Annotated in this window: 77 protein-coding genes; 41 read left to right on the forward strand and 36 right to left on the reverse strand. The window is 40.8% G+C overall.

What is annotated here, in order from left to right; translation table 11 throughout:
- Positions 1 to 20: 20 nt before the first annotated feature.
- From L6773_RS05990 to L6773_RS06005, 4 genes are all read left to right on the forward strand, one after another.
- Positions 21 to 1085 (forward strand): DUF6588 family protein, encoded by a 1065-nt coding sequence (locus L6773_RS05990; protein WP_237852956.1) that lies wholly within the window; start codon positions 21 to 23, stop codon positions 1083 to 1085.
- A gap of 506 nt (positions 1086 to 1591) precedes the next feature.
- Entirely contained in the window at positions 1592 to 1930 is a 339-nt protein-coding gene (locus tag L6773_RS05995) for an STAS domain-containing protein (protein ID WP_237852957.1), read from the forward strand.
- 109 nt (positions 1931 to 2039) lie between these two features.
- A complete protein-coding gene (locus L6773_RS06000) occupies positions 2040 to 2600 on the forward strand; it encodes a pentapeptide repeat-containing protein (protein ID WP_237852958.1) in 561 nt (186 codons plus the stop codon).
- A gap of 34 nt (positions 2601 to 2634) precedes the next feature.
- Positions 2635 to 2886 (forward strand): DUF3303 domain-containing protein, encoded by a 252-nt coding sequence (locus L6773_RS06005; protein ID WP_237852959.1) that lies wholly within the window; start codon positions 2635 to 2637, stop codon positions 2884 to 2886.
- Positions 2887 to 2908: 22 nt separating this feature from the next.
- Here the strand turns inward: L6773_RS06005 and polA are convergent, their stop codons facing one another.
- Both polA and nfo read right to left on the reverse strand, forming a co-directional pair.
- Positions 2909 to 5662: a DNA polymerase I gene (gene polA, locus L6773_RS06010; protein WP_237852960.1), complete on the reverse strand. Its 2754-nt coding sequence runs from the start codon at positions 5660 to 5662 to the stop codon at positions 2909 to 2911.
- Between the two features lie 169 nt (positions 5663 to 5831).
- Complete coding sequence (nfo, locus tag L6773_RS06015) at positions 5832 to 6698, reverse strand: deoxyribonuclease IV (RefSeq protein ID WP_237852961.1); 867 nt, start codon at positions 6696 to 6698, stop codon at positions 5832 to 5834.
- Positions 6699 to 6828: 130 nt separating this feature from the next.
- On the opposite strand from nfo, the gene L6773_RS06020 reads away from it, so the two are divergent.
- The 3 genes from L6773_RS06020 to L6773_RS06030 all read left to right on the forward strand — a co-directional run bounded on the left by L6773_RS06020 (position 6829) and on the right by L6773_RS06030 (position 10175).
- Positions 6829 to 7911, forward strand: coding sequence for a glycoside hydrolase family 5 protein (locus tag L6773_RS06020; RefSeq protein WP_237852962.1), 1083 nt, complete (start codon positions 6829 to 6831; stop codon positions 7909 to 7911).
- A 164-nt stretch (positions 7912 to 8075) separates the two neighbouring features.
- A complete protein-coding gene (locus tag L6773_RS06025; RefSeq protein WP_237852963.1) occupies positions 8076 to 8702 on the forward strand; it encodes a helix-turn-helix domain-containing protein in 627 nt (208 codons plus the stop codon).
- A 102-nt stretch (positions 8703 to 8804) separates the two neighbouring features.
- A complete protein-coding gene (locus L6773_RS06030) occupies positions 8805 to 10175 on the forward strand; it encodes a YfcC family protein (RefSeq protein WP_237852964.1) in 1371 nt (456 codons plus the stop codon).
- A gap of 37 nt (positions 10176 to 10212) precedes the next feature.
- Here L6773_RS06030 and L6773_RS06035 read toward each other — a convergent pair whose 3' ends face one another.
- Together L6773_RS06035 and L6773_RS06040 are read right to left on the reverse strand one after the other, a co-directional pair.
- Complete coding sequence (locus tag L6773_RS06035) at positions 10213 to 13416, reverse strand: S41 family peptidase (protein ID WP_237852965.1); 3204 nt, start codon at positions 13414 to 13416, stop codon at positions 10213 to 10215.
- Between the two features lie 143 nt (positions 13417 to 13559).
- Positions 13560 to 13892: an MGMT family protein gene (locus L6773_RS06040; RefSeq protein ID WP_237852966.1), complete on the reverse strand. Its 333-nt coding sequence runs from the start codon at positions 13890 to 13892 to the stop codon at positions 13560 to 13562.
- A gap of 57 nt (positions 13893 to 13949) precedes the next feature.
- Between L6773_RS06040 and L6773_RS06045 the strand changes: the two genes are divergently transcribed.
- A complete protein-coding gene (locus tag L6773_RS06045) occupies positions 13950 to 15509 on the forward strand; it encodes an amidase (RefSeq protein ID WP_237852967.1) in 1560 nt (519 codons plus the stop codon).
- 26 nt (positions 15510 to 15535) lie between these two features.
- On the opposite strand, the gene L6773_RS06050 is transcribed toward L6773_RS06045, so the two are convergent.
- Positions 15536 to 15943, reverse strand: a complete 408-nt coding sequence (locus L6773_RS06050) for a hypothetical protein (RefSeq protein WP_237852968.1) — start codon at positions 15941 to 15943, stop codon at positions 15536 to 15538.
- Between the two features lie 196 nt (positions 15944 to 16139).
- Here L6773_RS06050 and L6773_RS06055 point away from each other — a divergent pair, with 196 nt between their 5' ends.
- The 4 genes from L6773_RS06055 to L6773_RS06070 all read left to right on the forward strand — a co-directional run bounded on the left by L6773_RS06055 (position 16140) and on the right by L6773_RS06070 (position 21501).
- Positions 16140 to 17546, forward strand: a complete 1407-nt coding sequence (locus L6773_RS06055) for a type III PLP-dependent enzyme domain-containing protein (RefSeq protein WP_237852969.1) — start codon at positions 16140 to 16142, stop codon at positions 17544 to 17546.
- Positions 17539 to 18399, forward strand: coding sequence for an agmatinase (gene speB / locus L6773_RS06060; protein ID WP_237852970.1), 861 nt, complete (start codon positions 17539 to 17541; stop codon positions 18397 to 18399). The genes L6773_RS06055 and speB overlap by 8 nt, the downstream gene beginning before the upstream one ends.
- Positions 18396 to 19370 carry a deoxyhypusine synthase family protein gene (locus L6773_RS06065; RefSeq protein WP_237852971.1) on the forward strand — a complete coding sequence of 325 codons (975 nt, stop codon included), beginning with the start codon at positions 18396 to 18398 and terminating at the stop codon, positions 19368 to 19370. The genes speB and L6773_RS06065 overlap by 4 nt, the downstream gene beginning before the upstream one ends.
- Before the next feature lie 145 nt (positions 19371 to 19515).
- Complete coding sequence (locus L6773_RS06070; RefSeq protein WP_237852972.1) at positions 19516 to 21501, forward strand: alpha-ketoacid dehydrogenase subunit alpha/beta; 1986 nt, start codon at positions 19516 to 19518, stop codon at positions 21499 to 21501.
- A 160-nt stretch (positions 21502 to 21661) separates the two neighbouring features.
- Here L6773_RS06070 and L6773_RS06075 read toward each other — a convergent pair whose 3' ends face one another.
- Together L6773_RS06075 and L6773_RS06080 are read right to left on the reverse strand one after the other, a co-directional pair.
- Positions 21662 to 23374 carry a sodium:solute symporter family protein gene (locus L6773_RS06075; RefSeq protein WP_237852973.1) on the reverse strand — a complete coding sequence of 571 codons (1713 nt, stop codon included), beginning with the start codon at positions 23372 to 23374 and terminating at the stop codon, positions 21662 to 21664.
- A 40-nt stretch (positions 23375 to 23414) separates the two neighbouring features.
- Positions 23415 to 23669, reverse strand: a complete 255-nt coding sequence (locus L6773_RS06080; protein WP_237852974.1) for a DUF4212 domain-containing protein — start codon at positions 23667 to 23669, stop codon at positions 23415 to 23417.
- Positions 23670 to 23920: 251 nt separating this feature from the next.
- On the opposite strand from L6773_RS06080, the gene L6773_RS06085 reads away from it, so the two are divergent.
- Positions 23921 to 24760 (forward strand): universal stress protein, encoded by an 840-nt coding sequence (locus L6773_RS06085; protein ID WP_237852975.1) that lies wholly within the window; start codon positions 23921 to 23923, stop codon positions 24758 to 24760.
- A 337-nt stretch (positions 24761 to 25097) separates the two neighbouring features.
- Positions 25098 to 27131 carry an alpha/beta hydrolase family protein gene (locus L6773_RS06090; protein WP_237852976.1) on the forward strand — a complete coding sequence of 678 codons (2034 nt, stop codon included), beginning with the start codon at positions 25098 to 25100 and terminating at the stop codon, positions 27129 to 27131.
- Between the two features lie 221 nt (positions 27132 to 27352).
- Here L6773_RS06090 and L6773_RS06095 read toward each other — a convergent pair whose 3' ends face one another.
- Positions 27353 to 28075 carry a hypothetical protein gene (locus tag L6773_RS06095; RefSeq protein WP_237852977.1) on the reverse strand — a complete coding sequence of 241 codons (723 nt, stop codon included), beginning with the start codon at positions 28073 to 28075 and terminating at the stop codon, positions 27353 to 27355.
- Between the two features lie 179 nt (positions 28076 to 28254).
- Between L6773_RS06095 and L6773_RS06100 the strand changes: the two genes are divergently transcribed.
- Positions 28255 to 29079, forward strand: a complete 825-nt coding sequence (locus tag L6773_RS06100) for a polysaccharide deacetylase family protein (protein ID WP_237852978.1) — start codon at positions 28255 to 28257, stop codon at positions 29077 to 29079.
- 8 nt (positions 29080 to 29087) lie between these two features.
- On the opposite strand, the gene L6773_RS06105 is transcribed toward L6773_RS06100, so the two are convergent.
- Complete coding sequence (locus tag L6773_RS06105; protein WP_237852979.1) at positions 29088 to 30014, reverse strand: sugar-transfer associated ATP-grasp domain-containing protein; 927 nt, start codon at positions 30012 to 30014, stop codon at positions 29088 to 29090.
- Positions 30015 to 30366: 352 nt separating this feature from the next.
- On the opposite strand from L6773_RS06105, the gene L6773_RS06110 reads away from it, so the two are divergent.
- Positions 30367 to 31350: a glycosyltransferase gene (locus L6773_RS06110; protein ID WP_237852980.1), complete on the forward strand. Its 984-nt coding sequence runs from the start codon at positions 30367 to 30369 to the stop codon at positions 31348 to 31350.
- A gap of 222 nt (positions 31351 to 31572) precedes the next feature.
- On the opposite strand, the gene L6773_RS06115 is transcribed toward L6773_RS06110, so the two are convergent.
- On the reverse strand, positions 31573 to 33243 hold the full coding sequence (locus L6773_RS06115; RefSeq protein ID WP_439653426.1) for a DUF8614 domain-containing protein: 1671 nt from the start codon (positions 33241 to 33243) through the stop codon (positions 31573 to 31575).
- A 220-nt stretch (positions 33244 to 33463) separates the two neighbouring features.
- On the opposite strand from L6773_RS06115, the gene L6773_RS06120 reads away from it, so the two are divergent.
- Complete coding sequence (locus L6773_RS06120) at positions 33464 to 34006, forward strand: hypothetical protein (RefSeq protein ID WP_237852982.1); 543 nt, start codon at positions 33464 to 33466, stop codon at positions 34004 to 34006.
- A gap of 242 nt (positions 34007 to 34248) precedes the next feature.
- On the opposite strand, the gene L6773_RS06125 is transcribed toward L6773_RS06120, so the two are convergent.
- The 5 genes from L6773_RS06125 to L6773_RS06145 form a co-directional block, all read right to left on the reverse strand.
- A complete protein-coding gene (locus tag L6773_RS06125; RefSeq protein WP_237852983.1) occupies positions 34249 to 34434 on the reverse strand; it encodes a hypothetical protein in 186 nt (61 codons plus the stop codon).
- The gene (locus L6773_RS06130; protein WP_237852984.1) at positions 34424 to 34888 is read right to left on the reverse strand and encodes a type II toxin-antitoxin system VapC family toxin; all 465 of its coding nucleotides are present in this window, start codon (positions 34886 to 34888) and stop codon (positions 34424 to 34426) included. The genes L6773_RS06125 and L6773_RS06130 overlap by 11 nt, the downstream gene beginning before the upstream one ends.
- A gap of 170 nt (positions 34889 to 35058) precedes the next feature.
- Entirely contained in the window at positions 35059 to 37308 is a 2250-nt protein-coding gene (katG, locus tag L6773_RS06135; RefSeq protein WP_237852985.1) for a catalase/peroxidase HPI, read from the reverse strand.
- Between the two features lie 217 nt (positions 37309 to 37525).
- Complete coding sequence (locus L6773_RS06140) at positions 37526 to 39010, reverse strand: alpha/beta hydrolase family protein (RefSeq protein ID WP_237852986.1); 1485 nt, start codon at positions 39008 to 39010, stop codon at positions 37526 to 37528.
- Positions 39011 to 39116: 106 nt separating this feature from the next.
- The gene (locus L6773_RS06145; protein ID WP_237852987.1) at positions 39117 to 39476 is read right to left on the reverse strand and encodes a MotA/TolQ/ExbB proton channel family protein; all 360 of its coding nucleotides are present in this window, start codon (positions 39474 to 39476) and stop codon (positions 39117 to 39119) included.
- Positions 39477 to 39621: 145 nt separating this feature from the next.
- On the opposite strand from L6773_RS06145, the gene L6773_RS06150 reads away from it, so the two are divergent.
- Complete coding sequence (locus L6773_RS06150; RefSeq protein ID WP_237852988.1) at positions 39622 to 40389, forward strand: LytTR family transcriptional regulator DNA-binding domain-containing protein; 768 nt, start codon at positions 39622 to 39624, stop codon at positions 40387 to 40389.
- A gap of 6 nt (positions 40390 to 40395) precedes the next feature.
- On the opposite strand, the gene L6773_RS06155 is transcribed toward L6773_RS06150, so the two are convergent.
- Positions 40396 to 41958 carry a high affinity choline transporter 1 gene (locus L6773_RS06155; RefSeq protein WP_237852989.1) on the reverse strand — a complete coding sequence of 521 codons (1563 nt, stop codon included), beginning with the start codon at positions 41956 to 41958 and terminating at the stop codon, positions 40396 to 40398.
- Between the two features lie 76 nt (positions 41959 to 42034).
- On the opposite strand from L6773_RS06155, the gene L6773_RS06160 reads away from it, so the two are divergent.
- The 6 genes from L6773_RS06160 (at position 42035) to L6773_RS06185 (ending at position 46768) form a co-directional block, all read left to right on the forward strand.
- On the forward strand, positions 42035 to 42736 hold the full coding sequence (locus tag L6773_RS06160) for a CDP-alcohol phosphatidyltransferase family protein (RefSeq protein WP_237852990.1): 702 nt from the start codon (positions 42035 to 42037) through the stop codon (positions 42734 to 42736).
- A 131-nt stretch (positions 42737 to 42867) separates the two neighbouring features.
- Positions 42868 to 43812 (forward strand): 1,2-phenylacetyl-CoA epoxidase subunit PaaA, encoded by a 945-nt coding sequence (gene paaA / locus L6773_RS06165; RefSeq protein ID WP_237852991.1) that lies wholly within the window; start codon positions 42868 to 42870, stop codon positions 43810 to 43812.
- Between the two features lie 138 nt (positions 43813 to 43950).
- Positions 43951 to 44256 carry a 1,2-phenylacetyl-CoA epoxidase subunit PaaB gene (gene paaB, locus L6773_RS06170; protein ID WP_237852992.1) on the forward strand — a complete coding sequence of 102 codons (306 nt, stop codon included), beginning with the start codon at positions 43951 to 43953 and terminating at the stop codon, positions 44254 to 44256.
- Positions 44257 to 44358: 102 nt separating this feature from the next.
- Complete coding sequence (gene paaC / locus L6773_RS06175; RefSeq protein WP_237852993.1) at positions 44359 to 45147, forward strand: 1,2-phenylacetyl-CoA epoxidase subunit PaaC; 789 nt, start codon at positions 44359 to 44361, stop codon at positions 45145 to 45147.
- Positions 45148 to 45287: 140 nt separating this feature from the next.
- Positions 45288 to 45800, forward strand: coding sequence for a 1,2-phenylacetyl-CoA epoxidase subunit PaaD (gene paaD, locus L6773_RS06180; protein WP_237852994.1), 513 nt, complete (start codon positions 45288 to 45290; stop codon positions 45798 to 45800).
- Between the two features lie 182 nt (positions 45801 to 45982).
- Positions 45983 to 46768 (forward strand): enoyl-CoA hydratase-related protein, encoded by a 786-nt coding sequence (locus L6773_RS06185; protein WP_237852995.1) that lies wholly within the window; start codon positions 45983 to 45985, stop codon positions 46766 to 46768.
- Between the two features lie 9 nt (positions 46769 to 46777).
- On the opposite strand, the gene L6773_RS06190 is transcribed toward L6773_RS06185, so the two are convergent.
- Both L6773_RS06190 and L6773_RS06195 read right to left on the reverse strand, forming a co-directional pair.
- Positions 46778 to 47188 carry a type II toxin-antitoxin system VapC family toxin gene (locus L6773_RS06190; RefSeq protein WP_237852996.1) on the reverse strand — a complete coding sequence of 137 codons (411 nt, stop codon included), beginning with the start codon at positions 47186 to 47188 and terminating at the stop codon, positions 46778 to 46780.
- Positions 47185 to 47421, reverse strand: a complete 237-nt coding sequence (locus L6773_RS06195; protein ID WP_237852997.1) for a FitA-like ribbon-helix-helix domain-containing protein — start codon at positions 47419 to 47421, stop codon at positions 47185 to 47187. The genes L6773_RS06190 and L6773_RS06195 overlap by 4 nt, the downstream gene beginning before the upstream one ends.
- A 121-nt stretch (positions 47422 to 47542) precedes the next feature.
- Between L6773_RS06195 and L6773_RS06200 the strand changes: the two genes are divergently transcribed.
- From L6773_RS06200 to L6773_RS06210, 3 genes are all read left to right on the forward strand, one after another.
- The gene (locus L6773_RS06200) at positions 47543 to 48712 is read left to right on the forward strand and encodes a 3-hydroxyacyl-CoA dehydrogenase NAD-binding domain-containing protein (RefSeq protein ID WP_237852998.1); all 1170 of its coding nucleotides are present in this window, start codon (positions 47543 to 47545) and stop codon (positions 48710 to 48712) included.
- Positions 48690 to 49127: a PaaI family thioesterase gene (locus tag L6773_RS06205; protein ID WP_237852999.1), complete on the forward strand. Its 438-nt coding sequence runs from the start codon at positions 48690 to 48692 to the stop codon at positions 49125 to 49127. The genes L6773_RS06200 and L6773_RS06205 overlap by 23 nt, the downstream gene beginning before the upstream one ends.
- 107 nt (positions 49128 to 49234) lie before the next feature.
- On the forward strand, positions 49235 to 50395 hold the full coding sequence (locus tag L6773_RS06210) for a PP2C family protein-serine/threonine phosphatase (RefSeq protein WP_237853000.1): 1161 nt from the start codon (positions 49235 to 49237) through the stop codon (positions 50393 to 50395).
- Here the strand turns inward: L6773_RS06210 and tkt are convergent.
- The 9 genes from tkt to uvrC all read right to left on the reverse strand — a co-directional run bounded on the left by tkt (position 50384) and on the right by uvrC (position 60198).
- A complete protein-coding gene (gene tkt / locus L6773_RS06215; RefSeq protein ID WP_237853001.1) occupies positions 50384 to 52387 on the reverse strand; it encodes a transketolase in 2004 nt (667 codons plus the stop codon). The two genes, L6773_RS06210 and tkt, sit on opposite strands and share 12 nt — an antisense overlap.
- Before the next feature lie 133 nt (positions 52388 to 52520).
- On the reverse strand, positions 52521 to 53552 hold the full coding sequence (locus L6773_RS06220) for a tetratricopeptide repeat protein (protein WP_237853002.1): 1032 nt from the start codon (positions 53550 to 53552) through the stop codon (positions 52521 to 52523).
- A 118-nt stretch (positions 53553 to 53670) separates the two neighbouring features.
- Positions 53671 to 54378 (reverse strand): LOG family protein, encoded by a 708-nt coding sequence (locus L6773_RS06225; RefSeq protein WP_237853003.1) that lies wholly within the window; start codon positions 54376 to 54378, stop codon positions 53671 to 53673.
- Between the two features lie 5 nt (positions 54379 to 54383).
- Complete coding sequence (locus L6773_RS06230; protein ID WP_237853004.1) at positions 54384 to 55022, reverse strand: DUF5683 domain-containing protein; 639 nt, start codon at positions 55020 to 55022, stop codon at positions 54384 to 54386.
- The gene (locus L6773_RS06235; RefSeq protein WP_237853005.1) at positions 55009 to 55926 is read right to left on the reverse strand and encodes a ParB/RepB/Spo0J family partition protein; all 918 of its coding nucleotides are present in this window, start codon (positions 55924 to 55926) and stop codon (positions 55009 to 55011) included. The genes L6773_RS06230 and L6773_RS06235 overlap by 14 nt, the downstream gene beginning before the upstream one ends.
- A 6-nt stretch (positions 55927 to 55932) precedes the next feature.
- Positions 55933 to 56733: a ParA family protein gene (locus L6773_RS06240; RefSeq protein WP_237853006.1), complete on the reverse strand. Its 801-nt coding sequence runs from the start codon at positions 56731 to 56733 to the stop codon at positions 55933 to 55935.
- Positions 56734 to 56904: 171 nt separating this feature from the next.
- The gene (locus L6773_RS06245) at positions 56905 to 57507 is read right to left on the reverse strand and encodes an anti-sigma factor (protein ID WP_237853007.1); all 603 of its coding nucleotides are present in this window, start codon (positions 57505 to 57507) and stop codon (positions 56905 to 56907) included.
- Positions 57504 to 58139: an RNA polymerase sigma factor gene (locus tag L6773_RS06250; RefSeq protein ID WP_237853008.1), complete on the reverse strand. Its 636-nt coding sequence runs from the start codon at positions 58137 to 58139 to the stop codon at positions 57504 to 57506. The genes L6773_RS06245 and L6773_RS06250 overlap by 4 nt, the downstream gene beginning before the upstream one ends.
- 217 nt (positions 58140 to 58356) lie before the next feature.
- Complete coding sequence (uvrC, locus tag L6773_RS06255; protein ID WP_237853009.1) at positions 58357 to 60198, reverse strand: excinuclease ABC subunit UvrC; 1842 nt, start codon at positions 60196 to 60198, stop codon at positions 58357 to 58359.
- Positions 60199 to 60278: 80 nt separating this feature from the next.
- Between uvrC and L6773_RS06260 the strand changes: the two genes are divergently transcribed.
- Together L6773_RS06260 and L6773_RS06265 are read left to right on the forward strand one after the other, a co-directional pair.
- Positions 60279 to 60974 (forward strand): RluA family pseudouridine synthase, encoded by a 696-nt coding sequence (locus L6773_RS06260; RefSeq protein WP_237853010.1) that lies wholly within the window; start codon positions 60279 to 60281, stop codon positions 60972 to 60974.
- Positions 60975 to 61115: 141 nt separating this feature from the next.
- Complete coding sequence (locus L6773_RS06265) at positions 61116 to 62000, forward strand: hypothetical protein (RefSeq protein ID WP_237853011.1); 885 nt, start codon at positions 61116 to 61118, stop codon at positions 61998 to 62000.
- Positions 62001 to 62009: 9 nt separating this feature from the next.
- On the opposite strand, the gene L6773_RS06270 is transcribed toward L6773_RS06265, so the two are convergent.
- The 5 genes from L6773_RS06270 to L6773_RS06290 form a co-directional block, all read right to left on the reverse strand.
- The gene (locus L6773_RS06270) at positions 62010 to 63338 is read right to left on the reverse strand and encodes a DNA recombination protein RmuC (protein WP_237853012.1); all 1329 of its coding nucleotides are present in this window, start codon (positions 63336 to 63338) and stop codon (positions 62010 to 62012) included.
- Between the two features lie 244 nt (positions 63339 to 63582).
- Positions 63583 to 64746: a molecular chaperone DnaJ gene (dnaJ, locus tag L6773_RS06275; protein WP_237853013.1), complete on the reverse strand. Its 1164-nt coding sequence runs from the start codon at positions 64744 to 64746 to the stop codon at positions 63583 to 63585.
- A 10-nt stretch (positions 64747 to 64756) separates the two neighbouring features.
- Positions 64757 to 65362, reverse strand: a complete 606-nt coding sequence (locus L6773_RS06280) for a nucleotide exchange factor GrpE (RefSeq protein WP_237853014.1) — start codon at positions 65360 to 65362, stop codon at positions 64757 to 64759.
- 143 nt (positions 65363 to 65505) lie between these two features.
- Entirely contained in the window at positions 65506 to 65886 is a 381-nt protein-coding gene (locus tag L6773_RS06285) for a VOC family protein (RefSeq protein ID WP_237853015.1), read from the reverse strand.
- A gap of 211 nt (positions 65887 to 66097) precedes the next feature.
- Complete coding sequence (locus L6773_RS06290) at positions 66098 to 67417, reverse strand: hypothetical protein (RefSeq protein ID WP_237853016.1); 1320 nt, start codon at positions 67415 to 67417, stop codon at positions 66098 to 66100.
- Positions 67418 to 67562: 145 nt separating this feature from the next.
- Between L6773_RS06290 and rsmI the strand changes: the two genes are divergently transcribed.
- The 5 genes from rsmI (at position 67563) to L6773_RS06315 (ending at position 74375) form a co-directional block, all read left to right on the forward strand.
- Positions 67563 to 68246: a 16S rRNA (cytidine(1402)-2'-O)-methyltransferase gene (gene rsmI, locus L6773_RS06295; protein ID WP_237853017.1), complete on the forward strand. Its 684-nt coding sequence runs from the start codon at positions 67563 to 67565 to the stop codon at positions 68244 to 68246.
- Positions 68247 to 68254: 8 nt separating this feature from the next.
- Complete coding sequence (gene lnt / locus L6773_RS06300) at positions 68255 to 69820, forward strand: apolipoprotein N-acyltransferase (protein ID WP_237853018.1); 1566 nt, start codon at positions 68255 to 68257, stop codon at positions 69818 to 69820.
- A 436-nt stretch (positions 69821 to 70256) separates the two neighbouring features.
- Positions 70257 to 72425: a protein-disulfide reductase DsbD family protein gene (locus L6773_RS06305; protein WP_237853019.1), complete on the forward strand. Its 2169-nt coding sequence runs from the start codon at positions 70257 to 70259 to the stop codon at positions 72423 to 72425.
- Positions 72426 to 72470: 45 nt separating this feature from the next.
- Positions 72471 to 73106, forward strand: coding sequence for a thioredoxin family protein (locus tag L6773_RS06310; RefSeq protein ID WP_237853020.1), 636 nt, complete (start codon positions 72471 to 72473; stop codon positions 73104 to 73106).
- 774 nt (positions 73107 to 73880) lie between these two features.
- Complete coding sequence (locus tag L6773_RS06315) at positions 73881 to 74375, forward strand: hypothetical protein (RefSeq protein WP_237853021.1); 495 nt, start codon at positions 73881 to 73883, stop codon at positions 74373 to 74375.
- A gap of 381 nt (positions 74376 to 74756) precedes the next feature.
- Here L6773_RS06315 and recD read toward each other — a convergent pair whose 3' ends face one another.
- The 3 genes from recD to L6773_RS06330 are packed head-to-tail and all read right to left on the reverse strand — an operon-like array spanning position 74757 to position 83305.
- Positions 74757 to 76592, reverse strand: coding sequence for an exodeoxyribonuclease V subunit alpha (gene recD / locus L6773_RS06320; RefSeq protein WP_237853022.1), 1836 nt, complete (start codon positions 76590 to 76592; stop codon positions 74757 to 74759).
- A complete protein-coding gene (gene recB / locus L6773_RS06325; RefSeq protein WP_237853023.1) occupies positions 76589 to 80161 on the reverse strand; it encodes an exodeoxyribonuclease V subunit beta in 3573 nt (1190 codons plus the stop codon). Before recB ends, recD begins: the two co-directional genes overlap by 4 nt.
- The gene (locus L6773_RS06330) at positions 80162 to 83305 is read right to left on the reverse strand and encodes an exodeoxyribonuclease V subunit gamma (RefSeq protein ID WP_237853024.1); all 3144 of its coding nucleotides are present in this window, start codon (positions 83303 to 83305) and stop codon (positions 80162 to 80164) included.
- 210 nt (positions 83306 to 83515) lie between these two features.
- Here L6773_RS06330 and L6773_RS06335 point away from each other — a divergent pair, with 210 nt between their 5' ends.
- From L6773_RS06335 to L6773_RS06360, 6 genes are read left to right on the forward strand one after another with little or no spacing between them, the layout of a single operon-like run.
- Entirely contained in the window at positions 83516 to 84253 is a 738-nt protein-coding gene (locus L6773_RS06335) for a glycosyltransferase (protein ID WP_237853025.1), read from the forward strand.
- A 56-nt stretch (positions 84254 to 84309) separates the two neighbouring features.
- The gene (locus L6773_RS06340) at positions 84310 to 85362 is read left to right on the forward strand and encodes a glycosyltransferase family protein (RefSeq protein WP_237853026.1); all 1053 of its coding nucleotides are present in this window, start codon (positions 84310 to 84312) and stop codon (positions 85360 to 85362) included.
- Positions 85363 to 85393: 31 nt separating this feature from the next.
- The gene (locus tag L6773_RS06345; protein ID WP_237853027.1) at positions 85394 to 86494 is read left to right on the forward strand and encodes a prenyltransferase/squalene oxidase repeat-containing protein; all 1101 of its coding nucleotides are present in this window, start codon (positions 85394 to 85396) and stop codon (positions 86492 to 86494) included.
- Positions 86473 to 87282, forward strand: coding sequence for a formyltransferase family protein (locus L6773_RS06350; RefSeq protein WP_237853028.1), 810 nt, complete (start codon positions 86473 to 86475; stop codon positions 87280 to 87282). Before L6773_RS06345 ends, L6773_RS06350 begins: the two co-directional genes overlap by 22 nt.
- A 4-nt stretch (positions 87283 to 87286) precedes the next feature.
- On the forward strand, positions 87287 to 88867 hold the full coding sequence (locus L6773_RS06355; protein WP_237853029.1) for an alginate lyase family protein: 1581 nt from the start codon (positions 87287 to 87289) through the stop codon (positions 88865 to 88867).
- Positions 88864 to 90054: a glycosyltransferase family 4 protein gene (locus L6773_RS06360; protein WP_237853030.1), complete on the forward strand. Its 1191-nt coding sequence runs from the start codon at positions 88864 to 88866 to the stop codon at positions 90052 to 90054. Before L6773_RS06355 ends, L6773_RS06360 begins: the two co-directional genes overlap by 4 nt.
- A gap of 45 nt (positions 90055 to 90099) precedes the next feature.
- Here the strand turns inward: L6773_RS06360 and L6773_RS06365 are convergent, their stop codons facing one another.
- Complete coding sequence (locus L6773_RS06365; protein ID WP_237853031.1) at positions 90100 to 91263, reverse strand: glycosyltransferase; 1164 nt, start codon at positions 91261 to 91263, stop codon at positions 90100 to 90102.
- An 806-nt stretch (positions 91264 to 92069) separates the two neighbouring features.
- On the opposite strand from L6773_RS06365, the gene L6773_RS06370 reads away from it, so the two are divergent.
- The gene (locus tag L6773_RS06370) at positions 92070 to 92705 is read left to right on the forward strand and encodes a hypothetical protein (protein ID WP_237853032.1); all 636 of its coding nucleotides are present in this window, start codon (positions 92070 to 92072) and stop codon (positions 92703 to 92705) included.
- Positions 92706 to 92802 lie beyond the last annotated feature (97 nt).

Consider the following 92802-nt stretch of genomic DNA (forward strand, 5'->3'; position numbering starts at 1 on the left):
TAGAACGAGTATACATTTTTTTGCTTCCCTTGACATTCCTGATTTATAATCCGGCCTACTCTCAGGTTGACAATGCAGGTGAAATTCTTCGTGCGGGATCGGAAGATGCAGAAGTATTATTGACTGAGTACCTAAAACCTTTCGGCAGTGGTTTTGGAGCTGATTTGAATTCCGGTTGGTTTACATCTGCACGACCTTTAAAAACATTTGGTTTTGATCTCCGAGTTTCTGTCTCAGCTTCATTTGTGCCGGTTTATGATCGTTCGTTTGATGTATCAACTCTCAATTTGAACGCTGTGCAATTGCTTGACGGCCCCTCGGAAACCCCAACAGTATTCGGTGATGATACAGCAACAAGCAGACTCGGCAGTACCGACTTCAACGACTCGAACCAACTGAATGAAGAGATATTTTCATTTAATATGCCCAAAGGCAGTGGTTACCATCTTGTTCCGGCTCCTATGGCACAATTTAGCCTTGGACTTCCCGGTCATACGCAGGCCACACTCAGATATTCACCGGAATTGGTAATTGATAATGACTACAGTGTGCGAATATTCGGTATTGGTGGTTTAATAGGTTTGAACCAACTTTTATTTAATGATCGACTTCCTTTTGATTTGTCCATCCAGGCCGGCATGATGGACTTAAGTGCAAATGCTAAATTCGAAGTTTTACCCCCAGAAGATGATCATATCCAAAATGATTATCCGGATTCGGAATGGGAAGGACAAGCCATAAACTTTGATACAAACACATTTACCACCAACCTGGTTATTGGAAAAAGATTCTCTATTCTATCCCTTTTTGGTGGAGTTGGGTATCAGCATTCATCAACAGATATTTCAACGAAAGGCCCCTATCCAGTTGTTATCCCCCATCCTGATGGTACTAATCCCGGTGGTACCACACACCAAATACAAAGTTTATCAGTGCCTATTAACATTACATTAGATGGTGCAAATGAAATTCATGGTTTGGGCGGACTACGATTAAAGTTGGGTTTTATATCCATCTCAACCAGTTATACAGTAGCCGAATATTCTACATTAAGGGCAAGTGTTGGTATTATGATCAGATCCTGATAAAACCATGAAGAATTGAAAGGTTATTCAGACCTGCTCAAAGTGTTTTCTCATTGCCTGCATTGAGATTTTTTCGCCTCTCACAACTTCGACTCAAACCTTCAATTATAGAGAGATTTTTAGGCAGTTTTCCCCTTTCAAATATTGGCTGGATTAGAAAAATGCCCCATTTCACTGAGACATTTTTGTCTTTTTGCTCAACTATTTCTTTCCAATTTTTGGTGTAATCAAAATTTTACAATAATCAATACAGTAACTTCAGTCACCCAAAAATCGACAACAAAACCAATATTTATAAAATCAACATTTAATAGCATGTTGAGTAAAGTTCAATAAATTTTGCAATTAGTCAACTATCTATAAAAAAGTTAACACGAATCTACTTTTTATTGATTATAATTGCTTTATAGATTCATGTTCAATATTTAACCCATAAGCTATTATTAGCTTTAAACTATTTTAATTATAATTTCTATCCATTATCCAACAATTTAAAGAAGGAGACTATGAATTATAGTATTTCTGAAAAGTACAACTGCGTAGTTATCGATCTGAAAGGAAGAATTATGGGCGGTCCTGACGCCGAAACATTTTCAAACGAAATTCATAAGCTTATTGATGAGGGGAAAAAACAGATCATCATTAACCTGGAGCAGGTAAAATTTATGAACTCTTCAGGACTTGGGATTCTAATCGGAGGGTTGAATACCGTCCGAAAAAATGATGGTGATATCAAACTTTGCAATGCCGATAAACGAATTTCCAGTCTGCTGATGGTTTCTCAACTGAATACAGTGTTTGATCATTATACGAGCCTTGATGAAGCTCTAGAAGCTTACAATTAGTGTAATATACATCTACAACTGTTTGAATCAATTAGAAAGTTGAGCAAGACTCAACCGGCTGTTAAGGAGATGGCTCTGAAAGGTCTTGGTTGACTTTCTATGACCTCGTATGGCAAAATCATACTTTTCAGATCTGGTTTTTAAAAGAATCGAATCACTTGAAAACGGTGATTATGAAAATTGTAGGTTTGTAAATTGCATTTTACCGAACTGCGATCTCTCAGGGATCAACTTTATAGAATGTGAGTTTGAGAATTGTGATTTCAGTACGTCCAAACTCTATGATACCTCTTTTAAGACTGCCTCATTTGCTAAATCAAAACTCGTGGGATTACGCTTTGAAGATTGTAATGAATTTCTCTTCTCAATCGATTTTCAAGATTGTAACCTTAACCTCTCCTCTTTTTACCAGGTAAATCCCCAAAACCTATCATTCGAGAACTGTAATCTCAAAGAGGTTGATTTTACGGAAGCAGTGTTGAATGAAGTAAGTTTTGATAATTGTGATCTTGATTCGGCGATCTTCAAAAACACGAACCTTGAAAAAGCTGACCTCAGAACTTCTTATAATTTTTTGATAGATCCTGAAACGAATAATATTAAAGAATCAAAGTTTTTACTTCAAGACTTGCCCGGTTTGTTACATAAGTACAATATTCATATTGAATAACCTTAGTGGAGATTCATCATGACATATATGATTATTGAGACGTTTAACACACGGAAAAGTAAAACAGATTTACAGGCGCCTTGAAGAAAAGGGACGCATGCAACCGGAGGGGCTCACCTATATCAACAGCTGGATTGATGAAAACATGAACAGATGCTACCAGGTGATGGAAACCGACTCTATCGAAAACATCCACGAATGGATCTCAAATTGGGATGATGTGATGGAGTTCGAGATTGTGCCGGTTATTTCATCTACTGAGGCGAAGGACAAAGCTTTGACATAGATCTCATGTGGCCACAAAAACCCTAATGCGCCTGTAACCAATTCTCACCAATACCGGCTTCTACCTTCAGTGGTACATCCAGCTCGAAAGCTGATTCCATTAATTCAACGATTTTGTCAGGCACACTATCCAATTCACTTTCATGGATTTCGAAAATCAATTCATCATGCACCTGTAAAAGCATACGGCTCTGTTTGTTGTTCTCTTTGAGCCAGTGGTGAATATTAATCATCGCCAATTTAATGATATCCGCTGCCGTACCCTGTATCGGCATGTTTATCGCCGTCCGTTCTGCAAATCCTCGAACATTCCAGTTTCCTGATTTGATATCCGGAATGTAACGCCGTCGTCCCATTAGCGTTTTCACATAGCCATGCTCCCGGGCAAACGCTTTGGTGTCATTGATGTAATTCAGAATATTCGGAAAGCGCTCAAAATACTGGTCAATCATATCCTTGCCTTCGCTGTTTTCAATGCCCAGCCGTGATGCCAACCCATACGCACTCACACCATAAGGTATGCCGAAATTTACTTCCTTCGCTTTTCGCCGGTGATCCGGTGTAGCGTCATCAATCGATTCTAAATCGAATATCTCTTTTGCCGTTCTTGAGTGGATATCTTCATCATTCAAAAACGACTCAATCATCGCTTGGTCTTTCGCTATATGTGCAATCACCCGAAGCTCTACCTGGGAGTAATCGGCAGACATGAGCTTAAATCCACCTTCAGCGACAAATGCTTTCCGAATTTCACGCCCGCGTTCTGTTCGTATTGGAATATTCTGCAGGTTCGGGTTAGATGATGCGAGGCGCCCGGTTGCTGCTACGCTCTGGTTAAACTCAGTATGAATGCGCCCCGTATCCGGGTTAATAAGAGCCGGCAGTGCATCTACATAGGTTGATTTCAGTTTTTTTAGCTGACGATAATCCAATATCAAACTTGGCATTTCGTACTTTGCCGCGAGTTTTGTCAGTACTGATTCAGCTGTAGAATATTGCCCCGTTTTTGTTTTCTTACCGGCGGGTAAATCAAGCTTCTCAAACAGAATCACTCCAAGCTGTTGCGGTGAGTTGATGTTGAACTCCTCACCTGCCTTTTCATAAATTTCCACTTCCAATTTTTTCAAGTCGTTTTCCAGCTCTTTGGAGAGTTCGGCCAGCATCTCCTGATCCAGTTTCACACCTTTATACTCCATATCAGCCAGAACTTCCATCAGCGGGTAATCTACCTTATAGGCTATCTCTTCGAGTTCATCTTTTTTCAGCTGTTCATTCAATATCTCATATAATCGAAGGGTAATATCCGCATCTTCACAGGCGTACAGGTAAACATCCCCGGGTTCCAAATCTGCCATCGATTTTTGCTTTTTCCCCTTCCCGATCAGATCTTCTATCGGAACCGGTTTATAGTTCAGGAGTCCTTTAGAAAGCTCATCCATTTTCAATTTCTGGTTAGCATCTACCAAGTACGCTGCCACCATCGTATCAAACGGTTTTCCTTTGATCTCAATGCCCGATTTCATCAGCATCATGTAATCAAACTTGTAATTGTGTGCAATCTTGGTTGAATCAGGATTCTCAAAAATGGGCCTAATAAGCTCGATTACTTTATCCTGATGTAATCCACCCTCAATGTTAACCGGAACATAGTATCCTGAACCTGCCATTGTAGAAAATGATATTCCTACAAGACCGGCTGAAACCGGATCGGGGCTGTCGGTTTCCGTATCAAAACAGATCTCTTTTTTATTTCGGAGTACCTCAACGACCTTTTCAAGGTGGTCAATAGTCTTCACTAACTCATAGTTCACACTCTCTTCATTTAGCTCTTGCTTGGGAGCTTCCTCTTTGAATGAACCGAACAGATCTACCTGGTCACCACTTTTCTCAGCAACGGGGCCTTCTTCACCCAAATATTTTCTCGTGAGTGTGCGGAATTCCATTCGTTTGAAAAAGAGGCCCAGTTCTTTCTTATCAGGTCCACTCCATTCCAGGTCTTCCCAATCCTGTACATCCGGTACATCCGTTTTGATGGTCACCATCCTCTTTGCCTGCATCGCCTGATCACCAAATTCGGTTAATCCCTCTCGGGCTCTTTTTCCTGATATGTTTGGTGCATCTTCAATTGCAGCTTCCAGCGAGCCATACTTTTTGACAAGTTTAGGAGCCCCTTTCTTACCGATGCCCGGTACACCCGGAATGTTATCGGAAGTATCCCCGATCATCGCTAACACATCAATCACTTTCTCCGGGTAAACACCAAAATAATCCTTTACTCCTTCTCGATCGATGATGTTAAATCCACCATTCTTGTTATCCGGTTTCATCATCCGGATATGGTCATGAACCAGTTGCATGAAATCTTTGTCGGGGGTAACAAGCATTACATCCACATCATCCGCGTTTGCCCCATCGGCGATCGTTCCGATGATATCATCCGCTTCGTACCCATCCTGCTCGATATTTGGAATTCCCCATGCCTTCAGCATCTGTTTCATCAGTGGTATACCAACTTTCAGTTCTTCAGGCTGGGGCGGGCGATTGGCTTTGTACTCCTCATCTATTTCGTGACGAAATGTAGGTTCGTGCGTATCCCAAGCTACCGCGATATGCGTGGGTTTATCCTCCTCAAGCATTTTTTCAACCGTATTGGCAAACCCGAGTATAGGACCGGTTGGAATTCCCTCAGAATTTTTCAGGCGACTGTTTATAAATGCAAAATGCGCCCGGTATGCAAGGGCCATTCCATCAAGTAAAAAAAGCTTTTTCTTTGACATATTTGTCTGTTAACTATTGATTTAACTCAAATTCAATTTCACAAGACCTGACAGAGTGTTTACGATTTTTTGAAAACTCCTGTCAGAGTCTGGTATTTCTACCTAATTTTTACAACTCCGGCAAAATCTACACTCCTCATGAACTCTGCCGGATTGTTATAAATTTGTTTTACGATTCTACTTTATCTTCCACCAAGCCGGCCCACTGCTTCAGTTGATGGATCTCCTCAGCCCAGCGTTCTGTATTTGGTGTTTCCAGTATCAATGGAATTTCATCAAATCGAGAGTCCTCCATAATCAATTTGAATGGAGTCCAGCCTATCAGGCCATCGCCCAGGCTTTCATGCCTGTCTACCTTCGATCCGAGCTCTTTTTTTGAATCGTTCAGGTGCATGCCCATCAATTTCCTGAATCCAACAATGAGATCAAACTGTGCAAAGGTTTCTTCAAATCCAACTTCGCTGGATAGATCATAACCCGCAGCATATGCATGAGCCGTATCAATGCAGACACCTACGCGATCTTTTTGCTCAACTTTCTCAATCATCGCCGCAATGTGTTCGAAACGAAATCCCATATTTGTGCCCTGCCCGGCAGTATTTTCAATAACAGCTTTTACAAATTCGGTTTGATCGAGTGCAAGGTTAATCGACTCAGCTATCACCGTAATACAATCCTCTTCACTGTGTTTATTCAGATGACTCCCGGGATGAAAATTCAATTTTTGAATTCCGAGTTGTTCACAACGCTGTAGTTCATCCAAAAACGCATCTCTTGATTTTTTAAGTCCCTCCTTTTCCGGATGCCCAAGATTAATCAGGTAACTGTCATGCGGCATGATCGCTTCCACAGGGAAATCAAACCTTTGGCATTGTTCTTTGAAACCGGCAATATTTTCCTCAGACAGTGGTTTTGCTTTCCAGCGTCGTTGATTTTTTGTAAAAAGTGCAAATCCGGTGGCTCCAATTTCATTTGCACGACCCGGTGAATTTTCAACCCCACCGGCTGCGCTTACGTGTGCTCCTATATACTTCATTTAAATCTTTTTAAACTTATCATTCGCCGTCAAAATACAAATCAATTTGATGGACATGAAGCGATATTTAATTGATTCTCCTGATATATGACAGTAGCTTGTTAATTGAAATAAATCTTAAAAAATGACTATGATTCGAAAGACGCTCCACATTCTGTTGATAGTACTTCTCATTGGCATGAACAGCATTGCTTGTTCACAATCTGTCAGTACTCCTCCTGAGAATAACGATACAGCTGAGATCTTTAATTCAACGGATCCATTTGTTGTTAACAGATCTCTGGGGGCGGGGGTAAATCTTGGAAATGCTCTTGAAGCACCAAATGAAGGTGATTGGGGAATGATTATCCGGGAAGAGTACCTGCAATATATTGCAGATGCAGGCTTTCAATCGGTTCGAATACCAATTCGATGGAATGCTCACGCCGATAAAGAACCACCGTATGAGATCAATGATTCTTTCTTTCAAAGAGTTGACAAGATCCTTCACTGGGCTTTAAAAAATGACTTGAAAGTGATTATCAATATTCATCACTATAACGAGTTAATGGATGCACCCTCTGAGCATAAAAATAGGTTTATAGGCCTTTGGGCTCAAATAGCAGAACATTATCAAGAATACTCTAATCGCGATCTGTTATTTGAGATTTTGAACGAGCCTCACGGAAAAATGGATGCGGCTATTTGGAATAATTACCTGAAAAATGCTCTGTCTGTTATTCGGAAAACTAATAAGAATCGAATTGTGATGATTGGTACCGCTCCATGGGGAGGTTTTGGTGGTCTAAACGATCTTGAATTACCGGGAAACGACCAACAAATAATTGTAACGGTTCATTATTACAATCCATTTCAGTTTACTCACCAGGGAGCAGGCTGGGTTGGCGATGAATCCGAACAATGGCTGGGAACAACATGGACGGGAACTCCAAGTCAAAAATCAGAAATTGATGATGCCTTTAACCGTGTACGAGATTGGTCGAAAGTAAACAACAGACCCATTCATTTGGGTGAATTTGGAGCGTATGAACGAGCACCTCTGGAATCAAGGATTATATGGAACGATTATGTTCGAAAATCAGCAGAACAGAGAGATTTCAGTTGGGCATATTGGGAATTTGGCGCCGGATTTGGAATTTACGATCGGGATAGTTCTGAGTGGAAAGATGGCCTTTTAAAAGCATTAATTCCTGATACTCCGATTGTCGATTAATTTCTTAACCTAAGTGGGTTTTTCAGAACGCTTAAACAGTTAGATGAATCCTTATAAAACCGATTATTCTTTGAAAAACAATTATCAGGAATTTGCAAATCATATAAAAAGAATCTACTATGATTATTGCTGATTCGATATCCGGTTAAGACAGATCTAATAGTATGAGTACAAAAAACAGTGATATCTCACCGCGTCGTACAAAGATAATTGATGTACTCGAAGAAGCAGGAGAGGAACTCCAGATTCGGGAAATCGTAGAAAGAACGGACCTCGATTATAATAATGCCCGCAGTGCCCTTTCTGAAATGACCTCTATGGGACTAATTGAGAGAGTTCAAAGAGGAGTATATGACCTACCTGAGCGAGTTCAAAAAAAGGAGATGGAAAATCCTGATCATCCCATCCAAAAGATCTTGCAAAACCAACAGATTCTTAAAGTTCTGTTAAATACGGTAATAACAAACAAAGCATTGATGGAAGCCCTGCTACTCGGTCAACAGGAGATTATCCAGGCGCTTCGAACATTGAGCACAAAGAATGAGGAAGACGAAGAGGCCATTAAAAACCTCGAAGAAGTTTTTGCCAAACGAATTGAATGGCATTTCGATGTAGCAGCAGAACAAGTTACGGCACAATACACTAAGCTCCCTGAAGAAGTGTTTGATGTTTTAGTGGCTCCCCTCACACGGGATAAAGATTCCAAAAACAAAATTTTGGATCCATTAAAAACCAATGATTTCAAGAAGAAAAAGAAAGAACAAAAGAAGAAATCTGACACATCTGAATAAGTTTCATCACGGGTAAAACTTGAGAAATTCACCCCCCTCCTGTTTTTTTGATACTTAAATTGTATCATGTTTTGAGAATTTTTAACGAATCCTTCTAACTTCTTGAAAATAAAAGTACCACACACACTTGCACTTCTGTTTTTGTTGATGGTTGCAGCCCTTATACTTACATGGATTGTACCTTCAGGTGAATTTGAAACTACCGTAAATGAAGCCGGACGCGAAGTTGTAGTTCCGGGTTCATTCGAAACTATTCCTGAAAAGGAGTACCTGTCGGTCACAGCTCTTTTTACTGCCATTCCAAGAGCTTTTGCAGACGCACAAGGAATTATTTTCTTTGTACTAATTATCGGTGGCTCATTAGCCGTCATTCGGGAAACAGGCGCGATTGATGCCCTGCTCGGCAAAATACTTAACTCATATGGAAATCAGCCCGGTCCCCTGCTTTTTTTGATGATGATGGCTTTTGCCGTTGCTTCCGCCACGTTGGGAATGGCAGAGGAATATATCCCCTTTGCAATTATTCTTGTATCGCTATGTATTGCTTTAAATTTGGATGCAATCACCGCAATAGGCACCATGGTAGTTGGCTATGGAATCGGGTACGGTGTTGCTATCCTCAATCCCTTTACTCTCTTGATTGCACAGGATATTGCAGAACTTCAACCTGCTTCAGGAATGTGGTATCGTTTGATTCTTGCAGTCCCTTTGCTGGCGGTTGGTTTTCATCATGTTTGGTCGTATGCAAAACGGGTCAAAAATGATCCTGAATCAAGCTTGATGAAAGACATTGAGCAGGACGAACATGAAACAATTGAGTATCCCCATATGGATCTGAAAAAAATCATTGTCCTGGGAATGACTCTAATTGCTCTGATTTTTTTAATCGTTGGAATCTGGCAATGGCATTGGTATATCATTGAGTTAGGTGCAATCTTCTTTGCCCTGGCAATTCTTGCCGGGCTTTTTGGTGGATTGGGGGTCAATAATACAGCTTCCACATTCTCGAAAGGAGCTGCAGAATTGACCGGAACAGCTCTGTTGATTGGCTTTGCCCGGTGTATCGCCCTTTTGATGGAAGATGGGGAGATCCTGCATACCGTTGTCAATGGCCTGGCCACCCCACTTTCTTATGCCGGTTCAGAAATTGCCGGCGTTGGCATGCTTGGTGTACAGAGTATTCTGAATTTTTTCATCCCATCCGGCAGCGGACAGGCATTTGTTACCATGCCACTCATGGCCCCTATTGGTGACATCGTAGGTGTCTCCCGCCAAGTGGCTGTTTTATGTTTCCAGCTTGGTGATGGTCTCATGAACATGATTGTCCCAACCAATGCCGTTTTGATGGGAATCCTCGGCCTGGCAAACATCCCCTATGAACGATGGTTTAAGTTTATCTATCCGCTTATCATTAAATTGCTGATGATCTGTGCAATCGCCATCGCCGTAGCTGTTTGGATTGGGTATTCGTGATGCCTACTCTATCCAACTCACCCGGTAACAGTAAAAATCACTGATTATCTTCATCTAGCTGTTCGAGAAGTATTTCGACAGCTTTTTTGAGTTGAAGATCTTCGCCGGTTCTATAGTCGGGAGTATTATGGACTTCATAATCAGGCACGGCACCGCCGAAGTCCATATTCTTGTCTGTGTTTTTCACATACCAGCCACGGAATGGCAATCGAATTAATGACCCGTCAATCAATCTTGCTCCGCCTGTTGATATCACCGCTCCAAACGTCTCTACTCCTACAAGTGATCCAATCCCAAGGTTTTTGTAAGCATGAGAAAAAATCTCTGCATTTGAATAACTGCTTTCATTTGCCAGTGCTATGGATGGTTTGGTCCATGCAGACAAAGGCAGACGTTCTGAATAAGGGTAATAATCTCTGAACTCTTGTTTATTTTTACTTAAATCTCCACTTGCGCCTCTTGGAATCGTATATGCATGCTGCTGAACATTCAGCACTGCCATCAGGTAGTCGGTTGTCCAGCCACCACCATTGTATCGAACATCAATTAAAATTCCCTCTTTCCCATATCCTGATGCCATGAGTTCGCGTTCAAAGCGTTCAAAACTTGGCATATTCATTCCCCGAATATGAATATATCCTAAACGTCCGTTTGAATATTTTTCAGTTAATGTTCTTCGTTCATCGGTCCACTGATCGTATAAATGGTCACTCAGAGAATTTACGGGCCGAATAACAACTTCACTTGTTTCACCATCTCGCTGAATTTCCAACAGCATCTGGTCTTCAGCTGTGTTGTTGAAGTGTTTATAGAAGTTTTCAGTTTCTGCAACTTTTTTCCCGTTTACTTGAGTGATGATATCTCCGGCAACAAGTTTACTTTGTTCACGATCTGCAGGACTGTTGGGAATTACATGTAACACTTCCACTCCATTCTCGGCAGGTTGAATTTCTGCGCCAATCAATCCCGTTTGATTTTCTTGTGTTTCTGCACGGTCATCACCATACATGCCCATATGACTCGCATTCAGTTGTCCCAGCATCAGGTTGAACATATATCTGAAATCTGTAATTGTGGATGCAGCTAATGAAAGAGGTTCGTACTTTCGCCGAAGTTCTCTGAAGTTCTGTCCGTGAAAATCCGGATCGTAAAATCCATCATTCAATATATTCCAGGCTTCATCGAACATTTGTTGCTTTTCCTGTTCAAAATCACGTTCCATTTCAGCTTCAAAAGAAACCATCTCTGCTTTATCAGACGAAAGATCAAATTGCGCCAGTTTACCGTGACTGATGTAAAAAAGAAATTTACCATCCTCCGAAAGAGCCAGGTCCTCAGGGGAGGTCCCTCCGTTTGTTACTTGTTCTAAATCTTTGCCATCCCATTTTACTTTATAAAGTTCCGTCTGATCATTCTCGAGAGAAGTACCGGTGAAATAGATATACTCTCCTTCAGAATCAAATATTGGATCCATCTCATTACCACTTGCACGTGTAACCTGCATCAATCGGTTATGGATACCGACCGAATCAATTTCAACAACGATCTCTTCCTCCTCACCATTATCATTATTTTCACTCACCGGTTCATCAGAATTATCAAAATAGAGGCCTTCTTCCAAATCAGTTTGTGTTTTATCCCAGTCATCTTCGTTCAACCAGGCAAACCAAATGTCGTAGTCCTGGTTATTTCTCTCACTAACAAATGCAAGTTTCTTTCCATCTTTACTCCAGTGTGGCATGTAATCCGCTTTGGGATGCATACTTATGTTTACGGGTTTGCCACTGCCATCTGCCGATCGAATATAAATTTCGCTGTTGAAATAGAGATCCACCTGGCTATACGCAATCCATTTAGAATCCGGGCTCCAGCTTACACCCTCGGGCAAACTCCACCATTCATCATGTAATATCTGTTGATTTGTAATAGAGCCAGTTTCATCTATATCTGCTAATATAAATTTCGATCCGCTCAGATAGGCTATTCTTTTTCCGTCCGGAGAGATCACAGGATTTCGTTCATCGCTATCTGTATCCGTAATTTTTTTTACCTGGTGTTTTAATGTTTCTAACAGCATCGGCTTGTTCAGATCTGTGGAACGAGCCATATACATATCAGAGTTTCCACCCCTGTCTGATGTAAAAACCATTGTTGAATCATTAATCCATGTAGCATACCGGTCTCTGTATCCGTGTTCAGATATGTTCCTGGTTTTTGATTTTTCAGGATCATTCTCAGTTACAAAAATTTCTCCATGGATACCCAGTGCTGAATATTTTCCATTAGGAGAAACTGCAAATTCAGTTAAATCAGATGATTTTGAAACGGCAACGACCGGATCGAAACGATAATCTTCTGTGTGTTTTAATTCAAGGGTTTCAGAATCTCCGTTGAAATCTCTGTAAACCAATCGACCGCCGGCAGAGTATACGATGTCTCCTGAATTAGAAACATCAAAATGTTCTACTCCAAAATTCCTCTCATCTGTAATCTGTTCTCTATCGGAGATTTCTCCATCAGTATTCACAATTAATCTGTTCACATTATATCGACCACTTTCTGAACTGATAAACCACAAGGTATTATTATCTTGCCAGCGAGGCATATAATCGTTTCCGTCAAAAGATGTAACTTGAACAAACTCTCCTGTTTCTCTATTCACTAACCATATATCCAGGTTTGCTGAACCACGATAGGCTTCTCTTGAAATTCTGCACGACCCTTCAACAAATGCCAGCCACTTTCCATCCGGCGACATGGTTGCAAATTCTCCGAAAGCATCTGCGATACGATAAGGTGTTCCACCTCTTTCATTTACAATATAAATTTCAGAATCCCATTCTACTGCATTATAATCGCGTTCTGTAATAAAAATTAGATTTTCATTGTTCCAATCTGTGAGTAGATCATCACTGCTTCGCCAGGTTTTTCTGTTCACATTACCACCGTCAACAGGTATTGTAAATATATCGTTATTGCCATAACGATCACTATTAAACCCGATCGCATCTCCGGCTTCATTGAATATTGGATTCGACTCATATCCCTCGTGAATGGTAAGTCGTCGAGGTTCTTTTTGGTTGATATCCACAATCCAAATATCTCCTTGTAAGCTGTAGCTGATTTTCTCACCACCGGGTGAAATTGTAGGTGTCCTGTAAATCTCTTGCCCAAAACTTTGAATATTTGTAATAATCAGGAATAGAAATACTAGTTGAAGTATAAATAGAGTTCTCTTCATTGGATGACATTTAAATAAATGAATGAATCGTTAATTAGCAGAAAGGTACACAGATTCGCCAGATATTAGAAAATTCATACAAACTTGTAATGAAAGAAGGTTCTAAACGTTGTGTAATTTTTAATCTTTGCAACAAAAATCCATTATTTGAGATTTAAGGACGGATCCCAGAAATGATTCTCAATATCAACTGTATATTCTTCAGTGAATTCTACTCCTTCCTGCTCTAACCGTTCCCTCATGGAATCACCGGGGAAATACGCTCTTCCTGTCAACTGCCCTAAACGATTTACAACCCGATGTGCAGGGTAGTTTTCTCCTTCTTTTGATATGAGATTATTCAATGCATACCCCACCATTCGCGCACCGGACCGAACCCCGAGGTAACCGGCAATGGCTCCGTACGTTGTTACCCTGCCTGGTGGAATCTCGGACACCACATCATATACTTTATGATAAAAATCTTCCCGCTTCATCTGATTTTTCTATATTCTATTTCTGCCTCAAACTTAATATAGACCATAATATTTTTTTTGAAAGCCATTAAAATCACCACTTTTCTTTTTTTTCTATTCATTTTTAGTTGCAGTCAGCCTAGTACTGTACCTGAGACATTTCAATTCGAAGAGATAACTATAAATGAACTTCAACAAGGATACGAAAATGGTGATTTCACAATTACTGAGGTTGTTCAGGCCTACCTTGACCGCATTGAACGCATCGATCAAAACGGCCCCGAATTAAATTCCATGATCTATCTGAATCCAGATGCGATCTCAGTTGCCGAGCAACTCGACCGGGAACTTCAAGATGGAAATACACGCGGATCTCTGCATGGTATTCCGATCATATTGAAAGACAATATTGATACGGCCAATATGCCAACGACCGCCGGTTCAAGGTTTATGGAAGGCTCCGTTCCACCTGATGATGCTTTCATCGTTCAAAAACTTCGGGAACAGGGTGCTGTTATTCTCGGTAAAGCAAACCTGAGTGAATGGGCGAATTTTCACAGCGATTTTTCTTCCAGTGGATGGAGTGGATTGGGGGGGCAAACGAAGAATCCGTACGACATCACCCGGAATCCGTGCGGATCAAGTGCAGGCTCGGGAGTGGCGGCTTCAGCAAATTTGGCTGCAATTACGATAGGTACAGAAACAAATGGCTCCATAGTTTGTCCCTCAAATGCCAATGGAATTGTAGGATTAAAACCAACCGTAGGCTTGTGGAGCCGGGACGGAATCATCCCTATCTCCTATCACACAGACAGTGCAGGGCCAATGGTACGAACCGTTCGTGACGCTGCAATCCTGCTGGGTGCATTGGCGGGAACGGATCCGAATGATCCTATTACTGAACAAAGTGATGAAAACATGCATGCTGATTACACTCAGTTTTTAAATGAAAATGGAATTGAGGGAAAAAGAATTGGTTTTTATACCGGCCCCATGGGAAATCACTTTCGGGTAGACACTCTTATGAACCAGGCTGTTGAGTTCTTCGAAGAGCAAGGAGCAACCATCGTAGAAATCGATGAGATAACGAAAGAAAATATCGGTGGGGATGCCTTCCAGGTTTTGCTTTATGAATTTAAAGATGGTTTGAACAAATACTTTGAATCACTCGGAGATAGTGCCCCGCTTTCAAGTATTGAGGAGCTCTCGGAATTGACAAAAGAAACACCCGTTGAGACTGAAAATTTTGACCGCAGTTTAATAACCATGGCAGCTGAAAAAGGAGATCTCAACTCAGAGGAATATCAAAACGCTCTCGAACGAATGTTAACTGAGAGCCGAGAAAATGGAATTGATCGCGTAATGAACGAACATGACCTCGATGCCATCATCGCTCCTACCGGTTCCCCCGCTTGGAAAACCGACCTGATTCTGGGGGATAATTTTTCGCTTTCATCAAGTTCACCATCCGCACGCGCCGGCTATCCCATCATAACAGTTCCTATGGGAAATATAGAAGGGCTGCCGGTTGGTCTATCTATATTCGGCAGTGCTTGGAGTGAGCCGGTACTGATTGAAATTGCTTACGCTTTTGAACAGGGAACACAACACAGAATTGTTCCGCGGTTTCAGGATTAACACCTTTATTTCAGAATAGTACAGTTTTACTCAAGATCAAACTTACGGCGTTCCTCTTCATACTGCCAGCGCCTGTACTCTTCTGAGGTGTAGGATGTGGTGGAATCTTTCGGGATCCAAACACTGTCAACTTCAGAAATTACAAACGGGCGAACTAGATAAAATTCGTCTACTGTTTCCAACGCATAGAGAATAGCACCGGCATCATAGGTTCCAATAAGTGTGGAACTTGAATCAGGTTTTTGCCAGGCACGAGTCTCGCTTTCTACAAAAACTCGTGTCTGATATTCATTTTCATCGAGGTAAAGTTCAACTGGATAGATTACACGATATAAAAAACCAAAAAGTATAGCTGCCACAAATAGCACGCCCGACCATATCATTACTTGCCGAAAAGCCTTCTCGTTATTTTTTTCCTTGCTTGTGTCTTCCATATTGGGTGATTAGATGATACTCTTTTTTTTAAAATAGTATTTATACAGAAACGTAATTTCGATATTTTAAAAATCAATGTACAATCTGCCAATTGTTTATTATCAAGATGAATTGACGTTAAGAGTAATTTGCATCACTTGGTAATATAATGTGTTCAATTTCTACCTGGAACATTAATCAATCCAAAATGCTTTAATGAAAAACAACTATTTCGAACTGGTTAATCAGACCTACGAATTTCCACAAAACGGCTTCGACCTCAGGAACGGTACACTTAGTTTTCATGATGTAGATCTTATACGATTAATCGAAAAATATGGTACCCCATTTCGGCTTACTTACCTGCCAAGTATCCAAAAAAAAATTGAAAAGGCCCGAACTCTTTTCAACAAAGCTATCAAGGAGCATAACTATTCAGGAAAATATGAATTTTGTTATTGCACGAAGTGCTGTCATTTTAACCATGTGGTAAGCAAAGCACTCAAAGAAAATGTTTCCCTGGAAACCTCCTCCTCTTTTGACATCGACCTGATTGAAAACCTCTACAAAAAAGGCAAATTCGAGAAGGAAAGAACCATCGTCCACAATGGCTACAAAACCGACAACTACATCAAAAAAATCGGTCGGTTGATTAATCAGGGTTTCACCAATTCCATTTCCATATTGGATAATATGCCTGAACTGGAAAAACTAAAAACGATTGATACAGATAAAAAAATAAAGATTGGTATTCGAATTTGTATCGAGGAGGAACCCCAGACGGCATATTATACATCCAGAATGGGAATTAACAAGCGTGAACTCCTTGAATTTATAAGCAATGAAATTATTGGGGATGATCGTTTTGATTTATCCATGATTCACTTTTTTGTGGATTCGGGAATTACAGATAACATGTACTACTGGAATGAGTTCAAAAAAGCTGTGAACCTTTTCACCAGCATTAAGAAAATCGCCCCCTCAGTTAAGTCACTTAACATTGGTGGTGGATTTCCAATACAAAATAGTCTCAATTTCAATTACGACTACGAATATATGGCGCATGAAATTGTTGGTAATATCCAGGAAGCGTGTGCTGATGCAGGAGTAGATGAACCGGATATTTTTACGGAGTTTGGCAAATATACAGTTGGTGAAAGCGGGGCTGTAATTTTCCAGGTTCTGGAACAAAAGCAACAAAATGATACTGAGTTGTGGTACCTCATTGACAACAGTTTAATGAATACCATCCCGGACGCCTGGTCCATCAATGAAAAGTTTATTTTGTTGCCACTCAATAAATGGGAGAATCAATATAAGAGAATTAACATCGGGGGGATCAGCTGCGACCATTCCGACTACTACAATTCTGAAGAACTCAATCAACAGGTACTTTTACCTGCTTACTCCGACAATGATAAGGATCCTCTCTACATAGGTTTTTTCCATACCGGAGCCTACCAGGATTCCATCAGCGGATATGGTGGGATTAAACACTGCCTGATTCCATCTCCAAAACATATTGTTGTAGATTTTGATGAAGATGGAAACATGTACGACTACCTCTACCGTGATGAGCAGGATGTCGATAAAATGCTTGAAATTTTAGGATATCATGACTGACCACAAACCAATTTTTGCAGGGATTCAGGGAGACCATAATCAATATCAAAATTCAGAAATTCTCCTGCAATCAATTCCGTATGATGGTACCAGTACATGGAGAAAGGGAGCTGATAAAGGGTTTAAAGCATTCTTAGACGCTTCCGAAAATATGGAGATTTACGACATTGAAACCGATAGCGAAGTTTATCAGAAAGGAGTTCATATTCTCGATCCCATTTTGGAGGATTCATCGCCAGAAGTTGTGTTTGAGGCCGTCTATCAAAACACAAAGAAGCTTTTAAAAACGGACAAGTTTCTAACCTTTTTTGGCGGTGAACATTCCATCAGTATTGGCATCATCAAAGCGTTTTATGAAGCCCACCCCGAAATCACCATCTTGCAGTTAGACGCTCACACTGATCTTCGACCGGAATTTCACGGTTCTGCTTACAATCATGCTTGTGCCGTTCACGATGCTTCTAAAAATGCTAACCTTGTTCAGGTTGGAATTCGAAGTATGGACAGTTCTGAGCTGCCATATTTAGATCGCCGAAAATGTTATTTCGCCGAAGATATGTATGGCACAACCGACTGGGTTGAGGATTCATTATCGAAAATCACAGGTAAAGTGTACATCACTCTCGATCTCGATGTTTTCGATCCATCAATCATGCCCTCTACCGGGACTCCCGAACCGGGCGGATTGCTATGGAATACCATGATTCAATATCTCAGAAAAGTGTTTGAGCAAAAAAATGTGCTCGGATTCGATATTGTTGAACTTGCACCGATTGAAGGGCTTCAAGGACCCGATTTCCTTGCTGCCAAACTATACTACAAAATGTTAAGCTATAAATTCGAGAACTCATGAGTACAAAAGGACCTGTCTCGAATTTTCTCACTCATCACTTTCGTCATTTTAACGCTGCCTCGCTGGTTGATGCCGCCAAGGCTTATGAGGATCAACTCAATAATGGTGCGAAAATGATGATCACACTCGCCGGTGCCATGAGTTCCGGGGAACTCGGTTTGTCGCTTGCAGAAATGATACGTCAGGACAAAGTCCATATCATCACCTGTACCGGGGCGAATCTCGAAGAGGATGTGTTTAATCTCGTGGCACACAATCATTATAAACGCATTCCTAATTACCGGGATTTGAGCCCCGAAGATGAACAGGAGCTGCTTGATGGACATTTTAATCGCGTAACGGATACATGCATTCCTGAAGAAGAAGCAATGCGTCGGATTGAAGAACATCTTGTTAAGCGTTGGCTACGGGCAACAAAAGAAAACAAACGCCATCTCCCACACGAGTATTTTTATGATTTACTACTGAGTGGTGATTTGGAGGATAGCTATCAAATCGATACGGAAGATTCCTGGTTGATGGCTGCCGCAAAAAAAGATATCCCGATTATTGTTCCCGGCTGGGAGGATTCAACTTGTGGAAACTTCTTTGCATCGCACTGCATTCAGGGTGAAGTTAGCCCGATGGCCATGAAATCAGGGATCGAATATATGATCTATCTGACCGATTGGTACAAGAAAAACTCTGAAAAAGGAGTTGGGTTTTTCCAGATAGGCGGTGGTATTGCCGGCGATTTCCCGATCTGTGTAGTCCCAATGATGGAGCAGGATCTTGACCTGAAAGATACTCCTCTTTGGTCCTATTTCTGCCAAATCAGCGATTCCACAACCAGCTATGGTTCGTACTCCGGAGCAGTACCCAACGAAAAAATTACCTGGGGTAAACTGGGCATCGACACACCAAAATTTATCATCGAATCCGACGCCACTATTGTAGCTCCGCTGATTTTTGCGTATTTGTTGGGGTGGTAAACTAATTTAGATCCGCGAAGTTTTTGAAACTTCGCGGATCTCAAGCATCATTTACTTAGCGAAAGTTTGTAACATATGCGATTAGGTCCAAGTTGCAAACTTGCAACCAGCCATTTTAATTCAAAGTTGACACTTAGTAACCTGTGTGATCCAAACCGATAAAAAAATATCAAAATCCGAAGCTGAAAAGATTTACAAATCTCTTCTACTACCAAGGCTGATTGAAGAGCGAATGCTGAAGCTTCTCCGGCAAAATAAGATCAGTAAGTGGTTTTCGGGGATTGGGCAGGAAGCGATCTCAGTCGGTACCGCTCTTACAATCGAACCGAACGATTATATTCTCCCAATGCACCGAAATTTGGGGATTTTCACCACTCGCGGGGTACCTCTCTATAAACTTTTCTGCCAGCTTTTTGGAAAAGCAAATGGCTTTACAGGCGGACGCGACCGATCTTTTCACTTTGGGTCTACGGATCACAAAATATTTGGGATGATCTCTCACCTAGCGGCAACGATGCCCGTAGCCGACGGAATTGCGTTGGCTCAAAAATTAAAGGGCTCTGGTCAGGTTGCAGTCAGCTTTTGCGGTGACGGAGCCACAAGTGAAGGTGATTTTCACGAGGCACTCAATCTCGCCGGAGTCTGGAAACTACCGGTGATATTCATTATCGAAAATAATGGATACGGACTCTCCACTCCTGTTTCTGAGCAGTATGCCTGTGAGAATCTTATCGATCGGGCTGACGGATATGGATTGAAAGGAATTCAAATTGATGGAAATGATTATTTCGCTGTTCAGAATGCTGTTCAAGAAGCACGTAAATCAGCTCTGAATGGGGCTCCGGTTTTGATAGAGGCCGTAACTTTTCGAATGCGTGGCCATGAAGAAGCTTCAGGCACATTCTATGTACCGGATGAAGAATTAGAAGAATGGCAGGAAAAAGATCCTATTCTGCGCTTTGAAAATTGGCTTAAAGATCAAGGTTATTACGATACTAAAGAGTCTTTTGATGAATTTAAATTTGAAATCAATAAAAGTTTTGAAACAGATCTAAAAAATGCCCTTAAAGCGGATGAACCGGTTTTTAATGAATCTACTGAAATTAAGCGAGCCGGACTTTCCCATCAGCCTCAATCAGATATTTCCAAAAACTCAAAATCATCAGAAAAACGGTTTATTGATTGCATCCAGTTAGCTCAAAAACAGGCGTTGTCTGAAGATGAATCATTCATCTTAATGGGACAGGATGTAGCCGAGTATGGCGGTGTTTTTAAGGTCAGTGAAGGGTTTGTTGAGGAGTTTGGAAAGGAGCGAATTCGAAATACCCCCATTATTGAATCAGGGGTGATTGGTGCAGCCATTGGGCTTTCGATTGAAGGATTTAAACCTATTGTTGAGATACAGTTTGCTGATTTCATTTCATGCGGATTCAACCAAATTGTGAACAATATTTCAAAAAGCCGCTATCGGTGGACACCGGATCTTAACATTACAATCCGTGCTCCCCATGGTGGTGGTGTTGGTGCAGGACCGTTTCATTCTCAAAGTCCCGAAGGTTGGTTTATGCAACACCCCGGGTTGAGAGTTTTGGTACCTTCCTCAGTTGAAGATGCCCAAAATATGCTCTACACAGCTTTGTATGATCCAAACCCGGTTCTCTTTTTTGAGCATAAACGACTCTACCGAAGCATCCGGTCAATAACATCAGATAAATGCAATATAATTGATATTGAGACAGCGAACACAGTCCGGGAAGGTACTGATATATCCATCATTACCTATGGACTTGGAGTTCTATGGGCATTAGAGATTGCAGACGAATACGCTGAAAAGAGTGTAAATATTGAAATTCTCGACTTGAGGTCCCTTGCACCCATCGATTGGAAAACGGTACTTCAATCTGTTCAAAAAACAGGGAAAGTTTTATTATTACAAGAACCCTCTGAAATTTTAGGCCCGATGAGTGAGATTTCATCCGGAATCATGGAAAAAGGATTTGAATATTTGGATGCCCCTGTCATGAGATGCTCTTCACTACAGACTCCCATCCCATTCAACAAAAACATGGAAGAGGGTTATTTGGCAAAAGCCAGGCTCAAAGAGAAACTGGACCAGTTGATTTTGTATTGAAAAGCTTTTTAAACATGGTATTTCTCGGAGTAGCTTGTATGTTTTTTTGCTTACAGGACTTAGATCGGCCGGGTACCGACTTTAAAACTTGTAGAAATCCCATGTTTTCGGATCAAAATAACCGAACTCTGCGAGGACCTACCGGACTCTCGCAGGTTCTTTAGTCCTCTTTAGGATTTTCTTCTTTATCGGAGGCCATCAACCTACGTGGAATTCGAATATCCTCCACCATATCCTGGATATCCTGGGGTGGTTCTTTCGTAAATTTCATGACTGTCAGTGCAACAATGAAATTCAGGATCATTCCCAGTGTACCGATTCCTTCAGGAGAAATTCCAAACAACCAATTTTCGGCACTATTGAGTTCCGGGTTGATGAACGTAAAGTAGATAATGTAAGCAGCCGTAAATGTAATTCCGGCAGCCATTCCGGCTATTGCTCCCTCTTTGTTCATTCGCTTAAAGAAAATACCCATGAGGATAACGGGGAAGAACGATGAAGCCGCCAAACCGAACGCAAAGGCCACAGTTTGGGCTACAAAACCCGGGGGATTAACCCCAAAGTAACCGGCAATTAAAACAGTAAAGAACACAGTAACCCGCGCCGCAATCAGTTCTGTTTTCTCACGCATTGTGGGTATGAACGTTCGTTTCAATAAATCATGTGCAATGGCTGTAGCAAGAACCAGGAGTAGGCCTGCTGCCGTTGAAAGTGCTGCTGCCAATCCGCCTGCTGCAACCAAACCTACAACCCAGTTTGGCAGATCGGCAATTTCCGGGCTGGCAAGCACCATAATATCCGGATCGATAGAGAGCTCGTTAATTGAGGGATCTGAGTGATATTGTATCAGGCCATCGTCGTTCGAATCCTCATATTGAAGCAATCCGGTAGCCTCCCAGTTGTGAAACCATTGTGGTGCCTCACTGTATTCTACTTTGTCTATATCATTGATCAAATTGGTTTTTACAAAAGCAGCAACGGCAGGAGCTGTACTATACAGAAGTACAATAAAAATAAGTGCATATCCGGCAGATATTCGAGCATCTTTTACCTTTGGAACCGTAAAAAATCGAATAATTACGTGCGGCAATCCTGCTGTTCCGACCATCAATGCGGCCGTTATAAAGAAAACGTCAATGGGTAATTTTGTACCATCCGTATATGGCGTAAATCCAAGATCTGTCATCAATCCATCCAAGCGATCCAAAAGATATACGCTGGGTTCGTCTGCCAGTGTACCGCCAAATCCTATTTGTGGAATGGGGTTCCCTGTCATTAAAATCGAAACAAATATGACGGGAACGAGATAGGCGAAAATCAATACACAGTATTGAGCAACCTGGGTGTAGGTAATACCTTTCATGCCACCCAATACGGCGTAAAAGAACACGATTATCATTCCAATGATGACGCCCTGGTTAATCCCCACATCCAAAAACCGTGAAAATACAATTCCAACGCCCCGCATCTGCCCGGCCACATAGGTGAATGATATAAAGACCGCACAGAGAATGGCTACAACCCGAGCAGTACTGGAATAATACCGGTCACCCACAAAATCGGGGACAGTAAACTTCCCAAATTTTCGAAGATAAGGTGCCAGCAAGAGAGCTAACAGAACATATCCGCCCGTCCATCCCATCAGGTACACCGATCCATCGTATCCAAGAAATGCAATTAAACCGGCCATCGAAATAAATGATGCCGCTGACATCCAATCCGCAGCTGTGGCCAATCCATTGGCTAAGGGGTGAACCCGCCCCCCTGCTACATAAAAATCACTCGTTGATCCAACACGTGCCCACACAGCAATACCTATGTAAAGCGCAAATGTGATCCCTACGATTATAAATGTCCAAACTTGTATACTCATCCGGGATACTCCACCAATTTATTTTCAATTCTGAGGTTCATTATTCTTCATCGAATTCAAACTCTTTATCCAGTTTGTTCATCTTGTACACATAGACAAAAATTAATATCACAAATACGTACTGAGATCCTTGCTGAGCAAACCAGAAACCTAGTTTAAATCCACCCAGCCGAAATGCATTGAGCTGGTCTACAAACAGAATTCCAAATCCAAAGGAGACGATAAACCATATCGTTAATAGAATAGCTAAGAGAGTAAGATGTTTTTTCCAGTATTCTTTGGCTTTATCATTCATAGTATGAACCGAGCAATATTTGTTAGAGCAGTTTCGTCCCCTATCGACCCCAAGATTATAACGATTTCTTTCGTTTCTCAAAAGTGAAGTTATTTATAGTTTGGTTCTTCATCCATTTTGTAATAAAAGTCCAAAAATTTTCAAGTCTAACAAATGTCTGATATAAAAGACACAGTTATCAGTTATTTCCCTATTTTCATTTCACTCATCTGTTAATACATTCAGGTAAAGGCTAACTCAATTTCTGCCACATGATTAAACGAATTCTAATTGCACTCGACCCGGATGAAGATACACCTATAGCTACTCAATACGCTATAAAACTTGCAAAAAATAACAACGCCTCCGTTACCGGTTTGGCCGTGGTTGATACCAGTAACATATATCCTACCGCTATTGTCGGGGACCCTGATGAAACCCATCATGCCAGGAATTTATGGGAAGAACTCACTGAAGAGAGTCGAAATATTGCGAGTAAGCTACTCGACAAATTCAGCTCAGATGTTGAAAAGGCAGGAGTACGACACTCCGAAATTTCCAAAGAGGGCGCATCCTACGACCGGATCATCGAAGGTATGAAGTACCACGACTTACTGGTGGTTGGGCGGGATTCCCATTTCTTTTATAATGAGCCAAAACAAGACACCAAAACTCTTGCGCAGGTGGTAAAGTATGGAGTCTCCCCTACCCTGATAGTGACCCAACATTTTGATGAAGTCAACAAAGTACTGATTGCGTTTGACGGTAGCCGGCCTGCGGCTCGTTCTCTGAAGAGTTTTGCCCATCTAAAACCCTTTGGAAGTGATGTGGATATCGAACTACTGCATGTTAAGGATGAGTCAGACACTGGAGACATGAGATTAGAATATGCGTCTGAATATCTTAAAGAACATAATTTCGAATCAGTTACACTGAAGACCCTTGATAAAGAAAATACCAGTGAACAAATTTTAGAGCGAAGTCACGAAATTGGAGCTGATGTCATTATACTTGGTGCTCATGCCGTCTCTGCTATCAAACGATTGGCATTTGGATCTACCACGCATGATCTCATTACCAAAACAGATAAACCGTTATTTATGACCCCGTGACTTTCAGTTTAAGTGGTTTTACACGTCTGAATGCTTGAAGAAAGCAATCTGACTGCTCCGCAAACGTCCATTGATATTTCATTCACGGCTCAGGCTAGCCATGTTACGTAGATCAGCTCGCCTGAGCCGATAGTATTTATTCTTGGTCAAAGTGGGCTAAGTTACGTCTATTTTACTGGTGCAAGTCTCCAGACTTGTACCCTTTCTGGCGCAAGTCTCCAAACTTGTGCCCCAACTCTCTTCAAAAACCTTTTTTTAACACCTGGATTCGTTCAACCGTGAACCATGTCCATTTTTTTGATACCTTCCTTCTGAACAGCAAATCAATACCAATTTTATGAAAAAACTTCTGATCCTTCTCCTTGTTCCATTGTTCCTCGCATCTCCTGATCAAAAAGTTGATGCCCAAAAAACAAATTTCGATTACCTGGATATCTATGACCTTCAATATGTAGATGATCCACAGATTTCTCCCGATGGAAATACAATCATTTATGTGCGTCACCAGTTCGATGTGATGACCGACCGGCGCTATACGAATTTATGGTCCATCTCATTCAGCGGAGACAATCATAAACCGATTACCTCCGGAAAATTAGGTTATGGAACACCCGTATGGTCACCCGATGGATCAAGAATTGCTTATACCTCTTCGGAAGATGGTTCAAACCAGGTATTTGTGCGATGGATGGACAGCGGTGCAACTTCTTCAATCACCAACCTGACTCACAGTCCGGGGAACCTACAATGGTCGCCCGATGGTACTCAATTACTATTCACGATCAATATCCCGGCAGAACAACCAAAAATTGCCAATCTTCCGTCTCCACCTGAAGGTGCTGAATGGACAGAAGGTGCCACTGTCATAGATCAAGTTTATTATCAAGCTGATGGAAGTTTTGACACTCTTGAAGAAAGTTACTCGCACATCTACCTGATTTCAGCTGAAGGGGGTGCTCCCCGAAAATTGACTGATGGAAATTATGATCATTCATCACCATCCTGGGCCCCTGATGGCGGAAGCATTCTTTTTACTGCTGACCGATCCGGCAACGCAGACCTCGATCCAAACAATGCCCAGATATATGAGATGAATATTGAATCGGGTGAGATGACGCAAATCACGAATAAACGAGGACCGCACGGTAGTCCAAAAATATCACCTGATGGGCAATATATTGCATATACAGGGTACGAAGACCAATTTGTGGGTTACCAATTGACTGACCTTTACATCATGAATCGTGATGGGTCAAATCTCCAAAAAATTTCCGATGATCTTGATATGGACGTTAGTGATATCACTTGGGCCAATGACAGTCGCTCTCTCTATTTCAGATATGATGAAGAGGGAAACAGCAAACTCGGAAATATTCGTTTGAATGGTGACTACGTTACGGTGGCATCGAACCTGGGCACATCAAGTATCGGTCGGCCGTATGGCGGCGGAGCGTACTCTGTTGCAGATAACGGGCGTTTTGCAATCTCCCTTGGATCACCTGACCGCCCAACTGAACTTGCCGTGGGTCATTTTCCAACCCGAATGGCAATCACACAGCTCACAAATCTGAATGAGCTGTTTACTGAATCAAAAAATCTTGGAGTAACTACTGAATTTTGGGTTGATTCGTCTGTTGATGACTTCGAAATACATGGATGGATCTTAACTCCACCCGATTTCGATCCAAGTCAGCAGTACCCAATGATTCTCGAAATACATGGCGGGCCACATACCAATTATGGTCCGAGATTCACACCGGAGCTTCAACTGATGGCATCCAAGGGATATGTTGTTGTTTATACCAATCCGCGGGGCAGTACCAGTTACTCAACTGAATTTGCATCCTACATCAATCAAAATTACCCAAGCGAAGATCACAATGACCTGATGGATGCGGTAGATTATGTTGTCGACCTGGGATACATCGATGAGGACAGATTGTACATCACCGGTGGAAGCGGAGGTGGCGTTCTGAGCTCCTGGGCGATTGGTAAAACCGATCGGTTTGCGGCTGCGGTTGTTGCCAAGCCGGTTATCAATTGGTACAGTTTTGTACTGACGGCAGATATGTACCCGTTTTTCGCTAAATACTGGTTTACCGAGTATCCATGGGATGATCCCGAGCAATACCTCGAACGCTCCCCGATCTCTTTAGTGGGCAATGTTACTACGCCTACGATGCTGCTTGTTGGTGAGTACGACTACCGTACACCGGTAAGTGAGAGTCAGCAATACTACCAAGCCCTTAAGCTCCGGGGAGTGGATGCATCTATGGTTAAAATTTCTGATTCATCACACTCCATCGCCTCAACTCCCAGTAATTTGATACGGAAAGTGGCATATATATTGGGGTGGTTTGAGAAATATTAGTCATGAGTATTGAGCCTTGAGTCGTAAGGTTGAAGATTTAAGATTTTTTCTGGTTCTGAAGGTCTCCTTCGGGACCTCACTTTGAAGCTCTACTTCTATTCCAATTATCTTTTCATTGGAAGCAGAGCTTCCGGTCGGCGTACCGAAGCTGGAGCTTCGGTACGAGTTGGTAAAACTATCCCCCTCTCAATAAAAACTACTCGATACTCAATACTCACAACTCAAGACTGAGTAATCGTCTGCATCAGTTTTCTTTTTGCTACCGGTAAGATCGTTTGATTAAATGGGAACTCCAGGCTTGTATCGAAAGCATAAGTAGCGGGGTTGGGTAGTTCTTTTTGCTCGCGAATAAGATCGAGTTTGATGGAACCGGGTGAAAGGTGAGCGCCCCCCTGCCGAAGTGCTTTTAAAAAATGAGTTTTCAATGATCGATACTGATCATCCGCACTTTGAAAAATGGAAACCTCAAACCGAAAAAGATTGATTTTCAATTCCTGGTTATCCGGCACAAAAAAGTAGCCCTCATCTTTGTAGTTTGGCAAAATCCCTACGTGTTCAACAGAAAGTTCTTTCTCCACATATTCATGAATGGCAATCCCCTCATGAATCACCTTATCCATTTTTGGAAGTGCCCACCGGATCAGATCCTCCACAGCTTTCAAGTCCGTTCCATCTACAAAAACAACGTCGTGTTCAATTGTACGGTTCACCCAGTCGATTTTACTGATTCGTTTCGGAAATTTACTTCGAAGATCTTCTAATCGGTCAATCACATCCTGCATAGTTCGTCGAATATCGATCAACATACTCAGGTGAGGATAAACTTTGTAATATTGAAACTCAGTGGAGATTTTTTTGAGTTCTGCCAGAACAATGTATTGCCGTTTTTCAACATCGTCCCTGATTTTAGTAAATAGGTTGATATTCAGACGTGATTCTGCCATCGTTTACCTCCTGTGATGATTTGATGGGATATTAGCTTATAAACGCTATTTAAAAGCAAGGATTTTGTCAAGCTTAAAAATTTATTGGTTTTCTTTATTTGTGAAGTACTAATTGACCTCGACGATTAACTATTTTATCACTCCATTAAATCGACCTAAAATTCAGAGGAAATAATTCATTGAAATCCGTTATTAATTTTTCTTACACAATACTCCTCTTTTTTTGCCTGATTATTTTTACATCATCTTGCAGTGATTCATCAAAAAAATTAGATACTGAAATTGAACCCTGTACTCAATTTGACTGTATCCAGGGCGCTGTCGTTCGCGGAGATTCAACCCGGAAAAATCTCGCTCTCATCTTTTCAGGTGACTCCTTTGCCGATGGAGGTGATCACATTCAATCTGTTTTGGCTGAATATGATATTAAGGCTTCGTTTTTCTTTACGGGAAATTTCTACAGGAATCCGGAATTCCGGGATCTGATCATAAATTTGAATGATGACGGGCACTATCTCGGGGCTCATTCCGATCGCCATCTGCTTTACAACGACTGGGAGAAGCGCGACAGCCTGCTGGTGACCTATTCTGAGTTTACAGAGGATGTAACAAATAACTACAAGGAGATGGAAAGGTTCGGTATCAAGAAAGAAGCGGCTCAATATTATCTACCGCCCTACGAGTGGTACAATTCAACCATTGCAAGCTGGACTGATTCTCTCGGCCTACAGCTTATCAATATGACATACGGTACCCTCTCACACGCTGACTATACAATTCCCCAGATGTCAAATTACAGGGACAGCGATGAAATCTTTGAGAGCATAATAGAATACGAGTCAAAAGATCCAAATGGGCTGAACGGGTTTATGCTCCTGATTCACATAGGTACAGATCCTAAACGGACAGATAAGTTTTACAGGAAACTGGAACCCTTAATCACTGAACTGAGATCAAAGCAGTATGAATTTGTTCGTGTGGACGAGCTGTTAAAGATCAACTGAACTGTCATTTATCTTTTCGAGAACACTTCTTTAAGAACTTTATCTGTCATTTCACCAAATAGCGGGCCTTTTACTAATTGTTGAAATAGAATTCCCTGGCTTTTAAGGTTTGTTTCAATTAAAACCGGGATACCATCTTTGTTAATGCCAAAATCCCAAGAGGCTATATCGCAATAGAGATTTTCTTGATGAAGCTTCTTCACTTTCTCTTTCAATTCCCTAAAATTAGGAATGGTAACATTACCAAAAGAAGTATTCGTATAAGGATGCTCGGAATATTTCTTAAGGGTTTTATGATAAGCCAACTCATTCAAGGTTCCATCGGCTCCTATTCCACAACAAAACCCTCCTTCATTCATATTATCTAAATAGTGTCCATTATTCCCCGCTCTGAATAATTTCGAGATAATCTCAATTTTGTTTCGATTCCTGAAACTTGTCAGTTTTACAGTATTAAGCGAATGTGGATAAACGGCATTTAAACTTTTATGCTGAGTTATCTTTTCCTGGATAATAAACCCGGAACGATACAAATCGAGTAAGTTTTTAAACGAAATTTTCTTGTCATTCAAGAAGATTGAACCACTGTTACTCATTAAAATATTTACGTTCCTGCCTGCTCCGCTTTGAACCGAGGGTTTAATGATTACGGGCTCATCCAGATTTAAAATCTTTTCAATGATCTCTTTTTGATCCAGTTGCTGATATGAATCATCATAAAATTCACTCCTGATATATCTTGCGACGGTTTTTGGCTGCAAAACAATTGAAAATATCTTGTTGTACTGATTTTTATCTGAGAATGAATGAGCCATCCTCGCATCATTGAAGTAGGGTTCTATGTATTGGTAAAACAGATATTCAGAAATGTACCGGTGGTTATCCAATCCATTGTGAGAACAAAAAAACTCGTGCCAATCCGGGTTAATTCTCAAGCCAAATTCTTTATAATATCTTTTTATTTCACTCTTTCTACTCTTTGAAAGCGATTTTTTTGTGCGGATTGATCGAGTTTTGTAATTATAGATTAATGAGTGAGAACGTTTTTCTACTCTCACGGTATGAGCCCATCTATGATAATTTTCCACATATTTTAAGGGGTATAAAAATATGTAGAGAATACACTTATAAGCCCCGAGCGATCGAATCAGATACAGAATTTTTTTCATCGGTTAGTCAAATAATTGAATAATCTTATAAACTTTTGCGATATTCAGTTTTGATAAAGCTTGTGGCTATCTAGAACAATATCCCAAAATATCGTTTGTAAAACTATCTATTTGATCAATGAGTGAAATCGGTGATTCGACAGAAAAAAAGCCATTGCTATCGGTGATCATCCCGGTTTATAATGTTGAGGATTATGTGAGAGACACCCTGGACTCGGTTCGAAATCAATCCTATAAAAATGTGGAGTTCATTGTTATAAACGATGGTTCAACGGACTCAAGTGGTGATATCATTGAAGAGTATCGAGCAAAAGACGATCGCTTCCGAATTTATCATCAGGAAAATGTAGGACTATCTACAACACGAAACCGCGGCCTGCGTAAGGCTCAGGGTGATATTATCTACTTTTTCGATAGTGATGATGTTCTAATTGAAGGTGCGTTCGAAAAAGTCATTGACCGGATGCAGGACACAGACAGTCAGATAGTTTTTTTTGGCCTTATGCTGATCAATAAAGATGGAAAGAAGGCCCGTGGTTATACCGTAAAAAAACGTTCAGATGTAGAAAAACCGATCAAGGGCAAAGTTTTTTTGCAACAGATGATCACATCAAAAACGTATGGTGCCGTTGTTCAAAAATATTTTATTCGAAAATCTTTTCTTGAAAAAACCAATTTGACCTTCGAAGACAATCAAATCCACGAAGATGAATCCTTTACATTGGAGACACTCTGCCTGGCTGATCGAATAACCTCTTTTTCTGAAACGATGATAAAAAAACGCTTAAGAGAACACTCGATCATGTCTACTTCAAAAGGGATCAAGAATGTAGAGGGATGGGCAAGAGCTATCGAACGGGTACTTAATTTCATCAATAAGAATGATATTGACGAACGAACCAGGGAAGCAGTATTGACCCGGTTGAGAACTATTGCACATACAGCCATTCGAACACTCAGAAATTTAGATCACCCCAAAAAGCCAGTTGAACACTACCTGCCTAATGAAACGCAGAATAACTTGGGTTTTTTAGTCAAAGCGCATGCAAAATCTACATTTCTCTATAGAGTCTTTAAGTTTATAAATAGAAAGATCGGGTAGATTTACTGAGAACTAACTGTCTCATTTAATTCGGCGTTGAGAATGAAAGATCTTTTACTGGTGCCAAAGCTCTGCTTTGTAACGCTATTCCGGAAGCTCCGCTTCCATTATTTTTTAGTTGAAGCAGAGCTTCTAGAGGTCGTTCCGAAGGAGGACCTTCGGAACGAGTTGCAACGAGTTTAATATGCCTCTGCGCCTCCCAGCGCTCTCAGCGGTTACCCCCTACTCAATACCTAACACATCTTTCCCTTGCTCAAACACAATATCCGTAGGAATTCCTGCATTGGCCAGGCGGTCAAGGGAGTTCTGCAGTTGCGGCATCATCTGGCCGTACTCCTCGACAAAATTAGCCACACCTTCATAATCCCCATCTCCCTGGAAGGTGAGAATTCGATTTGAGAGTGAGTTTGTTACCTCCTGCATCTGGTCAAATTCTACTCTCCAGGCTTCCTGATCATCATCATACGTGATGGCACCGTTCTCGACGAAATAGTTGAACCGAATGAGGTTGGCCATCCCGTGAGCACTGCTGGTTCCGAATCGAATGGAACGGAAAATACTGGCAACGAATGTGGTGTAGTTTTCTTCGATACTTCCGTCCGTAACCATTCCGTCGTTTCGGAGTTCGTTAATCATGTACAATCCTAACACATCGGCTTTGCCCTCTTCAAGCGCTGATGAGTGTTCCCTCAGAGCTTCCCGTACGGTTCCGTTTCCGTTGATCGTATTCTTGATTCCCAGCCCGTGAGCCACTTCATGAAACATCGTGTTGCTGAAGAAAGCGTCAAATGTCAGATACTGCCTCTGCTCTTCCACAATCAGCATATCGGCGATGTCCACCAGAATTTTATCGTACTTGGCACGCATGGCGTTTTTCAACTGGAGGCGTCGCGTTCCTTTTGCGAGCTGAACTTCTTCATCATTTGGCAGGTTGATCGCAATGGTTTTGGAACCCGCATTGGCATCACCGGCGTAGTAGACCGCATCGTAGGCGTTGAGGTCTGAATCGCGGCCCGGTTCTTCCTGTTTGTATTCTTCCGGAACCGGCAATCCCTCCTGCAGCTCAGGGAGCACTTCCGCATATCGCGAGAGTCGGTCACTCCATTCCTGGTCTTTGATCAGCACAAACGTTTCGTGTGCGGCTTTGTACCCATAAAGCTGATCTTCATACGTTTCAATGGGCCCGATCACCACCTCAATCGTGTTCTCTTTCATATCCAGCCACGCCATATCGCTGGCTTGATAGTCGTCAGTCAACAGCGCTTCGGCCCGTAAATTCAGGTACTCCCTCAAGCCGAGATCTTCCGCCAGTTCGGCCGCTTCTCTCAATTTCTCGGATGCCAGTTGATGTTGCTCGGCAAACTCCTCGTGATACGGAATGGTCATCAAATTTCCGGATTCATCTCGTCGAACCAGCGTATACAGATCATCTTTTGTTTCAGAATCCCACGCTTCGAACTCCTCTTTGGTCATATCTGCGGGATAGAAATTAGCGCCGGCCGGTTTGGGGCCAAATCCGTCGACAAAGGGTTCATCTCCATTCAGGCGATCCCACGGGCCATAATTGATCTCAGCAAATTCTCTTAACTGCTCGCTGTCCAATTGGTCCATCAACTCACTTTTATCCCCATATGCTTCCATCCAGAACACTTCCTCCATCGCCTGGCCGGCATCGATCAGCAGTGAAATAATCTGCCGCTGGTTGTCGGAAAGCTGACTCAAATCAGCATTCAGTTCAAACGACGTGTATTGATCGAGACGGTCGTCAATCGTCATCTCATCTGAGGAGGCCGACTCGGACATCTCCCCCGATTCCTGTCCGCCGCATCCGGTAAGCAGAAGTCCTGTAAATAGTAAAGATAGAATTGAAAAAATGGTTGCCAAGCTTTTCATCATGGTTGGTTGAGTCTTTTGAAATTTGTGGATTCCTGAAATCTATGAAATTTGATTGGGATGTGCGATTGGGAATTTACTAGAATTTGGTACTCATATTTGTTTTCAACTTGCCTTATTCAAGAAATTTGCTGTGCTAATTATTATGATTTAATATGTAAATCACTAAGCAAAATCATACCAGTAATAATTCATTGTAATAACAACCTAATCATTCATCATGGAAGAGATTAATTGGATTGAATATTTGACAGCTTTTGGTTCAGTAACAACTCCAATCTTAGTTTTATTACTTTCCGCAATAGGTTGGCGGATCAGAACTAGACTTGAAAGAAAAATGGAGTTAGAGGATAAACTACGTGATGATAGGATTGAAGCGTACAATAAAATTTTAGAACCATTTATAATTCTATTAATGACTGATCAAGCTTGGAAAGCTGACCCTAAAAACAGGAAAAGAGACAAAAATAAATTAGCTCAAGAAAAAATGCTGTCATTAGATTATAAAGAACAAGCTTTTAAGCTTTCATTAGTTGGCTCCGATTCGGTAGTAAAATCATATAATAATCTAATGCAATATTTTTACAGCATGGACAATACTCAACAAGAGGCAAAAAATGCTGATCCAAAAATTATGATGTCATTATTAGGAAAATTTCTGCTAGAAATTAGAAAAAGCATGGGAAATCAAGTAACATCATTGGACAATTGGGACATGCTTGAATGGTTTCTGACTGACGCACGAAAATATAGAGATGGTTAACATTATTATTTACTTAACTCACTCTTATTTGATTTTACGGTTAATCCCAAATCCTACATATCGCAATTTTCCATTTTAGATCAATAGCTTCAATCAAAATTCTGAGATTCTGAGTCGAGGTCAGGCTGACGGATATCACACCCATCCATAAAAAAAAGGCAGCCCGTTTCCAGGCTGCTTATTCTTTAGTGATTTAATCCAAAACTTTTGCGAAAAAAAATTTGATTAACAGCTATTTCAGATCAAAATGATCTAACTCCTTCTCTTTCCGAGTTTTTAGAATTTTTTAAGAATTGGTCTTTCGCTGCTTTTCCTCTCTTTTTGTACCACTCTAACAACTCTTTGCGAGTCAAATCTTTCGTCTCTTCATAATTTTTTTCTCGAATTCTCCGAGTCGTTTCAACCGTATCAAAATCTTTATTCTTCATAATTTATCACCTCGCGTGGTGAATAAATGTCAATGGTTTTGAGCCCACTTTCTAAGTTAACGGCATTAAACAGCCGAATCTTATCATCATGGACAATATGCCGAAAATTCCAGCTACCTAAAACATCTACGTTGGCAAGTGAAGCCAGGGCGATATGTAAAGCATCATCACGGAATTTTGGCGTCAAAATTTCTTTTCTCAAATACTCTTCAGATAACTCAAGCGCTGATTCTGTGATTTCAAGTATTTCAGGATCATGTTCTATTAACTGTTTTAATATTCCCTTAACCGGATTAGGTGCTCTGCTGATTTCGTCAAATGTCAATTCCGATAAGACAGGTAGATAATTTTTCAAACGAAAATCTTTCATCAGTCCGTTCGACCAACTCTTGAATTCTTTATCAAGGCAACCTCCAATCACAGAAGTATCCAGATATATTCTTGATATTTCCATCTAATCGCGTCAATTAATTTTTGAAAAATCTACTTAAATGTTCTCTCAAACAATTAAGTAAATTATCTCAACTCGAGAAAACAAAAAAGGCAACCCGTCTCCGAGCTGCCTTTCACCTTAATCAATGATTCTCGCCACAAAAGGTGTGGCAATAACCAATCCAACTCAACTTATTTCAGATCGAACCGATCCAACTCCATCACCTTGGTCCAGGCGTTTACGAAGTCATTGAGGAACTTCTCTTCGGAGTCTGCACTTCCATACACTTCAGCGAGTGCCCGGAGTTCAGAATTGGATCCGAAGATCAGGTCTGCACGAGTTGCGGTCCATTTAGCTTCACCCGTGTCACGGTCACGCACTTCAAATTTCAGTTTGTCATCTGTAACAGCTTTCCACTCATACCTCAGGTCAAGCAGGTTCAGGAAGAAGTCGTTCGTCAGTGCGCCGGGATTATCCGTAAACACGCCGTGATCAGATCCGTCCCAATTCGTATCCAACACCCGCAATCCGCCAAGAAGAACAGTCATCTCGGGAGCCGACAGTGTCATTAGCTGAGCTCTGTCCACCAGCATCTCTTCCGGTGTGGCATTGCGTCGGGGACTTGGATTGAAGTAGTTACGGAAACCGTCTGCTTCCGGCCGCATCCATTCAAAGGACTCAACATCGGTTTGTTCATCAGTCGCATCTGTTCGTCCCGGTGTAAATGGCACGGTGACCTCATGCCCTGCTTTTTCAGCAGCTTTTTCAATCGCGGCAGATCCACCGAGTACAATCAGGTCGGCGAGGGATACTTTCTTGTCGCCGGATTGTGCATTGTTGAACTCTTCCCGGATTTCTTCAAGAGACTCCAGCACTTTCGCCAGTTGCTCGGGGTTATTCACATCCCAATCTTTCTGCGGAGCCAGTCGAACACGTGCTCCGTTGGCACCGCCTCGCTTGTCCGATCCACGGAAAGTTGATGCAGATGCCCATGCAGCAGAAACCAGTTCAGAAACAGTCAGTTCTGAGTCGAGAATTTTTCCTTTCAATTGCTCAACATCTTCATCATTGATCAGCTCATGATCAACTTCAGGAATCGGGTCCTGCCAGATCAGGTCTTCCTCGGGAACTTCAGGTCCGAGGTATAACGATTTCGGCCCCATATCGCGATGCACAAGCTTGAACCATGCCCTTGCAAATACATCGGCAAATTCATCCGGGTTTTCATAAAAACGCTTTGAAATTTTTTTGTACTCAGGATCCACTTTCAGAGCGATATCCGTTGTAAGCATCATGGGTGCATTTTTCTTGTTCGGATCGTGGGCATCCGGCACAGTGCCGTCTCCTGCCCCGTCTTTTGGTGTCCATTGATACTTTCCGGCAGGACTCTTCGTCAACTCCCATTCGTAATCAAAAAGGTTCTCAAAAAAGCCCATATCCCACTCAAGTGGCTTATTTGTCCACGCTCCTTCCAGCCCGCTGGTGATCGTGTCGGGTCCTTTACCGCTGCCATAATCATTACTCCAGCCGAGTCCCTGCTCTTCAATAGGTGCTGCTTCGGGATCAGGACCGTTGTGTTCTTCGGGAGCGGCGCCGTGAACTTTTCCAAATGTGTGTCCACCGGCAATGAGCGCTACTGTTTCTTCATCATTCATCGCCATGCGTTTAAATGACTGACGAATATATTGTGCTGATTTTTCAGGATTCGGTTCACCGTTTGGCCCTTCAGGATTCACATAGATCAATCCCATATGATCTGCTGCAAGACGACCCTGGAGATTTCCATCTTCATCATGGCGTTCACTTGCCAGCCACTCATGCTCTGGTCCCCAGTTAATATCTTTTTCAGGCTCCCATAAATCTTCACGTCCGCCGCCAAATCCAAACGTCTCAAATCCCATGGATTCCAAGGCTACGTTTCCGGCGAGTATCATCAAATCGCCCCAGGATAGTTTATTTCCATACTTTTGTTTAATTGGCCATAGTAATCGTCGGGCTTTGTCCAAACTCACATTATCCGGCCAGCTATTTACAGGTGCGAAACGCTGATTGCCTGTTCCTCCTCCACCGCGGCCGTCAGCTACACGGTATGTACCTGCACTGTGCCACGCCATTCGGATAAATAACGGGCCGTAGTGCCCCCAATCTGCGGGCCACCAATCTTTAGAGTCTGTCATCAACTCATTCAGATCTTCTTTTACTGCTTTCAGATCTAACTTTTGAAACTCATCTGTGTAGTCGAAATCCTCTCCCATTGGATTCGACAATTCTGAATGCTGACGCAGAATATCCAGGTTTAATTTGTTGGGCCACCAGTCACGGTTTGCTGTACCACCACCGGCAACCTCTCTTTCAGCTGCATTTCCATTATGAAATGGACATCCACTTTCACTTCCATTCGTTTCCATACTTGACGTATTCTGTTTTTTTTCACTATCCATTAAGACGACTGTTTTTGTGGTTAATTGTAGGTTTGCAAATTATATCAACATCATGATTATTATATGAATAATTGCCACCAATCTACCAATTGATGTTTACTATCAGTTGTATTTGACTTGGTTATTACATCAACATTAAACAGTGCAGAATTCAGGAACTTCTCTGGAACACGAAGAATTGCTTAATCAAAACCCAGGTACCGTAAGGTTTCCATTTCTAATCCACTTTCAACGTACCCTCAGGATACTTTTCATCCAGATCTCTCAAATCGATATTCAGGTCTCCACGCAAATATTTATCAAAGAATGCGAGTGAATACTCGTTGATCAGTTCCGTGGCATAATACGGATCCGCATCTCCTGCTTCGTTTATGGACTGAAGAGGTATCAAAAAGGGAATATCACTGAAATTACTGTGGCCAAAACCATTTACTTTTAAATCGTAGATAACTGTATCACTCCCATTGTGATAGATCAAATCGTTCGGAGCAAACGTAGCTGAATCCCGAACAGCTTCAATTCTAAGAAATGGATGTGCAAGTGTTGAATCGATCATATCTGCCCACTGGGCGCCATCCCAGTTAATACCCGCTTTTACTCTTCGATCGGTGAGCATAAGCTGACCGGCAGTTGCCCCACCTGCTGAATGGCCAAATGCCCCGATCTTATCCAGATTTAATTTGCCGGAAAATCGATTATTGGCTTGTGAGTTCATCCCTTGCAATTCATCGATCACAAATGATAGATCTTCAGCCCATTTGCGCATCATCTCTGCATTGGGATATAGATCAGATATTTCGCGAATAATATCTCGTTTAACCGAATCGCTGCCAGCAGCCCAAAATTTCTCTTCGAGTTTTACAATCTGTTCCCAGACATTTTCAAAATTTTTAGATTCATACCGGTAATCAAAAGAAACCTTTCTGCCATCCGGGTAAACCGTTGCCACCGATTGATAGGGATGATTAACCGCAAAAATTATGTAACCGTGACTGGCAATTTCACCCATAAACGATGAATATGTTGCAGGCGGAACATTATATCCATGAGAAAAAAGAAGTACCGGAAACGTAGCTTCTTGATCAGATACGTGCAGATTTTCATAAGCAAAGGTTTCAATATGCTTCAGATGGTTCAAAGTAAATGCCGGTAGTCCATATTTCTTTGCAAAATATTCCGCTTCAAACGGGTGCATATAGTCCATTTGGGTACCACCGGAATTTGAATTATCTGAAGGATACCAGGCACGAACCATCAACGTTCGATGATCGTCCGGGTCTTCTGTGATGATCTCCTCCCTGTTGGTATCCTCGAGCATTAAGGTTGTTGTGCCCACCATATATGAGCCTGTGGGTTCAGGAAGTTCAAAAACCGGAAGTATAGATCCTAAAGCGGCGGATACAATCAATAGAAGAATTGCACCAAATCCGCCAATAAATCGCCCCCATTTCCGATCCTGAATGGCTGATAATTTACTTGGATGATTCAAGAGCCGAATCGAATTCAAAAGGAAGAGAAAAGTTAGAAAATAAGCCGGAATCATTTGCCATCGAACTCCTTCAAACAGTGCATGCAGAAGCAGGAATAGGAGTGCAAGAAAAGGCAAATAGTGAAGAAACTTCGCTCTGTTAGCTGGTTTAAGGAACAGTGTGCAGGCAGAAGTAGATAGAGAGATCAGAGCACATATTTCAAAAAATTGCATAGCAATATTAGATCTTTGATTGTGAGACCCGGATAGTAAAACCGGGACTCGATTCATTTTTTAAGGAAGCAGGTTGTAGAGACAGTTTGAAAGAAGAGTGGCTGTTTTACTCTCTGCCCGTCAATAATTTCAACCCAAAATAGAATAGCCAGGCGATAACGAAAATAGTCATCCCGTAAAGAGTCGTGATCATTGACACTTTCAACCCGCCGGCCAACAGAGCCGGAGAAACATCCCCAGCAGCCTCAATTGCATTAAAGGCTTGATAAAGGCCTAAGAATTGACCAAAGATGCCAAAAATAAATCCAAAAATACCTATCTCTTTCACTAACGAAACTGATTTAGAACTGGAACCATCTCTTTTGATTTTAATCAATGAATAGACTGCCGTTGCAATTAATGCAACCAAAATAATTGTTAATATGCCCATAAAAAGCGGGCCGCCGGCATAAAATAGATCAAACATGATTTTTACCTGTTTTAAATTAATGTTCATAAGAAATGTATCTTAAGCAAGCTCTTTTCGGCAAGGTAGAAACCCAACCTAAAGATGTTATTCGTCGATAAAAGATGGTTTTTTGACATATAATCAGGATTTTTAGTCAAAAAAAATGAAGGCAGGCAAACATATACTTTTTTGGTTTTTAGCCGGTGCGATACTTGTCGTAGGCTTTGGAAATAGTTATGGTGACTATATTAAGAGCTTCTATTTTGTCACCTTCTTGCTGCCGGTAGCGATGGCTACCTCATATTTCTTCAACTATTACCTGGTACCAAAATTCCTACTTGAACAAAACTATGTTCAGTTTACAATTTATACGATATACACCATAATCGTATCACTCTACCTGGAGATGGTTGTCGTTACAATTTCATTTGTTGTCCTGGCAAACTACAACTATGACCAACTCGACCCGATGATGACAAACATATTCGTACTCGGGTTTGCTGTGTATCTTATTGTACTCATAAAGGCCTTCTATCTTCTCTTCCTGCGTGTGAAAAACAATGAATTCAAAGTCCAGCAGCTGGTTGAAGAAAAAGAGGCGTTGAAAACAGAATTTATTACGGTTCGGGCAGATCGAAAAAATCACCAGGTGAAACTGGATGAGATCACATATATCGAAAGCCTCAGCGACTATGTTAAGATTCACTTCAACAATCAAACCCTTACAACAAGGGAAACAATCACTTCTTTTGATAAATCTCTTCCTGAGACCTTTATCCGAATTCACCGCTCATATATCGTTAATCAAGATCACGTGAGTAATTTCAATTCAACCTCAGTAGATATTGGTGATTTAGAATTGCCAATCAGCCGAACTTATAAATCTGATGCGATTGCTTTACTTGAAGGGTCTCACTCCTCAGTCTCGTAAAAAAGATCAACGCAAAAGTGATCGAATTCTGGAGACAACTATAATTGTCATTAAACCCGATACCATCGCCAATGTTCGGAAAGGAAACAGGTTTACCCCGTCTTCAATCATAGGGTAAGGCAGTAAAATGGGAATTCCCAAAGTGACATCTCCCCCACCGAATCGAAGAACGGCCGCAACCATAAATCCTGCAACTGCACCGGTTGCATTGGCTTTGGGGTCAAACAGTGCACAGACGAGTGCCGGGAAAAGTAAACAATACACAAAATCGCTGCAGAGAAACCAAAGTTCATAAACACTTTGAATATTGAGGGCAATCAGCATTGCTGCTATCCCGATGATCCAAATCATTCTCTGGACAAGTTTTCGAAGTGATTTTGTATCAACATTTGGTTTGAAGAGTGGGCGGTATACGTTCCATCCCGACATGGATGAAGCAGAAAGTATGGATGAATCAGCCGAGGACATTACAGCAGCAGCAACTGCACCCAAACCGATAATTCCTGCCCAGGCCGGTGTTAGGTATCGAATCACCCATGGCAAAATTGAAGCTGCATCTGGCGGTGCAGGAGCCCCAAGAGAACTCCAGTCGGCAACCTGACCCGCAATGCCAATCACAACAGCAGGAACGGCCGCAAGAAGGCACACAAAACCCGCAATGACCGATAAACGAACCGCTGTTTTTTCATCACGAGAAGCGAGAACTCTTTGAAAGTACACTTGCCAGGGAATACCGCCGAGGCTAAGTAAAAGAGCATAATCCCACCAGTTCCAGTAATAGTTCCCGAGCGCTTCTTTGCTGGGCAGAAAACTTGCGGCAGCACCAAACTGTTGTTGATATTGATCCCAGGCCGCCGGCCATCCTCCAACTGCATCAAGCGCAAAAGGGAGTGTGAGAGTAAGCCCGACAAAAAGCAGGATAAGTTGTATAAAGTCAGTTAATGCAACCGCCCAGAGTCCTCCAAGGGCGGTATACGCTATGGTAATTACGGCGGAAAGAACAATTGCCGTTTCTGTATCCAATCCGGCGATGGCACCAAACGTAGTGCCAAGGGCCGTGAGAATTGCTGCAGTCCAAAATATTTCTCCGGAGAGAGCGGGAAGAAAAAATAGAGCTGATACCCGTTTCCCGAATTTCTCCTCCAGCGGATCCAACATGGTTCGATATCCCTTACGCCTCATCTTTCGGGCAAAAAACAGTCCACCAATAATCAGGCTCAACGCATATCCCCAGGGAGCTTGCACCCACACCAATCCAGAACTGTAGGTATATTCTGCTGTTCCATTAATGTAGCCCCCTCCCACCCAGGTTGCACTCATGGTAAAAATCGCGAGAAAAAGTGGAAGTTGCCGGCCAGCAAGTAGAAAGCTGTCGGTATCATTATCTTTTCGGAGCTGTGTGGCATAGGCTCCAATCCCAAAGATCAGGGAGTAGAAAACCATCATAGAAAGATAAGCCGGCCAGCTCAGGGGATTGTCCGTAAAGAAATGGATTCCAAGTCCGCCCACTAACAAAAGCCCAATCAACCATAGTGCCGGACGCAATGCCCCCAGAAATCCGTTTTTCATTTTTTCATTATTCATTCTTCGGCAAAAAATAGTTATATATGCTGACACTTCTAACAGCAATATCAATCAGATAAACATGAAGTTGGAACGACTGAAGGCATGGCTCGTTCATATTTTTACTGCAAGTGGAGTTATAACCGTATTTATGGCCCTCATTGCAGCTGCTGAAAATGATTTTAGAGCCGCTATGTTGTGGCTCATCGCGGCTCAACTGATCGATGGAGTGGATGGCACACTGGCCCGGCGTTACAAAGTTCAGGAGGTACTTCCTAATGTAAGCGGTAAAAGTATCGACTTTGTGATAGACTTCTGCGGCTATGCAGTTGTACCTGCTTTTATAATTTATCAAGCTCCATTGATGCAAGAATGGATTGATCTGTTTATGGCTCTTCTGATTGTCTTTACCTCTGCAATTTACTACGGCAGAACCGGAATGATTACTGACGATTATTATTTTAAGGGATTCCCGGTAATGTGGAACATGGCGGCATTCTATTTTATTTTCATTTTCAATTTTCCCGCAACTCTCAATGCCATCCTGCTCTTCTTGCTTGCCTTGATGCAGTTCCTGCCAATAAAATTTGCTTACCCGAGTATGACGATCCGTTGGAGGCCTTTCACATTAATTTTTACAGCAATTCTTTTGGTTTCCATGACAGGCTTACTCATTTTTTATCCCGACTATCCTGGTTTTTTGTATTGGGGTCCTATTGTCAGCCTTGTATACTTTGCTTTTTTTGGATTTGCAGCAACCTTCATTCATGAGGAGGATTTCTAATAATTCTCGAAATCCATTTTTAAAAATCATATTGTCTTTCAATCAAAAAGTATTTGAGTATATCTCCTTTGAAATGATTTGACTATATTATCGTTTAATAAAGTGTATTTATTTAATAGAAAAGCGCTTTTATGACTGAAGACGAGAAACGGGAAGCATTCCGGGAACGAATTGATAAAGGTGAAAAAATTGAACCTAAAGACTGGATGCCCGAACAATACAAACAACAGTTAATTCGCATGATGAGCCAGCATGCCCATTCCGAAATTGTAGGCATGCTGCCGGAAGGAAACTGGATTACAAGAGCTCCCTCCCTGAAACGAAAGATTGTACTGCTTGCAAAAGTTCAGGATGAGGCCGGCCACGGAATGTATCTTTACAGTGCTACTGAAACCTTGGGAGTTCGGCGGCAGGATTTAATCGAAGATTACCTTTATGGCACTGCCAAGTATTCAAGCATATTCAACTATCCCACGTTAACATTCGCCGATATTTGTGTGATTGGATGGCTCGTCGATGGCGCAGCGATTGTAAATCAAACCATGTTGGCGAAATCATCTTACGGACCCTATTCGCGAGCAAACATTCGCATTTGCAAGGAGGAAAGTTTTCACAAGAAACAGGGATATGAAATGCTCGCAAAAATGGCTGATGGGACATCGGACCAGCAAAAAATGGCTCAAGATGCTGTTAACCGTTGGTGGTGGCCAACATTGATGATGTTCGGTCCTCACGATGAAGATTCTCCAAACAGCGCAGAACTGATCAAGTGGGGAGTGAAAACCAAAACAAATGATGAGCTCCGACAGGATTTTGTGGACAGAACCGTCATGGAAGCCAAGGCGATTGGCGTTACTCTCCCCGATCCGGAACTTAAATATAACGAGGAAACCGGGCACTGGGAGTTTGGTGAAATTCCATGGGATGAATTTTGGAGTGTTATAAAGGGCAACGGCCCGATGAATCGTGAACGAATGAAGACGCGCAGAAAAGCCTATGAAGAGGGTGAGTGGGTTCGAGAAGCGGCAATGGAATATGCAAGAAAAAGGAAATTGAAAGATGAAAAGGCTTCATAAAATTCTCTCCTCTTGGGAGAGGAAAGTAAAATAAGCGTTTAGCGAATGAACACGGGGTGGGTTAAACCTTTTATCTGTATAAAACCAGATTATTATTCAAATCTAAAATACGCCACCCTAAAAAATAAATTTTCAACAATGTCCGAAAATTCTAAAAACAAAACTGAATGGCCGCTTTGGGAAGTTTTCTATCAACCCAAAGATGGGAAACCGTTTGAACATGCCGGCAGCATACACGCCGCCGATTCAGAGATGGCATTACAAAATGCACGTGATACCTATGCACGGAGAAATGAAGGAATTGCCATTTGGGTAGTTCCATCTGATCAGATTACTGCATCCACCACAGAGGACGAGGAACCATTCTTTGATCCGGCTGATGACAAACCCTATCGGCACCCGCAATTTTACAGTACACCGAGAGCGGTTAAAAAGAGGAAATAAATGAATAGTAAGTAGCAAGAATTGAGTATCAGGACTTTCTCGTCTATCAATAATTGCTACTCGAAACTTAATACTTGTTACTCGATACTTAATACTTAACCTATGAGCACCACCGATATCAAACCAAAAACTAAAGTGAAGCTACTCGTTGAAATGATACTTCGGCTGGCAGACGACCGTCTGATTCATGGCCATCGACTTTCAGAGTGGACAGGCCATGGCCCGGAATTGGAGGAAGATCTTGCACTTGCTAATATGGCCCTCGATATGATTGGGCACGCTGCAGCTCTGTATGGATATGCCGCTGGGATTGAGGGAAAAGAGGATGAAGATTATTACGCGTATTTCCGCGATGACATCGATTTTAAAAATGTGGCGATGGTAGAGCTTCCCAAAGGCGACTTTGCATTTACAATGGCTCGCCAATTTCTATTTAGTGCATACAGTTATTTCCTGTATCAAAAACTGATCGAGACTGTTCAGGATGAACAATTCAACGGGATGCTACAGAAACACTTCAAGGAGATAAAATATCATTTGCGACACAGCCGGGAATGGATTTTACGGTTGGGGGATGGAACTGAAGAGAGTCACAAAAGAATCCAGGGTGCTTTCGATGAAATCTGGATGTACACCGGAGAACTTTTTGATTTAGATGAGGTGGATCAATCTGCGATTGAACAGGGTTTATTTGTGGATGTTACTACTTTCAAAGATGAGTGGAAAAATTTGGTTAATGAAGTATTAGAAGAAGCTACTCTCGATGTTCCTGATGACGATCAATACATGTTTTCAGGAGCGAGACAGGGCCGGCATACTGAGTATTTAGGCAGATTGCTTGCTGAAATGCAGTTCTTGAGAAGATCATACCCGGATGCAGAGTGGAAGTGAAAGTACAAAGGGCAGCTTGCCCGTTAATTCAAAATGAAGATCCAACTTACTAACAACTATTAAATGTATTGATGTTCCACTGTTTCTTACAATAAATCACGATTGTCAACTACCGAACAAGCTGTCCGGCGTACAACTGAATGAACGAAACTGAACCCATATCAAAATCCAAGATCTGGTCGTGCCTTGAAGAAGTCTTCGATCCGGAGATCCCCGTGTTAAATATCGTGGAGATGGGCATTGTGCGTGGTATTGAGATGGAATCTGAAATGGTGACCATTAAAATCACCCCAACATATTCCGGCTGCCCTGCGATGAATGCCATTGAAATGGAGATTCAAAAAAAACTTAATGAAAAAGGGATCGAATCATTCAGAGTTTTGACCGATTATAAAGAAACATGGACAACCGATTGGATGACAAACGAGGCAAAACAAAAATTGAAAGAGTACGGCATCGCCCCTCCCGGTAAAACAGATGTCGATTCCGATAATTACCTTATTGGGTTAAAAAACTCACAAAAAACCGTGCCTTGCCCCTATTGCGATTCCACCGATACAAAACTGCAAAGTGAATTTGGCTCCACGGCCTGTAAAGCACAGTATTATTGCCATAGTTGTGACCAGCCCTTTGAACATTTTAAATGTATTTAATACTGTACAACGGGTAGCCTGCCCGTTACTTTAAAATGAACAATCCAGTTATTTTTAAATTTTTGAGATGAGATTTTTTTTGTTCAAAGCAAATAATCTGCGACTAACAACTGCCGGACAAGCTTTCCGGCGTACTTATTTCGGTCATACTTACATCTGCTAAATACTCAACACTTTAATGTATGCCTTTAATATTAACAGAAACCTCAGACCAAATCCTCACCATCACTCTCAACCGGCCCGAGAAATACAACAGCTTTACCGAACCGATGGCTTTGCAGCTGCAAGAGGCGCTAAAGGAAGCCGAGTCAGAAGAGATTCGGTGTGTGGCACTGAAAGCCAATGGCAAAGCGTTTTGCGGGGGACAAGATCTGCCTGAAGTAGTTGATCGGGCTGAGAACGAAGATGGCTATGAACTCTCAGATACAGTTCGTACAAGTTACAATCCAATCATCCGCGCGATTAGACATATGCCAAAACCGGTGATATGTGCCGTTCAAGGTACCGTTGCCGGAGCAGGAGCGAATATTGCATTTGCATGTGATGTTGTAATAGCATCAAATGAGGCAGTATTCATCCAGGCATTTAGTAAAATTGGTTTGATTCCAGACAGCGGCGGAACATTCTTTTTGCCTCGATTGATAGGATTCGCCCGCACGAATGCACTCTATCTATTGGATGAAAAAATCAGCGCTGACAAAGCGGTTGAGATTGGCTTGATTTATAAGTCCGTGAAAGCAAATCAACTTGATGATGAAGTTAAATCCATTACTAAAAAATTATCGTCAATGCCTACGAAAGCTTTTGGACTCTATAAAGATGCGATCAATCAAACGTTTGAAAATGATTTGGATCAACAACTTTCCCTGGAAGCAGATCTGCAGAGTGAGGCCGGGAAATCAGACGATTACCAGGAGGGTGTGCAGGCTTTTTTGGAGAAACGAAAACCGAGTTTCAAAGGAACGTAGAAAAGTTTTTTAGACATACTCAAGATGATGCCCAAATGGGGTGTTTTTCATTCCGTTAAAAAATCGTTTATCCGAAGTAAATATTTTTTGATCGAATTCAATTCCAACGGCGAGATAGCAAGCATCGTAGAGAGTGATTGACAATCCTGACGAAAGATCAAATGCTATTTCAGAGATCGTAGAATAGGGAATAATTTTAATAGGGAAATTTCGGGTCTCTTCATGCATTTTTTTGGCATCTTCGAGATCAATTAATCGTTGTCGTACTTTCTTCGTAATTATTGCATCCATTTCAATGAAGAAAAGATCTGGAGCAATCATATTATTGTGATTTTTTAAAATTTCGACTGCCACTTCGTGCCCTCTTTCAGGCAAAAACCACTTGATTGCTACACAAGCATCTATCACAGGTATACTCATCGCTCTCTGTCTTCTGAGAGTTCATCACCACTGTCTGGAAATGACTTACCAGATGCTTTGTATTTTACTAAAATCTCATTAACCCTCTCTCTGGTTTCAGCAAGATCGGGCTTGGCATGAAACTCAACCAACTCCTTAAGCTCTTCCTGTAAGGACCTGTTATTTTTCTTCGCCCTTTCTTTTAATTTGTTTAGTGTATCCTTGTCGATATTTCTAATTAATACATCTGCCATGATTAAAGTTATTTTTTTTTATGATATCATAATGATATCAATTGTTTTCCACAATTCCAATATTGGTTTTGATTCCCGTTTGTTTATTTTGAAATATCTTATCAAAAAATAAGAAAACGTTTTGGATCATCATTCTAACATAGGAGTTGTAGGCGCAGGGACGATGGGCTCCGGAATTGCGCAGATTGCAGCCACATATGGCCATGAAGTATACCTGTTTGATGCTTATAAAGATCAGCTTAAAAAAGCTGAACAGGAATTTTTGAAAATTTTAAACCGGCAGGTGACAAAAGATCGGATGACTCAAAAAAAGATGGACGATATTCTCCATCGAATTCACTTTGTTGATCATCTGAAAAATTTCTCTGATTGCGAAATTGTTTTTGAGGCAATTATTGAAAACCTCCAGGCAAAAAAAGATCAATTTGCCAGGCTTGAGGGAATTGTAAAACGCTCTTGCATCTTGGCAACCAATACCTCTTCCCTTTCCATTGCATCCATATCTTCAGCCCTCAACAAACCCGGCAGATTTCTTGGAGTTCATTTTTTCAATCCAGCTCCGGTCATGAATCTTGTGGAGATCATCCCAGGAATATCAACTTCCAATCGGGTCGTTGAAAAAGTTCAGAAACTGACCAAAAGTTGGGAGAAGAAAACGGTTACAGCTAAAGATACTCCGGGGTTTATTGTCAATCGCGTAGCGCGTCCCTTTTATGGAGAAGCTCTGCGTATTTATGAAGAAGGTATCGCAGATATTGCAACAATCGACTGGGCAATGAAGGAGTGTGGAGAATTTAAAATGGGACCGTTTGAATTGATGGATCTCGTTGGAAACGATGTAAATTACGAGGTTACTGAGACAATCTTTAAGGAGTTTTACTACGATCCACGGTTCAAGCCCTCTTTTGTACAGAAACGTCTGGTTGAAGCCGGCAAATATGGTAAAAAGACGGGAATTGGTTTTTACAACTATCAAGATCCATCCAAAAACCCAAAGCCAACTAAGGACAAAAAAGTTGGTCAAAATCTGTTGAATCGCATATTAGCCATGCTTATCAACGAAGCTGCTGATGCTGTTTTTATGAATGTAGCTACGATTGAAGATATCGACCTGGCAATGAAGAACGGTGTTAACTACCCGAAAGGACTCCTTGAATGGGCCGATGAAATTGGTCTTAATGTAGTTTTAAACAGAATGGAATTCCTTCAAGCCAAATATGGAGAGGATCGATATCGTCCCAATCCCCTGCTTAAACAGAAAGTAGCAAATGGAGAACAGTTTTATGAATGATTCTTCTAATACCTCACCCGGGAAGATTGTAAACCATATGCTGGAAAATGATGCCTTTAGCCAGTGGTTAGGCATTGAATTAATTGAGGTTCAAGAAGGGGCGTGTATTCTTCAGTGTACTTTAAAGCACCAAATGCTGAATGGTTATAGTATTGTTCACGGGGGGATTATCTTTTCGCTGGCAGACAGTGCCATCGCTTTCGCTTCTGCATCGTTCGGCCGCTTGACTGTGGCGATAGATCATTCAATCTCATTTACTAAAGAAGCTGTCTTAGGTGACACTCTTACCGCAAAAGCCGAAACAATATCGATGAGGTTCAAAACCGGTGTTATTCGTGTTGAGATTACAAATCAGCATAATGAATTAGTTGCCCTGGTAAAAGGTACTGTCTATCGCAAAAGTGAGGAGTTCTAGCAGTGATTGTTTTATCCATGAAAAGAGTAGGGTATCAGACAGCTATTTGATAACTTTTAACTCTGGGTAACGTAAAACCATACTAAATTCACATTTTACAGAAGCAGATGGGCTTAAAAAATGAAACAAGGTCTTCGTACAGCACAAAAGCTTTTTACGAAGAGTATGTAACGGGAATGAACTCCAAACAGCTCGGAAAAGAGTTTCAATCCGATTCCGAACGAATTAAACAGCTCTATCATGATGCGCTGCAAGAACAGAATCCCGGTGTGCCGGCTCAGCGAATTCCTGTTGTACAAAAGTTTTTAAGTCTTCTCTCATCCCTCACTAAACGCCTAAATCCTGTTCGAAGACTGGTTTTCGGTATTTCAGTGGTAAGTTTTGTAGCTCACTATGTTTTTTCTTTTGTGGGATTATCAGGATTTCTCATCCACCCCCTATTCTTGCCCCTTTCTTTCGCAGGAATGTTGCTGATTCTTTTAATTGAACTCCTTGAAAAATCTGATGTGCAAAAAGAGCTCGACTTTGCCCGTGAAATTCAACTCAGCCTGCTGCCCCCGTCAAATGTAAAATCCAACCAACTCGAAATGTACTCCTTTGCAGCTACTGCACAAGAAGTTGGCGGAGATTATGTAGATATCGTAGAATCTGAAAACGGGACATATATTTTAATTGCCGATGTTTCAGGTAAAGGAATGAGTGCAGCTCTATATATGGTTCGAATCCAGGCACTGGTTCATCTTTTAATCAAAAAAATGGAACCCAGTCCCAAAGAGTTATTTATGGAACTCAATAACTATGTCAAATCCAACAAAAGGGATAAGACATTTGTAACGGCCTGTGCCGCATACTTTCCACACGATGAAAATCATTTCCATTTTGCCCGGGCCGGTCATAACATTCCACTGGTTTTCAGCAAGAAACATGATGCAACATTCAGATTAGACACAGACGGGTTTGCACTCGGTATGACCAGTACAAAAGCACTCGGCAAAAAACTCCAAGAAAAGAAATTTCTTTTTGAGCCCGGTGATAGTTTGCTTTTGTACACAGACGGACTCGTGGAGGCCAGGAATAATCAAAACGAAGAATATGGCGAAGACAGGTTAGATGGAATTTTGTCGATCTATGGTTCGCTTCACGCAAAAACCATCACTCAAAAAATTCGCTCTTCTATTGAGTTATTTATCGGCGATGAAAAACCTATCGATGATATCACCTTTACGACAATTCATAAAAATGAAAAACCTAAAAATTTAAGCGAGTAGGCTCTCAGCATTGTCAATAATTGCATCTACTGTCAACCCAAGCTCTTCATAGGCTTCTTCGTAGGGCGCAGATGTACCAAATTGGTCTAATCCCATGGCAATACCCTCACTGCCAACCCATCGGTACCAGCCCAATGTAGCCGCTGCTTCAATAGAGATTCGCTTTTTCACAGACGGTGGCAGGATTTCATTTTGGTACTGGTCAGACTGTTTTTTGAAAATCTCAATACAGGGCATACTCACAACTCTTACTGCTTTACCTGAGTCTTCCAATTTTTCGGCTGCCTCCAGGGCAAGATGAACTTCCGAGCCTGTTGACATTAATATCAAATCGGGAGTATCTGAATTTTCCTTTTTGAGAATATATGCACCCTTTTCAGTCCCCGATACATCTTCGTATACAGATCTGTCAAGTGTAGGAAGAGATTGACGTGTAAGTACTAAAAGTGAGGGACCGTGTTCTCTTTCAATAGCAGATTTCCAGCAAATTGCTGTTTCATTCGCATCAGCCGGTCTGTATACATGTACATTAGGGGTGGCTCTTAGCGCTGCAAGATGCTCAATTGGTTGGTGAGTAGGGCCATCTTCACCGAGGCCGATACTATCATGCGTAAACACAAAAATCGACGGGATTTCCGATAGTGCCGCAATTCGAATGGACGGTTTGTTATAATCAGAAAATACCAAAAAGGTACCGCCGTAAGGAATCACGCCGCCGTGAAGAGCCAATCCATTCAATGCAGCCGCCATTCCATGTTCGCGAACTCCAAAATGAAAATTTCGTCCCAACCTGTTCTCTGCACTGAATGCCGATTCTTCTTCTAATTCAGTTTTATTACTCCCGGCAAGATCAGCGGATCCTCCAATCAAATTATGAAGATATTTACCGATCTCATTCAGCACTTTACCGGAAGATTTTCGAGTAGCCATTCCTTTAGGGTCAGCTTCAAATACCGGTAAAACTTCATCCCAGTTATCGGGCATCTCTCTGCTGAGGAATTTATTGAAAGAAGCTCCGACTGCTGGATATTGTTTTTTAAATTCAATCAGTTTTTCATTCCATTTCTCCTCTAATTTGGAGCCTGCCTCAACGGCTTCTTTCATTTTTTCGTAAACAGCATCAGAAACCTGGAATTTTTTATTAGGATCTAACCCTAACTTCTCTTTTGTAATTTTTATCTCATCTTCTCCCAATGGGGCCCCGTGTGAAGCTGCTGTCCCCTCTTTGTTTGGGCTGCCAAAGCCAATTTTACTTTTACACTCAATGAGTGAGGGAGTGTCTGTTGATTGAGCTTTCTTAATTGCTCTCTCAATTTGTTCATGGTCATGTCCGTCAATTACCTGAACATCCCAGCCATACGCCTCAAACCGTTGTTTTGTGTTATCGGTAAATGCAAGATCCGTTGAACCATCAATGGAAATTTTATTAGAATCATACAGATAGATCAATTTGCTGAGTTTCAGGTGACCAGCAAGTGAAGCGGATTCATGCGAGATGCCTTCCATCAAATCACCGTCACTGACAATTGCATACGTGTAGTGATCTACTAATTCGAACTGATCTTTATTAAATGAACCTGCCATAAACTCTTCGGCAATTGCCATTCCAACCCCCGTACCAAATCCCTGTCCTAAAGGTCCTGTAGTTGTTTCAACTCCGGGAGTCAAACCATACTCCGGGTGTCCCGGTGTGATACTTCCTAATTGTCGAAAATTGATCAGTTCTTCGAGTGGTACATTATACCCGGTAAGGTGTAACAATGAATAAAGGAGCATAGAACCATGTCCCGCTGAAAGAATGAACCTATCACGATCGAACCACTGTGGATTTTTGGGGTTGTGCTTCAAAAACTTGGTCCAAAGCACATATGCAACATCAGCCATTCCCATTGGCATCCCGGGATGTCCGGAATTTGCTTGTTGGACAGCATCCATCGCTAATCCACGAATTGTGTTCACACAGGCTTGATCGATTGAGTTGGTTGTAGACATGTTTTGGTAAAAAAGATTTTTTGTTAAATAATGTCGGGCAAAAAGATAGGTAAGTTCAGCTCAAGGCAAAAATAAATTGCAAAAAAAAAGCCATCCCACGAACCAGGATGGCTTTTAAAACTATATTTCAACACTATCTGCCTGAAGCAGTATGCCCTTCACATTTTAATACAAATTGTAGTTCGTGGTTAGCTGGTTCGGTAAAGTCTCCATACCTTGCATTTTCATATGCTGAGCACGCAGATTCAATTTCTCCAAGGCCTTTGAGAGCTGTTCCCAGCTCGAAATAAACTTTAGCTTTGTCAGCAACTCCACCTGTGTGAAGATCCAGGGCTTCTCTTGCATAGGATTCTCCATTAGACCAGTTGGCACGTTTATTTGCAATTTCAGCCAATCGATAAGGAATTCGATAGTCTGTATCGTCATACTGCTGTGCCATGTTTAAGAGTTCAATGGCTCTGTTAAACTCTTTTTGCTCAGACAAGTTTACAGCCCTAAAAATTAATTCGTCCCTTGCTCCATTTCGAGCATTGTTCAGAATTTGTGTGTTATTAGTTTGCTGAGCAGTTTCGATAGCCACATCATATTGTCCAAGCCATACTTCTACATTAGAGGGGTCCATTCTCTTCATAACAACTGCTTTCTGATATTGTGCAGTGGCATAATTAGAGTTCATGTCAAGAGCAGTGTTCAAATCATCCAGTGCTTGCTCGTTATTTTCCTGTCTGAAATTTAGTACCGAACGAACATAATAGAGTTGTGGAATTGCACCAACAGCCTGCTGTATAACCTGATCATTTCCAAACTCTTCAGCCACTTCCTGTGATTCCCTGAAATATTCAATAGCCGTATCTATTGAACTAATCGTACGTTCACTTTGAAATTGTTGGTACGCAGAAGAAGCACGGCTGGCGTAAATTCGTGGGAGTCGTTCTTCAATAAGAGTAACAATATCTGTTAAATCGTTTTCTTGAGCGACACTAAGAGCGTCTCTGTAAAGAGTAATCGCCTGATCAAAATCATTTTGCCCTGCAACTTCCTGAGCCTGGTTATAAAGCTGAATAGCTTCTCCCCTAGCCTCATCCTGGGCATTTGAAAGTTCTGCGAAACCCAACATGATAACAACTGCCAGGCATTGTGTAAGTATAAGTTTTATAGATTTCATGCTAAATATAGTTTGTTTTGTTTCCTTCCGAATAAACGCGATAAACTTAACGAAATTATTTGAACAAAATCATTAATTAAATTCTAAAATATAAACTGCATTCAATAAAAAAAGTTTCTTAATAAGAAAAATTGGGTTCAGGCTCTTTATCTTTATAAAAATCACAAATATGTCGTACTGCATCATCTACATCATCAGTCAAATAAAATAACTCCAGATCGTTTTCATGGATATAACCATTCTCTAATAACTGTTTTTTAATCCAGTCAATCAACCCCTGCCAGTATTCCGTTCCGATAAGAACAATCGGAATTTTCATAATTTTCTCTGTCTGTATCAATGTAATGGTTTCAAACAGTTCATCGAGTGTTCCAAATCCACCCGGCATTACCATAAATCCCTGAGCATATTTAACGAACATCACTTTCCGCACAAAGAAATATTTAAAATTTATAACGTAGTTCGGAGACACATACCGATTTACACCCTGCTCTTTGGGTAGATCGATACCAAGGCCAACAGATTTACCATCTTGATTAAATGCACCTTTGTTGGCGGCCTCCATAATTCCGGGTCCGCCACCTGTAATGATGCCAAATCCATTTTCAGAAATTGCTGTGGCGGCTTTTACAGCAAGTTCATAATACTTAGAACCCGGTTTTACTCTTGCTGATCCAAATATTGAAATACAGGGGCCAACACGTAGAAGAGTCTCATATCCATCAACAAATTCCCCCATAATTTTAAAAATACTCCACAAACTTCGACTGCTTTCAGATTCAAATCGATCAGCATCTACATCATTAGAGAAAACTTTAGGTTTCATAAAATTTATTTTTTAGAAATTGAAAATTTAACCTTCACCCCGGGACTACCCTCGGCTAAAATTGTGGGTTGAATAGTTGTTTTGGCACTCAGGTCATCAGATACATCAAAACTACGCATATGTGCATAAATATAGGCATCTAATGCATTTAAGCCGTAAGCCAGCCCAATTATCACAAACATTAAGTCACGACGATTACGAAGATTGTTTCTGTTTGACTGAAGCTGATTTGAATTGACTCCCTCCAGCCGTTCCGGTGTTGGACCAAATTTCAGATCGCTGTCCTGCCCCTGAATTGCATTGTAGTAGGCCGCCCTGTAATCTTTGTACTGCCCATTTACATATGAGGTATAGACTCCAAGGCCAGTGAACATACCATAAATTATAGGCACCTTCCATATTTGATCATTTACAACCTGGCCCCATCCAGGTATGATTAATGATTTGTACAGAACGGATTTAGGTGTAGGAAATTCATTGGACTCTTCGGTCGTATCTGCCTGTGCAATATCTTGAATTGAGTTCTGATAAAGCCTGCTTTCAAGAAGTGTGTAGTCTTGCCGGAGGAGAGATTGTTGTGCTTCAGAATCAGCGGTAAGAATTAACAGAAATATTAAAGAGAGAAAAAGACTAACCCATTTCATCGAAAAGTTGAATCAATCGTTCTAAATCATCATCGGAGTAGTATTCAATTCGAATTTCTCCCCCTTTTCCTTTTTGTTTGATGTTCACTTTGGTGCTGAACTGATTTCGCAGTCTTTTTGAAACATCATCCAAAAATGGATCTCTTTTTTTAACTGCACTCTTCGATGATTTTTGCTCCTTCTTTTTATCGTACGATTTTACAAGCTCTTCCGTCTGCCGGACAGATAGTTCTTTCTTCTGAATTGTTTCAAGAATCTTCTTCTGATCTTTTTCATTTTTAACATTCACCAACGTACGGGCATGTCCGGTAGTGATGGATTCATCACGCAATGCTGCCTGTATGAATGCCGGAAGCTGTAAAAGCCTAAGCATATTTGTTACCGTAGAACGATTTTTCCCAACCCTTTCAGCCACTTCACTTTGCGTGTAATCACACTCATCAATCAAGCGTTGGTAACCCATAGAAATTTCGAGGGGATTCAGCTCCTCTCGCTGAATATTTTCAATCAAAGCAAAGGCGATGATTTGCTCGTCGTTGGCTTCGCGAATATAAGCAGATATATTTTCAAGACCTGCAATCTTTGTTGCCCGTAATCGACGTTCGCCGCTAATTAACTCAAATCTTTTTTCACCAATATGCCGTACGGTTATTGGCTGGATGAGCCCGTGCTTTTTTATAGAGGTTGCTAACTGTTCTAAAGCTTCCTCGTTAAAATCACTCCTGGGCTGATGGGGATTCGGTCGAATATTATCAACCGGAATTTCCAGTACTATATTTACACGCTCTGCCGGCTCAATAGGTACGGCGGTCTTCGTTTTTTGAGAGCTTTCTTGATCGCCGGAGTCATCTTCATAATCGGGGAAAAAAGCTCCAAGACCTCTACCTAATACTTTTTTAGACATAACTCCTTACGATTTTGATAACACCGGACTCGACTTAAATAACTTTTTATTGTTATGGATTATTTCCCGTGCCAATGATAGATAGTTCTTTGCCCCTGTACTGGAAGCATCATATAGAATTGCCGGTTTACCGAAACTCGGTGCCTCAGCTAGGCGAATATTTCTGGCTATAATTGTAGAAAATACTCTGTCGTCGAAATATCGTTTAACTTCCTCTGCGACCTGGTTTGAGAGGCGCGTACGGGTATCGTACATCGTCAATAGAACACCTTCAATTTCAAGCTCTCTGTTTAAGTGTTGCCTTACGATCTTAATTGTATTTAGAAGCTGACCCAACCCCTCCAATGCAAAGTACTCGCATTGAACGGGAATCATGACTGAATCCGATGCTGTAAGCGCATTTATTGTCAACAATCCAAGTGAAGGTGGGCAATCAAATATAATAAAGTCGTATTTGTCCCGAATATCTTCAACAGCTTTTAAGAGTATACGCTCTCTTTCATTTCTGTCTACCATCTCAATTTCGGCACCTACAAGGTTGATGTGAGATGGAACAAGGTCCAGGTAAGGAAGTTCTGTTTCACGAATAGCATCTTCCACATCAATTCCGCCCACCATCACCTCATACACTGAGTTGGACACATTTTTTGGTTCAATGCCCAATCCACTTGTGGTGTTACTCTGGGGATCGGTATCAATAATCAGAGTAGGATGCTCAATAACAGCAAGGCTTGCAGCAAGATTGATCGCTGAAGTTGTTTTACCAACCCCGCCTTTCTGGTTGGCAATTGAAATGATTTTTCCCATTCTGTCTCAGGGGTTAATTTATTCTATTGGGTATCAATATAAGCCTCACCCTATACCTAACCAAAAGAAGTTATTCACATTTTAAAGTGGAAAACTTATTGCTGATTATCTCTAAGTGATTGATAAATAGTAATTAATCAGTATTTGAGAATCAGAGATTCTTAGGCCGGGTCAATTTCTGCTACCCGTCAACTGAAGTTGCCTCCGGCCCATTTGTTGACCGGCTGGATTTACAGGAGTCAACTTCTTCAAACTTTCATTCCTGATTGAGTCTGACACCAGCGAGTTATCTGAAGCCGTTTGCCCCTGGAAATAGAACACTTCATTGTTGTCTACCCAAGGTTCAAGTCTTTCCCTTTCCTCAGATGGATTGGGCGAATTAGCCGGTTCTGAAAAAAGCTGTGCACCCGTCGCTACAGACGCTGATTCTGCTTCCTGATTATTATCATTTTGACCCGTTGGATCCTCTAAAAGGAATATACCGGAGGTGATACCAACCAAAAGGATTGCAGCAGCCGAGTAGAAAATTGGCTTCCAATAGGGATTACCGGATTCTTGGCTGTTGTTTTTTGCTGAATTGAAAACAGCATCTACAACATGAGCTGGCGGGCTGATTGGCTCAAGTTGATTTAGATCTTTGGAAATTTTTTTTAAAGACTCAACCTCAATCAAAAGGTCACTGTCATTTTTAAGATCCCTCTCAAATTCCAGTTTTTCAGAGGGATCCATTTCATTGTATATGTAAGCTATACTTCTATTTTCCTTGGTACTCATACACTATTTGATTCCTTCTCACGTTCCTCGTCGAACATTTTACGAAGATTGATCAAAGCATATCTCATTCTGCCCAGTGCCGTATTGATTGATACATCCGTTAATTCTGCGATCTCTTTAAACGGCATTTCATAGTAGTGACGCAACATCACTACCGTCCGTTGTTCTTCAGGCAAATTCGATATATGCTTCAATAAACTTGACGTCGATTCATCAAGCTCAAGTTTTTCATCCTGAGCCATAGAGTCCTCGTCCGGTAATCTATCGTAAAAGTCTGTTTTTGACTCTTTGTCATACGAGGATGTAACGTCTACAAATCGTTTTTGTTTTCTGATGTGATCAATTGTTGCATTATGAGCAATTCTCATAACCCAGGCGATCCACTTTCCCTGCTCATTATAGGTATCATCCATCTTGGTGATCACCTTCGTGAATGTTTCCTGGAAGATATCGTTCGCCGTTTCACGATTTTGTATCATACTGAAAATGTACGAATACACCTTCGCCTGGTGACGATTCATCAACTCTTTAAAAGCAAGTTGATCATCATTTTCTCTGAACAGATGTACCAATTCGCGATCTTTCATCTGTTCGTAATTTTTCGGTATGTGGTCTGAGTTATTCAGTCTCATAATTCTCGGATCTATAATAGTGTTACTTCATTAAAGAAACAATATTGCAGAATGCGCCATTCACTTGCTTAATGAAATCATTTCTGTTTGTTTGTAATACAACACAAAACGTGCCAATACCCAGTTCATTGACGATCTTTCATGTCAAACTCACTAGTGTATATTTAATATTACAGTACATATAGGTACTTATCTATAACATTTTCATGTTAAATGATTACTCTTTTTCTAACACATTAAAATGTTGATATACAGATTCACCAGTCTTCTTACCAAGAAAATCCTGCAGAGTTTCAAGATTGCTCTCTTTTATCTTTTTGACTGAACCAAAATGCTTTAACAGCTCCTGTGCTCTCTTTTCTCCAATTCCTTCAATTTCTGTCAATTCTGTTTTGACGGTACGTTTCCCTCTTTTTTGGCGATGAAAAGTGATTGCAAACCTATGAGCTTCATCCCTGGCTGATTGCAGTAATTTTAAAGCGGGTGATTTTTTAGGAATCATTACCGGGTCAGCTTTTCCGGGCACATAAATCTCTTCCAAACGTTTTGCCAATCCAGCTATTTCAACGTGGTCCAAAAAACCGATCTCCTGTAAAGCTTCAACTGCGGCATTCAGCTGACCTTTTCCACCATCTATTAAAATCAAATCAGGGGGTTGCTGTTTCTCTTTTTTAACACGTAAGTATCTTCGCATTACAATCTCTTTCATAGATGCATAATCATCCGCACCTTCAACAGTTTTTATGTTAAACCGCTTGTACTCGCTCTTCCTGGGTTTTGCATCTACAAAACAAACCATTGCTGCAACCGGATCTGACCCCTGTATATTCGAGTTATCAAAACACTCAATCCTTCTGGGGAGCCTTTCGAGTCGAAGCGACTCTTTTAAATCTTTAACGGCTTGCGGAATTCGACTGCGCTCTGCTTTCTCTTTCTCAAGCTTTCGTTCTCCCAGTTTCAACTTTGCGTTGGAGATTGCCATCTCAATAAATTGCCTTTTCTCTCCTATTTTGGGAACTCTCATTGGAACTTTTTTACCGTGTTGCTCCCACAAATATTGACTTAGCGGTTCAATATCCTCGATTTCATCACTCAAATATACTTCATCAGGTATTTCGCCGGCAAACTGTCCCGTATAATAATCTTCGGCAAAAGACTGCAACATGTCTCCGCGTTCAATCCCCTCTATATTTTTTAGAAATCTGTGGAATTTTCCAATCAATTTGCCTTCACGAATTTTAAAAAGGACACCACATGCTTCCATAAGCTCTTCATCCACTTCAATCGCAAAGAGATCTCGATTGACATTCTTGTTATCTACGATCTTCATTTTTTTATTGTATTTCTGTAGAGCATGCAGACTATCCCGAAGCCGTGCGGCATCTTCAAACTCCAGGGCATCCGATGCAATCGACATCTCCTCTTTGATCTCTCTCATCAACTTTTCAGTTCTCCCGGAAAGAAGTCTTTCTACTTTATTCATAGCAGTTTGATATCGCTCCAACTCCCAGTCCCCGGAACAGTTTTCGAGGTAATCATCAAAACACGAATGCCACTTTGGCATACCTTTTGACTTGTCGATAAGCTTTGGTGAAACAGCACATGTACAGAGATCAAACGTTTTACGAATCGTCTCAAGCATTCGCCTCATATGCCCAACATGATCATATGGGCCAAAGTATTTACTCCCATCTTTAATCACCGTTCGTGTGGGAAAAACCCGGGGTCTCTCATTATTCGTTATGCAGATATACGGATAAGATTTATCATCCCGATACATGATGTTATATCGTGGCTGGTGTCGTTTAATCAAGGTATTCTCGAGAATTAGCGCTTCCGCCTCCGAATCCGTCACAATGACTTCAACATCTTCAATTTTTCTCACCATCACACGAATTCGTCCATCGTGATTGCTTGAATCCTGGAAATAGGATCGAACTCGATGTCTTAATCGTTTGGCTTTTCCAACATACAGATGGTTCCCCCGGTCGTCTTTAAACTGGTAAACACCGGGACTCGTCGGCAGATGAGCAATTTTTTCTTCGAGCGTTATCGACATGAATTCCTTTTGAAATAGTTACAGCAGATCAAACTAACCGTTATCTTAAAACAATATTGCAATGATAAATAACTGATGACATGAAAACCACCGGTACCAATCCCGATATCGAGATTCTTTTTGAAGATAACCACTTACTCGCCGTCAATAAACCGGCGGGATTACTTTCGCAGGAAGATAATACAGGCGCACCCGATCTGTTAACCTTGTGTAAAAAATATTTGAAGCGGGAATACGACAAAAAAGGGAATGTATTTTTGGGTCTGCTCCACCGGCTCGACAGGCCCGTAAGCGGAGTCATGCTGTTTGCAAAAACATCAAAAGCTGCATCCAGGTTGAGTGAACAGATTCGAAACCGATCCATCAAAAAAAGTTATTATGCTGTGGTTGAAGGTATTTCGCCTCAAAATGGAATGTTACAGGATTATCTTCTTAAGAATAAAAAAACCAATACCGTATCGGTTGTATCATCAAAAAACAAAGAAGCCAAAAAAGCTGAATTGATTTACCAAAGAGAAGAGGTGGAAAATCGACTATCTCTGTTAAATGTAACCCTTATTACAGGCAGGCCGCACCAAATACGGGTCCAGCTTGCACATCAAGGTTATCCAATTTACGGGGATCAAAAATATGGATCAAAGCATTCGGCAAAGTTGTCTCTCCACGCTTCTGAGTTAACATTTTCTCATCCCACAATGAAGAAAGAGTTGTCAGTACGCACGAAATTACCCAATGGCTTTCCGTGGGATTTTTTTAATAATTCCAACAGTGCATAAACTATTGATTATTGATAAACTAAACTTATTGTTTCATTCTAAAAAAATTGAATGATTGGTTATCTCACTTTGTTCGACAATAATAGATTGACAAAACACTGGAATCGGGTCGGATTACGAAGCAATAAGTATCACTGAACTATGGAAAATTTAGATCGAAAACAAGCACTCATCCTGCTGCATGCTGTTGCAGATGGTGAAGCCAGTGAAGCAGAAAAGAAAGCATTTTTTGAGTTTATCAAAGATCATCCCGATATCGAAAAAGAGTATCAACAGGTACTTGAATTAAAAATGGCACTTACAGATAAATTATCAAAAGAGTGCCCGGAATATCTTCGAAATCGAATTTTAAATGCTCTTAACAGTGAAAAAGAGCAACTTTTAGATCAAGAGTGTGAAACTTCAGCCTCAGACCAATCTGTATTATCTTCAGTTTTTACAGGTACGTCCGGTAAAATTTTTCGATATCTGTCTGCTGCGGCTGTTGTTTTGATTTTCTCTTTGATTACTCTCCAAGTACTTGAGAATACTGATATGCAGACGTCAGCAAATGAAATAATCGTGGAGCAGATGGCTGCTGAGCATTTTGTAAAGTCCTCCGGTTCCATGATTGAACCGCACTACTCATCATCCTCCGTCTCAGAAGCTGAAACATATCTTTCCAGTGAACATGGAATTGATCTAACCATCCCTGAAATAGAGGGTGCGGAGTTTGCCGGTATTGTATTTGCTGACTTTATCGAAGAGTTTAATACTCCAATGCTCGAATACATTCAACCTGAAATCGGTGAAACAATTTATGTTTTTGCATTTGATCTAACACAAGTTGAAGAACATTCTATTCTGAAGAGAGACGAAAATGCGGTTCAATCATGCCAAAAATCAGAAGATTTTTACGTTGCCGAGATTGACGGTTACCACGTTGTTTCATGGCATTGGGATGATGATTGGTACACAGCGATATCAAACCATGATGGTTATGCTCTTGCTTCATTGGTCGGGCCGCTGAATACTTCCTCGAGGTAGGAAAAGTTCTCAATCCCGGTCATCTTTTTCTTCTAATGCTCTTTCAGTCAGATCTCCCGGTAAATTTTTAGATGCATTTGCACCGAGTTCTCTTAATTTTTCGGCCTGGCCTACAAGATTTCCGGCACCGGTCGATAGTTGTTTCATGGCAGATTCATAAGAATCACTCGTCTGGCGAATTCGCTTACCGACATCTTCTAGATTATCGACAAATCCTACAAACTTATCATAGAGTAACCCGCCTCTCTTAGCAATCTCCATCGCATTCCTGTTTTGATATTCCTGCTTCCAAACGTTTTCGATGGTAGCAAGAGTTGCCAATAAAGTAGTCGGGCTAACAATAATAATATTTTTTTCGAACGCTTCATTGTAGAGATCAGGATCATTCTGCATCGCTAGCCCAAACGCCGGCTCAATCGGGATAAAGAGTAGAACAAAATCAGGGCTGTTGAATCCATGAATCTGTTCGTAGTTCTTTGTATTCAAATTTTTGACATGCCCCCGGAGTGATTGGATATGCTGTTTCAAATATCTCGTCTGTTCATCTAAATCATCCGTAGAGGAGTACTTTTCATAGGCAGTCAAAGATACTTTAGAATCGATGATAAGTCGTTTCTCATCCGGTAGTTTAACAATCACATCGGGTTGGAGGCGACGGCCGTCATCCATCGTAGTGCTTTGCTGAGTTTCATACTCAGACCCTTTTCTCAAGCCTGATTTTTCGAGTATTCGTTGAAGTATTACCTCGCCCCAATTCCCCTGTTTTTTAGTGTCCCCCTTCAGAGCTTTGGTGAGATTTTTGGCTTCCTCGCTCATCTTCTGGTTCATCTCCTGCAGCATCTTTAAATGCTGGTCCAGAGCACTTCTTCCCTTCAGATCTTCCTTGTGAGTCTCCTCAACTTGTTTTTTAAATTCAGAAATTTTCTCACCCAAAGGCTTTAATATCTGATCGAGCTTCTCTTTATTCTGCTCAGTGAATTTCTTAGACTTTTCTTCAAGAATCTCATTCGCCAGGTTTTTAAACTCAGTTCTGAACTGTTCCTGGAGTTCTTCCAACTGACCTTTTTGCTCGGACAACTTCTCCTCAAGATGGGAAAATTCAGCCTGTAATTTGGTAAGCTCTTTTTCGGCTTGATTGGCACGAGCTGTTTCTGCCGATAGTTTCGCTTCGGCCTTATCCATTTCAGTCGAGAGTCTCGACTCAGCCTGCTCAGTTGTTTCAGCCAAATTCTCATTTCGCTCCTCAAGCCTGCTCTGTTTTGATTTTCCGATGAAATAGGCCAGTGCAAAACCAATCACAAAAAATATAAGTCCACTAAGTATTACAGCAATATCCATGAATACCGATTGATTCGTTTTTACTGAACATACAACACAGGAGTGACAATTTCTGTCACCCTCCTACAATAAGCTGATTAGCGGGAAAAATATTTGCGCGAGAAGCGGTGCTTCCGGCATCCGTTCACGAAGCTGGAGATACGGAAAGATAGAACGAATAATGGCGCGAGCGTCTCGCTCGTGACCAAAAGGGCACAAACTTGGAAGTTTGCGCCATCTTCAATCTAGGTCACTCTGCGAAATTTTATTGAAAGACGTCTTTTATCTTTGAAAAGAATCCTTTCTCACGTTCCTCTGCACTTTTAGGGTCGAAATGACTTTCACCACGTATCGCCTCAATATGTTTTTTCTCCTCATCCGTGAGATCTTTAGGTATATATACCTTTAGTTTGATGAATTGATCTCCCGTACCTGAATTATTGAGCCCTTGGATACCGCGCTCTTTCATACGGAGGAGTTTTCCGGGTTGAGTTCCCGGTTCAATCTTCACTTTGGCTTTACCCTTCAGTGTAGGCACTTCTACTTCTGTTCCAAGTATTGCGTCAGGAATACTGATCATTAGATCGTAATAGATATTATTTCCGTCACGCTCAAAATGTTCATGCTCTTTCTCTTCAATAAGTACGATCAGGTCACCAGGCTCTCCGCCGCGAATTCCGGCATTTCCCTGTCGCCGAAGTGTAATATAATTTCCTTTTGCAACGCCGGAAGGAATATTCACCTTCATCTTTTCTTTGCTCTTATACCGTCCCTGGCCGCTACACTTATTGCATTTATTTTTGATGATTTTTCCTTCACCCTGGCAGGTTGGGCACGGCTGCACATTTACAAACTGGCCAAACATGGTTCGCGATACCTGCCTGATTTCTCCAACCCCATTACATTTCGGGCATGTCTCAAAGTCAGATTCGGTTTCTGCACCGGTCCCGTTACAGGAATCACACTTAATATGCTTCTTCACTTTCAGCGTTTTTTCCACACCCTCGGCAATCTCTTCGAGTGTAAGGGAAACGCTCAGCTTCATGTCAGACCCCGGACGTCCGGTTCCCCGGCGCCTGCGGCTTTGGCCTCGAGACCCTCCGGCTCCTCCAAAAATATCACTGCCAAAAATATCACTGAAATGGCTGAAAATATCTTCAAAATTCGCTCCACCGAAATCGGATGCGCCTCCAAATCCACCGCCATTCATTCCGGAATGGCCAAATTGATCATACCGCTTTCGTTTTTCCGAATCACGGAGTACATCGTATGCTTCAGATGCCTCTTTAAACTTCTTTTCGGCCTCTTCATCACCTTTATTGCGGTCGGGGTGATATTTCATGGCCAGTTTTCGATAGGCTTTCTTCAGCTCTTGTTCGCTGGCGTTCTTATCTACACCTAAGACTTCGTAGTAGTCGCGTTTTGACATAAATTCGTTTTTATTCGCTTACAATTACTTTAGCGTGTCGTAACGTCTTGTCCCCTATCCGATAGCCGTTCTCCAGAACCTGTAAGACTGTACCACTCTCAATAGAATCATCATCCGGTTTTTGACGAAGCATCGCATCATGAAGGTCCACATCAAATGGCACACCTGTTTCATCAATCCGCTTTACATTGTGTTTCTCCAAGACATCTTCAAACTTATTTGCGATGAGCTGAACACCATCTACATACGATGAATCAGCTTCATTTTCTTTCATAGCCTGGAGAGTTCTCACCAGATCATCATTGATGGGTAGAAATGCTTCAAGTGCAGCCTCGCGAGCAGTCTGGAAAATTTGCTCTCTTTCGCGCCGCATTCGTTTACGCATGTTTTCCATTTCGGCAGCTTTGCGAAGTTGAGAATCCTTCACCTTATTCAACTCTTCCTCGAGTTCTTGAATACGCTTTTGCTGTTCTACAATCAATTCATCGGTATCGTCAAAATCTTGTTCAGGAAGTACGCCCTCAACTTCATCCGACATTTCTTCAGTTACTTGTTCGGGTTTTTCAGCCATTTCAGTCTGTCCTTCTTCTATATTTTTTTCCGTCTCTAAACTCATTACTTGTGTCTAAAATCTTTACAGTTTCTATATATGGCGATCAAGGGAAACTTTTCCCTTGCATCCAGATCATTATTGCAGCAAATAGCATGCCACAAGATTATATCGATCAATGGTGTGACAATCTTTCGCTCAAGGCACCTCTATTCTTCGTGGAAAAACTCGATAAGATTTCCATCCGGGTCAGAAGCAAAAACAAACCGCCCCTTTTTGCGATTTGCCGGACCACTTAAGATTGTAACTTCATTATCACGTAGATAGGAAGCCATTTCATCTACTTCCTCGTCTGAGTCCAGGTAAAATCCGAAGTGATCGACCCTAAAATCTCTTGAATTCGGATCGTAGCTGGTTTCAGCTTCTACAATAACAAGCGTGTCTTCCTCTCCAATTTTATAAACAGCCATACTCTGTCCCATTTTTCGAATGAGCTCAAAGCCAAGTACTTCTCCGTAAAATTCTTCAGAGCGCTCTATTTCATTTACCCTGATCGTAATATGATTAATTCCAGATGGTTTAAAATCCATATGTTTTTCTTAAATGTTAGTTATGAATATTCCAGTAATGCTTAACCAAAATAACACATTTATTGTTTCAATTTGGAATGTCTTCTCACTTCTTCACGTAAAATATGCAATCGCTGATATTCAATGAGTTTACAAAGAGAGTGTGCTTTTCAAGAATTTGAAACACCTTCAATGTAAATATTCGCTCAGGATCTGCCTGATTAAGCCTGTTCTAAAAAAATCGGGTATTAACTATGTTGGCAAAATCTGATCCGAACGTATAAGTAACAGCAACAGAGCCTGAAAATTCAAAATCAGTGGCCAATTCTCTTCGTCGAAGCAAAATATCTTCGATTGATGTATCTCCTGCTCGTAGGGTAAGCTGATCCTGAATCATTTCCAGTCCAGATGAGATTCGGAGTGATAATCCTTCGACAAGCCTCACAGATACACTTCCAAAAAATTCAATTCTGCGCAAATCAATATCATGAAGATAGTGAGAACCAACTATGCCCCCCGCAACCGAACCCCACGGCTGTTGAATATCCACAGATCCTTGCAGCTGATGGTTTAAGAGATGTTGTTCAGTTTTTCCAAAGATCGTCCGGTCAAAATAATCATACCAGGTGTAACCAATAAGATAACGTAGTGTAACCGCACGGCGTGTTGCTACCGAATAAGGTAAAAAACTGTACTCAACTCCAGGATTTACCTCAATCCTATTTCTGGTATTCAGATCATTACGGGTTAAGTAGGTGGCAAAAAGGCCCACCGACCAGTGACGGTCGATACTCTTAATTGCATAGCTGTCAATTCCATGTCGTTCTACAGTACTGACAACATTTTTTTCACCTTCCTGCTCAATCTCAACATAATCGTAGTTAAAATAGGGTCTGAACCGAAGTTTCCAGTTATTCGTAATCCTGTCGGCAAAAATTCCCCAACGTGAATCGAACACCTTCTGGTTTGATTCCAGCTCCAGTTCAATCGATCCTACATAGGCTTCAAAGACCCAAAAATCCCATGGATCATCTTCTGGTGAAGCGGAGGTCACACCGCTTACGTCCGTATCCACTTCGTAAGTTATGGCATTAAGTAGCGGTGTTTGCGACAGGTAGGGCATTAGAGCAGAACGAATGATGTTATTCAATGAATCCCTTGTTTCACTCCAGGTTTCGTCTCGGTCTGCCGTGTAACTGAGTTCAATACTTAAATCTGCAAAGCGTTTAAGTCCAATAAATGATATTTCATATTCTGCGCCTCCTCTGCTGAGCCTAGTACGGGTCATAAACAGATGTATATTTGCCTGCTCGGGGTCTCGAACATAATTAACAAATGTAATCTCCTGGCGAATATGGGCATCGTCACAAAAAGAGCAGTCAATAAAAAGTGAGGGTAAAGAATTCAGGCTGCCAGGCGTGTTAGTGTTCTCTTCTGTAGTGCCTGATGAGGACTGAGCAAAGACAGAAATGCTAATTGTTAATAATAATGAGACCTCAAGGACAAGGATAAAGGCAAGTGCATACTTTCTGGCCAGTAAAGATATCTTCATAAGTTACTTGTCCGTTTGGAATCAAGATTAGCATATTTGTTTATCTGTTTATCAATATAAAAGTGTAACATAACGGTTTTTTCTTGTAGATTTTAGCCGCAGGATTTTGCCAGTTGTTAAAATTAGTAAACAAACCCTAATTCTTTTGTCTACCCTTTTTATTGTTGCCACTCCCATTGGAAATCTCGGAGATTTCAGCTCAAGAGCCGTAGAAATTCTTCAGCAGGTCGATCACATCGGATGCGAAGATACTCGGACATCAGGTGTTTTACTTCAGCACTATGAAATCGATAAACCAACATTTTCGTTTCATCAGCATAACGAGCATCAAAAAGTTGAGTTTTTGGTTGATCTTCTAAACCAGGAAAAAGATGTAGCTCTGATCAGTGATGCCGGAATGCCGGGTATTTCCGATCCGGGGTTTCTTGCCGTTCGTGCTGCCCATCAAAATGGTCATACCGTCTCTCCTATTCCCGGGCCGAGCGCTTTAACCGCGGCGATTGCTGCAAGTGGATTGCCAAGCGACCGATTTCTGTTTGAAGGATTTCTCCCGCAGAAAAAAGGACGCCAAACGAAAATAAAAGAGATCGCCGATGCGGAGATCACCACAGTGCTTTATGAAAGTCCGTACCGGGTCGTAAAGTTAATAAACGGATTGGCTGAATTTTGTAAAGGTTCACGGTGGGTTTGTGTAGCTCGTGAAATCACCAAAAAATTTGAAGAGATCGACCGCGGACAACTTTCTGAAATTGTGGAGCGTTGGAATGCCAAGTCAAGCATAAAAGGCGAGTTTGTAATCATTATAGCCGGAAAAGATTACGAAGAATAATCATTCAGATGAATCAACTTTCAGAAGAGTTCAATCAAAATACGAGAATTTGGGATCGTCCCTGGGTACTTTCAATAAGTGCTTCTGTACTGTTGTCTCTTTCATTTCCTCCATTTAACGCAGCTATTCTTCAAATTCCGGCATTTCTCTGTCTTTTCAGAATCGCTTCAATTTCTGAAACGAAACGTGAGGTTATTCTCTATGCTTATCCGTCATTTGTACTGTGGAACCTCCTCACTACATATTGGTTGATGATGGCGACCATAGCCGGCGGTATTGCCGCAATTTTAGCCAATGCCGCACTGATGCTGATTCCCCTTTTGCTAATACGACGCTTCCAAAACAGTAATCTGAATCCGATCCTATCGTCGTTTATAGCTGCTGCAACCTGGGTTGGATATGAGTTTCTGCATCACAATTGGGATCTCTCCTGGCCATGGCTTACACTGGGTAATGCCTGGTCTAACCTGACCGGTGTGATACAATATATCTCATACACGGGTGTGTTGGGCATTTCATTTTGGGTAGTTTTCACGTCAGCACTTTTTTATACGTATATCAAATCAAACAATCGAAAACTGCTCATTACATCCGTTTCTGTACTTTTACTCTTTCCTCTATTCTCCATGTTATCATTATTGACGATGGAATACGCAGATGAAGAAAAGATTGAGGTTACAATCGTTCAACCCAATTCCGATTCATACCAGCGATATGGAGGAGAAGCCTCGCTTGATGCCCTGCTTAATAAACTTCTTCGACTTTCGAACGAAGCCAAAACAGAGGAAACAGATGTGATTATCTGGCCGGAAAATGCTGTTGATTCTTCGTTGAGAGTTACAAGTCCCCAGTTTGATGTGATAAAAGATTCCCTGCAGGCCTGGAATACGAGCTTAATTACAGGACTTGGATTGATTGAAATTTACGAGGAGAGTGACGAAAAACCTGAAATAGTTCGTGAATCAACCGGTGGATCTTTCTATAACATCTATAATGCAGCTCTCCATCTAAAGCCGAATCAACCCACAAAAATCTATCGGAAAGGACGTTTGGTTCCAATCGTAGAGCGATTTCCGTTTGTGACCTACTTTCAGCGTCTCGATCTGTTTAAATGGGTGGACTGGGCAACACTGGCAGGATATGGATTGGGTCAGGAGCCGACCCTTTTTCCTGTAAATGAAAATCAAACGCCTGCTCTCATCTGTTATGATTCGGTTTTCCCGGGTTGGGTGAACCAATTTGCTCAAGAAGGAGCGGGATTTCTAACAATTATCACAAATGATGGATGGTGGGGTGATTCTGCCGGTCATGTTCAGCATTTTGCTTATGCACGCCTCCGGGCCATTGAACAACGCATGTGGATAGCCCGCTCAGCTAACAATGGAATATCAGGCATCATCTCTCCGGATGGAAAAGTTCAATTACAGACTGAATATTGGACTGAAGATGCATTCAGCTTCACGATTTACAACTCCAACCATCAAACATTTTACAACAAATTTGGGGACTGGCTTGGATACTTCTCCTTGATCTCATTCGTTTTAGGGTTGATTGGTGTACGGTTACGGGAATAATTCAACTGTAACGCGTTTACCAGTGAAGATCCTTCAAGTGGCGGGGATAGAGTTTTTACCACTCAATAATGTGAATAACCGAGGTGCCCACAACCCTTATAGGAACTTCGCTCCGCTGCGTACTCTTGAAGGTTGCTTGATTTGAGCCTCCTTGAAGAGTGGCGGGGATAGAGCTCTAACCGGTAAACGCGCTCAACAGTAATTTTTATTCAATACAACACAAATCTTCAAATTTACATTAGAATTGATTCTAAAATTAAACAAGAATTTTTGAAGGTGTATCAAAAGATGTAGTAATTTCTGGTTAAATTACTGGATGTTACACTTTTGTTAACCTCCCGACACGAACGGTTGATGTAAAAAATTGTTTTTAGTTGTAACTAGAGGCACGATTTTAATATTCCAACAGTTACGTGACAAAACGGATCAAATCTTTATGAAAAATAAATTGGGATTTTTACTACTTCTGCTTTTCATCTCGCTTTTTACTGGAATTCAGCAGTCCGAAGCCTACCAAGTAAAAACGGATCATGCCGAGGTAAAACTGATCTCTGAACAGTCAGCGATTGTTCCGGGAGAAACGTTTTGGATAGGAATTGAGATGGATATCCAAGAAGGTTGGTATGTCTACTACCGAAATCCCGCTGATTCCGGTATGCCACTAACTGTAGAGTGGACGCATGAGGAAGATTTCAACATTTCTGATATAAAATGGCCGTACCCCCAGTGGAAAGACGCACCCGGTGGCCTTACCAGTTATGCCTATGAAGACAGTATGCTCTACATGATGGAAGCCACGGCCCCAGAAGGTCTGGACCCGGGAGATAAAACAACCTTACAGGTTGCTGCAGATTGGTTGATATGTGAGATGGTCTGTATTCCTGAAAATGCCGATCTCGAACTTACTCTGGATGTTGCAGAGGAACCAACATTTAATGAAGAGCATCTTACGCTCTTCTCACAAATGCGTGAAAAACTTCCTGCCGATCTCGATTTCTGGGAATCTTTTGCTGAGGTGAATGGAGATACTATCACTCTGAAATTGACTACAGACGCATTTGAATTGCCTCAGTATGAAAACGTGATATACTTTTCCAACGAAAAAGGTGAAATTGAAAATGGTGCCGATCAGCCCTACACCGTTGAGAACGACACTTTGACAATGAAACTGCAAAAATCGGTGTATAAACCCGATGCAGTAAATCGTGTCTGGGGACTTGTATACAATGAAGAGGGTTGGGATGAAAGCGGCCGAACCAAAGCAATGACCGTAGATATTAATCTTGGCGGAGAGGAATCCATTGCTTCAACAGCTACTGATCCGGTCCTTTCACAGTCGTTTTTACTAATTCTCGGTTTTGCCTTCCTTGGCGGGATGATTTTGAATCTCATGCCGTGTGTTTTCCCCATTCTCTCGATTAAAGTGATGAACTTTTTGCAGGTTTCCGGGGATAATCCTAAGAAAGCGAAAATTCACGGTTGGGTATTTGGAGCCGGTGTTCTTGTTTCCTTTTTAATTCTTGCAGGATCATTACTATTGCTTCGAGCAGGTGGACAAGAACTTGGGTGGGGATTTCAATTACAATCACCACCCTTTATTGCATTTTTGACCTTCTTAATGTTCGGCCTTGGCCTAAATCTCATGGGCGTCTTTGAGATAGGAAACTCACTAATGAATGTGGCCGGTAGCGCTCAAACCGGCGAAGGATTAAAAGGATCTTTCTTTAGTGGTGTGCTCGCAACTGTACTTGCCACACCATGTACAGCTCCATTTATGGGAACCGCTCTTGGTGCAGCAATCACTATGCCCGCTTTGTCAGCATTGCTGGTATTCGCCGTTCTTGGATTCGGAATGGCCGCCCCCTACATCTTACTTTCCTCATTTCCTGCCTTAATGAAGAAGCTCCCTAAACCGGGTGCATGGATGGAAACATTCAAACAATTTATGGCTTTTCCCCTGTTCGCTACAGCAATTTGGCTAGCTTGGGTATTTGGTCAGCAGGTGGGTATTGACGGACTCACCAATCTACTGATCGGCCTGCTTCTTTTGAGTATGGGAATTTGGATTTTGAACCGATGGAAGGCAACCCAAATATCAAATGTATCCAGGATTGTAAGTCGCGCTTTTGTCATTCTTTTAGTAACGGGTGGATTTTTTATCTCCGCTTCCTCGAATACAAAACAGCAAACGTCCGGAACAACTTCCGCTCAGACAGACCAATATGGAATTGAATGGCAGTCATATACAGAAGCCAAATTGGAACAACATTTGGCTGAAAACAGAAATGTATTTCTTGATTTCACAGCTGCCTGGTGTATCACTTGCAAGGCAAATGAACGTGTGGTGTTTAGTTCTGAAGATGTTAAAGAGAAGTTCAGAGATCTCGATTTTGTGATGATGAAAGCCGATTGGACAAACCGAAACCCGGAAATTACCCGTGCACTCGAATCCTTTGGAAGAAATGGTGTTCCCCTCTACGTAATCTACAATGAAGATCTTGAGGAGCCGATGATTTTACCAGAGCTTCTCACACCCGGCATTGTAATGGACGCACTTGATGATTTACCGCAGGACAATCAATCCCTTTCAATGAAAGATTCTTAACTCCATTCGAATCTAACCTTCAACTTACAATCAACCGCTTGAATCATGAAGAAGTTAATATTACTATTTTCATTGATCTTCGCAGCTACAATGGTCGTTAATTTGACCGGTGAATCTGATGATAAAACAAAAACAGATGCAACAGTCGGTGATCAAGCTCCCTCATTTGAAGTAATGGGCGCTGATGGCGCCATCTACAACCTCTCCGATTTCGAAGGACAATATGTAATTCTTGAATGGCTAAACCACGGCTGCCCTTATATACAGAAACATTACAACGGAAATAACATGCAGCAACTGCAAGAAAAATACACAGACCAGGGCGTTGTTTGGCTTTCGGTCATCTCCTCCGCACCCGGAACACAGGGATATATGGAAGCAGAGGAGGCCCGGCAATCAATCGAAGAGCAGGGTGCTTCACCTACCACTATCCTCCTGGATCCTGAAGGAGAGATGGGGCGTGCTTATGATGCTCGTGTAACCCCACATATGTTTATCATCGATCCAAGTGGAACCGTACGGTACAACGGCGCAATTGATGACAAGCCAACTCCTGCTGCAAGTTCACTTGAAACGGCTCACAACTACATTGATGCTGCTATGAATAGTTTGTTGAACGGTGAAGAGGTCGAAACTAAAAGTACGACTCCTTATGGGTGTAGCGTAAAGTACGGGGCTTAATTTTTATTTCTCGACTCATCGGATGAGTCGAGAAGTTTTAATTTTCTTAATCCGACTACTCATCCGATGAATTTAAATGCCGTTACGGATCAATCTGTAATGGCATTTTTTTTATGGTAAACACAAGCGTTTATCCCCTACCCAGTATTTGAAATATTTTTACAGCCTACCAGCTACTCAATGTTTGTAGTTCTGGTATCCTTTCAGTTTTGGAGTGTTTATCCAATCAAAACCAGCTATGACTTTTCTAGTAACTCCGTAATAATTGTATTCCTATGCCTTTCTAAATCAAACATTTGCAAGGCGGATTTAAAATACTTTAGACTTTTTTAACCTAATTTATACTAAAATACCAAGTAAATACTAGATATATCTTTTTTCCAATTTTGAATTTTTTCTGTAAGGAAATTCTTTTTTTCGGTTCATATAAATAAGAGAGCTAATTATAACCTTAATCGCTTTAACAAAAAATATTCCAATAATCTTAATAGAGTTGAATTTATAAAAAGCAATTTACCTGTAAATAAAACTATTCATAATATTATGAGATCATATAATATATTAACATTTATTGCCTTATTTATTTTTATTCAATCATGTAATTCAGTTAATGATTCTAAAATTCAGGATGATATCGAATCCTTATTCAGGATAGTATCTTCTAAAAATATAGATCTAACTAATACTCAAGCGCAAAAATTTAATAGCTATTTAGAAAAAAGGGATGATTTAGCTTTTAAAAACCTTTAGAAGGACAACTTAAAACTAGTTGAAATGGTCTTTCCTAGATCAAAGTCACCGAATAAAAAATTCAAAATTATTGTAGCCGAACTAGATAAATTGACTCTGAATAAACTAAACGAAAAAAATTTTAACGGTGATGTAGCATTAATAAGTTATATAGTGGAGTACAACAGAGCTATACTGGAATTAAGAGAATTTGCTAGTACTACAAAACAAAACGGTAAAACAAAGATTATTGATTTAGCAAGTAATCAAGAAAATATTTTAAGAGTTTTAAATGGATATCCAGTTGAGAAGATATCATGTGAAAATAGTCAAAGTAATCTTACAATGTACAAAGAGGGATGTTTGGATTGTGGAACAGCAGAGTGTTATACAACTGCAAAAAATGCTTGCGAAGGAGATCCAGATTGTAATTTTATGTGTGATACACTTGATTTAGCTGGTGGATGGTGTACTTTATCGATTGCTACCTCCTGTTTTATTTATAATGTTTCATTATCGTTGACAGAAGACAATTCTTGAATATTCCGGATGAAATTAAATTTCAAATTCGAAATTGGTCAGTATGTTTGTTAAAAAAATATTAATTCCCTTTATGATCTTTTCAATAATTATTGGTACGCTTATTCAATATTTAGAAAACAAAACTTTTATAGAGATTATCACATGGGTTCTACCTTCAATTATTTTTGTAACATTATTGTGGTACTATACAAACAAAACTGAAAAGATAAGAGCTGAAATTAAAGATCATTTTTCATGATTTAACAGTATTGTAAAGTACGGAGCTTAATTTTTATTTCTCGACTCATCGGATGAGTCGAGAAGTTTTAATTTTCTTAATCCGACTACTCATCCGATGAATTTAAATGCCGTTACGAATCAATCTGTAATGGCATTTTTTTATTGGTATACCAAGTCTCCTAATCCGGTAAACCTTTGGGTTTCTCTTTGAATACCTTTATTAAATAGTTTAAGGTTTCCATATAATTCAAAACTCTCTCTTGCCCTTGTGATAGCCGTATAGATCAACTCCTTGGTAAGAATTTGGGTATCCTTTTGAGGAAGCAATAAATTTACGCGATCAAATTCTGAACCCTGGCTTTTATGAACAGTCAAAAAATAAGCAGGATCGAAATGACTTAATCGGTGTGGTTTGAATTTTTTAATTTCTGATCCACTCTCTACAAACACCCAAATTGAATCATCTTCATCAACAAGAGTAACTCCCATATCACCGTTAAAAATTCCGAGATTGTAATCATTCTGAGTAATCATAAATGGCCGCCCGTGGTACCAGCCCTTTTCCATTTGTACAGCACGCTCAGCAGCTAATTGCTCTTCAATCAATCGATTGAGCCGTTCTGTTCCGGTCAATCCTCTCCGAAGTACCATCAACCATATCGATTGCTTCCAAAAATCCAGCATCTCTTCCGCTGTTTGTATGCCCGAGCAAGTTTTAATTCTTTGTTTTAAATCATCCAGGATGATTTGGAGATCTTTCTTTTTATAATTGAATGGTTGAAATCTCAGATCTTTATACTCATCAAAAATGAGATCCAGATTTGCATTCTCATTATTTTGATTCTTGACGATTTCAGATAACCGTCCTATTCCACTTGACTTATCAAACCTGTAACTCTTTGTCAGATACACGATGGAATCACTAATCTCTGACTCTTCATGCTCCGGTAAATCAGATTCAAAGCCAAGCTGCTTCAGTTCCTTGAATGTCTCCGGCAAAAAACCATTCTCTACTTTCCGGCATAGGTCGGCAAAGACCGCACCTGCCTCTACCGATGCAAGCTGATCTTTATCTCCCAATAAAATCAATCTTGTATTCTCGCTTAGATGATCCACCAATCGAAACATCAGCGAGAGATCCATCATCGACGCTTCGTCAATGATAATCAGATCATGACGAAGGTTTTTCTTCTCAACCGGCGGCAAAAGTCCTCTCGATTCTGTTCCCGAAAGTAAACGGTGAACCGTCTTCGCTTCCGATGGAAAATGCCGAAGTTCTTCTTCACTCAATTTCAAATTTTCCAGTTCATCATTCAGTGCTTCACCCATCCTTCCGGCAGCCTTTCCGGTCGGTGCTGCAAGGGCGATATTCAGTCTCTCTTTTGAGAGTCTTTGGTGGAGTGCCAGGATCCGTGCGACTGTTGTGGTTTTCCCGGTTCCCGGCCCACCGGAGATGATCAAAAATGGCTTCATCAATGAAAGAGCGGCTGCAACTTTTTGCCAATTTGGTTCTTTTGAAGAATCTGGAAACAAATCATTCAAAATTTGAACTGATATATCACTTATACCAATAGTCGATTTCTTTAAACTGTTTTCTATAATCCATTGTCCTGCAATATATTCATAATACCAATACCGCCTGTATGTTAACCGATTATCCGTTAGTATGAGTGGTTTCATATCACCGTCAGATCCAACAATCTGACTCGATTTTACATCTGAAATCTTCAATTTTTCACTCGTAAACATGTTGGGATTCTCCACATCAAGTCCAAGTATTTCAACCCACTCTTTCGGACTCCGATCGAGCGGCAAACAGGTGTGACCAGCCTTAATAAATAGCGAAGTGAAGACGGCACACATTCGAATATCTTCACTCAAATCTCCATACTCTTTCTCCAAAAACCGGAGCATTTCCCGCTCGTAATTTTCAATCCAGCCGGACTCCAATCCCTTCTCAAACCAACCCTTTATGAATGATAATTGCTTACTCATCTTCTCACCTCCAGTTCATTCATCAATCGCTCCATGACCGCTGCATCAGGCTTGTGAAACCAAACCCCATTGCCCTCTCCTCTTCTCATTCCACGCACAAATAGATATGCAACTCCCCCGAAATCTTTCTCATAATTAAAGCCCCTGATTCGTGATTTCAAGTACTTCACGAGAGCCACCGTGTAGAGATGATATTGCAGATCATACGAAGCATTGTAAATCTCTTCCTTCAGCCTCTCTTGTCCGTAGTCTTCAAGTGTATCTCCAAGATAATTCGACTTGTAATCCACAATAAAATATTTTCCATTTTGCCGCACGATCAGATCAATAAACCCGGTAAGAAAACTTTGCAAATCATTTTTTGAAGCGTGCTGTACGCCTCCCTCCGATCGAATAATCTTTAATATATTCTCCAACGATGACTGTTGAGCCTTGAAGTGAAATTCCATCTCCCGAAGTTGTTCATCTTCTTTTACTTCACCCAGGTTCAAACCCGGAATTTCCGCTGACACTACGTTCCGAATCATATTCTGTGTCACGTTCTTCCACTTTTGATCGATCTGATATTGATCTAAAACCTTTTCAATGATCAAATCATGATCATCATGAAGAGCCGTATCAAACCGAAATTTCTTGTCCTCAAACAGCTTGTGAATAGCCGTTCCCGCTGTCGCTCCACGTGGGAATGTGAAGATATTTAAATCGCGAATGTCCTTTTTTTCTTTGTTGATAGCAGTAAAATAGGATTCCATTACTTGATCATAATCCGGTTCACCGGACTCTGCATTATGACTTGTCAACGATGAAAAACTCTCAACCCGCCGCTGAACGTCCAATGCCTTGCGGCCTTTGTAGCCACTCACTTGCAACTGCTCAGAGCTCTCTTTAAACGGTTGAGGTGAACCCTGCCCGATCTCATTCTCTTCTTTGATACTTAACTCAATAGACCCATCTGATTTCTGCTCTAACTCTTTAAATAGATTTAAAATAGTATCATCCGTAAAACCTGTATTAGACTTTAATTTTGTTGAGTTTTTGATAATCTCAGGTAGATATTCAGAACCTATCAGAGAGGATGCCAACCCGGATCGCAATGAAGCATCGTGATTTGCCCAGGGAATCACGCAAAGATATTTTGCACGTGTAACTGCTACATAATACTTTCGAATCTCCTCAGCCGTATTCTCAAGGTTACTTTGATACTTGGCAAGATCCCTCTTCTCTCCGTTTTGCTGATCACAGAGAATCACAGGGTCATTTTTTTCATTGTGATATTCGATCAAAAGATCTTTGTTATTTCCGCCCAGCACTCCCCATAACGTTGGGCAGAACACAACCGGAAATTCTAATCCCTTGCTGTTATGAATCGTACTGATCTTCACCAGGTTTTGATCACTTTCCAGCAATAGGGTTTTCTCATCGTCTTTATCCGGATCAACCATCTCATCCACGAACCAACTGTGCAGGGAGTTAGGGTCAAGCTTCCCCTCCTTTTCCGCTTTTGCACAGATATCCGCCAGTTGATACAAGTTTGTAAGCAATCTCTCCGAATTTGAAAATTGAGCCAATTTTGCAATTCTCTCCCCGGTAAACAGGAGTTTTCTGAACATCGGATAAAACCCGTCTCGCAACCAAACCTCCGCCAAATCCTGCAGGTCCTCAATCAGCTCCTGCCGTTCCTCACCCTCTGTTGACAATTCATAAATATAATTCAAATTCTGTCCCCAAAATCCCGATATTAGCGCATCATTGACCGCTATACGATTGTAAGGATCCAGAATGGCAGCCATCACTGACTCCAGCCTTTTTGCCTCCGGAGATTCAAATACCTTCTCCCGAGAATAGGTTACAGAATCAATTCCCAGCTTTTTTAAACGCTGTTTGATCTCTTCAGCTTCCCTGTGACTGGATACCAACACTGCGATATCCCCGGCCTCTAATTTTCGGCCTTTGATTAAAACCTCCCCATTTTCCGCTTCTTGTACCAATTTTGAGATCTCACCTGCAGTATGAGAAAAGGCAAATTTCCTCGAGTCATTTTTGTTCGAATCAATTCCGGGTTTGGTTATAAATCGGATTCCGCTTGCCCGATTACCATGTATCAAAAAATCATCCTCCAGATCAGGAAGGCCCGCGTCTACGTCTCTGTATCCAATCTCATTATCAATAAAGGGATGGTCAGAAATTCCAAATAATGTATTAACGGCATTGTTGAAGCTCGGCGTACTTCTGAAGTTTTTATGCAATGTGTACTGCTGCACTGAAGACTCGTCTCTTGCTTTGATGTAGGTGTAAACGTCAGCTCCCCGAAACGCGTAAATGGCTTGCTTTGGGTCACCAATCATCACAAGCGATGAGTCCGTTTTTTGTGATTGATAGATCGATTTCAGAATGGAATATTGAATAGGATCGGTGTCCTGAAATTCATCCACCAGTGCAAACGGGTATTTTTTGTTTAAAATCTTACCAAGTTTCTCACCATTATCGAGATGAGTTAAAGCTCTTTCAACTCTGTTTAGGAGATCGTCATAAGTAATTGCATTGGAGTTAATTGATAGTTTTTTCCTGATGTTTTTAATTCCTTTGATTGCTTCCTGAATCAGGGTCGTTTTTATCTTGTCGATGTTTTGAATTAATTCATAATATTCATCACAGAGATCGAAAAAATCATGGTTTGGTAGTTTTGTTGCATTCTTATTCAAGTTTTGCGGATCATAAACATTTCGGGAAATAAATTTCTCTAAGTATTTAAAAGAATCCGTCGAGTATTCATTATCAAAAAGAAAATTCTCTAAACCAGCTACAAATTTTGCAACTCCTTTTTCTGTGTACCCTCCCAAACCTGAATCAATCATTTCTGATTTTACATTGTGGCATTCTCTATTCCAGAGTGCTGCCATCTCTTCACGCTTAGAAAATACTCTACTCATGTATCCAGTCGGGTCACTCATCCCCTCTCCTTCCAAATCTGCATAAGGTTTGCTAAAGACCAGGCTCAGTTGATCTCTCAGTTTTTTGGGTGAATCGGCAATATCCAAAAGCTTGGATATATAATACCGGCCTGCTTCCGAATCGCTGTAACTATTCATAAAATTTCGCCAAAAATCTTCCGTGGCTTGTTGTAAGAGCTCATCCTGCTGATTGATCTCAAACTCGAACGGTGTTTGGGCGATCAATGCTTCTTCTTTCAGAACTTTCTGGCAAAATCCATGAATGGTATAAACCTGGCTGTCATCAAAATTTTGAATAGCATTTTTTAGGATTTGTATGGCTTCAACAGGGTTGGAGATCTTTTTCATCAACTCATTAACAAAATCATCCGATGATTCCTCGTTTGTCTGCAGCTTGAGAAGGCAAGATTTCAATCGTTTGAAGATTCTTTCCTTCAATTCTGAGGTTGCTTTATTGGTAAACGTCATTACCAAAACCTGATCGACTTCCAGCTTCTTCTCGATCAATAATCGCACATAGAGAGCTGTAAGAGTGTAGGTTTTTCCCGTCCCTGCACTCGCTTCAATCAGGATTCTGGGGCTCCACTCTAGATCATACATCGAATCAATTGACTTCATCTATGCATCCTCCATATGATCTGTCATTCGGCTTATGACTTCTCTAAAGCGCTCTGTTAAAAATTCATTTCTAAAGGAGACCTCAGATCCCAAAAGAGCCCGGATAAATCGATCTTCTCTTTCGCCCCTGTGCCAACCGCCTTCAAAAACGGATGCTGCTTTTGCATATGCATCATCTTTTTCATCTCTCTGCCGTTTCTCGTATGTATAAAGCGATTTTGGAAAGAAAGGCTGTGGCTTTGCTAATCCTTCCCGATAAAGATCGATTAGTTCACTTAGTATTCGTTCAGGATCTTCAACGGGTTTAAAGACCTGTTGTTTTGGCTCTCCCTTTTTTAAATCACAAAAAAGTATCGAACTCTTTTCCTTGAACTCGCTGCTTAATTGAACACAAAGATGAGGAATCCAACTTCTGATCGCAGTTTTCCCGGAAAGCCCGGACGGATTCACATCAACAAAGCGGCTCTTTGAATAACTGATGATACTGCCATCAATTTCTTCATCACCTACGCCTACAGAAATATTAATCGGGACCTCTTCAGGGTTCAGATCCACCGCTTTCATCTCTGAAATTGCAATTTGTGCCTTCTTTCTTAGATCGAGAACCTCTCGCTGTCCGCCCCAACCGATTGGCACACTCCCGGTATCAACCAGGTATTTATGGATATGCTGATCCGACAGGCCGTTCAACACCCATCCAAAAATACGCTGAAAATAGAGGTGATACTCCAGGCTATCTAGATTAAACTCATCTTTTTCCCGCTCCGGCTCACGAAGCGAGACTTCAAATCGCTTTTGCAAAAACCACTGGATTGGGTTGGTATAAAAACGAACGAGGTCATCAAGTTGAATCGGTTCATCTGATTTCTCCAATGAAATGGGCTGATCCAATATCAATCCGGGAATCGCGTTTTCATCATCCTGCATGTTCTTTGCAGTTTGTAAATAGACTCCGGAGTAGTTCTTATTTGATTCGAAACTGCTTCTCGAAAATCCGGAAAGTGCTTCTTTTTTGATGATTGATTTAGATTCAACACCGGCTACCCCTGATAGAATATCCACCCACTCACTGACGATAGATGACGGGGGAATCTTTTCATTATCCACCGGGCTTTGGCCAATATAGCTGCAATAATGAATATCACCCGCCGCCATGATCGACTCAAGAAACAGGTTTCGATCTTCATTCTTCCGATTTCTCTCCCCCGGCAAAGGATTTTGCGCCATCAAATCAAAGTCGGGAGTGGTCTGCTTTCTGGGAAATGTAGATTCATTTAACCCGATCAGCGCAATCACTTTAAACGGAATACTTCGAACAGGAACCATTGAGCTGAAGGTTACACCCCTTGAAAAAAGAGCCCCGGATGCTTTCTGCTGATCCATCATAGAATTCAATTCACTTCTGAAGATTGAATAGGGTACGGGTTTTTCGCATTCTGCTACAGATGCCTGCTCACGAATTTGATCAATTAACCTGATAACACGCTGCGATTCCATACTTTGCAATGAATGAACATCGAAGAGAAGCTCCATCTTTGAAATCAACCACGAGCACCATTCTCTGGATGTTCGCTTACGCTTCTGTTCCCTCCTCATCTCATCCAAGGTGTTCAGATAACCGGAGAACGCTGCCCAAATTTCTTGATCGTTCGTTGTTCTAATGGATCGGAATAGTAGCGTGTCGTGATGGAACTCACCCTGTTTGCCACCCAATAAGTTTCCAAACCAACCCCGTCGGACCGCTGAATTCCAGGTTTGCAGTTCCACTTCGGGTTGATCGAACTCCTTTCTATGATTTGCATCTATTCCCCAGACCACGTGATTCTCTTCAATCCATCGTTTTAGTTTATGACAGTCTGATTCTGAAATTCCAAACGATTGATACACCGGCTTCATCATCAAGAGGTCAATGACATCCGAAAACTCGAAACGTGAATCAACCATATTCAAAAGCCGAATCAATGTACGTTCAATCCCAGTTTCAGAATTTCTGTGAGAATAACCGGCGTGATATGGAATATTCGGCAGATCGTCATCCGATTGGTCGAACACCGCTTTAATATAAGGACGATACGAATCCAGGTCGGAAGTAGCTACTAAGATGTCATCAGGCTGGAGCGAATCATCCTCCTCAAACTTCTCCAGCAGGAATTGATGCAGTACCTCAATTTCCCGCAGCTGACTGTGACATGATTTTATTTCGATCCCCTCAAGTTTTCCATTTTTAGTAGAAATTTTTGTAACAGAATTACCTTCAAGAATAGATGATTGTATCGCCCCAAATGCGTGATCTTTTGAGATTTCACTGTGTAAATTAATTACCTCATCTGCATCTAAAAAACTTATGACTTCATCAACTCTTTCTGATTCTCTCCCAAACACTTGAATAAGTTCATTTAAATTTTCTTCAGACTGTTTTGATACATTAATTTGATATAGAAACAGATCAGATTTCTCTCCAATTTTCTTCAGCATTTTAATGATGGGTAATGGCATCAGTCCCGGATTTAGAAGATAGAGAGAATCATCTGTCTCAAGGCTTTGATCGGATAGTTTTGTCATCACTTCTTGATAAAGCTCGGCACGGTTTTTTCTTTTTTCATTACCAAGATTTTTCCACCGTGTATTCAACAACCTCCAGAGATCGGCTTGCCAGTTCTCATCCCCTTTACCGCTTTTTCCTTGCTGCCACTGTATTATCATGTCGGGTCGATAGACCAGGTATTCATCAAACACAGAAGCGATCTGACCGGCCATTTGATACACCGCCTGCACTCTTCTCTCCTCCGGTTGATTCCTCACGTACAGATCCAATTGTCCAAACTTTTTTCTCTGATCCGGGTCACTTAACAACTCAAATAAAGACCATTTCATCGGTTGTAAATCCGACGGTAAAATCTCCGGCAGATCAGGATAGATTTTTCGAATCTGCCTCCAAAGCCACTCAGCAGGCAGCAAACATTCCAAGTTAGCTGCGATCTTATTTTTTTCAGCTGCGAACAACTTGAACCATCTCGCTGTATCCAGGTTGGGCACAATAATCTGTTGTGAAGCGAACGGATCATTTGGTGCCGTTTCGGCCAGCTTTTCTGCCAGTACCCCGGAAAGAGTATGTAAATTATGGCTCTTTGTTAGATGAATCATACAATTCTTTTTCAGATGATACAGATTTTGACCTCAATCCAAAAATAGCGAGGATCTGTGACAATTGATGTCACCCCTCTTTTTATGATGGACTTCTTATTTCACTTAATTATTTCAACTGCGTGTTCAAATTCAATATCTTTAGATATTAAACAGATATAACCTTTTCTCTCATTATTTAACCTGAACTGAATTAAGATCAATAAAGAATTGCTTCTCACCGTAGTAATCGTCACCAAAAACCCAGGGTCGGACATCTTCGCAACTCTTGCCAGTGTTCTTCCATTAGATGACGAATCGGTAGAAATTTTGATTAAAGACAACAGTGATGATACCTCAATTGAGGAGATTAACGGATCTTTTCAATTTACAAATTTCAGGTACGTACACTCCCCGGACGACGGTATTTATGATGCAATGAACCAAGCTATTAACCTGGCAAACGGTGAGTACATCTATTTTTTGAACGCCGGTGACACTTATATTGATTGTGATCTGCTGAATATTTTAAAAAATGATCAAACTGAAGCAGATTTTTTTTACGGCAACATCGTCAATCTTTATCCATTTGCTCGCCAGATATCTTACTCAAAATATATCAATAAGTATACTGTATATCTTCGGCGGGTGTGTCACCAGGCAATTGTAGTAAAGAAAGATCTATTTGATCAACTGGGGTTGTTTGATACCAACCTGAGCGTAAACGCGGACTACCTGTTTATTCTCAGGCTTTTTGATCAGTTTAAAGGCAAATCTATCCAAAAACTCATCTGTATCTATAAGGGCGGTGGATTTTCGTATGATTATGAACTCACTTCAAAAGAAATAGCATATTTAAGGAAAGAGCTCAGGAAATTCTTTAATCCAATTGAACTGAAACTTCTTTCTGTTGGAAAGATTCTATTTTCATGGATGGTATCCATTAAAAATTTTAATAAGCCAACATGAAGTTACTTTTCATACTTCCAGCTTTATCCGATTCATATACCCGGAAACGGGTCACAATGATCAATAAATTGGATGTAAAATGTACAGTTTTAGGATTTGAAAGGGAGCATTACGAGGCGAGTCCCTGGGATCTAGATACAACTTCATTAGGTCGTTTAACACATGCCAGGCTTTTAAAAAGAATCCCTGTGATGATCCGATCCATATTTAAAATTCGAAAAGAAGTTAAATCACATGATGTTCTTTACTGCTTTAATCTTGACATTCTTTTCATCGGCTGGTTGAGCACAATCTTTAAGCGGAAGAATATAAAAATTGTTTATGATTTGGCGGATATCCATAAGGTTCTTGGCGGGCAAGGGTTTTTACCCTCTCTCTTTCGCACTATTGAACGATTTTTATTAGAAAGAACGGATCTTGTGGTCGTGGCCTCCCCCGCTTACATCGAAGGATATTTTCGAAAAGTACAAAACGCCTCTAATATATTTTTCCCGATTGAAAATAAGATGCTTCCGGTCGATAAATCCCCAAGCATCGAAAAAAAGTCGTTTGATTCGCCGAAAAGTGGAGTTTTAAGGATTGGTTATTTTGGGATGATCCGCTGTGAATCATCTTTAAAATTTTTACTTCACCTTTTGGAAAAAAATAAAGATGATTTTGAACTGCATCTTGCCGGTATTTTTCTGCTAACAGAGTCGTACAAACCCCATTTTGAAGCATTAGAAAACGTCAGCTACAGCGGACCTTTTGTTTACCCGGATGATCTGCCGGAATTGTATAATAAAGTTGATATTATTTGGGCGGCTCACATCCATGGCGAAACAAATACAAAATGGGCAATCTCTAATCGATTTTATCAGGGATGTTTTTATAAACGGCCGCTTATCACCCAAAAACAGACCCAGGATTCGAAACGAGTTGAATCTTATAATATCGGTACAACTCTAAACCTCAATGATTTTGATGAATCCGAACAGATCCTAAAATCCATCAACAAAGAGAAAATGGATACCTGGATTGAGAATATGAGGCGTCTGCCCAAAGAAGTTCACACCTATACTGATGAACACACAAAACTACTTGAAATGATAAAATCACTCCATAAATAAATTATGAGTGTTTTGATTCAGACTTTATCATATGATCACTGATAAATTAGAAAAACACCTTCAATTATCGATTGATTGGCTGATTAAAAGCAAGCAACCATCGGGTGGGTCAAGCGCCTATCACGCCCCACTATTGGGCTGGATTAAGCCATACCCTGAAACAACTGGCTACATCATTCCAACTCTTATTGATTACCATCATTACGCAGAAGATCAATTGGCTATTAGAACTGCTGTTGATTTTGGAGAGTGGCTACTGTCAATCCAATCGGGTGAGGGCTATTGGTTTGCGGGTCAGCATCCTCCCAAAAAACAGGAGCCAAGCGTATTTAATACAGGGCAAATTCTGTTTGGTTTGATCTCTCTTTATAAGGAAACAAAGGATTCAAAATGGTTAACATCACTCGATAAAGCTACCGAATGGTTGTGCAGTTCAATTGATAGAAACGGGTACTGGAAAGAGGGGCACTACCGTGGATTTAATCCAACCTACTACTCCCGGGTTGCCTGGCCAATCCTGTTGGCTTCAACTGTTTTGGATAACGATACATATCGAAACAAAGCGATACTGGTTTTGGATACCCTGATCAAGAAAAGAAACCCAAATGGAACATTCAGCGGCTGGGGGTTTGACGAGCACGGATCAGCGTTTACCCACACAATCGCTTACACTTTACGCGGTTTTATGGAGTCTTCCATTCTGATCAATGATTGGGAATCATATGGAGCTAAAACTGAGAGAGCACTCCAGAAATTTTATACTCTCTCTGAACTGAATAATGGGCGATTAGACGGTGAATATAATGAACAGTACTCCGGTAAAAAAACCTATAGTTGTATAACCGGCAATTTTCAGATTGCACTGTGTTTAATGAGGTGGTATGAGAAAAACAATGACTTACGATTGATGAATTCTGCTTCAAAATTGATTGAATATTCTGTAAAATGTCAGACGTCTACAGATTCAATTCTTTCTCATAAAGGAGCTATTCCGGGATCAAAACCGTTTTGGGGACGTTATATGACACTACGTTATCCAAATTGGTCTGCTAAATTCTGTGCAGATGCATTACTTTTGTTCTTGAAACTGTATAAAAAAGAATCAGACCGATGGGACATCGAGGAGTCGTAATAACAGCCGGATTCGACAAATCTGAAGCCGCTACCTGTTTGGCAGAGCTTTTCAAACAAAATGGAATCCCTGTAAATGGGATCATGGTAGTAAGTCCATACTCTGTTCTCCGTATAAAATATTATTTGAAAAAGAAGGGATTATCCTCCATCACCCAATCGATTCGTCGTCTTAAAGGGTTTCAAAAAAATGATTCTGGAAATACGCCAAATCACATCAATCAATTCAGAATTGAACATCAGATATCCATTGACTCATTAAAAAAATGGGCCAATATAAATCACTGCAAGATCATTACTGTTGCTTCACTTAATTCCGATCAATCAATCCACTTTTTGGAAAGTACTGATCCTCAATGGCTGGTATACAGCGGTGGCGGAATTCTGAAACAACCGATCATTGATCAGGTAGATGGCCAAATTTTAAATGCACATCAAGGCCCGTTACCCGAGATAAGGGGGATGAATGCAGCCGAGTGGTCCATTCTCTTAGATAAAAAACAGGAAGTTACCATACACCTCATTGACAGGGGAATTGATACCGGGAAGATCATCAAAAGACTCCCCTACACTATTGATAAAAAGGATAATATTGAATCCATACGAGAAAAAGCGATTATTAAAGGAGTTGAGGGGTTGATTGAAGTCGGTTCGCAGGATTCTCTTGTTAGATATGATATTCAAGAGAATCATTCCCAATATCGGCAGTGCTACACTTTATCTAACGCGATGAGAGAACTTCTGAATGCTAAATTAGAATATCTAAAGTCCAGGAGTGCCGATGTTTAGAAAAATGAAGCGCATACTTCACACTTTGGCTTATGTAACTCCAAAACAAGTTGTTTTCCGCTTAAAATACTTACTGGCCCCTGTAAAATCTCTCAAAATTAAACACGTCCGCAGCAAAGAAAAGGTAACTCCAATTCAATGCCTGCCAATACCCTACTCAAATAAAATAATAGAGAAGGCAGGCTCTGAATATCATGTTACTCTCCTGAATTTATCAACAAAATATGAGAACCAAATACACTGGGCTGATGATTCCTATGGACAGCTATGGAATTATCACCTGCAATATGCCGATTTTTTAAGACAGGATGACTTGAGCGTTACCGAAAAAGAAGATCTGTTAATTGACCTTTATGAATGGCTTAAATCCGGGAAATTAAAACCGGAACCTTACCCCTCTTCACTTCGGATTATGAATCTCATCAGGTTTTTATCAGAAAACCCGGAGAGTCTTAATAAAAAAAATGAGTTGATCGATCACCTTTACTCCGAACTCCTCTTCCTGGAAAATCGACTGGAATATCATCTTTTGGGAAATCACCTGATGGAAAATGCTTTTGCACTTCTGATGGGAGGCACATATTTCCAAAGTGTGAGATGGAATAATATTGCAAACGCAATTTTTCTTGAGCAGGTACCTGAGCAGATCCTGAAAGATGGCGGGCATTTTGAACGAAGCCCCATGTATCATCTGATCTTGTTATTCCGATTTCTTGAAGCCCTTTACTATCTACCCTCCGATTCTGAACTCTATTCTCTTTTTCTAAAAACTTCAAAGCAGATGCTGGGTTGGATTGATCAGATGAGTTTTCGAAATGGGGATTTAGCTCATTTCAATGATTCGACAGATCATCAAGCCTATTCCAAAAAGCAGATTCTACAGATGGCTCAGAAATGCGGTATTTCTGAGTATTCGCCAACTATACTGAATGAATCGGGATACCGGAGGTATGAGAATGAAAATGCATCACTTTTAGTGGATTCCTGCGGCATAAAACCGGATTATCAACCCGGTCATGCGCATGCAGATTCACTCTCCTTCATTCTTTACTCTCATGGAAAACCGATTGTGATTGATCCCGGAGTATCAACTTATGAAGCCGGTAAACGCCGAAATTGGGAGCGTTCTACAAAAGCTCATAACACAATTACATTCCGCGAACAAAATACCGCCGATGTATGGGGTAAGTTTAGAGTAGGAAAACGGCCAGATGTTAAAATTGTAGAGGAGAGCGATGCTGAATGTATACTTCGATTAAGGCATAAACTCGAATCAGGGGACCTGTTTGAACACCATCGGAAATTTCACTTCTCACATGAGTATGTCGAAATTTTTGACTCGGTTACACTCAATGAACCCGTTGAAGGCAGAATTCACCTCCATCCGGGTATCAAAATAAAGGAACTGACAAAAAATAAGGTTATACTTGATGAAGGCACTGTTATAAAATTACAGAACATTTTACTTGTCGAAGAGTTTACATACAAATGCTCAAATGCATTCAATGTTCGATCAAACTCCATTGGAATAAGGTATGAGTTTGACCATGATACAACACTAAGAATCTATTTTCCAGGTACATGAAGCGAATCCTGTATTTAACGTTTTACTTCAGGCCAGATTTATGCGCCGGTTCATTTCGAAATTCTCCATTAGTAGATGAACTATCAAAACAGATTGAAGGAGAAAACATTAAGATTGATGTTTTTACAACAAGCCCTAATAGGTATGCCAGCTTTCGTGAAGATTTTCATGAATCAGAACAACTTGGAAATATCTCCATCGAACGGATTGTCGTTCCTTCACATGAAAGTGGAATAAAAGATCAGATATTGAGTTTCAGAACTTATTTTTTCGAAGTTTTGAATAGAACAAAGAACAATCATTATGACCTTGTTTTTGCCTCTTCAAGTCGATTTTTTACTTCTTATTTGGGTTACTTGATCGCAAAAAGGGAGAAATCTCTACTCTATCTTGATATTCGTGATCTTTTCAGCAAAACGATAAAGAGCATATCTTCTAATCCAATCATTAAATATTTTATAACTCCCATTGTTAGGAATCGAGAAATTAAAGTTTTTGAATATGCTACTCACATCAATCTCATAAGTAAGGGATTCCGAAATGATTTTACGAAATTCAAGAATGCACATTTTTCATTCTATACTCATGGAGTAGATCCTGTCTTCAAAAAGGCCCAAGAAAAACGCTTTATTAAAAATGGAAAAGCTAAAAAAATTGTATATGCCGGTAATATTGGCGATGGCCAGGGATTGCATAAAATTATTCCAGAAGCAGCTGAACTGCTCTATGGTAAATATGTATTCAGAATTATCGGCGATGGCGGGGCTAAACAAAAACTGGTTGATAAACTCAGGGAATTAGAAATCAAGAATGTTGAGATGGTTGAGCCGATGAGTAGAACAGAAGTCGTTAATGAATACAGAAATGCTGACATTTTACTCATTCATCTTAATAACCTCCCCATTTTTAACAAAGTTCTCCCTTCAAAAATATTTGAACTAGCAGCAGTAGAAAAACCCATCTTAGCAGGTGTGAATGGATACGCACAAGAGTTTTTGAATGACAAGATTGAGGGAACATTTCTGTTTAATCCAGGTGACGTTCATGGTCTAATTCATCAGATTGACGTTGTAGAGAACTTTTTGAAAGAAAATACCACAATCGATAATAGTGAGTTCATTAGTGAATTTGATCGGCAAGATATTAAAGAACAGATGGCTAAATCTATTTTGAAATATCTGAAGTAACAGCCATCTTTTCAAATGAAGAAATTTATTCTGAGATGTTGATCACTATTTTCCCATCATATACTGAAGAAAACTTCTCAATATTTTACCCGATAATATATTTTGATAAGAAAAATATTGAGCAAGCCTCAGATGATTTGGTTTCTTAAAATTAACCTCATTCAGATCGTTAGTTTTGTACAGATAAAAAAATTGGGATTCTGTTTCATAGGATTCAAACTTCATATTTAGTTCCAAAGGTTTGAATTGTAGCGGGAAGGATTGAATTGGTGAACTAAACTTTTTACTGCTTAAAATGTAATCACTCTCCAATAGTTGGTTGATTGACTTTGTTCCATACAAATCAACTTCAATATTTTCATTTTCCAACCCTAACAATCTACCCACAAAATCACCCGATGATTCCATATGCATATCATACTTTATTAAGTGATTTGTAAAGTTTGGGAATTGAACATATTGGCTATTAGAAATTATTCCTGATAATGGAACTTGAAACAAGTTTCCTAACTTCCGGATATGTTCACCCTCTTCATCGCCACAGTGAGTAGAATAGCTGTTATACGGATAAACCACATACTTGTCTTTCTTAATCAAATAGGCATTAAAATACTTTTTCCAAGAATTTTTACTCCAATCTTTAACATTTTCCGGTAATTCAATTGTATTCAATATACTGGTGGATTGATTATCTGAATACCAATCTTTGAACTCTTTCCATTGCTTACTGCTCCAAGCCTGTCCCCAGGAACAAACAAGTTTCATGAAGTAAGCAGAGCATTCGGTTTTTAATGCTTCAAATGGTAACTGGGCAGTCTCATTAAAACGTTGAGAATAGAGTGAAATACCGGCAACGGAATTTTCATTGTCATAATAATCAAGTGCTTTTTTTGCGTAATTATAATAACCGGGTGAAACAATTAAATCTTCCTCAAGAACGATTACACTGCCATACTGTAATGAAAAATCAGCGCAGACCATGATATGATCTTTTAGGCCAAGCTTTTTTGTTTGTTCTATGATTTGAACGCTGCCATGCTTAAAGTCGAAATTTTGGGCAGTCTTTTTTACGTCTTCCGTGGCTCCGAAATCTAAAGAAATGATAAGTTGAACACTCTCAGGATAGTATGCCTGGTTGACTGAATGGAGAAGTCTTCCAAGTGATTTCTCGCGTTTAAATGCAGGAATTACAACAGCAGGATTGACCATCAATCTCGTTTATTTCAAAATGATTGAAGAAGGATGAATTTCATCTTTATTCATTTTTTGCATCAAGTATCTTTCTTCTCTTTTAATAAAATTCAGTCTTTGATACTACAATCTGAATAATAATGAATTGGTACTGAAAATTTCTGACCAATATTAGGTTAATACAATTTATGGTATGATCCCAATTTCATATATACCTTGTACATTAAATTAAATTTAATATAGTCTCACAGAAAATAACTTTTATGTCAAAATTATAATCTAATTTAACGTCAGCTCGATATATATTTATTGTAGATTGTCAGTTTGAGCCAGCCTTGTCTGCAGACTGGCACAGTTCAGGGCTGGCTATTTTGAGAGAAAAGAAATCCCAAAATTGTATCTGCCTACCCTAGCTTTAGCACAGGCGGGCTCATTGTTACGTATTCAATCATCTATTCATCATTATCTAGAACTGATGTTAATTTATGTTTATTAACCGGTATATGCAGCCTGCGAGGAGGACCGATGTCATCCACATCCATCCTTGCCATTTATTTTACCCTTTCTCTCTATAACTCTATTCAGTGAATAATTTTACCTCGATTCTTATCATTCTGAAACTGGTAGATTCATTCATCCTTAGAGCTGTATGAATCAGTGAAATCAAATGTTGAATCAATTGAGCCGGCATCAATAATCAAAGGAGAAATCAGAAAATATTAACTTTGTATTTATGAAAGAATTACCGATACATTCTGATCGTACAATTCTGTAAAACTTTAAATATGTTATTAAAATAAATATTTGACCACGGCCATTAAAAAATGAGATTTATTCAGCAGACTATACAAAGAACATCTATTTATTTAAGAGACCTGAAAAATATTCTAATGTACGGTTGGTCTGCTCCCAGGTATAAAGAGAGAATATGGATTGATCCTAATAGCATTGAATTCATGATTGATCGCGAGGAAGTTAAACGCATCACGGGAATACATAGGAATCAGGCGAGTGGAATTGTTGTAGATTGGGACGAAGTTAAGAATTTAAAACCGATCGAGGATCAATACAGAATTGAATATTGCAAAAAACATTGGGAGGAAGGAAAATCCTGGGAAGAGTTGGGAGTAATTGACTACATGTCTAAATCAAAAAAATATGGTGATTGGCCAAGGGAAAAAATTAAAGCTCGATTTGAAATGTTGGATAAGGCATACAACGAAACAAAGAAGTTAGGCAGGCTGAAAACAAGAAAGGAGATGAATCCGGAAAACTTTAGAGAAGAAGATGGAATTTTGGTCCATATTGCAAAAGATGGAAAGCCGGTTTTTGGCGGAAACGGTTTTCACAGATTGGCAATCGGCAGAGTTCTAAAATTAGATAAAATTCCCGCTGAAATAGGTATTGTCGATAAAAACTCAATTCATTATTTAAAGGAATACAGAAAAACTAAATTCTAATTAGTCGAGTAGCCAAGGGGAATTTCACCCCAAGGCTCTCACAGAACCGTACATGATAGTCTCCCATCATACGGCTCTTGTCGTTGAATCGTTATGA

This window comes from Rhodohalobacter sulfatireducens, from assembly GCF_022012475.1.
Taxonomy (GTDB): domain Bacteria; phylum Bacteroidota; class Rhodothermia; order Balneolales; family Balneolaceae; genus Rhodohalobacter; species Rhodohalobacter sulfatireducens.

Bases quoted from the DNA above. Each gene is read 5' to 3' on its own strand.
- L6773_RS05995 (WP_237852957.1), top strand. From the start codon at position 1,592: ATGAATTATAGTATTTCTGAAAAGTACAACTGCGTAGTTATCGATCTG.
- L6773_RS06000 (WP_237852958.1), top strand. From the start codon at position 2,040: ATGGCAAAATCATACTTTTCAGATCTGGTTTTTAAAAGAATCGAATCA.
- polA (WP_237852960.1), bottom strand. From the start codon at position 5,662: ATGTCAAAGAAAAAGCTTTTTTTACTTGATGGAATGGCCCTTGCATAC.
- nfo (WP_237852961.1), bottom strand. From the start codon at position 6,698: ATGAAGTATATAGGAGCACACGTAAGCGCAGCCGGTGGGGTTGAAAAT.
- L6773_RS06020 (WP_237852962.1), top strand. From the start codon at position 6,829: ATGATTCGAAAGACGCTCCACATTCTGTTGATAGTACTTCTCATTGGC.
- L6773_RS06025 (WP_237852963.1), top strand. From the start codon at position 8,076: ATGAGTACAAAAAACAGTGATATCTCACCGCGTCGTACAAAGATAATT.
- L6773_RS06035 (WP_237852965.1), bottom strand. From the start codon at position 13,416: ATGAAGAGAACTCTATTTATACTTCAACTAGTATTTCTATTCCTGATT.
- L6773_RS06040 (WP_237852966.1), bottom strand. From the start codon at position 13,892: ATGAAGCGGGAAGATTTTTATCATAAAGTATATGATGTGGTGTCCGAG.
- L6773_RS06050 (WP_237852968.1), bottom strand. From the start codon at position 15,943: ATGGAAGACACAAGCAAGGAAAAAAATAACGAGAAGGCTTTTCGGCAA.
- L6773_RS06055 (WP_237852969.1), top strand. From the start codon at position 16,140: ATGAAAAACAACTATTTCGAACTGGTTAATCAGACCTACGAATTTCCA.
- speB (WP_237852970.1), top strand. From the start codon at position 17,539: ATGACTGACCACAAACCAATTTTTGCAGGGATTCAGGGAGACCATAAT.
- L6773_RS06065 (WP_237852971.1), top strand. From the start codon at position 18,396: ATGAGTACAAAAGGACCTGTCTCGAATTTTCTCACTCATCACTTTCGT.
- L6773_RS06075 (WP_237852973.1), bottom strand. From the start codon at position 23,374: ATGAGTATACAAGTTTGGACATTTATAATCGTAGGGATCACATTTGCG.
- L6773_RS06080 (WP_237852974.1), bottom strand. From the start codon at position 23,669: ATGAATGATAAAGCCAAAGAATACTGGAAAAAACATCTTACTCTCTTA.
- L6773_RS06085 (WP_237852975.1), top strand. From the start codon at position 23,921: ATGATTAAACGAATTCTAATTGCACTCGACCCGGATGAAGATACACCT.
- L6773_RS06090 (WP_237852976.1), top strand. From the start codon at position 25,098: ATGAAAAAACTTCTGATCCTTCTCCTTGTTCCATTGTTCCTCGCATCT.
- L6773_RS06095 (WP_237852977.1), bottom strand. From the start codon at position 28,075: ATGGCAGAATCACGTCTGAATATCAACCTATTTACTAAAATCAGGGAC.
- L6773_RS06110 (WP_237852980.1), top strand. From the start codon at position 30,367: ATGAGTGAAATCGGTGATTCGACAGAAAAAAAGCCATTGCTATCGGTG.
- L6773_RS06115 (WP_439653426.1), bottom strand. From the start codon at position 33,243: ATGAAAAGCTTGGCAACCATTTTTTCAATTCTATCTTTACTATTTACA.
- L6773_RS06120 (WP_237852982.1), top strand. From the start codon at position 33,464: ATGGAAGAGATTAATTGGATTGAATATTTGACAGCTTTTGGTTCAGTA.
- L6773_RS06125 (WP_237852983.1), bottom strand. From the start codon at position 34,434: ATGAAGAATAAAGATTTTGATACGGTTGAAACGACTCGGAGAATTCGA.
- L6773_RS06130 (WP_237852984.1), bottom strand. From the start codon at position 34,888: ATGGAAATATCAAGAATATATCTGGATACTTCTGTGATTGGAGGTTGC.
- katG (WP_237852985.1), bottom strand. From the start codon at position 37,308: ATGGATAGTGAAAAAAAACAGAATACGTCAAGTATGGAAACGAATGGA.
- L6773_RS06140 (WP_237852986.1), bottom strand. From the start codon at position 39,010: ATGCAATTTTTTGAAATATGTGCTCTGATCTCTCTATCTACTTCTGCC.
- L6773_RS06145 (WP_237852987.1), bottom strand. From the start codon at position 39,476: ATGTTTGATCTATTTTATGCCGGCGGCCCGCTTTTTATGGGCATATTA.
- L6773_RS06150 (WP_237852988.1), top strand. From the start codon at position 39,622: ATGAAGGCAGGCAAACATATACTTTTTTGGTTTTTAGCCGGTGCGATA.
- L6773_RS06155 (WP_237852989.1), bottom strand. From the start codon at position 41,958: ATGAAAAACGGATTTCTGGGGGCATTGCGTCCGGCACTATGGTTGATT.
- L6773_RS06160 (WP_237852990.1), top strand. From the start codon at position 42,035: ATGAAGTTGGAACGACTGAAGGCATGGCTCGTTCATATTTTTACTGCA.
- paaA (WP_237852991.1), top strand. From the start codon at position 42,868: ATGACTGAAGACGAGAAACGGGAAGCATTCCGGGAACGAATTGATAAA.
- paaB (WP_237852992.1), top strand. From the start codon at position 43,951: ATGTCCGAAAATTCTAAAAACAAAACTGAATGGCCGCTTTGGGAAGTT.
- paaC (WP_237852993.1), top strand. From the start codon at position 44,359: ATGAGCACCACCGATATCAAACCAAAAACTAAAGTGAAGCTACTCGTT.
- paaD (WP_237852994.1), top strand. From the start codon at position 45,288: ATGAACGAAACTGAACCCATATCAAAATCCAAGATCTGGTCGTGCCTT.
- L6773_RS06185 (WP_237852995.1), top strand. From the start codon at position 45,983: ATGCCTTTAATATTAACAGAAACCTCAGACCAAATCCTCACCATCACT.
- L6773_RS06190 (WP_237852996.1), bottom strand. From the start codon at position 47,188: ATGAGTATACCTGTGATAGATGCTTGTGTAGCAATCAAGTGGTTTTTG.
- L6773_RS06195 (WP_237852997.1), bottom strand. From the start codon at position 47,421: ATGGCAGATGTATTAATTAGAAATATCGACAAGGATACACTAAACAAA.
- L6773_RS06205 (WP_237852999.1), top strand. From the start codon at position 48,690: ATGGAGAACAGTTTTATGAATGATTCTTCTAATACCTCACCCGGGAAG.
- L6773_RS06210 (WP_237853000.1), top strand. From the start codon at position 49,235: ATGGGCTTAAAAAATGAAACAAGGTCTTCGTACAGCACAAAAGCTTTT.
- tkt (WP_237853001.1), bottom strand. From the start codon at position 52,387: ATGTCTACAACCAACTCAATCGATCAAGCCTGTGTGAACACAATTCGT.
- L6773_RS06220 (WP_237853002.1), bottom strand. From the start codon at position 53,552: ATGAAATCTATAAAACTTATACTTACACAATGCCTGGCAGTTGTTATC.
- L6773_RS06225 (WP_237853003.1), bottom strand. From the start codon at position 54,378: ATGAAACCTAAAGTTTTCTCTAATGATGTAGATGCTGATCGATTTGAA.
- L6773_RS06230 (WP_237853004.1), bottom strand. From the start codon at position 55,022: ATGAAATGGGTTAGTCTTTTTCTCTCTTTAATATTTCTGTTAATTCTT.
- L6773_RS06235 (WP_237853005.1), bottom strand. From the start codon at position 55,926: ATGTCTAAAAAAGTATTAGGTAGAGGTCTTGGAGCTTTTTTCCCCGAT.
- L6773_RS06240 (WP_237853006.1), bottom strand. From the start codon at position 56,733: ATGGGAAAAATCATTTCAATTGCCAACCAGAAAGGCGGGGTTGGTAAA.
- L6773_RS06245 (WP_237853007.1), bottom strand. From the start codon at position 57,507: ATGAGTACCAAGGAAAATAGAAGTATAGCTTACATATACAATGAAATG.
- L6773_RS06250 (WP_237853008.1), bottom strand. From the start codon at position 58,139: ATGAGACTGAATAACTCAGACCACATACCGAAAAATTACGAACAGATG.
- uvrC (WP_237853009.1), bottom strand. From the start codon at position 60,198: ATGTCGATAACGCTCGAAGAAAAAATTGCTCATCTGCCGACGAGTCCC.
- L6773_RS06260 (WP_237853010.1), top strand. From the start codon at position 60,279: ATGAAAACCACCGGTACCAATCCCGATATCGAGATTCTTTTTGAAGAT.
- L6773_RS06265 (WP_237853011.1), top strand. From the start codon at position 61,116: ATGGAAAATTTAGATCGAAAACAAGCACTCATCCTGCTGCATGCTGTT.
- L6773_RS06270 (WP_237853012.1), bottom strand. From the start codon at position 63,338: ATGGATATTGCTGTAATACTTAGTGGACTTATATTTTTTGTGATTGGT.
- dnaJ (WP_237853013.1), bottom strand. From the start codon at position 64,746: ATGTCAAAACGCGACTACTACGAAGTCTTAGGTGTAGATAAGAACGCC.
- L6773_RS06280 (WP_237853014.1), bottom strand. From the start codon at position 65,362: ATGAGTTTAGAGACGGAAAAAAATATAGAAGAAGGACAGACTGAAATG.
- L6773_RS06285 (WP_237853015.1), bottom strand. From the start codon at position 65,886: ATGGATTTTAAACCATCTGGAATTAATCATATTACGATCAGGGTAAAT.
- L6773_RS06290 (WP_237853016.1), bottom strand. From the start codon at position 67,417: ATGAAGATATCTTTACTGGCCAGAAAGTATGCACTTGCCTTTATCCTT.
- lnt (WP_237853018.1), top strand. From the start codon at position 68,255: ATGAATCAACTTTCAGAAGAGTTCAATCAAAATACGAGAATTTGGGAT.
- L6773_RS06305 (WP_237853019.1), top strand. From the start codon at position 70,257: ATGAAAAATAAATTGGGATTTTTACTACTTCTGCTTTTCATCTCGCTT.
- L6773_RS06310 (WP_237853020.1), top strand. From the start codon at position 72,471: ATGAAGAAGTTAATATTACTATTTTCATTGATCTTCGCAGCTACAATG.
- L6773_RS06315 (WP_237853021.1), top strand. From the start codon at position 73,881: ATGGTCTTTCCTAGATCAAAGTCACCGAATAAAAAATTCAAAATTATT.
- recD (WP_237853022.1), bottom strand. From the start codon at position 76,592: ATGAGTAAGCAATTATCATTCATAAAGGGTTGGTTTGAGAAGGGATTG.
- recB (WP_237853023.1), bottom strand. From the start codon at position 80,161: ATGAAGTCAATTGATTCGATGTATGATCTAGAGTGGAGCCCCAGAATC.
- L6773_RS06330 (WP_237853024.1), bottom strand. From the start codon at position 83,305: ATGATTCATCTAACAAAGAGCCATAATTTACATACTCTTTCCGGGGTA.
- L6773_RS06340 (WP_237853026.1), top strand. From the start codon at position 84,310: ATGATCAATAAATTGGATGTAAAATGTACAGTTTTAGGATTTGAAAGG.
- L6773_RS06345 (WP_237853027.1), top strand. From the start codon at position 85,394: ATGATCACTGATAAATTAGAAAAACACCTTCAATTATCGATTGATTGG.
- L6773_RS06350 (WP_237853028.1), top strand. From the start codon at position 86,473: ATGGGACATCGAGGAGTCGTAATAACAGCCGGATTCGACAAATCTGAA.
- L6773_RS06355 (WP_237853029.1), top strand. From the start codon at position 87,287: ATGAAGCGCATACTTCACACTTTGGCTTATGTAACTCCAAAACAAGTT.
- L6773_RS06360 (WP_237853030.1), top strand. From the start codon at position 88,864: ATGAAGCGAATCCTGTATTTAACGTTTTACTTCAGGCCAGATTTATGC.
- L6773_RS06365 (WP_237853031.1), bottom strand. From the start codon at position 91,263: ATGGTCAATCCTGCTGTTGTAATTCCTGCATTTAAACGCGAGAAATCA.
- L6773_RS06370 (WP_237853032.1), top strand. From the start codon at position 92,070: ATGAGATTTATTCAGCAGACTATACAAAGAACATCTATTTATTTAAGA.